Below are 115343 nucleotides of genomic sequence, written 5' to 3'. Positions count from 1 at the left end.
GGTGGCGGCCGGCCAGTGCCACGCCCCGGCCACCGGTGCCCGGCGCGGCCCACGTCCCCTCGCAGCCCAGCAGCTCCGCCAGCGCGTCGCAGGCCGCCGGGTGGGCGGCCAGCAGCGCGACGCCCCCGCCGCCGGCCGGCGCGGGCGGGCCGGTGACCGCTTCCGGTCCGGCCGCCCACGGCGGCACCCAGGCGTCGAGCTCGGCGAGCCGGCCCGGGAAGATCCGCCCCGCCTCCCGGATCAGCAGCGGCGCCAGTTCCGCGCCGCCGGCCCGCAGCGTGCCGATCAGCGTCGGCAGCCAGGGCAGCAGCACCGGGTCGGGCAGCCGGGCGAAGGCCGTGGAGACCAGCTCGACGACGAAGTCCGCCAGCTGCGGCACCGGTTCGAGCGCGTGCAGGAAGCCGCTCAGATAGCGCGGGTAGGCCGGCACCACCAGCGGGTTGCCCAAAAGCTCGTCGCAGCGCGCCCGCAGGTCCGCGCGGGTCAGCTGTCCGAGCTGCACCCGCGCCGCCCACAGCAGCGCGACCCTGGCCGGCTCCTGCGGGTGCGACTGCGCGAAGGCCAGCTCCAGCTGGGTGCGGTCGCAGCCCAGCGACAGCGCCAGGCCCTCCATGCTGAACAGGAAGCCCAGCATGGCGGCGACCTGCCCGGCCGTCGCGTCCTCGTCGGTGAACGCGGTCGGCAGCAGCGTGCAGTAGTGCGCGTAGCCGGTGGTGACGAAGCACGCGATCCACGGGGGCAGCACCGGCTCGCTGGTGCGGTAGAAGGCCAGCAGCCGGCGTATCCGGCGCAGCACCTCGGGCGCCCCGTCCACGCTGCGCTCGGTCGCCAGCACCTCCAGCGCGCGGCGGCCCAGCTCGTCGGCGAGCCGGCGGCCGCGCAGATACAGCGTGGCGTCCTCGACGGCCTGCAGCACCACCGCGGTGGTCGCCTGCGGATCGTACGCGGCACGCCGCAGCCGCTGTTCCAGCACCTGCTCGATGCTGACGCCCTCGTAACCCAGCTCGATCAGCGCCCGCTGGTGGGTGCCGAGCGCGACGTCCCAGGACTCCTGGATGGGGCTCTCGCCGAGCCGCCGCTCGCCCATGATCGGCCGGGCGGTGCCCTGCGGCATCAGCCGGCGCAGCATCCACAGCACGTCGGAGCAGCGGGCCAGTTCCGGCCGGGCGGCCATGTCGAGCAGCGCCCGCTGCACCCCGCGCTGCTGGAGCCTGAGGCCGAGCGGCGCGAGCCGGTCGTGCACGTCGCGGGCCAGCGGCGGCAGCGCGTCGTAGCCGACCTGCCCGATCCGGTCGCCGCCCATCATGATCTCCACCAGCCGGCGCACGTCGCGCCGCCCGGGCACGGCGTCCTTCTCGATGCAGGTGACCGCCGCGTCCTGGAAGTCGTACGGGGTGGGCCTGGCCCGGTCGCGCATGCCGGCCAGCAGGATCGAGGTCTCGAAGACCGCGATGGCGTCCGCGGTGGAGGCCAGGTAGCCGTTGCGGCGGGCGGCCCGCACGATGTCGACGGACCAGCCGAGCAGTTCCGCCTCGTCCAGCGGGTCGAGCACCGGCGGGCGCCGCAGGAAGCCGGTGAGCCGGTCGGCCGGGACGCCGCCGGGCGCGGCGGGCGCCGGGTCCTGGGCCCTCGCCCGCTTCGCCGGTTTCCGCCTGCCCGCCTGCCCGGCCAGCCGGAAGGGCTGTACCCGGGTGCGCCTGAGGTTCTTCGCCCACTGGGTCGCCGCGATCGACACCGAGCCGCCGGCCAGGCCGAACTGCGCCTCGATCGCCGTGTGGCTGGACGGGATCAGGCCGTACTGCCAGGTGCTGGCGGTGCGCGGGGTGATCTCGAAGGTGTCGGTGCCCTGGACGCCGAACTCCGCCACCCGGCTGGCCGCGTGGAAGGCGCCGCAGACGTAGAGGCAGTCCGCGGGATCGGCGCCGCCGGCGGCCAGGTGCTCGCGCATCCTGGTCCACATGTACCGCTCGCGGTCCTCGTCCACCGCGACCCGCTCCGCGTCACCCGGTGCCAGCCGCCGGAACAGGCTGCCGATCAGCAGCATGACCTGCCGGTACGTGTCGTGGTCGCTGTCGCTCTCGCCGAGCGGGAGCTCGACGTACTGGTGCCACCACTCCGACCAGTGCCGCACCCGGCCGTGGCGCAGCAGGTGCTCCTCCAACTCGGCGAAGCGCGGCCGCAGGTCGCCGATCTCCACGCCGACCGCGTCGCCGTGCAGCGCGGCCTCCTCCTCGGGGGGCGCCGCCTCGGGTGCCGCGTCAGGACCGGCCGGGCCCGCGGCCTGGCCGTCACGGCTCTGCCACTGGAAGACATGGTCGGACGAGCGGTCGACCAGGACCAGTTCGACACCGGGGGTGTCCAGGGCGTAGGCGATCGCCTGATATTCGGCCGACGCCTCGGTCAGCGGCGCCACCACCGACAGCGGAGCCCACTGCGGTGGGAAGCCGTCGACCTCGCTGGCGAAGGCCTGCACCGCCACCGGGAGCCGGCAGTTGCGCAGTTCGGGCAGCAGCGGCGCCATGTCCTCGCACAGCTCCAGATAGACGGTCCTCGGCTGCTTCTCCCGCAGCCGCCGGGCCATCGCGGCGGCCGAGGCCGGCGAGTGGTGGCAGACCGGGAAGATCTCCAGCGGCTCGCGCAGCGCTCGGTCGACGTCGTCCACGATGCCGCGCAGGATGCCCGCGAGGGCGTCCGGCCCGTCGGCGAACTCCGCCGCGGCTTCCTGCAGTTGGGCGCGCAGGGCGTCGAAGGCCGCCGTCCCCCCACCTGCTGCCCGGCCGGCCGCCCGCACCTCCTCCACGGCCGTCACGACAGGGTGGCGATCGCGTCGCGGCCGCCTTCGAGGAACTCCGGCCAGCTGCCGCCCACTTCCTTGCTGCGCGGCTCGACGACGCCGTGCAGGTACTTGTTGAGTATCGCCAGGTCCTCCGGCTCGCGCCGGGCCAGCGATCCGACGAGCGAGGAGGCTAGGGTGTGGGCGGTCAGCGCGCGCTCGCCGAAGAAGTTGCCGTGCAGGATCGCGTCCTCCAGCACGCCGATCTGCTCGGCGGTGGACAGCGCCGACTCCAGCTTCTCGTCGTCGCTGCCCGCCGCGGCCGCCGAGGTCCGCAGGTCGGCGAAGCTCTGCAGCAGCACGTCGAGCAGGGTCGGCGGCACGTCCAGCTCGATGCGGTGCCTGCGCAGCAGCTCCTCGGTGCGGAAGCGGACGATCTCCGCCTCGCTCTTCTTGTTCGTCACCACCGGGATGCGGACGAAGTTGAACCGGCGTTTGAGCGCGGACGACAGGTCGTTGACCCCCCGGTCGCGGCTGTTGGCGGTGGCGATGACCGAGAAACCGGGCTTGGCGAAGACGATGTTGGCGCTGTTGCCGTTGTCCAGTTCCGGCACCGAGATGTACTTCTCGGACAGGATCGAGATCAGCGCGTCCTGGACGTCGCTGGTGGAGCGGGTCAGTTCCTCGAAGCGGCCGATCGCACCGGCCTCCATGGCCGTCATGATCGGTGAGGGGATCATCGACTCCCGCGACTGGCCCTTGGCGATCACCATCGACACGTTCCAGGAGTATTTGATGTGGTCCTCGGTGGTGCCGGCCGTGCCCTGCACCACCAGGGTGGAGTTGCGGCATATCGCGGCGGACAGCAGTTCTGCCAGCCAGCTCTTGCCGGTGCCGGGGTCGCCGATCAGCAGCAGCCCGCGGTCGGAGGCCAGCGTGACGATGGAGCGCTCCACGAAGCTGCGGTCGCCGAACCACTTCGGGGCGATCTCCCGGTCCAGGCCGTCGGAGCGCTCGGAGCCCAGCACGAACAGCCGGACCATCTTCGGCGACAGCCGCCAGGTGAAGGGCTTGGGACCGTCGTCGACCGACTCCAGCCAGTCCAGCTCCTCGGCGTACTTGATCTCCGCGGGGGCGCGCAACAGGTCGGACATATCGGAGCCTTTCTAGGCGAGGAAGGTCTTGAGTTCGTGGACGAGCTTGCGGATGTGGCCGGAGAGCACCGGTGTGCCGAGGTCCTTGAAGCGCTCCCGGAACCACGGGTTGACGCTGCCGCGGCCGGCGCTGGTCACCGAGCCGACCGGGATGAACCTGGCTCCCGAGCGGTGGACGGCGGCCATGGCCTCGAAGAGCGGTTCCGACCGCCACTCGTAGAAGTCGGAGATCCACACCACGACCGTGTTGCGCGGTTCGGCGATCTTCGGCTGCGCGAGCGCCATGGCCACCGTGCCGTCGGTGCCGCCGCCGAGGTTGGTGCGCAGCAGCGTCTCGAAGGGGTCGTGCACCCACGGGGTGAGGTCGAGCGCCTGGGTGTCGTAGGCGATCAGGTGCACGTCGACCCTGGGCAGTCCGGCGAAGATCGACGCCAGGATGGTGCAGTTGACCATCGAGTCGACCATCGAGCCGGACTGGTCCACCACCACGATCAGCCGCTGCGGAGTCGTCCGGCGCGCGGTCTGGCGGTAGTAGAGCCGGTCGACGTAGAGCTGCTCCTCCTCCGGGCTCCAGTTGGTGAGGTTCTTCCAGATCGTCCGCTCCAGGTCCAGGTTGCGGAAGACCCGCTTGGGCGGGACCGAGCGGTCGATCGCGCCGACCGCGGCCTTCTCCACCTGGGTGCGCAGCACCTGGGCGACCTCGTCCACGAAGCGGCGGATCAGCGACTTGGCATTGGCCAGCGCGACGCCTGACAGGTTGTTCTTGTCCCGCAGCAGCTGCTCGATCAGCGACATGCTCGGGGTCAGCCGGGCGGCGAGCCGCGGGTCGGCCAGGACCTCGCGCAGCTGCATCCGCTTGACCAGGTCGGCCTCGATGGCGCCCAGTTCCGGCCCGATCGCCGGGATCAGCCGGCTCAGGTCCGGGGTGGCGCCCCCGCCGCCGGAGCCGTACGGGCTGACGCCCCGGCCCGTCCCCGTACCGCCGCCGGCCGTCGCGCCGCCTGGGCTGCGGCCGCCGCGCAGGTCGCCCGGCGCGCAGCCGAGGGCCCGCTCCAGCCAGCCGGCGTCGGACTGCCAGCGGGACAATCCGCCGGCGGTGACAGGGCCGGTGCCGGTCGCGAAGACGTTGAGCAGCACCTTGGAGACCAGCGCGGCCCGCCGCACCTCGGCGGCCCGGTCCCGCAGGTCGCCGCCGGAGCCCGCGCCGGCTTCCTGGTCCGCCTCGCCCTCCGCCGCCGGGTCGGGCGGCGGCACCATCAAGCCGTCGAATTCGGCGGCCAGTTCGGGGTGGCGCTGCACGACGGAGTCGACGGAGGCCTGCGGGTCGAGCAGCGCGGGCGGCAGGCCGATGTCCTCGACCACCGCCAGGCTGGCCGATTCCAGCGCTGCCTGCTCCTCGTGGTCGAAGAGCCGGGCGAGCAGCCGCCAGTACATCACCTGCCTGCGGTTGTCGCAGGAGAGCGCCTCGGCTTCGAAATCGCGCCCGGTCATTTCCGCAGCAGCCTTCCCGCGCGCTCGCGCAGCACCGCCGCCGCGTCGGTCGCGGCCTTCTCCGCCTTGACCCCCGCCTTGTCCGCCGTGCCCCCGGCCCACGCTCCGGCCTGCACGGTGACCGGCTTCTTGCGTACGGTCGTCTCGACGGCCAGCGGCTGGACGCCGAAGGACCCGGCATCCCAGCGCAGCAGCCCGATGCAGGCGACCGACGCGGCCACCGACGCGGGGGTGAGCGGTCCCGCGGCCGGGATACGGTCGGTGTCGACGGGCAGCCGCTGCCCGGTGAGGGTGAACGTCAGCCCCGCGTCGTCCTCCTCGGCCGTATAGCCCTCGATGAAGACGGGGACGGCGATCCGTGCCGGGTGCCGGTCCAGGGGCGCCGTCGCCGGCCCGGTCGCGGTGGGCAAGGCCACCCGGGCGGTGCTGAACGGGTCGGCCGGCTCGCCCTGCCGTGCGTGCGCGTCGCTCCAGATCAGGTCGCCCTCGGCGGTGACCGGCATGCCGACCAGGTCCATCGAGCGGCCCTCGCTGACCGCGGCCAGCAGCGACATGTGCGGGCGGAGCAGCTGCCACAGGCCCGCGCCGACGACCGTGTCCGGCTTCGAGGCCGACACGCTCGCCCGCACCAGCAGGGGTGCGGCGCCGTCCGCGGGCTCGAAGACCGCGTGCACCTGGGCCTGCACGGCCGTCGCGTGCTCCTGGACGTCGACCCCGAGCGGCAGCAGGCGCCCGGTGGCCGTGCCCCGCGCGGGCGCGCCGGCCGCGCCGGGCAGCGTCAGCAGCAGCGCGCGGGACCACAGGTCGGCCCAGCGGCGGGCGGGCACCCGGTCCAGCGCGGCGCCGGGGCAGGACGCGGCGAGCTCGGCGGCGAATCCGTCGAGCAGGGACGCCAGGCGGCGCAGGCCGGGGTCGGGGAGCATCGCCGAGACGACCGGCGCGGCGGAGGAGACGACCTCGTGGTCGATGCCCCGCCATCCGCAGCGCGCCAGGTCCGACAGCCAGGAGCGGGCGGCCGCCGTCACGTTGACCGGTTGCCGCTCGGCGGGCCCGGGGGCGTCCCACTCGCTGCGGGGACGCCCGGTCGCCTCCTCCGCGCGGGCCGCCAGGGCGTCGTGGACCGAGCCGAGCAGGGCGGTGCGGGCGGCGGCGAGGGCGACGAAGTGGTCCTCGCCCGCCCCGCCCGCCAGCGCCTTCTCCGCGGCCTCGGCGACCCTGGCGGCCAGCGGCGTCCCCGCGACGGCGCCGGCCAGCCCGCTCAGGCCGGCGGCCTGGGCCGGCTGCGGGCGCAGCAGTCCGGTGACGAGGACCTGGTCGAAGGCGTCGACTGCGGCCAGCGCCTCGTCGAGCCCGTCGATGCCGTCGGCGAGCACGTCGGCGCGCATCACGCCACCGCCCTGGTCGGCGGGAACCACTGCATCTCCGGCAGCGGCGCGGTGGTCGGGGCGAGTTCGAGGTAGGCCAGGTGGCGCAGGAAGCGGCTGAAGACCGGTGCCGCGGCCGCGCTGTCGCCCCGCGCGGGACGGGCGCCGCTCATCTGGGTGAGCAGCAGCATCGCGCTCGGTTCCGCGTCCGCCGGCTCGACCCGCATGTAGCGGCCGACCCGCTCGGCGCCGTACTGCAGCACCGCCTCGCCGACCAGGGCGCGGATGTGGTTGCAGAACCAGCCCCGCGCGCCGCCGCAGGGCCGGTTGTTGTTGGTGCTGCAGGCGAAGGCGAAGCTGCCTGCCGCCACCGACGAGACGTAGACCCGCTCGATGTCCGACCCGCTGGACACCACACCCTGCAGTCGCCCGTCGGCCAGTTCGACGAACGGGACCTTGGCGAGCCTGCGCGGGTGTGCGGGTGGGACCACCCGCACGGTGCTCGACCTCTCCCAGTCTGACAACGCGTCATCTCCTCTGCGCCCGGGGGATTTCCACGCCACGACGGCGGGACACCACCGAACATAGCGGCGGGCACTGACAACGCGGATCTTGGAAACTGATGCCATCCCCCGGCTCTCCCCGACCCCGCCGGGCGGCCCGCACAGGCAGGTCGGCGGGGGGCGCGGCGGCTCGCGGCCGCAGGTGCGGGAGGCGGCCGTCGCCGGTGGGCGCCCCCCGTGTCAGGGGCGGGGGACGCCCGGCTCCCGGGTGCTCCGCCGCCGGTCTCCGGCGGTGGGCGCGGGGCGGGGTGGCGGCCGGTCAGCGGTCCAGCGGGCCGGAGAGCGGTTGCCGGGCGGCGGAGGGACCGGCGTGCATCTGGTACGGCCCCGGGCGCGGCACCCAGCGCTGCTCCGGCGGCGACCAGCGCTGGAAGGCGCGCGGGGCGATCCGCACCTCGGCCACCGCCGCCTCGCCGGGCGCCACGTGGACGGCGGCGTAGCCGGCCAGCCGCGGGCCGCCGTCGTCGTGGTCGTCGGGCCCGGTGGTCAGATAGACCTGCACGACCTCGCGCCCGGCACGCGCGCCGGTGTTGCGTACCGTCACCAGGGCCAGCGCGCCCTGCCCCGGTGTGCCGCCGCCGTCGGGCTGCGGGGCGGCCCGCACGGTCAGCGACTCGTACGCCCACGTGGTGTAGCCCAGGCCGTGGCCGAACCAGTACGCGGGCGTGGCTCCCGCCCGGCGCCAGGCGCGGTGGCCGAGGTAGGGGCCTTCGGTGTAGTGCAGCACCCCGGCCTGCGGGGCGGTGGCGGGCAGCGGGGCGCCGTCGGCGGCCGCGGCCCAGGTGGTGGGCAGCCGGCCGCCGGGTTCGGCCCGGCCGAACAGCACGTCGGCCAGGCCGTGCCCCGCCTCCTGCCCGGGGAACCAGCACAGCAGCACCGCGGGAGCGCTCTCCCGCCAGGGCAGCTCGACCGGACCGCCGGAGTTGACGATCACCACCGTCCGCCGGTTGGCGGCGGTGACCGCCGCGACCAGCTCGTCCTGGCGGCCGGGCAGTGCCAGCGACGGGCGGTCGAAGCCCTCGCTCTCGATCTCGTCGGTGGTGCCCACCACCACGACCGCCGCGTCGGCGGCGCGCGCGCACGCGACGGCCTCGGCGAGCGCCTCGTCCTCGTCGGGGCGCGGCGGGTCGGCGGCCAGGGCGACGGCCATGCCCTGGTCGGGCGCCAGCTCCCGGGTGGCGACCAGGTGCAGCGGCTCGCCGGGGGTCACCTTGCGGGCTGCGGTTCGGAAGGACGGCGCCACGTGCACGTAGGTCGGGTCGTCGGACTCGGCGGCCACGTGGGTGTCGATCAGCGGCTCGCCGTCCGCGTGCAGGGTGACCGCGCCCAGGCCCACCACCGCGAACCGCCACTCGCCCGGTTCCGCCGGGGTGACCAGGGCGCTGACCTCCACGCAGGCCGCGGTGCGGGCGAGTTCTGGTGCGTCGCCCGGCTCCAGGATGCGGCCGCTGAGCCGGTGCTCGGCGCAGATCTCGCTGCCGTCGGCGGCGAGGTAGCGGACCAGCACGCCGGGTTCGCCGGTGCGGGGGTCGTGGGAGTTGCCGGGGTGCAGCGGGGTCGGGCGGGTGCTGAGGGTGACGCCCTCGGCGTACACGACCTCGGTGCCGGTGCCGGAGAGCGCTTCCCCGATGCCGTCCAACGGCGAGACCACCACGGCGGGGAAGACACCGGCGCTGCCGCCGCCCTGCACGCGCGCGGACGCGGCGTTCGGCCCGATGACCGCGAGCCGCCTGATCGGGCGCGGCCCACCGGCCCGCGGGGGCGCCGCGCCGCCGGCCACCGGGCCGGACACCGCACCGCCCACCGCGTGGGCCAGCGCACCGACCAGTGGAGAGGTCACCGCCCGGCCGTGGTCCGCGCCGGGCAGCCCCCCGGCACTACCGCCCGGCGCGGAGTCGGTCACCGGGCCGGCGGGACCCGGCGCGGGTGTCAGCGGCAGCAGGCCGCCCTCGTTGCGCAGCAGCACGCAGCCGGCGGCCACCGCGCGGCGCAGCAGGGCGCGCGGGTCGGCCGGCGCGGGCGCGGGCGGCGGCGGCAGGACGCCGTCCAGCGCGCCCACCCGGGCGGCCAGCCGCAGGATGCGGCGCACCTTCGCGTCGATCACGTCCTGCGGCACCCGGCCCTCGCGCACCGCGGCCAGCAGCGGTGCACCCCACAGCGGGTGTGGCCCGGGCATCGCCAGGTCCTGCGGCGCCAGCGCGGCGCCCTCCGTGCTGCGGACCGCGCCCCAGTCGGAGACCACGACACCGTCGAAGGCCCAGGAGCCCTTCAACGGCTCGGCCAGCAGCGGGCTTTCCGACAGCGTGACGCCGTTGACCCGGTTGTAGGCGGACATCACCACCCACACTCCCGCCCGCACCGCGGCCTCGAAGGGCGCGAGATAGACCTCGTGCAGGGTGCGCTCGTCGAGGCGGGCGTCGAGGGTGAGCCGGTCGGTCTCGGAGTCGTTGGCGACGTAGTGCTTGGCGGTGGCGGCCACCCCGCCGGCCTGCACCCCGCGGATGTAGGCGACGGCGGTGCGACCGGTCAGCAGCGGGTCCTCGGCGTAGCACTCGAAGTGCCGTCCCGCAGCGGGGGTGCGGTGCAGGTTCAGCGTGGGGGCGAGCAGGATGTGGATCTGCTTGCGGCGGGCCTCGGCGGCCAGCAGTCCGCCCAGTTCGGTGACCAGGTCGTCGTCCCAGGCGGCGGCCAGCGCGGTCGCGGAGGGCAGCACGAGCGCGGTGTCGCGCTCGTCCCACTTCTCGCCGCGCACGCCGGCCGGACCGTCCGAGACGCCCATCGCCCGCAGGCCGACCGCGGGTTCCGGCCGGGTCCGGAAGGTGCTCGCGCCGGACAGCAGCCGTATTCTGGCGGGCAGGTCGAGCCGCGCGACGAGGGCGTCGATCTCCGCGTCGCTGATCGTGGGCGCGGCGGCGGGCTGCGGAGCGGACACGGAGCCGGGGGTGATCATGGTCATCCCTTCATGGCCTCCTGCGTGGCGCCGCCCGCGGCGTGACGCCCCATCGGCAGGGAGGCCGCGATGAGCGGCGGGCTGGAGACGAGTGTCGCGGAAGGACGGGGACAACAACCGGGAGAGCGCTCTCCCGACACTGCGTACACTCACCCGTCGCCCGCCACCGTGTCAAGCCCCGCCCGGCCCGGACCGCCAGGAAACGGACCCTGCGGGCGCCGCATTCCGCCCATCACAGCCACCCGGCCCCGCGACCGCGGACCGTTCGCGTCGTATCTCTTGACACCCCGGAAACCCAGCGGCAACCATCGGGGCGACTGAGAGAGCGCTCTCCCATCATCCACGACACCCTCCCCCACCGGCTCGGCCCGCACCTGGAAGCGCTTTCTCCGCTCTCCCCTCCCACCCCCACCGCTGGAGTCCGCCATGAGAGCGTCACCCTCGGCACGCCTTCGACCAGGATCTCTTCCCCCCTCGCTGCGCGCCGCCTTCCTGCTGCTGCTGGCCGTCGGTCTCGCGCTCTACGCGCTGGCGGTCCCCACCACCCCCGCGCACGCCGCCGACGCCCTGCTCTCCCAGGGCCGGCCCGCGACCGCCTCCTCCACGGAGGGCGCCGGCTACCCCGCCACCGCCGCCGTCGACGGCAGCACCGCCACCCGCTGGGCCAGCGCCTGGGCGGACCCGCAGTGGCTGCAGGTCGACCTCGGCGCCACCGCCACCCTCAGCAAGGTGGTGCTGAACTGGGAGAACCACGCGTCGGCCTACCAGATCCAGGTCTCCGACGACGCCTCGCACTGGACGCCGCTCTACTCCACGACGACCGGCGCCACCGACACCGAGACCCTCACGGTCAGCGGCACGGGCCGCTACGTACGGATGTACGGCACCGCCCGCAGCAACGGCTACGGCTACTCGGTGTGGGAGTTCCAGGTATACGGCACCATGGCCACCGGCGGCACGGGCGGCACCACCGGCGGTGGCGACGGCGGCGCGAACGGCGGCGGCACCGGCACCCCGCCGCCCGGCGACTGGTCCACCGTGTGGAGCGACGACTTCAACGGCGCCGCGGGCACCTCCCCCGACGCGGGCAACTGGATCACCGACACCGGTACCGCCTACCCCGGCGGCCCCGCCAACTGGGGCACCGGCGAGGTCGAGACGGCCACCAACTCCCCGGCGAACGTGGGCCTGGACGGCAGCGGCCACCTCAACCTGACCGCGCTGAAGTCGGGGACGTCGTGGACGTCCGGCCGGATCGAGACCAAGCGCACCGACTTCACCGCGCCGGCCGGCGGCAGGCTGCAGATCTCCGCGACCCTCAAGCAGCCCTCGGTGGCCGACGCGCTCGGCTACTGGCCGTCGTTCCGCGCGATGGGCGCGGCCTACCGCGGCAACCTCGGCTCCTGGCCGGCCGTCGGCGAGAGCGACATCATGGAGGACGTCAACGGCCGCAACCAGCTGTCGGCGACCCTGCACTGCGGGACTGCGCCGGGCGGCAACTGCTCCGAGTACAACGGCCTGACCAGCGGGCTGGCCACCTGCGCCAGTTGCCAGAGCGGCTACCACACCTACTCCGAGATCATCGACCGCACCACCTCCGACGAGCAGATCCGCTGGTACCTCGACGGCAACCAGGTGTGGCAGGTCAACGAGTCGCAGGTCGGGGTGTCGACCTGGAACGCGGCCGTGCACCACGGGGTCTACGTGGACTTCAGCCTGCGCATCGGCGGTTCGTACCCGAACTCGATCTGCGGCTGCACCTCGCCGGACGCCGGCACCTCCTCCGGTGGCGCGCTGAGCATCGACAACGTGACGGTGTCGCAGACCACCGGCAGCGCCCCCGCCCCGCTGACCGACCCGCCGGTGCCGACCACGCCGAGCAACGTGCACGTCACCGGCAGCCAGGGCAACTGGCAGCTGACGGTGGACGGCAAGCCCTACCAGGTGCGGGGCATGACGTGGGGCCCGGCCAACACCACGGCCGACTCCCACATGCGGGACCTGAAGTCGATGGGCGTCAACACGCTGCGCACCTGGGGCACCGACGCGAGCAGCAAGCCGCTGCTGGACGCGGCGGCGGCCTACGGGCTCAAGGTGGTCAACGGCTTCTGGCTCAACCAGGGCGCGGACTACGTCAACGACACGGCGTACAAGACGAACACGCTCAACGACATCAAGAACTGGGTGACCACCTACAAGAACCATCCGGGCGTGCTGATGTGGGACGTCGGCAACGAGGTCATCCTGACCACGCAGGACCACTACTCGGGTGCGGCGATCGAGCAGCAGCGGACCGCCTACGCGAAGTTCGTGGAGCAGGTGACGCAGGCGATCCATGCGATCGACCCGAACCACCCGGTGACGTCGACCGACGCGTGGACCGGGGCGTGGCCGTACTACAAGCAGTACACGCCCTCGCTGGACCTCTACGCCGTCAACTCCTACGGCGCGGTGTGCAACGTGAAGCAGGACTGGGTCAACGGCGGTTACACCAAGCCGTACATCGTGACCGAGACCGGTGAGGCCGGCGAGTGGGAGGTGCCCGACGACGCCAACGGGGTGCCGACGGAACCGACCGACGTCCAGAAGCGCGACGCCTACCTCTCCGCGTGGAACTGCATCGTCGGGCACACCGGAGTGGGCCTCGGGGCGACGATGTTCCACTACGGCGACGAGAACGACTTCGGCGGTGTCTGGTTCAACGTCCGTCCCAGCGGGTGGAAGCGGCTGGCGTACTACTCGGTGGCGAAGGACTACGGCGGTACGCCCCAGGCCAACACCCCGCCGGTGATCAGCTCGATGACCGTCGCGAACAGCGGTTCTGTGCCGGCCGGCGGGCAGTTCACCGTGTCGGCCTCGGCGAGCGATCCGAACGGCGATCCGCTGCGGTATCAGCTGATGTACTCCTCGAAGTACGTGGACAGCGGGACCGCGCTGCACCAGGTGGACTTCACGCAGACCGGGAACGGCCAGTTCACGGCGACCGCGCCGAAGACGCTCGGGGTGTGGAAGGTCTACGTCTACGCCTACGACGGGCACGGCAACGTCGGGATCGAGACCAGGTCCTTCCGGGTGGTGGCCCCGCAGGTGGGCGGCACGAACGTGGCGCTCGGCAAGCCCACGACGGCGTCGTCGTACCAGAGCGATCCGACCGGCGGCTGCCCGTGCACGCCGGCGATGGCCACGGACGGCAACATGGGCACCCGGTGGGCGAGCGAGTGGAGCGACCCGCAGTGGATCCAGGTCGACCTGGGCGCCAGCGCCGCGGTCAAGCACATCCAGCTGGCATGGGAGGCGGCCTACGGCAAGGCGTATCAGGTGCAGTTGTCCAACGACGGCACCAACTGGACGAACCTCTACTCCACGACGACCGGGACGGGCGGCGTCGACACCTTCGACGTCAGCGGGTCCGGGCGCTACGTGCGGGTGACGATCGGGCAACGCGGTACGGCGTACGGCGATTCGCTGTACGAGTTCGGGGTCTACGCGTGACCGGCTCGCCCGGATGAGACCGGGGCGGGGCGCGGCAGGCCTGTGGGGGGCTGCCGTACCCCGTCCCATCCGTGCTGTGGCCTGCACCGGGACCCGGAGAGCGCTCTCCGGCACATGGTATAACTGCACGCATGACGAGCAGCCGTCCGGCGGGGCCACGCCAGCCCACTCTGGAAGACGTCGCCCGGTCCGCCGGGGTGTCGAGGGCGACGGTGTCGCGGGTGGTCAACGGGACGCGGAATGTGGACCCGGAGATCCAGCGGGTCGTCCAGGAGGCGGTGGAGGCCACAGGTTACGTACCCAACCGGGCGGCCAGGACCCTGGTCACCCGCCGTACCGACTCGGTCGCCCTGGTCTTCTCGGTGCCCGCCCACCGCACGGCCGACGACCCCTTCCTCGGACAGGTCTTCAGCGACCCCTTCTTCGGGCGGGTGGTCGGCGGGCTGCTGACGGTGCTGCGGCCGCGCGGAGTGCACCCGGTGCTGATGCTCGCCGACTCCGAGGACGCGCGGCACAAGCTGGTCGCCAACCTGCGCCAGGAGCACATCGACGGCGTGGCGCTGGTGTCGATAGCGCCGGGCGACTCGCTGCCGTTCCTGCTGACCGAGGCGGGGCTGCCCACGGTGCTGTTCGCGCGGCCGTCGACGGCGATCCCGATCAGCTACGTGGACGTGGCGCAGCAGGCGGGCGCGAAGCTGGCCGCCGAGCGGCTGCTGGCCCGCGGGTGCCGGCGGATCACCACCATCGCCGGTCCCTTCGACTCGCCGGCCGGCCAGGACCGGCTGGCCGGCTTCCGCGAGGCGATGGCCGAGCACGGGCACGCGTACGTGCCCAGCGTGGAGGGCAGTTTCACGCAGCTCGGCGGCGAACTGGCGATGCGCGAGCTGCTGGAGCGCTTTCCCGACACCGACGGGGTCTTCGTCGCCAACGACCTGATGGCGCAAGGCTCGTTGCTGGTGCTGCGGGACCAGGGCCGCCGGGTGCCCGACGACGTGGCGGTGATCGGTTTCGACGACAGCAGCGCGGCGCTGGCCTCCCGGCCGCTGCTGACCACCATCAGGCAGCCGGTGGAGGACATGGCGGCGGAGATGGCGAAGCTGCTGATGGCGCTGATCGACGATCCGTCGCAGCAGACCCGGTCGGTGATCTTCAAGACCACGCTGGTGACCCGGGATTCGGCCTGAACCCCCGCAACGTGCCGGACCGCGGCGGCCGGTGGCGGGCGGTCCCGGCCGCGGAGGCGCGGACGCCGGGGCCATCGGGGTCAGCCCGCGGCGTCAGCCGGTGGAGCGGCCCCGTCGACGGTCGCGGGTACGGCGATGGCGGTGACCAGCAGGCCGTCGCGGACGATCCAGCGGCCGGTGAAGACCTCGGGCCCGGTGCCCTCGGCGAGCAGCGGCCCGGGGACGAGCAGCCGGGCGGTGTAGCCGCCACGCTCGGGCGTGTCGCCCGGCGTGCCGGCGTACGGAAAGCCGGCGTTCGGCGTGTCGGCGTCCGGAAAGCCCGCGTCCGGCAAGCCGCCGTCCGGCGTGTCGGCGTCGGCGGTGAAGAGCAGTTCGGCCTCGTGGAAGCCGAGCATCCGGTGGTGGTAGGGATACCAGGCCTTGTAGACGGTCTCCTTGGCGCTGAAGAGCAGCCGGTCCCAGTGGATCCGGGGAGCGCTCTCCGTGAGGCGGGCGAGTGCGGCCCGTTCTGCGTCGGTGGCGACGATGGCGTCCAGCACGCCTTCGGGCAGCCGGTCGTGCGGTTCCGCGTCGATGCCGAGGGTGAGGATGTCGGCGGTGCGGGCGACGGCCGCGGCGCGGTAGCCGTCGCAGTGGGTGATGCTGCCGACGACCCCGGCCGGCCACAGCGGGGCGCCGCGGTGGCTGTCGCGCAGGACGGGCCCGGGCGGCGCGCCGAGCCGGGCGAGGGCGGCGCGGGCGCAGGCGCGGCCGGCGGCGTATTCGCGCTGCCGTTTGGCCACCGCCCGAGCCACGGCGGGGGTCTCCTCCGGGTGCAGCGGCGCCTGGTCGAGCTCGTCGCCGTAGGCGGCGCGGGAGAACACGCCTGCCGGCAGCAGGTGTTCGATCACCGGCGGGCCGCCTGCTGCCGGCCGGCCAGGATGCGTCGGGGTCCCGCGGGGCCGGTGGGGCGGCGGCCCCATTCGCGCGGGTAGCCGAGCGAGACCTCGGTGAAGCGGACGCCGTCGCGCCAGATGACGCGGGGGATGTGCAGGTGGCCGTAGACGACCTCGGTGGCGCGGAAGCGGGTGTGCCACTGCTCGGTGAGCTCGGTGCCGCACCACAGGGCGAATTCCGGGTAGTGCAGGATCGCGGTGGGTTCGCGGTGCAGCGGCCAGTGGTTGGCCAGCACGGTGGGCAGGTCCGTGTCGAGCGCTTCGAGGCGGCGGGCGGTCTCGGCGACCCTGTCGCGGCACCAGTCGTCGCGGCCGGGCAGCGGGTCGGGGTGCAGGAACATCTCGTCGGTGCAGACGACGCCTGCCTCGCGGGCCCGGGAGAGCGCTTCCTCCTTGGTGCGCGCGCCGGGGGTGCCGTCCCGCCAGGTGTAGTCGTAGAGCAGGAACATCGGGACGACCGCGACCGGGCCGCGCGGCCCCTCCCACAGCGGGTACGGGTCCTCGGGGGTGATCACGCCGAGCCGCCGAGCCTCCTCGACCAGGTGGCGGTAGCGGCTCTCGCCGCGCAGCCGGACCGGGTCGTCCGGCGGCGTCCACAGCTCGTGGTTGCCGGGCAGCCAGATGACGGTGGAGAAGTGCTTCTTGAGGGTGCTCAGCGCCCAGCTGATGTCGGTGGAGCGCTCCGCCACGTCCCCGGCGACGAGCAGCCAGTCGTCGTCGTGTTCCGGCCTGAGGCCTTCGACGATCAGCCGGTTGGCCTGGTATCCGACGTGCAGGTCGCTGATGGCGAGCAGGTGTGCCCCGTCAGGGCCGGTCATGGCGACTCCGCCCGTCGTGGTGTCGGCAGCAGCACGCCGTCGATTCTCCCAGACGGGCGCCCGGCGGCCAACCCCTACTGATCGTCAGGGGTGCCGCCCCGGCCGGCGAAGAGGCGGCCCAGCAGGCCGTGCAGGGTGGCGCGCTCGGCCGGGGTGAGCGGCGCGAGCAGGGCGGCCTGCACCGACTCGGCCCCGGTGACCAGGGCGGCCAGCGCCGAGCGTCCCGCGGGGGTCAGGGTGACGCGGACGCGCCGGCGGTCGGCGGGGTCGCGGGTGCGGGTGACGTGGCCGGCGGCGGTGAGGTCGTCGAGGACCTTCACCATGTCGCTGGGGTCGATGGCGAGACGGTCGGCCAGATCGCGCTGCGTGTGCGGGCCGAAGTCGGCGAGGGCGGCGAGCACTGCCATGTGCCACAGCCGCAGGCCCTGTTCGGCCAGTTCGGCGGCGAGCCGTCCGCGGGCGGTCTTGCCGGTCCTGGACAGCAGGTACGTGGTCAGGGCGGTGAGGGTGGGCGGGGTCGTCGGCTGGTCCATGCGGGCTATTGTAGGCTGCGACCAATGATAGGTACGCACCCATGAATTCTCCGAAAGGGCGAGACCCGATGGACGCGCTCCACCCCCGCCTGCTGGCAGCCGACTTCGGCGCCGCCTTCCGCTTCTACGACGCCGTGCTGCCGGAGCTGATCGGCGCCAGACTCGCCCGCGGGACGGCGGACGGCCCCTACGCGAGCTGGGACGTCGGCGCCGAGGGCGTCCTGGCGCTGATCGAGCGGACCGCGGCGGCCGCGCTGACCGGGGAGGCGTCCCCCGGCGGCGACCGCGGGATGCTGGTCAGCCGCGTCCCGGACGTGGCAGCCGGCTACGAGCTGTGCCTGCGCCACGGCGGACGGCCGGTCGCCGGGCCCGCCGCCCGGCCCGAGTGGGGGCCGACGATGCGCACCGCCCACGTCAGGGACCCGGACGGCAACCTGTGGGAGCTGCAGTCGTACGCGGCCTAGGCCGAGCCCCCGGCGTACGCATCCCGGGCCTCCGCGTGCCGGGCGGCGTCCCGGGCGGCGAAGCGGGCCAGCTTGTCGGGGTTGAGCACAGCGAAGACGCCGTGGACGGCGCCGTCCCGGACGTCGAGCAGGGCGAGCTGGTCGGTGCCGCCGACGGACAGCCACAGCGCGGGCCGGCCGTTGGCCTCGGTCGGCCGGGCCGCGCCGACCGGGTAGCGCCGGAAGAGGCCCGCGACGAAGGCGGCGACGCGGTCGCGGCCGGTTATCGGGCGCAGGGCGGCGCGGGTGCGGCCGCCGCCGTCGTTCCAGGCGACGGCGTCCTCGCTGAGCATGCCGGTCAGCGTGTCGAGGTCGCCGCCGCGGGCGGCGTCGAGGAAGCGGGTGAGCAGCCGGGCGTGGTCCTCCCCGCTGGGCCGGAAGCGGTCGCCGCGGCCGGCGGCCAGCCGGGTCGTGGCGCGGTGGTGCAGCTGGCGGCAGTTGGCCGCGGTGCCGCCGAGGACGGCGGCGATGTCGGCGTAAGGGAGCTCGAAGGCCTCGCGCAGCACGAAGGCGGCCCGTTCCGGCGGGGTGAGCTGTTCCATCAGGTGCAAGGTGGCGTAGGAGAGGGTGTCGCGCAGTTCGGCGGTGTCCAGCGGGCCGAGCTCGGCCGCGTCGACCGGCTCGGGCAGCCAGGGGCCGACGTAGGCCTCGCGGGTCGCGCGGGCCGAGCGGAGCTGGTCGAGGGCGAGCCGGGTGGCGACGGTGACCAGGAAGGCCCGCGGTTCGCGTACCTGCTCGCGGTCGGTGCGGGACCAGCGCAGGAACGCCTCCTGCACCACGTCCTCGGCGTCCCACATGCTGCCCAGCAGCCGGTAGGCCAGGCCGAGCAGCAGGGGCCGGTAGGTCTCGAAGACCGCTTCCGGGGCGCCGGCGGCCATGGTTCAGTTCCCGCCGGGGCGGGCCGAGCCGTGCAGCCGCAGGCGTTCCAGCTCGCGCCGGTCGCGCTTGGTGGGGCGGCCGGCGCCGCGGTCGCGCAGGCCGAGGGCGAGGATCTCCTCGCGCGGCGGCGGGGGCGGGCTGTTGTCCACGAAGCAGTCGGCGGCGACGGCGGCGCCGACCCTCTTGTTCAGCACCTTGGACACCACGACGACCCGCTCGCGCCCGGCGTGGTGCAGCCGCACCTCGTCGCCCGGTCTGACCGCCTGGGCGGGCTTGACCCGCTCCCCGTTGACCCTGACGTGTCCGGCGCGGCACGCGGCGGCGGCCAGTGACCGGGTCTTGGTGAGCCGTACGCACCAGATCCAGCTGTCGACCCGGACGCTCCCCGCGGGGTCCTGCTGAGCGGCTGCCATGCCTCCGAGCCTAACGCGGCGGGCACCGCCGGCACACGCTCCTTTTCCGGCCCGGCCGCGGCGGCCGGCCGCGGGGTTCAGCGGGCGTAGACCGCGACGAAGTCGCGGGTGGCCTGGGTGTAGTAGCGGTCCGGGGGGTCCTCGAAGTCGAGGATGTTGGTGGGGGTCGGGTCGGCGGGGGTGCGGGTGCCGTCGTAGGACATGAAGGAGGGCCAGGCCCGGTTCATGTCCAGCGGCATCGCCCGTACCGCGCCGGCCCGCTGCATCAGCTGCGCCAGCGTCTGCGCGGTCAGCGCCTGGCCGACGACCATGACGACGTCGCCCTGCGCGGTGATGCCGACGCCGGAGCGCGGGACGAACATCCGGCTCTGGTCGCTGACGCCCCACTTGTCGTCGTCGCCGATGTCGGGCACGACCCGGCCGTCGTCGACCATGAGCTCCAGGCACTGGCGTACGCCGGTGACGTCGGGGGTCATCCGGACGTCGCGGCCCCAGACGCCGATGCGGAGGGAGCCGTCGCGGTAGAAGACCTCGGAGGCGGCGCCGTCGCGCAGCTCGCCCGCCGTGCGGCCGTCGAGGTAGAAGCCGCCGCGGGAGCCGCCGTCGGTGATGCGGAAGCCGCCGTTCCAGGTGGCGACCAGGCCGGTGCGCCGGCCCTTGGGGATGGTCGGCGGCACGTCGAAGGTGCCGCCGGGCTCGCGGAAGCCGGGGTGCAGCTGGAAGCGGGAGTATTTGCCGCTGATCCAGGCGACCGCGGCCTCGTAGGAGGTGTGCTTGTCGTCGGGGCGTACGTAGGTGCCCTGGACGATGGGCTGGCCGTGGGCAGCGGCGAGGGTGCGGTAGACGCCCTCGCCGGGCAGCGCCGGGCTGACCAGCGAGGACATGGGGGCGCGCAGCTGGACCAGTGGCTGGGCGGGGACGTGCGCGGGGGTGGGGACGGCGCCCTGGGTGGCGTTCATCCGGGCCAGCGCGTCGGCCGGCAGGGTGCCGCCGACCTTCGGCGGGTTCATCGAGTACTGGACGTCCTCCAGCTTGTTCACCACGAAGCCGAGCTCGTGGTCGCGGGCCCATTCGGCGAGGCGGGCCGTGGTGCTGTCCTTGCCCGGGTAGGTCAGCGCGCGGCCGACGGACCAGCCGAGCGTGCCGAGGCAGATCACGCAGACCCCGGTGGCGCCGCGGGTGGCGAGCTTGCGGCGGCGGAGCTGCTCGGGGGTGAGGTCGCGGCGGTGCTTCCACGGCAGCAGCCGTCGCCGGCGCCTGCCGGGCCGGCTTGTGGCGCCGGCGGGGTCCGCGGCCCCGTCGTCCGGCCGCGGCTCGGTGGTCTGCTGGCTCATCCCGGTCCTTCCGCGCTGTCCGGATCTTCCGCTCGTCTGCTTGTCCGATCGGCGGCCCGGCTAATCGCCCGCCGCGACAGAAGCACCCGGCCGCCGCAGCCGCTGCACCCTCGCGGGTGTACGTACCGCGCCGGGAGCAGGCCCGGGGCCACCTCATACGCGGCGGCCGTCGCCGGCGCGTATCCCGCTGGGGCGTGCCGACGGCGTAGGGTGCCGTTCGGACGACGAGGGGGGCCGATGGCGGTGCACACGCTGGCCGACGCGACGGTGGACGAACTGCTGGCGCGGGCGGGGATCGAGACGGCGCGGGTCGCGGAACGGACGGCGATGGCCGGCGGGTCGTACAACGCCCTGCACGGCGTCACGCTCACCGACGGCAGCCGGCTGGTGCTGAAGGTCCCGCCGCCGCCCGGCACCGCGCGGCTGCGCTACGAGGCGGAACTGCTGTGCGGCGAGGCGCTGTTCTACGAGTCCGCCGCCGCGGCGGGGGTGCCGGCGCCGCGGGTGGTGCACGCCGAGTGGGCCGAGGACGCGGGCGCCGCGCCCTTCCTGCTGATGACGCACGTGCCGGGGGTGCCGTGGGTCGACGTCGCCGGGTCGATGGCGGTCGGCGAACGCGACCGGCTGCGGGAGGAGTTGGGCTCCCTGCTGGGAGCGCTGCACGCCGTGCGCGGGCCGGGCTTCGGCTATCCGGCGCAGCGGGTGGCGCCGCTCGCCGACCGGTGGGCGCCGGCCTTCGCGGCGATGACCGGCGCGGTGCTCGACGACGCCGCGGCCTTCGGGTCCTGGCTGCCGCGGCCGGCCGGCGCGATACGGTCCGCCCTGGCGGCCGGGGCCGGGGCGCTCGCGGAGGTGACCGAGCCGGCGCTGGTCCACTTCGACCTGTGGGCCGGGAACGTGCTGCTGGACGGTGCGCCGGGGGCGCGGACGATCAGCGGGCTCATCGACGGCGAGCGGATGCTCTGGGGGGACCCGCTCGCGGACTTCGCGTCGATGACGCTGCTGCTCGGTGCGGCGGAGTCCGATCCGGCCTTCCTGGCCGGCTACGGCGCGGCGGGCGGGCGTACCGCCTTCGACGCGGCCGCCCGGGTCCGTATCGCCCTCTACCGCAGCTATCTGTATCTGATCATGCTGGTCGAGGTCGTCCCGCGGGCCACCGAGGGCGAGCACCTGGCGTGGGTGCGGGACGTGATCGGGCCGCGGCTGACCGCGGCCCTCGACGCTGTTCTCGCGGGTGGCTGACCGACCCGGCCGCCCCTCGCGGGAGGGGCGGCCGGGCGGGCGGTCAGGGCAGGGTCGCGACGAGTGCCGCGTAGGACAGCCCGGAGCCGTAGCCGAGCAGCAGGGCGGTGTCGCCGGCGACGGCCTTGCCCGAGGCGAGCAGCGACTCCATCGCGAGCGGGATGGAGGCGCCCGAGGTGTTGCCGGTGGTGACGATGTCCTTGGCGACCGCGACGCGGGCGGGCAGGGCCATGGAGCGGGTCATGGAGTCGATGATCCGCTCGTTCGCCTGGTGCGGGATGAAGGCGTCCAGGTCCTCGGCGGCGATCCCGGCGGCCTCCAGCGCCTGGACGGCGACCTTGGACATCTCGTACACCGCCCAGCGGAAGACCCGCTGGCCGTCCTGCCGCAGCGCGGGGAAGGGCTGGCCGGGGTCGTCCCGCAGCGCGTCCCAGGGCACGCTCTGGGTGATGGCGTCGGCCTGGGAGCCGTCGGCGCCCCAGACGACGGGGCCGATCCCGGGGGTGTCGGACGGGCCGACGATCACCGCGCCGGCGCCGTCGCCGAAGATGAACGCGGTGGAGCGGTCGGTGAGGTCCAGGATGTCGGACATCCGCTCGACGCCGACGACCAGGACGTGGCCGCCGCGTGCCCGCACCGCGTCGGAGGCGAGGGTGACGGCGTGCACGAAGCCGGCGCAGCCGGCCGAGACGTCGAAGCCGGCCGCCCCGGTGGCGCCGATGCGGTGGGCGATCTCGGTGGCGACGGCGGGGGTCTGCTTGAGGTGCGTGAAGGTCGCGGCGATCACGCAGGTGATGGCGTCGGGGGTGAGGCCGGCCGCCGCGATCGCCTTGCTCGCCGCCTGTTCCGCCATGACGCCCAGCGTCTCGTCCGGCCCGGCCCAGCGCCGCGTGACGATGCCGGTTCTGGAGCGGATCCATTCGTCGGTGGAGTCGATGTGCCGGCACACCTCGGCGTTGTCGACGACCCGGCGGGGGCGGTACGCGCCGACCCCGAGGATCCGGGTGTGCCGCGCACCTGCGGACACGGCGATCTCAGCTTTCATGGGAGCCTTTCAGGCCATCGGCCGGGACGGGACCGGACCACGGTACCGGGGCATGATCTCCCCGATCCGCAGCGGCTGCTGCCGGTTGCCGGGCTCCTGCCGGAAGCGGCCGGCACGCGGCCGCCCCGACCGGCGTGCGACCCGGCGCCCATCCTATGGCGCGCGTATGTTCCACCGGTAAATGACCCGTAACCGCGGCACGGCGCGGCCGGTCGTCCGCGCACCCGTCACCGGGCGTACGGCGGCCGCTGTGGGTGACGTCGGCCGGGGCCAACCGAAGCGAACATGTTTCAACACCGACGGGACATCACGGTCCGGCAACGCATCAGGATCAGGGCGTTGACGGCCCCCTGCATGTGGCGTAGAACTACCCTGCAGTTGCGATGGCGTTTCATCTTGGTGACTTCTGTTGGAAACGGCTCGGCGCTACCAGACCCGTCAGAGCCTCCGCTCCGTCAGCATTTCGCCTTCAGCTCTCCCACAAGTCCCCTATAAGCGCCCACACACACATGGAGGCACCATGTCGGACGTCGAGACGTCGGGAACCGGTACGGGCAGCGGCCCGTCCCCGTCGCGGAGGAATCTGCTGAGGGGCGCGGCCGGTGCCGCGGGGCTCGCGGCAGTTTCCGGCGGCCTGCTGACGGCGTGCAGCAGCTCGGACTCCTCGGACAAGAAGTCCGGCGGCTCGGGCGGCTCGGGCTCGGTGGCCGGCAGCACCGTCACCTTCGGGTCGAACTACTCCGACCCGGCGGCCAAGACCGCGTTCGCCGCGCTCACCACGGCGGCCACCGCCTCGTCCAAGGTGAAGGTGACCATCAACACGGTCGACCACAACACCTTCCAGGACAACATCACCAGCTACCTGCAGGGCACCCCGGACGACCTGTTCACCTGGTTCGCCGGCTACCGCATGCAGTACTTCGCCGCGCAGGGCCTGGCCCAGCCGCTCGACGACGTCTGGGAGAAGATCGGCGGGAACTTCGGGCCGGCCGCCAAGCAGCTGTCCACCGGTCTCGACGGCCACCAGTACCTGGTGCCGCTGTACAACTACCCGTGGGTGGTCTTCTACAACAAGAGCGAGTTCGCCAAGCACCACTACACCGTCCCGACCACCTGGGACGAGTACGTGGCGCTGGCCAAGCAGATGAAGACCGACGGCCTGATCCCGATCGCCTTCGCCGACAAGGACGGCTGGCCCGCGCTGGGGACCTTCGACATCCTCAACATGCGGATCAACGGGTACGACTACCACACGAAGTTGCTGACCCACAAGATCCCGTGGACCGACGCGGGCGTCGCCACCGTCTTCCAGCACTGGGCCGAGCTGCTGCCCTACATGCAGAGCGGCGCCAACGGCCGGATCTGGCAGGACGCCGCCAAGACGCTGGAGACCAAGAAGGCCGGCATGATGTTCCAGGGCACCAACCAGGTGGCCGCGCAGTACGTCACCGACAAGGCCGACCTGGACGACCTGGACTTCTTCACCTTCCCCTCGATCAACCCCAAGTGGGGCCAGGACTACATGGACGCCCCCACCGACGGCTTCATGCTGAGCAAGAAGGCCAAGAACACCGACGCCGCCAAGGCGGTCCTCGAGTACATCGGCAGCGGCCCGGCCGAGGCCGAGTACCTCAAGACCGACCAGTGGGACGTGGGCCTGGCCAACGGCCTGCAGGTGCCCTCGTACAACGCGATCCAGAAGAAGTCGGTCGCCGAGATCGGCAAGTGCAAGGCCGTCGCGCAGTTCATGGACCGTGACTCGGACCCGGCGATGGCCACCGCGATGATCGCGATCCTGCAGAAGTTCATCGACGACCCGAGCACCGGCAACATCGCGAAACTCCAGAAGAGCGCGGAGCAGCAGGCGAAGGCGATCTATACCTCATGAGTTCGACGTCCCACGTGGACACCGCGGCAGCGGCGCAGGACGGGGCCACCGCCCCGGCCCGGCGCCGCCGCCGCGGTGTGCGCAGGCTCAGCCTTCGCGACCGCATCGTGGTCGGCGTCCTGCTGGGCATACCGCTGCTGCTCGATCTGGCCTTCGTGTGGTTCCCGGCGATCGGGACCGCGCTGCTGTCGTTCACCAAGTGGAACGGCGTCGGCAGCCTGCACACCCAGACCTGCAAGCCCAATCTCCCCTCGATCCTGAACAACGGCTGCTGGTACGGGGTGCAGAACTACCACCAGGCCGCCACCATCTACCCCGCCTTCTGGCCGGCGGTCCGCCACAACCTCATCTGGCTGGCCGTCTTCGTGCTGATCGCCACCCCGCTGGGCATGCTCTTCGCGGTGCTCATCGACCGCGGCATCCGCGGCAGCCGGATGTACCAGAGCATCCTGTTCCTGCCGGTCATGCTGTCGCTGGCGCTGGTCGGCATCATCTGGGAGTTCATGTACTCGCAGAACTACGGCCTGATCAACACCGTCATCGGGCGCACCGGCGACAGCAACGCCATCGACTGGCTCGGCAATCCCCATCTGAACCTGTGGTCGGTGCTGGTCGAGGCGACCTGGCGGCAGTCCGGCTACGTGATGGTGCTCTACCTGGCCGGCCTCAAGGCCGTCGACCCGACGCTGCGCGAGGCGGCGACGGTGGACGGCGCCAACGCCTGGCAGACGTTCTGGCGGGTGATCTTCCCGGTGATGCGGCCGATCAACATCGTCGTCATGGTGGTCACCGTCATCGAGTCGCTGCGCGCCTTCGACCTGGTCTACATCACCAACAAGGGCATCAACGGCCTGGAACTGCTGTCGGTGCTGGTCACCTCGAACATCGTCGGTGAGACCCAGCGGGTCGGATTCGGGTCCGCGCTGGGCGTGGTGCTGCTGATCATCTCGCTGGTGCCGATCTCGGTGTTCCTCTACCAGACGTTCCGCCGGGAGGAAGCGTCATGACGACCGAAGCCCTCACCAGGCCGGGGACGGCAGCGCCGTCCGCACCCGGCCGCAGGAGGACCCGGCCGTGGGGACAGGTGGCCTCCCAGGTCTTCCTGATCGTCGCGTCCGTGCTGTGGCTGCTGCCGATCGCGTTCGCGTTGTACGTGGCGGTCCGGCCGTACAGCGACACCCGCAAGTACGGCTACGTCTCGCTGCCGCACCACCTGACGCTGAAGAACTTCAGCGAGGCGTGGACGCAGTCGGACATGCTGCACTTCTTCTGGAACTCGGTCCTCATCACGGTGCCTGCGGTGATCATCGTGCTGGCCCTGGCGTCGGGGGTGGCCTTCGTGCTGACCCGGGTCGACGTCAAGTTCAACATCGCGCTGCTGATCCTGTTCACCGCGGGGAACCTGCTGCCGCAGCAGGTGATCATCACCCCGCTGTACCGGCTGTACCTGAAGATCACCCTGCCGCACTTCGTCAGTGACAGCGGTCTGATGTACAACTCGATCTTCGGCTTGATCGCCATCAACGTGGCTTTCCAGCTGGGTTTCTGCGTCTTCGTGCTGAGCAACTACATGAAGTCGGTGCCCGAGGAGATGTACGAGGCCGCGCTGGTCGACGGGGCGTCGCTGTGGACCCGCTTCTGGCGGCTGACCATCCCGCTGTGCCGCCCGGCGCTGGCGGCGCTGGCGACGCTGCTGACCACCTGGATCTACAACGACTTCTTCTGGGCGATCACCCTGATGTCGTCGGGCGACAAGCGTCCGGTGACCTCGGCGCTGGCCAATCTGCAGGGGCAGTTCGTCAGCAACCAGAACCTGATCGCGGCGGCGGCGATGATCGCGGCCGTACCGACCCTGGTGGTCTACATCCTGCTGCAGAAGCAGTTCATCGCCGGCCTGTCGCTGGGCGCCACCAAGGGCTGAGCGGGGCGGGTGGCAGCACGGACGGGGCCGGCGGCGCACCAGCGCCACCGGCCCCGCCGCTGTCGCCGCGTCAGCCGCGGGCGGCGGCGAGGCTGTCCAGCGAGACCTGCCAGAGCCGCGCGGCGGCCGCCGGGTCCAGGGCGTGGGCCGCGACGCCGCCCGACATGCCGTCGGTGTGCGGCAGCGCCTCGTTGCAGTCCTCGAAGTAGCGGCCGCCGGCCACACCGTCGAGCAGCGGCGAGACCGCGACGAGCACCGAGGTGGCGGCGCCCTGCCCGGGGGACTTGAAGGCGTAGCCGCCCTGGCCGACGGCCTGGGACAGCTCCTCGGGGTCCATGTGGCGGGTCAGCCCGGTCTCCAGGATCGCCCCGGGGTGCACGGCGTTGGCCGAGATGCCGTCGTCGTGCCAGCGCCGGTCGGCCTCGACGGCGAAGAGCACGTTGGCCGTCTTGGACTGCGCGTAGGCGACCGAGGCGTCGTAGGCGCGGCGCTCGAAGTGGATGTCGTCGAAGTCCACGGCGGAGCGCAGGTGCGCCACCGAGGTGAGCGCCACCACCCGCGCGCCGCCGGCCGCGGCCAGCGCCGGGTGCAGCCCGGCGGCCAGCGCGAAGTGGCCCAGGTGGTTGGTGGCGAACTGCAGCTCCCAGCCCTGCGGGGTGCGCAGTTCCGAGGTCAGCATCACCCCGGCGTTGTTGACCAGCACGTGCAGCGGCCCCCGCCAGGCGGCGGTGAAGGCCTCGACCGAGGCCGGGTCGGTCAGGTCCAGCGGGGCGGACAGCACCGGGTGGCCGGTGCTGCGGGTGAGGTCCGCGGCGACCCGGGCCCCGGCGGCGGTGTCGCGCGCCGCGATCGTCACCTCGGCGCCCGCCGACGCCAGTGCCCGGGCGGTCTCGATCCCGATGCCGGACGCGCCGCCGGTGACAACGGCCCGCCGGCCGGCCAGGTCGGTGCCCGCGACCACCTCTGCGGCGGTGGAGGCGGCGGTGAAGGGCGTGGTGACACGTGCGGCGGCTGGGGTGGAGTCGGTCATGGGTGCTGCCTCTCTGTGAACATGCGCCGGGGGTGCGGCGCCGGCGGCGGGGGGGTGCCGGCCTCGGGTGGCGCACTTCCCAGCGAACCACCGGCAGGCCCCCGCGGCGGCCGGTGGCGGTGGCCCGGCCGCACCAGGGGTCCGCCCGACCGGGGGTCGGGCAGTACCCCTCTGCGGCCCGCTGCGGGGCGGCTCCCGGTCGTACCCTGGTGACCATGAGCGACCTTACGGCGGGCGGCGCGCCCAACACCGACCTCGGGGACTTCCTGCGGTCGCGCCGCGCCCGTATCACCCCCCAGGAGGCGGGTCTCGCGCCCGAGCCGGGCACCCGCAGGGTGCCGGGGCTGCGCCGCGAGGAGGTGGCCAGGCTCGCCGGGGTGAGCGTGGACTACTACGTGCGGCTGGAGCGCGGGCGGGGCGTCAACGCCTCTGAGGCGGTCCTCGACGCGGTCGCCAGGGCGCTGCAGCTGGACGGCACCGAGCGCAGCCACCTCTTCGCGGTGGCCAGGCCCTCCCGCGGCAGGCCGCGGGCGCTGCCGCCGCAGCGGGTGCGGCCCGGGCTGCGCAGGGTGCTCGGCACGATGGACACCGTCCCGGCGCTGGTGATCGGCCGCCGGCTGGACGTACTGGCCGCCAATGCGATGGGTCGCGCCCTCTTCACCGACTTCGAGGCGCTGCCGCACCGGGAGCGGAACATGGCGCGCTTCATCTTCCTCGACGAGGCCGCGCGTGAGCTCTACGCCGACTGGCCGTCCTCGGCCCGCGGCACGGTGGCCGCGCTGCACCTCTACGCGGGCCGCCACCCGCACGACCCGCCGCTGGCCGAGCTGATCGGCGAGCTGTCGCTGCGGGACCAGGACTTCCGCCGCTGGTGGGCCGACCACGACGTGCAGCGCAGGACGTACGGCAGCAAGCACTACCACCACCCGCTGGTGGGCGACCTGGTGCTGGAGTACGAGGCGCTGACGCCGGCCGGCGACCGCGACCAGACGCTGGGGCTGCACACCGCGGAGCCCGGTTCGCCGTCCGAGCACGGGCTGCGGCTGCTGGCCGGGCTGGTCGCCGGTGCCGAGGTCGGGCCGGGCGCGGGAGCGCGCGCGGGCCATTGACACCGGTGGAGGGCGCTTCCATAGTGTGGGAGCGCTCCCACAACGGTCGTGCGGAGCGGAACTCCCCCCACATGCCCAGGAGGTCCCCGTGCGCGCATCCTCGCGGCGGTTAATCGTCAGACCATGGCTGTGGCCGGTGGCGGCCGCCGCGTTGCTGCTGCCCGCCCTGGCGGCCCTGCCCGCCCACGGAGCGGCGGCCGGCTGCTCGGTGGACTACACGGTCAACCAGTGGTCCGGCGGCTTCACCGCCCAGATCGCCGTCACCAACCTCGGCCCCGCCGTCAACGGCTGGCGGGTGGCCTGGAACTACCAGGGCGACCAGCACATCACCTCCGGCTGGAACGCCACCATCACCCAGACCGGCACCGCGGTCACCGCCTCGGACGCCGGCTACAACGCGGCGATCCCCACCGGCGGCAGCACGAGCTTCGGGGTGCAGGGCACCTGGAGCGCCGCCGATCCGGCGCCCACCGCCTTCACCCTCAACGGCACCGCGTGCACCACGAACGGCACGCCGCCCACCACTCCCCCGACCTCCCCGTCGACCACGCCGCCCACCACCCCCCCGACGACGCCGACCACGACCCCGCCGACCACGCCTCCGACCTCGTCGCCGCCCACGGGCTGCTCCGGCGCGGTGATCTGCTCGGACTTCGAGGACCAGAGCGGCCCGGCACCCTCCGGGCAGTGGCAGCCGGCCGCGCCCGACTGCTCGGGCTCCGGCGCGGTCACCGTCGACACCGCGGTTGCGCACAGCGGCAGCAGGTCGCTGCGGGTGGACGGCCACGCCGGCTACTGCAACCACGCCTTCGTGGCGGACACCACCGACCTGTCCACGCTCGGCCCGGTGATGTACGTACGGATGTGGGTGCGGCACACCACCGCGCTGCCGGCCGCGCATGTCGCCTTCGTCTCGATGCCGGACTCCTCGCAGGGCGGCCGCGCGCTGCGGATCGGCGGCCAGAACGGCGCCCTGCAGTGGAACCGCGAGAGCGACGACGCCACGCTGCCCGAGCAGAGCCCGGCCGGCGTCGCGCAGAGCGCGCCGCTGCCCACCGGCAGTTGGCAGTGCCTGCGGTTCGCCGTCGACACCACCGCGCCGTCCCTGCGGACCTGGCTGGGCGACCAGGAGGTCCCGGGCCTGCGGGTGGACGGCGTACCGACCCGCGACGTGGACGGGCAGTGGCTGTCGCGCAGCACCCCGCCGCGGCCGACCGCGCTGCGGCTGGGCTGGGAGAGCTACGGCACCGGTGACGACACGCTGTGGTTCGACGACGTGGCGGTCGGCTCGGCGCCGATCGGCTGCTGAGGCCGCGGCGGCTCGCGCGGTTCTCGCGTGGGCGGCCGGTCCGCCGTCGGTGGCGGACCGGCCGCCCGCTTGTTCCGCCCGCCACCGGGCGGGCGGCGGCAGATTCCGGCGGGGCCGCGGGGGGCGGCCTTCGTGAACTGCGGTTTGATACCTTCTGGCAGTGCGCCCGCGCAAAGACGAACCTGCGGGTTCGCCGGGACGACAGGGCCAGGGAGGACCGAGGTGTCAAGGCGCACGAGCACCCCGTCAGCGGCGCAGATCCGCTGGATGAACGCCGCCGCGGTCTACGACGCCATGCGGGACGGCGGGTCCAGCACGGCGACCGACCTGATGACCCTGACCGGGCTGTCCCGGCCGACCGTGCACACCACCTGCGACTGGCTGATAGCCCAGGGCCTGGTGGTCGAGGTGCCCAGCGATCCCGCGCAGGACGCCCAACCCGGCCGCCCGGCCCGCCGCTACCGCACCGATCCCCAGGCCGGTTTCGTGGTCTCGCTCGACGTGCGCGAGAGCCGGGTGACCGCGGCCGTCGCCGATCTGACCGGGCGGGTGTGCGGGGAGCTGTCCCACGAGGTCGGCACCGACACCACCCTGCGCTCGCAGGTCACCACGCACGGCCCGGCCATCGCGCACGAGGTCATCGCCCTCGCCGGGATCGCGCCGGAGGCGGTGTGGCAGGTGTGCGTGAGCATCCCGGCGCCGGTGCAGTCGCACGACTACGACGCGGCGACCGCGGCGCAGTACCGCGCGGGCAGCCGAGACGTGATCACCGAACTCGAACACACCCTGCCGTGGCCGGTGGTCGCGGAGAACGACGCCAACCTGGCGATGATCGGCGAGCATTGGCAGGGCGCGGCCCGCGGCTTGCGGAACGCGGTGCTGCTCGACGTGTGCGAGAACGGCTTCGGCGCCGGGCTGATCGTCAACGGCCGCCTGGTGCGCGGCAGCAAGGGCGTGGCCGGCGAGATGACCGCGGTGAGCCTGCTGGCCGACATGGGTCCGCCCGGCGGAGTGACCCGCAAGGCGGCGCAGTTGGGCGCGGAGGCGGTGCGGCTGGGCGCTGAGGCGGCCGGCGGGGCGACGGCCGGGCCCGGGCGGCTGGTGGAAATGGCCGCGGGCCGGCCCGAGGCGGTGACCGCCGACATGGTCTTCGCGGCCTACGACGCCGGCGACCCGGTCGCGAGCCGGATCGTCGACCGGCTCGGTTCGATCGTGGCACGCCCGGTCGCGATGGTGGCGACCTTCCTCGACCCCGAGCTCGTGGTGATCTGCGGCCTGCCGGCGGCCACTTCGGCGCGGTTGATGCCCGCCATCGGGGAGCACACGCGCGACCTGTGCGAGCGGCAACTGGGCACACCGGCGCCGCGGTTGTCGCCTGCCGCGCTCGGCGGCCGGGCGACCGTGCTCGGCGGGGTGCGCCGGGCCCTTGACGAGGTCGAGGGCCGGCTCTTCGGCGCCTCGCACAGCGACCGCTGGTCCACCCCCGCGGCGCCCTCGGCGCGTACCGCCGACGCCCGCTGACCGAAACCCGCCGCACCCTCCCCCGCCCGGCCGGAATCCGCCACCGCCGCCCGGCGGCGATCCGCCGCGCCCGCTGACCGCGGCCCGGCGCGCTGCTCGTATACGGTCCGCCGCGGGTCCCTCGCGTCGCACCGTCACCACCACTCCCCCGCTTCACGCCGCCGGGGCCCTGCGTGCCGCAACTCCCGCGTATTTCCCGGGCCACGAACCGTTGACGGGCGATGTCGGCGTGGCTACGGTTGCGAAACCCCTTTAATAAATGCCCTTTCGAAACATCGTGGCATCGACAGAAGGACCCTCGTGAGACATCCCAAGGTGAAGATCGCCCTCGCCCTGCTGTCCGTCACGCTGCTGACCGCCGCCTGCGGGCGGTCGTCTGACAGCGACGGAGGAGCGGATTCAAGCCAGTCGGCGGGGCAGAACGCCGCCGCACCCACCACCGCCGAGCTCACCATGTGGGCTATGGGCAGCGACGGCGACAACCTCCCCAAGCTGCTCAAGCAGTTCGAGACCGAGAACCCGGGCTACAAGGTCAAGGTCACCTCCATCCCGTGGCAGGACGCGGCGGCGAAGTTCCGTACCGCGGAGGCCGGTGGCGTCACCCCCGACATCGCCAGGTCGGCACCACGCTGATGGGCGGCATCACCGACGGGTTCGAGCCGGTGCCGGCCGGCACCGACACGAGCGTCTACTTCCAGGGGCCGCTCAAGTCGGCCCAGGTGGGCGGCCAGACGGTCGGCGTGCCGTGGGCGGTGGACACCCGGGTGCTGTTCTACCGCACCGACCTGGCGAAGGCGGCGGGCTTCGACGGGCCGCCGAAGACCTGGGACGACCTCAAGAAGATGGCCAAGGGCATGCAGACCGCCGGCCACGCGCAGTACGGCATCCGGATGTCCACCACGCCCGACCAGGATCTGCAGAACTCCTTCGCCTTCCCCTGGTCCAACGGCGCCCAGATCATCAGCCAGGACGGCAGCAAGTGGACCTTCGACACCCCGCAGACGGTCGAGGCGTACCGCTACTTCCAGAGCTTCTACACCGACAAGATCGCCGACCCGAACCCCTCGGCGGGCGCGGGCGCGGCCGAGTCGGCCTTCGTCAGCGGCAAGCTGGGCATCCTGGTGGCCGGCGCCGGTGAGCAGAACGCGCTGGACCAGGCCGGCGGTGCGGACTTCAAGAGCAAGTACGCGCTGGCCACCTTCCCCAAGCAGAAGTCGGCGACGTCCTTCGCCGGCGGCTCCGACCTGGTGGTCTTCAAGAAGTCCAAGAACAGCGCGGCGGCCTGGAAGCTGATCCAGTGGCTGTCCAAGCCCGACGTCCAGGCCAAGTGGTACCAGATCGACGGCGCCCTGCCGGCCGTGCAGAGCGCCTGGCAGCAGCCCGAACTGGCCGCCGACCCGCGGCTGCTGGTCTTCGGCGACCAGCTGAAGGACACCAACGCGCCGCCGCCCAACGCCACCTGGCTGGAGGTCGCCGACGCGGTGGGCCAGCAGCTGGAGCAGATCGTCAAGAACGGCAAGGACCCGGCCGCGGCGATGAAGGCCGCGCAGTCCGCCGCCGACGGCATCGGCACCGGCGGCTGACGAGATGGCCGTCCTCACCGGAGGAGCCGAGAAGGGTGCCGCCGCCAGGCCCGCGGGCCGCGGCGGCGGCGCCGGCCACGCTCCCGGCGCACCGCGCAGCCTGCGCCGCCGGCAGAGCCTCATCGCCTGGGGTTTCTCGCTGCCCTTCGTCCTGCTCTTCGCCTCCTTCACCCTCATCCCGCTGCTGTCGTCGTTCCTGATGTCCTTCACCGACTTCAAGAGCGCCGACGTCGACAGCCCGTTCGCGGTGAACTTCGTCGGCATCGACCAGTACCGCACGCTCTTCGGGAGCGCGCAGTTCCTCAAGTCGCTGCGCAACACCGCTTATTTCGTCGTGGTCGGCATCCCGCTCACCATGGGCATCGCGCTGGTCCTCGCGGTGGCGCTGAACAGCGGCATCAGCCGCTTCCGCACCGCCTTCCGGGTCGGCTTCTACACCCCGGTGGTCACCAGCATCGTCGCGGTGGCCGTGGTGTGGCGCTTCATCCTGCAAAAGGACGGCCCGCTCAACGCGGTGCTGGGCTGGGTCGGGATCAGCGGTCCCGACTGGTTGAACAGCACCACCTGGGCGATGCCGGCGATGATCGGCCTCGGCGTGTGGCGCAACATGGGCACGCTGATGGTGATCTTCCTCGCCGGGCTGCAGACGATCCCCGCCGAGGTCACCGAGGCGGCCATGATCGACGGCGCCGGGCCGGTCAAGCGGTTCCTGCGGATCACCGTCCCGCTGATGCGGCCGACGCTGCTGTTCGGCGCGGTGCTGCTGTCGGTGTGGTATCTGCAGTTCTTCGAGGAGCCGTTCGTGATGACCCAGGGCGGCCCGCTGGACGCGACGCTGTCGGTCAGCTACTTCGCGTTCAAGCAGTTCGGGTTCGGCAACTATGCGTACGCGTCCGCCGCGAGCTACGTGCTCTTCGTCGCCATCGCGCTGCTCAGCATGGTGATGTTCCGCGCCCTGAGATCCAAGGAGGACTGATGCGGGCGACCTTCGACCGCCTGTGGGCGCGGCGGCGGCTGCTGACGTATCTCGGCCTGGTCGTCGCGGTGGTGATCACGCTGCTGCCGTTCCTGTGGATGCTGCTCGGGTCGTTCAAGACCCAGGGCGAGATCCTGCGCGACCCGTCCGGCTTCCTGCCGCAGCACCCGACGTCGGGCAACTACAGCACCTGGTTCGACCGGCTGCACCTGGGCCGGTTCTTCCTCAACAGCCTGATCGTGGCGCTGGTGACGGTGGCCGGCAATCTGCTGTTCTGCTCGATGGTCGGCTACGCGCTGGCCAAGTTCCACTTCGCGGGCAAGCGGCTGGTGTTCACCCTGGTGATGATCACCTTGATGGTGCCCGGCGTGGTCACCTTCGTCCCGCTGTTCGTGCTGGTCACCAAGCTCGGCCTGACCAACACCTACGCGGCGCTGATCCTGCCGTTCCTGACCTCGCCGATGGGGGTGTTCATGATGCGGCAGTTCATCTCCGGCATCCCCGACACCCTGCTGGAGGCGGCCAGGATCGACGGCGCGGGCGAGCTGCGGATCTGGGCGCGGATCGTGATGCCGCTGTGCGGGCCGCCGCTGGCGACGCTGGGCATCCTGACCTTCCTCGGCTCCTGGAACAACTTCCTGTGGCCGCTGGTCGCCGCGCAGAGCCAGGACATGTACACCCTGCCGGTCGCGCTGTCGCTGTACTCGACCGGCCAGATCGCCACCCAGTACGGCCTGCTGCTGGCCGGCTCCGTCCTGGTCATCGCGCCCATCGTGCTCGTGTTCGTCTTCGTCCAGCGGTACTTCACCCAGAGCATCGCGACCGTCGGCGTCCGCTAGGCCGGCTCCGACACCTCCCACCCGGAAAGGAAGCACCCCCCAGTGCAGCCAAGCAGCACCTTCACCGCCGCCGCGGCCCGATACGACGAGATGGCCTACCGCAGGCTCGGCGCGAGCGGACTGCTGATACCCGAGATCTCGCTCGGGCTGTGGCAGAACTTCGGCGACGACGTCGGCGCGGACCGGCACCGCGCGATCATCACCCACGCCTTCGACCGCGGTGTCACCCACTTCGACCTCGCCAACAACTACGGCGAGCCGGCCGGCTCCGCGGAGGCCAACTTCGGCGAGGTGCTGCGCCGGGACCTGGGCCGCCACCGCAACGAGCTGGTCGTCACCTCGAAGGCCGGCTACCGCATGTGGCCCGGCCCGTACGGCGAGTGGGGCTCGCGCAAGTACCTGACGGCGAGCCTGGATCAGTCGCTGGCCCGGCTCGGCCTGGACTACGTCGACATCTTCTACTCGCACCGCTTCGACCCGCACACCCCGCTGGAGGAGACCTGCGGCGCGCTGGCCGATCTGGTGCGGCAGGGCAAGGCGCTCTACGTCGGGGTGTCCAACTACGACGCCGAGCAGACCGCGCGGGCCATCGCGCTGCTCAAGGAGCTGGGGGTGCCGCTGGCGGCGCACCAGCCGCGCTATTCGATGCTGGACCGGACCCTGGAGGACGGGCTGCTCGACGTGCTCGACGGCGCCGGGGTGGGCTGCGTGTGCTACTCGCCGCTCGCCCAGGGTTTGCTGACCGGCCGTTACCTGACCGGCACCCCGGCGGACTCCCGGATGGCGCGCGGCGTGACCCTGCGCCGCTCCAGCCTCAGCCCGGAGCTGGTGGCCGCGCTGCGCGGTCTGGAGGCGGTGGCGCGCGCGCGCGGGCAGAGCCTGGCGCAGACGGCACTGTCCTGGGCGCTGCGCGACCGGCGGGTGACCTCGCTGATCATCGGGGCGAGCAGCGTCGGGCAGTTCGACGAGAGCCTGGACGCGCTGCGCGGCCCGGCCTTCACCGACGCGGAACTGGCCGAGGTCGACCGGCTGCTGGCCGGCACCGAGGGGACGGAGATCTAGCCGTGTCCCTGCTGCCTCGTCCCCGCGCCTACCAGGGCCGCCCGTTCGGCGGTGATGTCGGCCCCGCAGGGGCGCAGCTGATCCCGGGACGCCTGATGTGCGCGTACTACGACATCGGCGGCGAGGGGGTGGCCTTCCATGACGCGGCCCACCGCAACCAGGGCAGCGGGCTGCTCAACCCGCCGGACGGCAGCTACCTCAACGGCTTCCGGGCGGACGAGGCCGTCGGCATCAGCTACACCAAGGGCAACGGCATCGACGACCACCCGTTCAACGCCGTGCAGCCCGCCCTCGGGCTGCTCTACGTCGGGTGGACCTCGCCGGGCAACTGGCTGCGCTACACCGTGGACGTCACCGCGCCGGGGCCGTACACCGCGACGCTGCTGTACACCGCGCCGCAGGGCGGGGCGATCGCGCTGACCCTGGACGACGCCCCGGTCACCGAGGTCGTGGAGGTGCCCTCGACGGCGGACGACGCCGACGAGGTGCCGTGGCGGCAGGCGCACCACTGGGCGGAGCTGACCTTCCCGCTGCCGCCGGCGGAGCCCGGCCGGCACGTGCTGACCCTGCACACCGTGCGGACCGGGCTGATGAACTACGCCTGGCTCGACGTCCGGGGGCACGAGCGGGCCGTCTGAGGGGGCGGCCCGTCCCCGGGTGGACCCGCGCTCAGGGAGCGGGTCCACCCGGGGCGCACACACGGGCCGGCGGTCAGGATCGTCCCCTTCTTGACCTTCCCTTCAGGAGCTCTCCGGCAGCCGCTCGCGGATCGCGTCCATCACCGAGGAGTCCGTCAGCGTCGTGACGTCGCCGAGTTCGCGCTTCTCAGCGATGTCCCGCAGCAGCCGGCGCATGATCTTGCCGGAGCGGGTCTTGGGCAGCTCGGCGACGACCAGGATCTGCCGCGGCCGGGCGATCGGCCCGATCTCCTTGGCGACATGGGCCCGCAGTTCCTGCGCCGGGTCCTCCGCGCCCTCGCCGGCCGCGTCGCCGCGCAGGATCACGAAGGCGACGATGCCCTGCCCGGTGGTGGCGTCGGTGGCGCCGACGACCGCGGCCTCGGCCACCAGCGGGTGGGAGACCAGCGCCGACTCCACCTCGGTGGTGGAGATGCGGTGCCCGGACACGTTCATCACGTCGTCCACCCGGCCCAGCAGCCAGATGTCGCCGTCCTCGTCCTTCTTGGCACCGTCGCCGGCGAAGTAGCGGCCCGGGAAGCGCGACCAGTACGTGTCGAGGTAGCGCTGCTCGTCGCCCCAGATGGTGCGCAGCATCGCCGGCCAGGGCCGGGTCAGCACCAGATAGCCGCCCGCGCCGTTGGGCACCGGCTCGCCCGCGTCGTCCACCACGTCGGCGGCGACTCCGGGCAGCGGGCGCAGGGCGGAGCCCGGCTTGCAGACGCTCACCCCGGGCAGCGGGCTGATCATGTGCGCGCCGGTCTCGGTCTGCCACCAGGTGTCGACCACCGGTGTGCGGTCGCCGCCGATGGCGCGCCGGTACCAGATCCACGCCTCGGGGTTGATGGGCTCGCCCACCGACCCCAGCAGCCGCAGCGACGTCAGGTCGTGGCGGCCGGGGATGGCGTCCCCCCACTTCATGAAGGTACGGATCGCGGTGGGCGCGCAGTAGAGGATCGTGACCTTGTACTTCGCCACGATCTCCCACCAGCGGCCCTGGTGGGGCGTGTCGGGGGTGCCCTCGTAGAGCACCGAGGTCACCCCGTTGGCCAGCGGGCCGTAGACGATGTACGAGTGCCCGGTGACCCAGCCGATGTCAGCGGCGGTCCAGTAGACGTCCCGGTCGGCCTTGACGTCGAAGACCGCCCAGTGCGACCACGCCACCTGGGTCAGGTAACCCCCGGTGGTGTGCAGGATGCCCTTGGGGCGGGCGGTGGTGCCCGAGGTGTACATGATGTAGAGCGGGTGCTCGCTGTCGAACGCCTCGGGGGTGTGCTCGGCGGACTGCGTGTCGACCAGGTCGTGCCACCACACGTCCCGGCCCTCGGTCCAGCCGACGTCCTGCCCGGTGCGGCGCACCACCAGCACGCTGCGGACGTCGGGGCACTGCTCCAGCGCCTCGTCCACGGCGGGCTTGAGCGCGGAGGCCGCGCCCTTGCGGTAACCGCCGTCGGCGGTGATGACCACCCGGGCGTCGCAGTCCAGGACCCGGCCGCGCAGCGCCTCGGCGGAGAAGCCGCCGAAGACCACGGTGTGCGGGGCGCCGATCCGGGCGCAGGCCAGCATGGCCACCACGGTCTCGGGGATCATCGGCAGGTAGATCGCGACCCGGTCGCCGGCCTGGACGCCGAGCGAGAGCAGCGCGTTGGCCGCCCTGCTCACCTCGTCCTTGAGGTCGGCGTAGGTCAGGGTGCGGGTGTCGCCCGGCTCGCCCTCCCAGTGGAAGGCGACCCGGTCGCCGCGGCCCGCCCTGACGTGCCGGTCGACGCAGTTGTCGGCCACGTTGAGCTTCCCGCCGACGAACCAGCGGGCGAAGGGCGCCCGGCTCCAGTCCAGGACCTGCGTCCACGGCTCCGCCCAGTCCAGCCGGGCCGCCTGGGCGGCCCAGAAGGCCTCGCTGTCCGCGGCGGCCTCGTCGTAGGCCGCCGCGGTGACGTTCGCCTGCTCCGCCAGCTCGGGCGGCGGCGGGAAGCGTCTGTCCTCCCTGAGCAGGTTGGACAGTGTCTGGTCGGTCATGAGTGGGCGCCCTCGACGCCCTCGACCGGGCCGCCGCGCACCGCGCCGGCCGATGCGGCGCCGGCGAAGACCGGGACGACGGCGCGTTTCCAGGTGCTGTTGGTGACCACCGCGAAGGAGGCGTACCAGGCGAGCAGCGCGGTGACCAGGCCGAGCCAGCCGCCGACCTTGGTGATGCCGGTGGACTCGGCGAACTCGGCGACGGTCAGCACGATGAAGGTCGCGGACAGCGCGACGAAGACGGCGAGCAGCGCCCCGTTGGTGCGCAGCGCGGCGATGGTCATGTAGACGGTGAAGATCGCCCAGATCAGCAGGAAGAGACCGGTCGCCTGGTGGGCGGTGTCGGCCGGCAGGTCGGCGACGACGAACTTCACGTAGGCGGCGTAGGACAGCCAGAAGGCGCCGTAGGAGCCGAACGCGGTCGCCCCGAAGGTGTTGCCCTTCCTGAACTCCCACATCCCCGCGAGCAGTTGGATGAGCCCGCCGTAGAACAGCGCCAGCGGCAGGACCACCGGGAGCAGGCTGCCGTCGATCAGGTCGGCGTTGAAGGAGCTCAGGACGAAGGTGGTGGCGGCGAAGCCGGCCAGGCCCAGCGGGCCGGGGTCGGCGATGGTGGGTGTGGGTACAGAGGTGCTCATCTGCGGTTTCCCTCCTCATTGAGGAACGGCAGGGCGGTGGGGAGACCGTCTCGGTCGCGGCACACGCTAGAGCCGGGCCCGCATGGCGACGAGATATTCGTCACAGTGGGTCGCCGAACGGTACCGGCCGTACGGCGGGCGGTACGTCAGCTGCGCCCAGCGGTCGGCGGGCGGACCGCCGGCAGCGCGGGAACTCCCGAGCCGACCTCCTCGGGCAGGTGCATCCGCAGCATCACCCGGTCCACGGCGGCGGGCGAGAGCCGGTGTCTGGTCATCAGCGACACGGTGACCATCACGGCGAAGGCGACCGGAACGGTCCAGGCGGCGGGCTGTTCGAGCAGCGCCGCGCTCCAGCCGTGCCCGGGGTCGTGGACGCTGGTCAGCACCACCGCGACGGCGGCCAGCCCGCCGCCGGCGACCAGCCCGAACAGCGCCCCCAGATCGGTCAGTCCGCGCCACCAGATGCCGAGCACCAGCAGCGGGCAGAAGGACGAGGCGGCGACCGCGAAGGCCAGGCCGATCGCGTCGGCCACCGGCAGGCCGTCGGTCGCGACGGCCATCACCAGCGGCGGTATGCCGGCGACCAGCGACGCCCAGCGGAATCCCCGGGTCGAGCCGCGCAGCAGGTCCTGCGAGACCACTCCTGCCACCGACACGGTCAGGCCGGAGGCGGTGGAGACGAAGGCGGCGAAGGCGCCGGCGGTGGCGAGCGCGCCGAGCAGCCGGCCGCCCTCGCCGGCCTGGGTGAGCTGCGGCAGGACCAGCACGGCGGTGTCGGTCTGCCCGGTGAGCAGCAACTGCGGTGCCAGGACCCGGCCCAGTGCCCCGTAGACGGTGGGCAGCAGGTAGAACCCGCTGAGCAGCACCAGCACCAGCAAGGTGGTGCGGCGGGCGGCCCTGCCGTCGGGGTTGGTGTAGAAGCGGACCAGGACGTGCGGCAGCCCCATGGTGCCCAGCAGGGTCGCGAGCAGGATCGAGTAGAGGGCGTAGAGCGGATGGGACCTGCCGCCCGCGCCGGACAGCGGGTCGGCCCAGCGGGCGCCGGAGGAGGGTGTGAGGCCGTCCTTGTGCGGGACGGCGGCGCCGCGCGGGAAGGTCAGCGCGGTGCCGGCCGCCGCGGTGTGCTTGCCGTCGCCGAGGCGTACGGATCCTGCCGCGTGGTCCCGTCCGTCGAGCCGCCCGCTGACCGTCACGGTCACCGGCCGCGTCACGTCGAAGCGGACCGGGTCCTGCAGCGTCACCACGGTGGTGTGGCCGAAGCGCGGGAGGTCGGGACCGGTCAGCGCGGGCGCGCCGGCCGAGCGCCAGGCCATGACCAGGAAGAGCGCGGGCACCGCGATGGCGGTGAGCTTCAGCCAGAACTGGAAGCCCTGCACGAGGGTGACGCTGCGCATGCCGCCGGCCGCCGCGACGCCCACCACGACCACCGCCACCACCACCGCGCCGGCCCACCGCGGCGCGCCGGTCACCGTCTGCAGGGTCAGCCCCGCGCCCTGGAGTTGCGGCACCAGGTAGAGCCAGGCGATGACCGCGACCAGGACGCCGGCCACCCGGCGCACCGCCGGCGAGCCCAGCCGCTCCTCGGCGAAGTCGGGCAGCGTGTAGGCGCCGGAGCGCCGCAGCGGGGCGGCGACCAGGAGCAGCAGCACAAGGTAGCCGGCGGTGTAGCCGACCGGGTACGCCAGCATGTCCACGCCGTAGGCGAACACCAGCCCCGCGACCCCGAGGAAGGAGGCCGCGGACAGGTACTCCCCGCCGATCGCGGAGGCGTTCCACAGCGGCGAGACCTCGCGGGAGGCGACGTAGAAGTCCGAGGTGCCCCGGGACATCCGCAGGCCGTAGACGCCGAAGGCCACCGTGGCGACCAGGACCACGGCGAGCGCCGCGAGGCCGAGACCGGGGTTCACCGGGCGGCGCGCGGCGGTGCGGGGGGCGGCGGGTCGGGGCCGCCGAGCAGGTCGGTGAAGTCGCGCTCGACCCGCTCGGCGTGTCGGACGTGGAAGTAGGCACCGCCCACCAGCAGCGGGTAGGCGACCACGCCGAGCAGCAGCCACGGCAGCCGTATCCCGACGACCTCGGCGGTACGCAGCCCCGGCAGCAGCGCGAAGGCGGCGGGCAGCCCGCCGAGCACGGCGGCCAGTACGGCCAGCACGCCCAGGGACAGCCGCAGTTGGTGGCGGACCAGGGAGCGTACGTAGAGCTGGCCGAGCTGCGGCTGCGCGTGCAGGTCGGCGGCGCCCGGCCGGGCGGAGTAGCCGCCGGCCCGGTGCCTGCGCGGCGCCGTGACGGCGACCCGGCGCGGCGCGGGCACGGCGCCGGGGGCGCCGGGCGGCGGGTCGGCGGGCTGCGGCGGCGGCTTGGGCCGGGGTTGCGGCCTGGGTTTCAGCTGCGGCCTGGGCCTGGGCTTCGGCTTGAGCTGCGGCTTCGGGGTGCGGCGCGGTCCGCTCTGGCCGGTCATGACGGGCCGGGTCCCGGCGCGGGCGCCCAGCGCACCAGGACGTCGCGCAACTGCCTGGTGTGGCGGCGGCTCACCGGCAGCTCGCTGCCCGCGACCCTGACGGTCCAGTGCCCGGCGTCCGAGCGCAGCTCCTCGACATGCCGCAGCGAGACCAGGAAGCTGCGGTGGATGCGCAGGAAGCCGTGCGGCTCCCAGCGTTCCGCGAGCACCGCGAGCGGCACCCGGACCAGCGGCGCCTGGCCCGCGGTGTGCAGGCGCACGTAGTCGCCCTTGGCCTCGACGTAGGCCACCTCGTCGCGGGACACGAAGCGGGTGACGCCGCCGAGGTCCACCGGGATCCGCTCCGGCACCGGGTCGGCCGCGGCGGGCTGCTGCGGCTCCACCTGGCCCTCAAGCAGCGCGGCCACCCGGCGCACCGCCTCGGCCAGCCGCTCGCCGCCCACCGGCTTGAGCAGGTAGTCGCAGGCCTTCAGGGCGAAGGCGTCGACGGCGAAGTCCTCGTAGGCGGTGACGAAGACGACGGCCGGCGGGCGGGCGAAGCGGCTCATCACCCGGACCAGGTCCAGCCCGTCCAGGCCCGGCATCCTGATGTCCAGGAAGACCGCGTCGATCGTTTCGGCCTCCAGCAGCCGCAGCGCCGCGTCGCTGCTGTCGGCGGCGAGCACCCGGCCGACCCGGTGGTCGCCGCGCAGCAGATAGCCGAGGTCGTCCAGTGCGGGCGGCTCGTCGTCCACGGCCAGGATCCGCAGCGGTCTCATGAAGCGTGCACTCCGTTCCGGTACTTCGGCACCCGGACGCTGATCTTGGTCCCGGCGCCCGGCGCGGTCTCCACGACCAGGCCGTACTCGTCGCCGAAGACCGCGCGCAGCCGCTCGTCGACGTTGCCCAGGCCGAGCGAGTCCCCCCCGGCCTCCCCGGCGAGCTGCAGCCGCACCTGCTCCGGATCCATGCCTACTCCGTCGTCCTCCACGCTGATCCGGCACTCGGCGCCGGCGTCCTCGGCCCTGATGGTGATCAGGCCCGGGGTCGCCTTGGGTCCCAGACCGTGGCGTACCGCGTTCTCCACGATCGGCTGCAGGCACAGGAAGGGCACCGCGACCGGCAGGACCTCCGGCGCGATCAGCAGGTCGACCCGCAGCCGGGCGCCGAACCGGGCGCGTTCCAGCCGCAAGTATCGGTCCACCGATCGCAACTCTTCGGCGAGGGTACTGAACTCGCCGTGCTTGCGCAGGCTGTACCGGGTCAACTCGGCGAACTCCAGCAGCAGTTCACGCGCCTGTGCGGGGTCGGTGCGGACGAAGGAGGCGATCGCGGTGAGGGAGTTGTAGACGAAGTGCGGGGAGATCTGCGCACGCAGCGCCCGCAGTTCGGCCTCCATCATCCGGGTGCGGGAGCGATCGAGTTCGGCGAGTTCCAGCTGCGCTATCACCCAGTGCGCGACCTCGCCGGCGGCCCGCACCAGGCCGGCGGACATCTGCCGGGCGTAGACCGTCAGCGCGCCGACGACCAGGCCGTCGACCACCAGCGGCACCACGACCGCCGCGCGGACCGGGCAGTCCAGGTCGCCGCAGTCGATGGTGTCGGCGGGCACCAGCCACGGGCGCCCCGCGTCGATGGCGTCCGCGGTGTGGTCCACGGCCTGCCCGGTGTGGTGCCGGCCGACACCGTCCCAGGCGAGCAGTTCGCCGCCGCCGACCAGGGCGAGCGCCGGGGCGGCCAGCAGCGCCCGCAGGTGGCGGGCGGCCTTGCGCGCCGAGTCGGGGCCGAGCCCGTCGCGCAGCAACGGGGCGGCCAGCGACGCCTCGTGCAGGGCCGCGAAGGCGGCGCGCTCCACCGGGGTGCCGAAGCCGCGCCGCCCGCGCACCAGCCAGAACAGCGCGGCCGCGGCGCCCGCGATCACCAGCGTGACCGACACCACGGTGATCACCGACTTCATGGTCGGCATTATCGCCCGCGGCACGGGAGTTGGCGCGGGTCGTGCACGCGTTGTCCGCCCGGCCGTGCGGCCGGACGGACGACGCGTGCCAGTTCGGGCCGGGGTCGGGCCGGACCTGCCGGACCGCCCCGCGTCAGCCCCGGATCACGGGAAGTTGACGACGTTGCTCGGAGTGGTGTTGGACGCGGTGACCGCACCGGTGTCGTTGATGACGTGGCTGATGGTGCCCACGCCGCCGAGCGAGACGGTCAGTACGGAGTGGAACCGCACGCCGGAGGCGTTGGGCACCTCGAAGGCGTGGTAGTTGTTCACCGCCGGATTGACGTTGAAGTAGCAGTAACTGCCCAGCCCCCAGGCCTCGTGGGTGGTGACGCCGGTCCCCACCTTGTAGGCCGCGTAGCCGTTCTGGCCGGACGGGTTCTTCCAGGCCGCCTGGTTGGGCGGGTCGTAGGGGTTCTCGTTCTGGAAGAAGATCGTCCTGCCGCCCTGGCCGTTCCACACCACCTCGTACTTCTGGTAGTGCTCGACGAACAGCCCGGTGGCCAGCACGTTGTTGCCGTTGACGGTCAGGCCGGTGTCGGCGGTGTTCGTGCCCCAGCCGACGGTGCCGCTGAGGCCGTGGTCGGCTCGCCAGGCCCAGATGTGGTCGATGATCGTGTTGTTGCTGTTCACGATCAGGCTGTTGGTGGCCTTGCCCGCGCGCTCGCCGCCGATCCGGAAGAAGACGTCCTGGATGGTGGTCGGGTCGGTGGCGTGGCTGGCGGAGGAGCCGGAGGGCCCGACCGTCAGCAGGGAGGGCGAGTTGGTGGTGCCCGCGTCGAACAGCAGGCCCTTGAGCCGCACTCCGTTGACGTCGGCGACCTGCATGGCCGTGACGCCGTTGTCCGGGACGAAGGTCGGGTAGCCGATGCCGAGCACCACGGTGTCGGCCTTGGTCACGTTGAGCGTCTGGTTGAGGTGGTAGACGCCCGGGGTGACGAAGAGATTGCAGCCGGCGGCCAGCGCGTTGTTGATGGTCGCGGCGGTGTCGCCCGCCTTGACCACGTAGAACTGGCTCATCGGCAGCGAGCTGCCGGGGGTGCTGCCGCTCGCCCAGCTCGGTCCCGAGGCGTTGGTGCGCAGCGAGGGCAGGAAGACCCGGTACTTGCCGGAGCCGTCGAGGTAGAGGTAGGGCACGTCACGGGAGACCGGGGTGGTGCCGAGGGTGGTCTCCGGCGGGTTGGGGAAGGTGTTGCCGGGAGCGCCGTTCACCCCGGAGAAGACCATGTTCCACACGCCGCCCGCCCAGCTGCCCAGGTTGCTGTCCCGGGTGTACCACTGCTGCTGCGACACGGAGGCGGCCTGGCCGCTGACCTTGGTGTCGGCGATGTAGCCGCCGCTGGCGTAGCCGTAGCTGGCCGGGTAGAGCGCCAGCCCGCCGTGCACGTCGATGCGGCGGAACGGCGCGGCCTGCGCGACCGCCCAGCGGTCGGTGCCGCTCGACGGGTTGATCGCCAGGTTCTCCGCGCTGCGCCAGAAGTTCTGGGTGGCGTTGCCCGCGTCGGAGGCGTTGAAGGCGTCAACGGTGACGTCGCCGTTGATGGTGACGTCGTCCGGGTTCTGGCCGAGGCCGGCCACCGAGGTGTAGAAGCCGACGTTGTCCGTCACGTTGTACGTGCCGGGCTTGTACAGGTCGGCGACCCGGTTCTCGCTGAACTGCGCGGAGTTGGTGTCCTTCATCTGGTTGAACTGCGCGTCCAGCTGCGCCTGGATGGCGGCGTTGCCCATGGACGGGTCGAAGATGTGGACGTTGGAACCGAAGTTCGGGGTGTCCGACTGCGTGGGGCAGTTCCCGGGCGGCGGGGTGGTGCCACCGGTGCTGCCGGTGGTCGTCCCGGTGCTGGTCCCGGTGCTCGTGCCGGTGCTGGTGCTGCCGCCGCTGCCCTGGGTGTACGTGAACTGCGGGGTGTCGTACTGCGGCCCGTTCTTGGTGTAGGTGAACGAGTACGTCAGCACCGTGCCGGCCGGGATCGGCGAGACGGTGTACGTCCAGCTGCTGCCGGCCGCCGCCATCTGGACGTTCAACTGGCCGCCGCTGCCCACCTTGTAGTGGACGATCACGTAGGTGGCGGGGGTGGTCGGGGTGAAGGTGAGCCTGGCCTGGGTGCTGCTCGGCTCGCTCACGCTCTGGGTGTAGTCGGTGGCGGCCGACGCGCTGCCGATGGTGCCGATCAGGCCCAGCAGCCCGGCGAGAGCCAGCACGAAGGCGGCGAGCAGGGCGACGGGCCGCCGGTGGATGCGTGGCCGGTGCCCGGACCGGCCTGGGGGGAAGGTTCTGCGCATGAGTGGAGTCCTTTCCCTGGCTTCACGCAGTGAACGCCAGGTCAGCGCGGGTGTGGGGGTGGAATCGCGCTCAGCACTGCACATTTCGGGCCACAGCTGGCCATGACCCTTGGATTCAGCCGATTGAAAACGCTCTCAATCTGCGGATAGGGGATACCCCGGATCCGTAAGGCAGTTTCAAGGGGTCATGGCGAGCCGTCAAGAAGATGAGCGGGATTCCCGCGCCGAAGCGCGTTCCTCCCGCTCTGGTCCCCCGGTCGCGAGCACCGGGCCGGCCGCTGGAGGGCCGGCCCGGTCGCGGCCTACTTGATGCCGGCCGCTTCGCAGGCCTTGGCGAAGTCCGCGGTGCAGACCTGGCCGACGGTGTACGTGCCGTCGGCGATCACCGTGTCCTTGATGTTGGCCTTCGTCACCGAGACCGCGTCGAGCAGCTTGGAGGGCACCTGGTCCTTCGAGCCGCTCTCCTTGGTGGTGTCGGCGACGGACTTGAAGTCCTTGCCCTCCAGCAGGTCCACCGCGATCTGCGCGGTGTTCTCGGCCTCGGGCTTGGCCGCCTTGTAGACGGTGGAGCTCTGGGTGCCGAGCAGGATCCGCTGGATCGCCGTGAGGTCTGCGTCCTGGCCGGTCAGCGGGACCGACGACATGTTGTTGGCCTTGAGCGCGGTCGCGATACCGCCGGCCATCGTGTCGTTGGCCGAGTAGACGCCCTTGATGTTGGCCTTGCCGACCGAGGTGATCGCCGCCTGCACCTTCTGGTTGGCGACGGTGTCCTTCCACTGGCCGGACTGCTCATAGGCGATGGCGACCTTGCCGTCCAGGACCTTGTGCGCCCCGGCCTTGAACTCCGCCGCGTTGGGGTCGGCCTCGTCGCCGTTGATCATCACGATCTTGGTCTGCGGGGTGGCGGAGGAACCCATGGCGTCCAGCAGCGCCTGGCCCTGGAGTTCGCCGACCTTCTCGTTGTCGTAGGAGACATACGCCGAGACCGGGCCCTGGGCCAGCCGGTCGTAGGCGACGACCTTGATGCCCTTGTCGACCGCGGCCTGGACGGAGGACTTGATGCCCACCGCGTCCTGCGCGTCCAGGATCAGCACCTTGACGCCCCGGGCGATCATGCTGCTGACCTGCTGCGCCTGCTTGGCGGCGTCACCGGCTGCGTTGTCGTACTGCACGGTGCAGTCCGAACACAGCTCCTTGATCTTGCTGGTGATCAGCGGCCTGTCGAACTTCTCGTACCGTGCCGTCACCGTGTCGGGCAGCAGGAGGCCGATGGTCTTGTCCTTTTTGTTGTCCGACGACTTGTCCCCGGCCTTGCCACACGCGGCCATGGTCAGCGCCAGAGTGATCACTGCGCTTCCCACGACAATACGGCGCGATATCGCGTTCATTGCGGCGGTGCCTCCCCTGAGAGGGCCGCCACGACGCGGCCCAAGTGCGGGTGAGTCAACTCGGGTCGCGGCCCGCGCGTCAAGAAGTAAATCATCGGAGCGATCACTCCGTGAGACGCCGTCACCCCGGCACAGTGACGATCGGGCCGGGGTGACGGGGGTGCCGCGGAGTGGCCGCGGCGGGCGTTCGATCAGGCAATCATGGCGATGGCCTGGTTGAACGTCTCCGACGGGCGCATCACGGCGGCCGCCTTGGCGGGGTCGGGCTGGTAGTAGCCGCCGATGTCCACCGGCGATCCCTGCACAGCGATCAATTCGGTAACGATGGTCTCCTGCTGCTCGGCGAGCGTCTTGGCGAGCGCGCCGAAGGCCGCCGCGAGCGCCTCGTCGTCGGTCTGCGCCGCGAGCTCCTGCGCCCAGTACAGCGCGAGGTAGAAGTGGCTGCCGCGGTTGTCGATGCCGCCGAGCCGGCGGCTGGGCGACCGGTCCTCGTTGAGGAAGGTGCCGGTGGCGCGGTCCAGGGTGTCGGCGAGGATCTGCGCCCGCGCGTTGCCGGTGGAGGTGGCCAGGTGCTCGAAGCTGGCGGCCAGTGCGAAGAACTCGCCGAGGCTGTCCCAGCGCAGGTAGTTCTCCTTGACCAGCTGCTGCACGTGCTTGGGCGCCGAGCCGCCCGCGCCGGTCTCGAACAGGCCGCCGCCGTTGATCAGCGGGACCACCGAGAGCATCTTGGCGCTGGTGCCGAGCTCCAGGATCGGGAAGAGGTCGGTCAGGTAGTCGCGCAGCACGTTGCCGGTGACCGAGATGGTGTCCTCGCCGCGGCGGATCCGCTCCAGCGAGAAGGCGGTCGCGGCCTGCGGCGTCATGATCTCGATCTGCAGCCCGTCGGTGTCGTGCTCGGGCAGGTAGCGGGCGACCTTGGCGATCAGGTTGGCGTCGTGCGCGCGGCTCTCGTCCAGCCAGAAGACCGCGGGGCTGCCGGTGGCGCGGGCACGCGTGACGGCGAGCTTGACCCAGTCGCGGATCGGGACGTCCTTGGTCTGGCACATCCGGAAGACGTCGCCGGCGCTGACGACCTGTTCCAGGACGGCGTCACCCGCGGCGTCGACCACCCGGACGGTGCCGGTGACCGGGATCTCGAAGGTCTTGTCGTGGCTGCCGTACTCCTCGGCGGCCTGCGCCATCAGCCCGACGTTGGGGACCGAGCCCATGGTCGCCGGATCGAAGGCGCCGTGCGCGCGGCAGTCCTCGATGACGACCTGGTAGACGCCGGAGTAGCTGCTGTCCGGGATCACCGCGAGGGTGTCGGCCTCCTGGCCGTCCGGGCCCCACATGTGGCCGGAGGTGCGGATCATGGCCGGCATCGAGGCGTCCACGATGACGTCGCTGGGCACGTGCAGGTTGGTGACGCCGCGGTCGGAGTCGACCATCGCCAGCTCGGGGCCCTCGGCCAGCTCCGCGTCGAAGGACGCCTTGATCGTGGCGCCGTCGGGCAGCGACTCCAGGCCCTTGAGGATGCCGCCGAGGCCGTCGTTCGGGGTCAGGCCGGCCGCGGCGAGCGCGGCGCCGTGCTCGGCGAAGGTCCGCGGGAAGAAGGCGCGGACCACGTGGCCGAAGATGATCGGGTCGGAGACCTTCATCATCGTGGCCTTGAGGTGCACCGAGAACAGCACGCCCTCCGCCTTGGCCCTGGCGACCTGGGCGGTGAGGAACTCCCGGAGCGCGGCGACCCGCATCACCGAGGCGTCGACGACCTCGCCGGCCAGCACCGGCACCGACTCGCGCAGCACGGTGGTGGTGCCGTCGTCGCCGGCCAGCTCGATGCGCAGGGTGCCGTCGGCGGCGATGACCACGGACTTCTCGGTGCTCCGGAAGTCGTCGGCGCCCATCGTGGCGACGTTGGTCCTCGACTCGGGGGTCCAGGCGCCCATCCGGTGCGGGTGTGCCTTGGCGTAGTTCTTCACCGACGCGGGGGCGCGACGGTCGGAGTTGCCCTCGCGGAGCACCGGGTTGACGGCGCTGCCCTTGATCCGGTCGTAGCGGGCGCGCACGTCGCGGTCCTGGTCGCTCTTCGCGTCGTCCGGGTAGTCGGGCAGCGCGTAGCCCTGCTGCTGGAGCTCGGCGACGGCCGCCTTGAGCTGCGGGATCGACGCCGAGACGTTCGGCAGCTTGATGATGTTCGCGCCGGGGGTGCCGGCCAGCCGGCCCAGCTCGGCCAGCGCGTCGTCGATCCGCTGGCCCTCCTCCAGGTAGTCGGGGAAGGCGGCGATGATCCGGCCGGCCAGCGAGATGTCACGGCTCTCGACCGTGACGCCGGCCGTCGAGGCGTAGGCCTCGATCACCGGCAGGAACGAATACGTCGCCAGGGCCGGCGCCTCGTCGGTGTGCGTATAGATGATGGTCGAGTCAGCCACCGGTTACTCCGCTCCAGTTTCCAGCATTGCGAACATTGCTTGATATCAAGATATCCCGTGCCCGTCGGGACTCCGACGACGGGGCGCGTATCCGGGGTCCGGCGGACGGCCTAACCCCGCGCGCCGCGGGCGGCGGCTCGTGTTTCGGTGGTGCAGCAGTCACATACCGAGACGGTGCAGAACCGAACGAGCCACAGCCGGCCGTGACGGCCGGCGGGAAGCGGTAGCCATGGCGAAACGTGCACGGGGCTCGGCGCTGATCGGGGAGATGGCGGCGGAATTCGCCGGCACGATGATCCTGATCCTGATCGGCGTCGGCGTAGTGGCCCAGGTGGTCGCGGGCGGTGCCCTGACCGACCCCAAGGGCGGTCTCGGCGACCACGACTCCATCTCCTGGGCCTGGGGCCTGGGCGTCACCCTGGGCGTCTACGTCGCCGCCAGACTCAGCGGTGCCCACCTCAATCCCGCAGTGACGCTGACGCTGGCGACCTTCAAGGGCTTCTCCTGGCAGAAGGTGGTGCCCTACTGGATCGCCCAGTTCCTCGGGGCCTTCGTCGCCGCGCTGATCGTGCGGTGGAACTACACCGAGATCCTGGGCCACGCCGACCCGGGCCACACCATCAAGACGCAGACGGTCTTCGCCACCTTGCCAGGCAACGGCTCGCTGACCGCCGGGGTGCACGAGTGGGGTGCCTTCCGCGACCAGGTGATCGGCACCGCGATCCTGCTGATGCTGGTCCTGGCGGTCACCGACGTGCTCAACACCCCGCCCGGCGCCAACCTGGGCGCCTTCATCGTCGGCCTGATCGTGGTGGCGATCGGCATGGCCTACGGCGCCAACGCCGGCTACGCCATCAACCCGGCCCGTGACCTCGGCCCCCGGCTGGCCAGCTACATCACCGGCTACCACACGGCCTGGCGAGATCAATGGGGCAATCTCTACTTCTGGGTGCCGGTCTTCGGGCCGTTCGCCGGCGGTCTGATCGGCGGCGCGATCTACAAGATCTTCGTCGGGCGCTTCCTGCCCACCGCCGAGCCGGAGCCGGCCGGCCGGGTACCCGCCTCGGACTGAGGCGGAGCGGCGGAGCTGTCCCGGACCACGAGGCTGGTGGACAGCTCCACCCGCAGGACGTCGGGGGTCTGGCCCTGGACGAGCTGGAGCAGCATGTCGGCAGCCGCGGCGCCCATTTCGGCGAGCGGCTGCCGCACTGTGGTCAGCGGCGGCGGGGACCAGCGGGCCTGCGGCAGGTCGTCGAAACCGACGACGCTCAGGTCGTCGGGCACCCGCAGGCCGAACTGCCTGGCCGCCTCGTACACGCCCAGCGCCATCTGGTCGCTGGCGGCGAAGACCGCGGTCGGCGGGTGCGCGCCGCCGAGCAGCGCCGAGCCCAGGGTGAAGCCGGACTCGTGCGAGAAGTCCCCCACCCGCACCAGGTCGTCGTCCACCTCGATGCCGGCCGACTCCAGGGCGGCGCGGTAGCCGTCCAGCCTGGCCCGGCTGCACAGCAGCGCGGGCGGCCCGGTGATCGTGCCGATCCTGCGGTGCCCGAGCGAGAGCAGGTGCAGCACCGCGCTGCGGCCGCCGGCCCAGTTGGTCGCGCCGATCGTCGGGATGTCGAAGGTGGGCACCCCCGCCGGGTCGATGACCACCAGCGGCATGCCCAGCCTGCGCAGTTCGGCGTTCAGCTGCGGGGCGGGCTCGGAGGTGACCAGGATCGCCCCGTCGGAGTTGCGCGACCGCACCCCGATCAGCCACTGCTGCGCGGACGCCGCCTGGTGGTGCACGGCGGAGACCACCGCGCCGACCCCCGCGGCATGGGCGACCTTCTCCACGCCGCGCAGGATCTCCACCGCCCAGGGGCTGTCGAGGTCGTTGAACACCAGGTCGATCAGGTTGGCCCGGTTCGCGGTGCCGGCCGCTCTGCGCCGGTAGCCGTGCTCGGCCAGCAGATCCTCGATGCGGCTGCGGGTCGCGGCCGCCACGTCGCTGCGCCCGTTGAGCACCCGGGAGACCGTCGGCAGTGACACCCCGGCTGCCCGGGCGATGTCGGCGATCGTGACCCGGCCTGCGCGGTCTGACGCCACCGGTGCCTCCTGTCGCAGTGGGCTCCCAGCATAGGCAGCGCGCCCGCCCGGCGGTGGCGGCGGCGCACCTTTCCGCCACCGTGCGCGGGCAGGGTTGACGCGGCCGCCCGGCGCTTCTAACGTCTCTCGAAACTTCCGGATGAAGGGCGCAAGTTTCGAAAGGTCGGGTGACTCGCTGCGCCGCGCACCGCTCGCAGCGCGCCGGACCGGGCCGCGCGCCCGGGCAGCGGCGCCGATCCGACGCGTCACCTCACCCAAGGACACGCACGACAGATGACCGTCACCGCGAACAATCCCGTGCTGCCCGGCTGCTTCCCCGACCCCTCGGTGTGCCGGGTGGGGCAGGACTACTTCCTCGCCTCCTCCTCCTTCGCCTACTTCCCCGGCATCCCGCTGCACCACAGCAGGGACCTGGCCCACTGGCGGCCGATCGGCCACGCCGTGGACCGCGCCGGGCAACTGGACCTCGGCGGGGTGCGCGCGGACGGCGGCCTCTACGCGCCCACGCTCCGCCACACCGCGGGGCGCTTCCACCTGGTGTGCACCCTGGTCGACGGGCTCGGCACCGCAGGCAACTTCCTGCTCTCCGCGGACGATCCGGCCGGCGACTGGTCGGACCCGGTGTGGCTGCCCGAGGCTCCCGGCTTCGACCCGTCGCTGTTCTTCGACGACGACGGCTCGGCGTATCTGCTCGGCGCCCGGGAGCTGCCGGGCACCGGTGGCCGCACCGAGATCTGGATGCGCGGCTTCGACCTGGCGACCGGCGCGCTGACCGGCCCCGACCGGGTGCTCTTCCGCGGCGCGCTGCTCGACGCCCGCTGGGCGGAGGGGCCGCACCTCTACCGGCACGACGGCTGGTACGTGCTGCTGCTCGCCGAGGGCGGCACCGAGCACGGGCACGCGGTCACCGTGGCCCGCAGCCGGCAGGTCACCGGGCCGTACGAGAACCACCCGGGCAATCCGGTGCTCACCCACCGGCACCTGGGGCTCGGCCACCCGGTCTCCGGCGTCGGGCACGCCGACCTGGTGGAGACGCCCGGCGGCGACTGGTACGCGCTGCTGCTGGCCTCCCGGATGTACGGCGGCCGGCACGCCAACCTGGGCCGCGAGACCCATCTGGCCCGGGTGGAGTGGGAGCAGGGCTGGCCGGTCCTCAACCCCGGCGAGGGGCGGCTGACCGCGCACACGCAGGTCGCGCTGCCCGCCCACCCCTGGCCGGCGGCCGACCCGGTGGACCACTTCGACGCCACCGAGCTGGGCGCCGGCTGGAATCTGCTGCGCGGCCCGGCGACGGAGGCGTACAGCCTGAGCGAGCGGCCCGGCCACCTGCGGCTGCGGCTGCTGCCGCGGACGCTGTCCGAGCAGAGCACCCAGGCCTTCGTGGGACGCCGCCAGCAGCACATCGACTTCGCCGCGGAGACCGCCCTCGACTTCACCCCCGGCGCGCCCGGCGAGGCCGCGGGCCTGGCGGTGCTGCAGTCCCCCGGGGCCCACATCACGCTGCTGGTGACGACGGCCGAGGACGGCGGCACCGTCGCCCGGCTGACCGCGCGCGACGCGTGCGCCGACACGGTACGCGCCGAACTGCCCGTCCAGCCGGGGCCGTTGCGGCTCGGAGTGCGGGCCACCGGGCAGGACTACACCTTCTCGTGCAGCCAGTCCCCCGCGGGCTCGCGGGACCTGGGCACCGTCGACGGCCGCTTCCTCAGCAGCCAGGTCGCCGGCGGCTTCACCGGTGTCTACCTCGGCCCGTACGCGACGGGACCGGCGGGCGGCAGCGGCCACGCCGACTACGACTGGTTCCGCTACGGACCCACGAGCTGACCTCCGCCGCGGTCAGGAGAGCCGGTCGACCGCGGCGGCGAAGAGCGCGGGACAGCGGGCCGCCGCCGGGACGATACGGCGGGCGGACCACGGGCGGCTGCGCAGCCACAGCAGCGAGCCGGTGAGCAGCCGGTAGTCGCGCGAGGCCTGCCGCCACGCGCGCTCGTAGTCCTGCGGCCGGTCGGCCAGCACGCAGCGCACCAGCTGCTCGGCCGCGGCCAGCGCGACCGCGATGCCCTCGCCGGTCAGCGCGTCGACGTAGCCGGCGGCGTCGCCGACCAGCAGCACCCGGCCGGCCACCCGGGTACGGACCCGCTGCCGCATCGGGCCCGCCCCGCGCGCGGGCGTCACCGCGTCGGCGGACAGCCGCTCCAGCAGCCGTGGGAAGGCAGCCAGTTGGCCGGCGAAGGGCGCCCGGTCACCGGTCAGCACGGCGACGCCCACCAGCTGCGGCCCGAGCGGGGTGACGTACGCCTCGGCACGCGGCGACCAGTGCACCTCGACGCAGTCGGTCCACGGCGGGACGGCGAAGTGCCGGCGCAGCCCGTAGCGGGCCGGCCGCGGATCGGGTCCGGCGCCGAGCCGCAGCCCGCGCCTGATCGGCGAGTGCAGGCCGTCCGCCGCGGCCAGATAGCGGGCGGTGATCCCGGCCGCGGTGACCGTCCCGCCGTCCTGCCGGAGACCGTCGACCCGCAACGGCAGCACCGGCACGCCCAGTTCGGCCGCGGTGGCGGCGAGCGCGGCATGCAGTTCGGTACGCCTGACCCCGCGCCCGGGTCCTGCCCGGAAGCGGGCCTCCGCCCGGTACCGCTCGTCGACGTAACGGATGCCATGCAGCGGCGAGCCCCCGAGGGTGACGCCGAGCGCTGCCAGCGAGCGGACGGCGGAGGGCATCAGTCCCTCGCCGCAGGCCTTGTCGACCGGCCCGGGGCGCGGCTCCACGACCACCACGTCGAGCCCGGCCCTGGCGGCGCGGATCGCGGTGGCGAGCCCGGCGGGACCGCCGCCCGCGACCAGCAGGTCGATCACGCGGCCGCCACGCCGAGCGCGGCCTTCTCGCAGCGCAGGCGCACCGACAGCAGCTTGGCGTTGGCCGCGGTGAAGCACAGCGCGGTGATCCACGCCCCGTGCGCCAGCGGCAGGGCCGCGCCCTCCACCACCACCGCCAGGTAGTTGGGATGCCGCATCAGCCGGTACGGACCGCGGTCCACCAGCGGCAGCCCGGGAACGACGATCACCCGGGTGTTCCAGCGCGGGCCGAGCACGGCGACGCACCACCAGCGCAGCAGCATCGCGGCCACCACGAGCGCGAGCATCGGCCAGCCCAGCGCCGCCACGAACGGCCGCTGCCCGTAGTGCACTTCGGCCAGGCAGCCGGCCAGCAGCCCGGTGTGCAGCAGCACCATCACCGGATAGTGGCCGCCACCGTGCTCCGTGCCGCCGCGTTCGTAGCTCCAGGCGGCGTTGCGGCGGGCGGTGTTCAGCTCGATGAGCCGCTCGAAGGCGACCAGCAGGACAAGCAGGGTGTAAGGAGGCATCAGAGGGCACCTACCAGCGCAGGAGGACGAGTTCGGAACAGAAGCCGGGGCCCATGGCCATCAGCAGCCCCGGGCTGCCCGGCAACGGGGGGTCGGCGGCCAGCGTGTCGCGCAGGATGTGCAGCACCGAGGCGGACGAGAGGTTGCCGACCTCGGCGAGCGAACGCCAGGTCGCCTCCAGCGCCCTGGCCGGCAGTTGCAGCGTCTCGCGCACCGCCTCCAGCACCTTCGGGCCGCCCGGGTGGCACACCCAGCCGGTCACGTCCTGCGGCTTGAGATCGTGGTCGGCCAGGAACTCCCTTACCTCGGGGCCGAGATGGCTGCGGACCAGGTCGGGCAGGTCGCTGCCCAGCACGATACGGAAGCCGTTGTCGCCGATGTCCCAGCCCAGAAGGTGCTCGGTCTGCGGATACAGCCGGCTGCGGGTCGCCACCACCTCGGGCCCCGCCGCGGCGCGGTCCCGGCCGACCGCCACGACCGCGGCGGCGCCGTCGCCGAACAGCGAGCCGGCCACGACGTTGGCCGTCGAGCTGTCGTCGCGCTGCAGCGTCAGCGAGCACAGCTCCACCGAGAGCAGGACGGCGACGCCCTGCGGGCGGGCCTCCAGGTAGTCGTGCAGCCGCGCCAGACCCGCGGCCCCGGCCACGCACCCCAGGCCGAACACCGGGACCCGCTTCACGTCGGGCCGCAGCCCGAGCCGGCCGGCGATCCTCGCCTCGATGGAGGGTGCGGCGATGCCGGTGACCGAGGTGAAGATGACCAGGTCCACCTCGTCGGACCGCACGCCGGCCGCGGCCAGCGCGCCGGTGATCGCCTCCTCGCCCAGGTCCTGGGCGGCCGCGATGAAGCAGTCGTTGGCCTCGCCGAAGCCGTGCAGTGTCGCGTAGCGCTCCAGGGGCAGCGCGAGCCGGCGCGTGCGCACGGCGGAGGCGGCGTGCACCCGCTCCAGCACCCCGCGCGCCACCGGGGAGGCCGCCCCCAGCCCTGCGAGTGCCTCGGTGATCTCGTGCTGCTCGTACCGATACGGCGGAAGCACCGCATGCACGCCGCCGATTCGCGTCATTGACGCATCATATGTACGACATGAGCTATTCCCTCCGGGGTTGTGCCGGTGTGTCGCCGGGCGTCGCTTGGCCCGATCCCCGGGTCGCCCCCCCCGGGGGGAGGGGGTGCCACTTGCCGTGGCCTTGCTGCCTTCCCCGCGTCGTGGTTGCGCGCGCCGTTCCTCGCGGCCCTCAGGTCGTGCCACTTGCGGTGGTCGTGTCGCCTTCCCGGCGTCGTGGCCTAGTGCGGCGTTGCTTGCGGCCCTCAGGGAGTGGCACTTGCTGTCGTGGCTTGGTGCGGCGTTGCTCGTGGCGCTGAGGGGGTGGCTGCCGTCACTCGGGTGGGGGATGTGCGGGCATGGGGGTGGGCCTAGCGTGGGGGGTGTGAGAGGTCGCGGCGTGGTGAGGGCGTGTCATCCCGAGCCCACCGTCGCGGTCACCGTGCTGGTGACCGCGCTCGCCGCCGCGTCCGGGCGTAGTCCCGCCGCGTGCGCGGTGCTCGGCGCAGCCGTGTTGTGCGGGCAGTTGTCGATCGGCTGGTGCAATGACCTGGTGGACGCCGGCCGGGACACCGCGGCGGGCCGCACGGACAAGCCGCTGGCCGCGGGGACGGCGGGCGGTGGCGCGGTCGCGGCGGCCGCGGTCAGCGCGCTCACCGCGTGCGTCGTGCTGTCGCTGGCCGCGGGGCGCTCGGCCGGGGCGGCCCATCTCACCGGCGTGGCGGCGGCCTGGGCGTACAACCTCGGGGTGAAGCGCACAGCGGCCTCCTGGGTGCCGTACGCGCTGGCGTTCGGGCTGCTCCCGGCGTTCGTCACGCTGGGTCTGCCCGGCCGCCCGTGGCCGCCCGGCTGGGCCATGGCCGCGGGCGCCCTGCTCGGCGTGGGCGCCCACTTCACCAATGTGCTGCCGGACATCGACGCGGACCTGGCCGCGGGCGTGCGCGGCCTGCCGCAGCGGCTGGGCCCGCGGCGTACCCGCGTCCTGGCCCCGCTGCCGCTGCTCGCCGCGTCCGCGGTGCTGGTGGTCGGGCCGCCGGGGCCGGTCGGGCGGGCCGGCTGGGCCGCGCTGCTGGTGACCGCGGGGCTCGCGGCGGCGACCACCGCCGCGACGTCGCAGGGCGCCCGCGCGGGCAGCCGGCTGCCGTTCCTGGCCACGCTCGCGATGGCGGTGACCGCCGTGGGGCTGCTGGTGCTGCACGGCGGCTCGCTGGCCCCCGCCTGAGCCGCCGCGTCAGCTCAGGTGCCGCCGCCGGTGGTGCTCCCGCAGGTCCACGGCCATGAGGACGGCCGCGGTGACGACCGTCACCAGCTGGGCGACGGCGACGACCTTCTTCTCGGTGTACCAGATCGGTTCGTACATGTTGGGCAGCGGCCCGAAGTCGCCCACGTTGACGTAGCGGTAGACGACGAGCAGCGCGAAGCCGCCCGCGGCGACCAGCCAGCCGAAGGCGTCGCTGACGAAGCGGCGCCAGACCAGGATCAGCAGCGCGGCGAGCGCCGAGAGCGCGGCCTCGGCGCGGAAGAGGTCGCCCTGGCCGAAGGTGGCGGTCACCACGTCGTACCGCGGGGCGAGGTCGGCGTGCACGTAGGCGTCGACCCCGAGTCCCGCCGCGGCAAGCACCCGGACAGTCCAGACCGCCGTACGCATCTGCATGACGGCTCCTTCGCGTCGTCGTCGGTCATGGTCACGGCGTCAGCCGACGGTCAGGGTGCCCTTCATGAAGGGGTGGATCGTGCAGGTGTACGGGTAGGTCCCGGCCTTCGCGGGCACGGTGAAGGTCACCGTCCGGCCGGCCGCGATGTCGCCGGTGTCGAACGCCTTCGCGCCGCTCGCGGTCACCGTGTGGGGGGTCGAGTCGCTGTTGGTGACGGTCACCACGGTGCCCGGCTTCACGGTGAGCGTCGCGGGGTCGAAGGCGAAGTTCTTGATGTCGATGCGCGCGGCACCGCCGCCCGTGGCGGGTGAGGACGCCGGCGGTGACGCGCTCGTCGTCGATCCTGACCCGCCGGAGTCCGAGTCGGAGCACGCGGTGAGTGCCAGCAGCAGGCTCGCCGCGCTCAGCACGCCCAGCGACCGCGTCATGGGACCGCGCACCGCACCAGCCATGGCCACCTCGCCCGTCGTGGGCGCCCGGACGGCCGCCTCCACCGCCACCCTCCGCCCCGCACGCGCGCGCCGCCCGCCGCAGCGGCCGCTCGGGGGACGTTTTCACGCCAACGGCTGCGCTTCGGTGGGCGGCGCGGGGGCTACCGGAGCAGCGCTGCCGCGGGATCGGGGACCTGGGGTCAGAAGCCGTACGACTCCAGTACGTACGCGCATTCCGTATAGATGTATCCGCCCTTGAACTGGTGGGTGTCGGCGATGGGCGTCGCGGAGTCGGCGTCGTCGATGGGCTTCTGCATGATGTACGACGTCCCGGCGGGCACGTGGAGTGTCCGCTTGGCGTAGTGCTTGCCGGTGTCCTTGCACGCGAGGCTCTGCCCCAGCGAGTCGCTGGAGTAGCGCGAGCAACTGCTGCAGCCCTTGAGGGTGAAGCTGCCGGTGACCGGTCCGGTGTAGAGGATCTCCACCGCGTCGGGGCTGTCGTTGGTGAAGGTCACGCTGATGGAGCCGCCGCTGCCCGTTCCCGGCACCTTCTTGCCCGCGGCGGGCACCTTCGTCGCGATCTCCGCGGCGATGGCCATCTTGAGCGCGAGCGGGCGGTGCTTGTCGTGCGGGTACTTCTCGGTGAAGCCGTTCAGCGTGGTGAGCGCCTCGTCGAAACTGCCGCTCTTGTACTGCGAGAGGCCGCAGTTGTACGTGCCGGTCTGCACGTAGCCGTCAGCCCGGCGGGAGTCCGCGCTCAGGGCGTCGGCGACGCCCGCCTTGTCGCCGGGCAGGGCCGCGGCGGCCGCGCCGAGCGCGCGCAGCTTGTCGGTGGTGCCGCACGGGTCGCTGCCGCCCAGGCCCTTCGCGGTGGTGTCGATGTTCGCCTTGACCGCCGGCTCCACCTTGGCGGCCTGCGGCGAGGTGGGGAAGGTGGTGAGCAGTTCGCCGAGCTTCCCGCCGTCGGACGCCGAGCCGGACGCGGAGTCCGGCGCGGAGTCGGTCAGCTCGGTGGTGCCGCACTCGTAGAGCGAGGTCGCGAGCCGGTCGTCGGGCCAGCCGGCCAGCGAGCCGAGCGTCTTGCGGTCCATGTGCTGCGGCACCGTCCGCAGGTACTGCAGCGGCTCTATCGCGTCGCAGAACTTCTTCTGGTCGTACGGCGTGCCCACCGCCGTGTAGAAGGCCTGCAGGCGGTCGGGCACCTTCTTCGCGGCCTTGGAGTCCGGGTGCTTGCTGTCGAGGTCCTGGTAGGAGCCGAGCGCCGAGCTGTAGTCGGACTTGGCGTCCGCGAAGGGCCGGGCCTTCGCCGCCTGCACCAGGTGGTCGGCCTTGTCGAGCCGGTCGAGCAGCATCTGCTGGGTGGCGTCGTCCTTGGCACCGTCGTAGTAGACGACCGCGCCGGCGGGCACCGCGAGCAGCACCAGGCCGAGCAGCAGCGCCAGCGGCGCCTGCGGCGGGAAGGACAGCCGGGTGCGCAGGCCACGCAGCGCGCCGTGCACGGCGGTCAGCACCAGGAAGACCAGGTAGGCGACCAGCACCCCGCCGGACACGCCGTCGGGGTCGGCGGGCAGCGCGCTCACCAGGAAGACGCCGGTGCCGATCAGGGCCACCGCGAACGCGATCCAGCGGCGGGTGAGCAGGTAGCCGATGCCGAGGCCGCTGAGGTTGAGCACGCCCACGGCGGCCGCGCGCAGCGGGTCGGCCGGCTCGCGCGGCACCGGCGGTGCGGCGGGCATCGGCGGCGGCCCGAACGGCGGCGGCGGCGGAAAGCCGCCGGCGCCCGGTGGCGGGGGCGGCGGGTAGCCGCCGTCCGGCGGCGGAGGCGGGCCGAAGCTCCCTCCGCCGTGACCGCTGTTCCCGCCCTGTTGACCCCAGCTCATAGCAACCCCCCGAGACATCGTCCCCACCCATGGATACGCGCGTGGGACGGCCGTGCCGTCCGCGCGAAGGCCCATTTATATCTGATGCACGGACGGGCGTGTCGGTTGCGTCCGAGCAGCCGGAGATGCGGTGTCTTTACGGGGGTTGCCCCGTGCGCCGGTGTCGCGCCTCTCCCGCCCCGGCGGTCCCGCAGGGGCGCGGCCAGCCGCGACGGCGCAAAGGAGCAACGCCACCGCAAGTGGCAACCACCCAGGGGCGCGGGGAACTGCGCGACAGGCCACCGGGCGGGGGAAGGTCCCGGGGCGGGGGGCCGGGGCAGGGCGGGGGGGAGCCTCAGGAAGGCGCCGCCAGCATGTGGAGGCGCAGCGCCAGCTGGAGTTCGAGCGCGCGCTCGGGGTCGTTCCAGTCGGGCCCGAGCAGCGCCTGGATCCGGTCCAGCCGCTGCACCACCGTGTTCACGTGCAGATGCAGCTCGTCCTTCGTCCGCGTCAGCGTGCCCCCGCACGCGAAGTACGCCCCGAGCGTGCGGACCAGCTCCGTACCGCGCCTGGCGTCGTATTCGAGCAGCGGCCCGAGCGTCGCGGTGACGAAGGACGTGACGTCCCGTTCGTTGCCCAGCAGCACGCCGAGAAAGCCGAGTTCGGCCGCGCCGGCCCCGTCCCCGACGCGGCCGAGCGCGCACAGCGCCCGCAGGCACCGCACCGCTTCCGCGTGGGCGTCGGCGAGGGCCTGCGGTCCGGACGCGGGGCCGGCGGCGGCGACCGTGACGGGGGCGCCGAGCAGGTGGGTGAGCTGGCCGGCCGCGGCCCGGGCGACGGCGCCGGGCGCGGCGCCGTCGTGCGGGAGCAGCAGCACCACCGTGCCCGAGCGTTCCGCGCTGATGCCGTCGCTGCCGAACAGGTAGCGGACCGCGGCCCCGGCCAGCCGGTCGTGGGAGCCGGGCGCCGCGCCCTGCGCGACCAGGACCAGGCACGGCCGGCTGAGGTCGACGCCCAGCCGTCTGCCGCGCACGACCAGGCCGACCGGGTCGCGCCCCGGCGCGGTCAGCAGGTCGGTGACCAGTTCGCCGCGCACCCGGTTCTCGGTCTCGGCGACGGAGCGGCTGAGCAGCAGCAGGAGCGCGGTGACGACGCCGGCCCGCTCGAACAGCCGGCGGTCGGAGTCGTCGAGCCGGCCGCGCCCGTGCAGCACCATGCTGCCGAGCAACTCCTGGCCGGCGAGGACCGCGCAGCTCCAGCGCCCTTCACGGAGCTCGGCCCGTGCGGTGGGCGCGGACGGCCCGTCGGCGGCGGCGGGCGGTCCTGGCACGGGCGGCGGGCCGGCGTCGAAGGGGGCGCCGCCGCGGCCGACCGCGGCGAGGGTGCGGCCATCCGGGTCGTGGATGGTGATGGCGCCGTCGAGCAGTTCGGCCACGGCCGCGGCCACCTCCGACAGGTCGCCGCCCCGCAGGACCAGGTCGGTGAGCCGGTCGTGCGCCTCCTCGGCGCGCTGCATCGCGGCGGCGTGCTCCTGGATGACGGCGCCGGCCTGCGCGAGGTCGGTGATGGCCCTGGCGGTGTCGATCGCGATGGCGGCGTGCGCGGCCAGCGAGCACAGCAGCGCCACCTCGTCGGGCGAGAACGGCCGCGGGGTGCGGTCGGCCGCGAAGAGCACGCCGATCACCTCGCCACCGGCGGGAGCACCACCGCCGGACCCACCACCGCCGGACCCACCACCGCGGGAAGCACCACCGCCGGACCCGCCACCGGCGGTGCCGCCGCGGGCGCCGAGCAGCAGCGGCACCCCGAGGATGCCGACCAGCCCCTCGTCGAGCACGCCCTCGTCGATGGAGCCGGTGTGCCGGAACCGCTCGTCGGTGCGGTAGTCGGGAGTGGCGTAAGGCCGGGAGGTCTGCGCGACGAGCCCGCCGAGGCCGTCGCCGTCGCCGAGCCGCAGGGTCTGGAAGAGCGGGGACACCGACCCGTCGGTGACGCGCATGTAGGTGTCGCCGGCCTCCTCGTCCCGCAGCGTCAGATACGCGGTGTCGGTGCCGAGCAGCATCCGGGCCCGGCGGACGATCGACTGCAGGACCGCGTCCACGTCGCGCAGCGCCGCGAGGTCGCCCGCGGTGTCGAAGAGCGCGGCCAGTTCCGACTCCCGGCGGCGGTGCTGGCGCAGGGTGCCGCGGACCCGCAGCGCCGTGGTGGTGGCCTGCTCCAGCTCCGCCAGGTCCGCGGCGCCCGCCCCGTGCGCCCTGGCCAGCGCGGTGAGCGCGCCGTACGCCTCCGCGGGCGCGTCCTCCGCGATGAGTTCGAGCAGCCGGCGCAGCGGACGGGCGATCGGGGCGGGGCTTTCTGCCATGAGGGGTCATCCAATCACCTGGCCGCGCGGCGTCCCAGACCTCGTACGCCACCGGATGCGCACGGGAACCGCGGGTCCCGGCGGCCCCGTGCGGGGTCAGTGCGCGGTCCAGCCGCCGTCCAGCGGCAGCGAGGTGCCGGTGATGTAGCCGGTGTGCGGGGAGCACAGCCACAGCGCGGCGGCGGCGACCTCGGCGGGTTCGATGAGCCGCTTGATCGCGGTGCGGTCCAGCATCACCTGCGCGACGACATCGGCTTCCGGGATGCCGTGCGCCAGCGCCTGGGTGGCGATCTGGTCCTCGACCAGCCGGGTGCGGACGTAGCCGGGGCTGACGCAGTTGCTGGTCACGCCGAACTCCGCACCTTCCAGGGCCACGGTCTTGCTGAGGCCTTCGAGTCCGTGCTTGGCGACGACGTAGGCGGACTTGAACGGGCTGGCGCGCAGGCCGTGCACGGAGGAGATGTTGACCACCCGGCCCCAGCCGCGGGCGTACATGTGGGGCAGGTTCCTGCGCAGGATGCGGAAGGGCGCCTCGACCATCACCTTCTGGATCAGGGTGAAGCGGTCCGGCGGGAACTCGTGGACGGGGGCGATGTGCTGCAGGCCCGCGTTGTTGACGACGATGTCGGCGTCGGCGGGCAGCGCGTCGACCGCGCCGGGGTCGGAGAGGTCGGCGACCAGGCAGATCCCGCCGGTCAGCGCCGCCGCCTCCTTGGCGCCCGCCGCGTCCTTGTCCACGACGTAGACGGTGGCGCCCGCCGCGGCGAAGGCCACCGCGCAGGCCCGGCCGATCCCGGCGGCGGCCCCGGTGACCAGGGCGGTGCGGCCGGCGAGGAACGGACCGCCGGCCGCTGCCGCGGCGGTGGCGTCGGCCGGTGGCGCGGCGGGGACCTGGTCCTGGCCGGGGCGCTGGGTGCTCTCCATGGCGGCCACGCTAGGAACGTTGCCGTACAGCGCACACGTGTCCTGCGCCCATACTTCCCCGGCCCGGGGTGGCGTCCGCACCCATGTCGCGGCGGCCGCCGGCCGGGCGGGCGGGGCGGTAGCCGCGCCGCCGCCCCGCAATGGCCGTGCGCGCCACTTCCGGCGCGCGGGCATGGGGGTCCGTCACGTGTCTGCGGCCTGGTCGCGGTCCTACCGTCCAACGCCAAAAGGATCCCCCCATAGGAGTGCGCCATGAACAGCTCTCCGCTCCCCCGCCCCGCGCCGGGAGCCGCCCGCGGGCCCGGCAGCGTCCGCCGCAGGATCGCCGTCGCGGTGACGGGCGTGCTCGCCCTGGTCGCCGCCTGCCGGGGCGCCGTCGCCGGCGCCGCGCCGGCCGCCGCGGCGGGCCTGACCCAGGTCACCTCCTTCGGCTCGAACCCGGGCAACCTCGCCATGTACGAGTACGCGCCCGCCGGGCTGCCGACCGGGGCGCCGGTGGTGGTCGCGCTGCACGGCTGCTCGCAGTCCGCGAGCGACTACTTCTCCCACTCCGGCTGGCAGAAGTACGCCGACCTGTGGGGCTTCGCCCTGGTCCTGCCGCAGACCAGCGCGTCCAACAACTCGCTGTCCTGCTTCAGCTGGTTCGACCCGGCCAAGGACACCCGTGGCAAGGGCGAGGCGGCCTCGGTCGTCTCGATGGTGTCGCACGCGGTGGCGCAGTACGGCTCGAACAGCCGGCGGGTCTACGTCACCGGCCTGTCCGCGGGCGGCGGCATGACCGCCGATCTGCTCGCCGACTACCCGGACGTCTTCGTCGGCGGCGCGGTCGACTCGGGGCTCCCCGCGCAGTGCGCCACCTCGCAGACCGCCGCCTCCACCTGCCAGTACGGCAGCCTCAACCTGACGCCGGCCCAGCTCGGCGACAAGGTACGGGCCTCCTACCCCGGCTACGCGGGCCCCTGGCCCCGGGTGGCGATCTGGCAGGGCGCCTCGGACTACACCGTCCAGCCGGTCAACGGAACCGAGTTGCGCGACCAGTGGACGAACGTGTGGGGCATCGGGCAGACCGCGTCGTCCACCCAGTCGCTGCCCGGCGGCACCACGCTCAGCGTCTACAACGACTCCTCGGGCGCGCCGGCGGTGCAGCTCTACCAGATCGCCGGGATGGGCCACGGGCTCGCGGTGGACCCGGGTTCCGGCACCGAGCAGTGCGGCACGGCGGGCTCGTACTACCTGGACACCATCTGCTCCAGCTACTACACCGCGCGCTTCTGGGGTCTCGACGGCTCGACCCCGCCCGGTGGTGGTGGCGGCGCCCTGCCGGCGCCCGCCGGGCTCACCGTCTCCGGCACCACCGGCAGCACCGTCTCGCTGAGCTGGACCGCGGTCTCCGGCGCGGCCTCCTACCGGGTCTACCGCGGCGGCACGCAGGTGGGTTCGCCCACCGCGACCTCCTACACCGACACCGGCCTGACCGCGGGCACGGCGTACAGCTACACCGTCGCCGCCGTCGACTCCGCGGGCACCGCGGGCCCGGCCTCGGGTGCGGTCGCCGCGACCACCACCGGGTCGGACAGCGGCGGCACGGGCCAGTGCTTCACCGACAACAACTACAACCAGGTGGTGGCAGGCCGCGCCCACCAGAGCGGCGGCTACACCTACGCCGACGGGTCCAACCAGAACATGGGCCTGTGGAACCTGTTCACCACGCACACGCTCAAGCAGACCGGCACGGACTACTACGTGATCGCGGACGGCGGCTGCTGACGGCGGACGGCCACAGGCCGCGCGGGCCGGGCCGTCCGCGACGCCGCGGGCCGGGCCGGAGGTGTCAGGCCCGGCCCAGCACCAGCCCGGCCCGCGGGCTGCCGTCCTCGCGGCGGCCGAAGTCGTCGAGCGCGTGGAGCGCCACGTCGAAGCCGGCCGCCGCGAGGTCGTCCCGCACCGCGGAGTACGGGAAGGTGCGGTAGTACATGACGAAGGGCGGGCGCCACACCGCGTTGCGCACCCGCATGGCGCCGTCGAAGCCGGCCGCCGCCCAGTACCAGGGCGAGGTGACGGGCGGCGGGGCGCCGATCGGGAAGGCGAACAGGCCGCCGGGGCGCAGCGCCCGGCGCACCTGGGCGAACAGCCCGGGCCGCTCGGCGGGCAGGAAGTGCCCGAAGGCGCCGAAGCTCACCACCAGGTCGAAGGCCCCGTCGAAGGGCAGCGCGCGGGCGTCGGCCCGTACCCACCGCGGCCGCGGCCCGCCGGCCGGCACCGCCGTCGTACGGGCCCTCGCCAGCATGCCGGCGCTGAAGTCGACGCCGGTCAGGCGCTTTCTGCACAGCGGTGCGAGTGCCCGCAGGCCCGCGCCCGTACCGCAGCACAGGTCGAGCCCGGCGTCGAAGGGGCCGAGCGGCGCCAGGGCGGCGGCTGTCGCGTCGAGGAAGCGGTCCGGGGTGCGGAACGGCGTGTGGTCGAAGGTCGGGGCGAGCAGGTCGTAGCCGCGGTCGACGGACGACAGCGCCTGGACGGCCAGTTCGCGCAGGGTGGGCCCCTCGGGTGAGAACACAACGTCAGAATAGGCCGGGTCCGGTGCACGCCGGGGTGGCAGAGCGCCCCCGGGTGGGGAGCGCACCGCCGTGGGAGCGCTCCCATTGCCCCGGGTTCCGGCACCGCGCCGGCCGGGGCCCGAAGGCTCAGGTCAGGGCCGGTGTGCGCGGGGCGCCCGAAAATTCCCGGGCCGGGTGTGCGCTTTCCCTCATCGGGATGAAACGGAATCGTCATTCCTGATCCCTTATCCTGGGCTTCCGGAATGATCGTTCCGTTTCATCTTGCGAAGGAGTTCCATGGCGTCCGAGACCCGGCGCACACACCACCAGGTCACGTTCGCGGTCCTTGCGGCGGGCGTGAGCGCGTACGCGCTGCTCCAGTCCCTGGTCACCCCGGTGCTGCCGACGATCCAGGCCGACCTGCACACCAACCAGAACACCGTGACCTGGGTGCTGACCGCCTACCTGCTGTCCGCCTCGATATTCACGCCGATCATGGGCCGGGTAGGCGACATGATCGGCAAGGAGCGCGTCTTCGTCGCGACCCTCGGCGCCCTGGCCGTGGGGTCGCTGCTCGCAGCGCTGGCCACCAACGTCACGGTGATGATCATCGCCCGGGCCATCCAGGGCATCGGCGGCGGTGTGCTGCCGCTGGCCTTCGGCATCATCCGCGACGAGTTCCCACGCGAGAAGCTGAACGGCGCGGTCGGCCTGATCGCCTCGATCCTGGCGGTCGGCGGCGGCCTGGGCATCGTGCTTGCGGGACCGATCGTCAACGCGCTCGACTACCACTGGCTGTTCTGGCTGCCGATGATCCTGACCCTGGTGTCGGCGATCGCGGCCCACTTCTTCGTCCCCGAGTCGCCGGTCCGCACGGCGGGCAGGATCAGCTGGGCGCCCGCGGTCCTGCTGTCCGCCTGGCTGGTGGCCCTGCTCGTCGCGCTCAGCGAGGCCCCGGTGTGGGGCTGGGGCTCCGGCAAGGTGATCGGCCTGATCGCGGCGGCCGTCGTGCTCGCGGTGGCCTGGGTGCTCGTCGAGCTGCGGGCCGCCACTCCGCTGATCGACATGAAGATGATGGCCCGGCCCGCGGTGTGGACGAACAACCTGGTGGCGCTGCTGGTCGGCGTCGGGATGTACGCGGTCTTCGCCTTCCTGCCGGAGTTCGTGCAGACCCCGAAGTCCACCGGATACGGCTTCGGCGCCAGCATCACCCAGTCCGGGCTGATCCTGCTGCCGATGTCTGCCACGATGTTCCTGGTCGGGCTCGGCGCGAACGGCCTCGCCAACCGCATCGGCGGCAAGAAGGTCGTCCTGATGGGCTCGCTGATCGGCGCCGCCTCGATGGCGCTGCTGGCCTTCGCGCACACCAGCAGCTGGGAGCTGTACCTGGCCACCGCCATCATGGGCGCGGGCTTCGGACTGACCTTCGCCGCGATGTCCAGCCTGATCGTCAGTGCGGTCCCGGCCGCGCAGACCGGTGTGGCCAGCGGTATGAACGCCAACATCCGCACCATCGGCGGCTCCATCGGTGCCGCGCTGATGGCCAGCGTCGTCACCGCGAGCCCGGCCGCCGACGGCCTGCCGCGGGAGGCCGGCTACACCCACGGCTTCGCCATGCTGGGCGCCGCCATGGTGATCGCGGCCATCGCGGCGACGCTGATCCCGGTCGGCCGTCGCACCAGCCGGATCGATTTCGCCGACGAGCCGCAGCATCCGGAGCTGGCGATGGTTCCCGGGGGTACCGTCGTGGGTGACAAACCGGAATGAGCCTTGGGGCGGCGGGCACCCGGCGGAAGTGAGTGAGCGGCGATGACACGACACGCGCACCCGAAGGCGGTGGCGCCGGCACCGGCGCCGCCGCCCGGCCAGGACCCGGCCGGCAAGCCGCTGCGACGGGACGCGGTACGCAACCAGCAGCTGGTCATCGAGGCGGCCCGTGAGGTGCTCTCGGAGTTCGGCACCGACGCGAGCATGGAGCTGATCGCCTCGCGGGCCGGCGTGGGCGTCGGCACGGTGTACCGGCGCTTCCCCAACAAGGAGGCGCTGGTCGACGAGATCGCCGGCCGGATGCTGCGCGAGCTGACCGAGGTGGCGCGCAGATCCCTCGCCCTGCCGGACGGCAGGGGCCTGGAGAGGTTCCTGCGGGTCATCGGCCGCTCGCTGGCCGAGCACCGCGGCTACGCCGACAAGCTGGTCACCCAGTCCAAGGCGTCCTGCGTCGAGCAGTTGCGCGACCGGGTCAGCCAACTGCTGGTCCAGGCGCAGGAGTCGGGACGGGTCGCGCCCGGCGTCGAGCTGGGCGACATCATGGCGCTGATCTGGGGCCTGCGCGGCATCGTGGAGACCAGCGGCGCCGTCGTACCGAACGCCTGGCAACGGCAGTTGGACATCCAGCTGGCGGGCTTGCGGGACGTCGCCGTTCCGCCGGACAGCCCCCCGGCGGTGACGCGCGAGCAGTTGCGGCAGATCGGCGCCGGAGGCGCGGCCCGCGAGGGCTGACGTCCCGCCGCGGTACGGGAGTCGGCGGCGGCGCGACGCGCGGCCATGCACAGCAATCCCAATATTCACTTCAAGTGGTCTGGTCCTCAGCGGACCCGGCACGGCATAGTGGGTCGAGCATGATCGACGACCGCCCGGCGACCGGACGATCCGCGGTGGCCCGGGGCGCCGCGGTGATCCGGACCGACCCCCGTCCGCGGTGTCGCGCGCCGAACACCCGGCGCGCGGCCGCGGCGGTCAGGGGGCCTTCCGGCATCGCACCGGCGCAACATGCCGGTGCGATGCCGCGGCATCCACCCGGTGGCCGTGGACACTCCGCCGACACCTCAGGCCCGCGGTCCGCGCCGGACATACCGCGGCCCCGACGCGGTGCGCCGGGGCCGAGTCGCTCAGCAGGTGCGCCGCGTCAGCCCTGGCGGGCCTTCGAGCGCGGGTCCTTGCGGTTGATCACGTAGACCTTGCCGCGCCGGCGCACGATCTGGGCGCCCGGGCGGTTCTTCAGCGACCGCAGGGAATTGCGTACTTTCATGGGGGCGCCTTTCTCTTCGTGTGCTCGTCATACTCTTCCTGCACGCTTGACAACGGCGGCGGCCCGGTATTCATTCCACCGCGCCGCCCGTACGGAGGAGACGGCATGAGCGACGCATCACAGCCCCCGCAGGAGGAGCCGGACTTCTCGCCCGGTTTCTCCAGCCCGGACTTCTCCAGCCCCGATTTCAGCGGCCCCGACTCCTCGATAGGCGACTACACCCCGCCCGACTACGTCGTCCCGCCCTTCGAAGGCCCCGACTACGAGGCGGAGGGCGCCGACGACCTCGTCCCTGACGAGATCGGCTTCACCAAGCCCGGTTTTTCCAGCCCGGACTTCACCACACCGGGGGCGATGGGGGAATAGCCGCCGCCGGACGGCCCGCACGGCCGGCGGAAAAGATCTCGCGCCGGGGGGACTCGCGGTGTTGACTGCGGCGGACGATCCAGCACCCCCACCCCGCGGAGCCACAGCTTGCCTCTGACACGACGCACCGACCTGGCCGTACGCCCGATCACCGGGCCGGAGGAGCTCGGCCTGTTCTCCCGGCTGCCCTACGTCCTGAACGGCGAGCTGGCCGACGACCTCGCAGCCGGGCGCCGCCGCCCGGAGTGGATGTGGGTTGCGCTGCGCGGCGACCGCCTGCTGGCCCGGGCGGCGTGGTGGGGACGCGCCGGCGACGGCGTCCCCCTCTACCTCGACGTGCTGGACATCGAGGACGACGCCGGGGACCCGGAGCGGCTGGAGGTGGCCGAGCACCTGGTGCGCACGGCGACGGCGGCGGTCCTTCCCGGCGCTGCCAGGCCGGAGTACACCCGTTTCCTGCCGCCCGACTGGCGGGACCACGGCGCCACCCGGCAGGCCGTCGAGGACCGGATGGCCGTACTGGAGCGGACCGGCGCCCGGCTCCTCGTGGAGCGGCTGCGGCTGGAATGGCGTCCGGGCACCGCGATCCCCGCCCTCGCGGGGAGGCTCGCCTTCCGGCCGGTGCGGGACGACGAGGAGATCGTCGCCCTGATGACCGCGGTGCTGGAGAACACGCTCGACGCCCACAGCCTCGACGCGCTCGCCACCGCCGGACCCCGCGAGGCGGCGGCCGCCCACTTCGAGGACGAGCTCGCCCGCTACGCCAGCCCGCGCGCCTGGTGGCTGGTCGCGACACTGCCGGACGGCGCCCCCGTCGGCTTCGTCATCCCGGCCAGGAACGCCTACCACCCGATCATCGCCTACATCGGCGTCCTCCCCGCCCATCGCGGCCACGGCTACATCGACGACCTGCTGGCCGAGGGCACCCGCGTCCTCGCCGCCCAGGACGCGCCGCGGATCCGCGCGTCCACCGACCTCGGCAACGCCCCGATGGCCCGCGCCTTCGCCCGCGCCGGCTACGTCACCTTCGAGCGCATGATCAGCATGATCTGGTCCTGACCGCGCCCCGCTGCCCGGCGGCCGGGCAGGGCGGGTCAGACCGGCCCGAGGGCGCCGGCGGCGGCGCGGGTGACGGCGGCGGCGAGGGCGGCCAGCGGCGGGGAGTCGAGCTTCCACTGCTGCCAGTAGAGCGGCACGTCCATGGCCTGGTCCGGGGCGAGGTCGACCAGGGCGCCGGCCGCGCGGTAGGGGGCGGCCTGCGCGTCGGGGACCATCCCCCAGCCCAGGCCGGCGGCGACGGCGGCCGTGAAGGACTCGGAGGCGGGAACGTAATGCCGTGCCTGGCCGGTCGTGGGGCGGCCGGGGGCGAGGCGGCGCAGGAAGCCGTCCTGGATGTCGTCCTTGCGGTCGAAGACCACCATGGTCGCGGCGGGCAGCAGCTCGGCCAGCGGGCCGCCCGACAGGTGCCGGGCGGCGAAGGCGGGGGTCGCGCAGGCGCGGTAGGTCATCCGGCCGAGCGGGCGTACGGAGCAGCCCTGCACGGGCTCGGGCGAGGAGGTGACCGCGGCCATCACCCGTCCCTGGCGCAGCAGCAGCGCGGTGTGGTCCTGGTCGTCGCGGTGCAGGTCGAAGCAGGCGTCCAGGCGGCCGGCAGCCTCGGCCAGCGCGGGCAGGAACCAGGTGGCGAGGGAGTCCGCGTTGACGGCGACCGGCACCGTCATCGGTCCCGACCCGCCGGTCAGGCCGATCTCCGCGGCCGCGTCCTGCTCCAGCCGGGCCAGCTGCCGCCCGAACCGGACCACGACCTCGCCCGAGGGTGTCGGCCGCACCGGCTTGGACCGCAGCAGCAGGACCCGCCCGGTGCGCTGCTCCAGCGCCTTGACCCGCTGGCTGACCGCGGACGGCGTCACGTGGAGCCGCGCGGCCGCCGCTTCGAAGGTGCCCTCGTCCACCGCGGCGAGCAGCGTACGTACCTGGTCAAGCGGCAGGCCGGTCGTCGTCATCACAACAGCTAATGTTAGTGAAGAAACCTTAGCTGGACTGCGCGCACCGGACTTTCCTAACCTCGGTCCATGAACACGGCTCTCCTCGCGGCCCTGGCCGGCCTCGGCACCGGCCTGTCGCTGATCGTGGCGATCGGCGCGCAGAACGCCTTCGTCCTGCGCCAGGGCATCCGCCGCGAGCACGTGGCCGCGGTGGTCGCGATCTGCGCGCTGTCCGACGCGGCGCTGATCTCCGTCGGGGTCAGCGGAGTGGGCTCGGTGGTCAGGGCGTGGCCCTCGGCGGTCACCGTCACCGGCTGGATCGGCGGCGCCTTCCTGGTCTCGTACGGCGTGCTGGCCGCCCGCCGGGCGCTGCGGCCGGAGCGGCTTGAGGCGGCGGGCAGCGCCGGCGGCTCGCTGCGGGCCGCGGTGGTCACCTGCCTGGCGATGACCTGGCTCAACCCGCACGTCTACCTCGACACCGTGCTGCTGCTCGGCTCCGTCGCCAACGGCTACGGCGGCTCGCGCTGGCCGTTCGGCGCCGGGGCGGCGGCCGGCAGCGTGCTGTGGTTCAGCGGCCTCGGCTTCGGCGCCAGGCTGCTGCAGCGGCCGTTCTCCCGGCCGGGGTCGTGGCGGGTGCTGGACGTCGTCATCGCGTGCACGATGGTCACCCTCGGGGTGCTGATGGTGGCCCGCGCTTGAGCCGCCGCCGTACCGCGCCAGCGGGTCAGGTCAGCCGCGCGGCTGACCACACGCGGCCCCGCGAGATGGGCCGGAAGCCGATCACGGCCGCGTCGTCGCGGCGGTCGGCGGCCGCGGCCAGCAGCCGCTCGCACAGCGCGGCAAGCGGCAAACCCGCCACCCGGGCCTGCTCGGCGTGCCCGGCCAGCGCGGCCATGCCCTCGGTCAGATCGGTACCGGGCACCTCGATCAGGCCGTCGGTGTAGAGCAGCAGCGTGTCGCCGGGATGCAGTTCCAGGTGCCGGGTGGTGCGGGCCATCCAGGGCGCCACGCACAGCGGCAGGTCGGGGCCGTCGCCTTCGAGGAAGCGCGGCGGCTCGGTCGCCGAGAGCAGCAGCGGCGGCGGATGCCCGGCATTCGACCACGAAGCGTGCCAGCGGCCGCCGGGCCGCGGCTCCAGCCGGGCGTGCACGGCGGTGACCAGCGGCGCGATGGCCAGGCCTTCCGCGACCCGGTCCAACCGGGCCAGGCACTCCCCCGCGGTGTTCTGGCCCGACCGGTCGAAGACGATGACCCGCAGCATGCTGCGCAGCTGGCTCATCGCGGTCGCCGCCTCCAGGTCGTGGCCGGCGATGTCGCCGATCGAGAGGGTGACCGAACCGTCGGGCAGCAGCAGCGAGTCGTACCAGTCGCCGCCGATCTCCGCGGTGGTGCTGGCGGGCTGGTACTGCGCGGCCAGCTCGGCGCCGACCACCTCGGGGGTGGGGGTGAGCAGGGCGCGCTGCAGGGTCAGCGCCGTGTGGCGGGTGCGCTGGAGCTCCATGGCCTGCCGCAGCGGGTCGCGCACCTCCTGCACGACCTCGCCGAACATCTGCAGGTCGGCCGGGCCCGGCGGCGGGCTGTCGGCGCAGCCGGCGGCGACGGCGAAGGCGACGACCGCCGCGTCGATCACGATCGGCACCATGGTGATGCTGGTGGCCCTGGCCTCCCGCAGCCAGCTGCGGGACAGGTCGGGCAGCACGTCGGAGGGCGGCTGGCCCGCCGGGAAGGTGAACAGCCGCGGGCGGCGGCTCTCGATGACCTGCTGGGCCACCCGGCCGACCGGCCGCGGCAGCCCGCTCAGCGGCGGCAGCTCCGGCAGCCCCTCCCGGGCCGTGGCGGCGACCCGGGTGGCGGTCGGCGTGTCGTCCGGGCCGGGCAGGTCGGCCGGGGGCAGCAGGAAGACCGCGCAGACGTCGGTCAGCTCGGGCACCACCGCGGCCGTCACCGCGCTGAAGGCCTGCGGCACGTCGTTCGCCGAGATCACCGTCGCGACCCTGGCCCGCAGCCGCTCGCGCAGCTGGTTGCGCCACTGGTCCTCGATGTCGGCGGTGGTGCCGATCCACTCCACGGTCACGCCGTCACGCACGATCGGCACCGCGCGGGACTGCACGCGCCGGTAGACGCCGGAGGCGGTCCGTATCCGGAAGGTGCACACGAACATCGCCGTGGGGTCGCCGGCCGACTCCCGCCAGCTGCGCACCAGCCGGTTGCGGTCGTGCGGGTGGACCGCGGACAGCCACTCCTGGTCGATGACCGGCCGCCACGGGTTCCCGGTGAACTCCTCGAAGCCGCCGACCAGCTCCTGGATCTCGCCGGAGGGCTGCATCAGCCAGACGATCTGGCTGACCGCCGACATCAGTGCCTCGTAGCGCTGCAAGGCCTGGTGCCGCTCCTCGGACAGCAGCTGGGCGCGATCGGCGGCCTGCACCTGCGCGGTGGTGTCGATGGCCACCGTGAGCACGCCGGGGCCGTGCCGGGACTCCATCGGGGAGCAGCTGTAGACGAAGTGCCGGATGCCGGGTGCGCCGGGGGTGCGGCCGTCGGTGCGGCGGGGGGAGGTGACCTGGCGGGCGGTGCGGTCGCGGAAGACGTCGTCGAGCATGGTGAGGAAGGGGGCGGCTGCGGGTTCGCCGAAGGCCTCGCGGGCCGGGGCGCCGAGCGTGCGGAAGCCGAAGAGGGCCCGGAAGGCGTCGTTGTAGTAGACGAGCAGGTGGTCGCTGCCCGCCGTCATCGCGATCGGCACGATGGCGCTGTCGAACACCTCGGGTTCGAGTTCGGGCACACCGGTGTCGTGGCGGCTACGCCTCATCCTCCGATCATCGCGCGGGCGCGGGCCGGGGGCGCGGCGAAGCGGCTCGGGACGCGGGACTGGGTCCCGGCCGGGCGCGGGGCGGGCGGCCGGCGGGTGCGCGGGGCGCGGGCACGCGGCAGGCGGCGTCCTTCCGGCGGAGGGGTGGGAGAGCGCTCTCCCGTCCCTCGCACGGCTCTCCGGGACGGGCGCCCGGCGGTCACGCCGAGTCGCGGACCACCAGCCGGGTCGGGGTGATGATCGAGGACACCGCGGGCAGGCCGTCCTGGGCCGCGGACGGGTCCAGGGCGTGCAGCAGCAGCTGGGCCATCAGCCGGCCCATCTCCTCGATGTCCTGCCGCACGGTGGTCAGCGGCGGGTCGGTCCACTCCGCCACCGAGACCATGTCGTCGAAGCCGACCACCGCCACGTCGTCCGGCACCCGCCGGCCGCGGGCCCGCAGCACCCGCAGCGCACCCGAGGCCATCACGTCGGAGGCGGCGAAGACCCCGTCGAGGTCGGGAGAGCGCTCCAGTAGCTGCTCCATGGCCTGGGCGCCCCCTTCCGGGGTGAAGTCGCCCTCGGCGATCATCGTCGCGCCGGTCCCGGGCAGCAGGTCGCGGAAGCCGTCCAGCCGGTCCACCGAGGCGGGCTGGTCCAGCGGGCCCGCGATGTGCACGATCCGGCGGCGGCCGCGGGCCAGCAGCCGGCGTACGGCGTCCCGGGCGCCGCCCCGGTTGTCGCAGTCCACGTAGAGGGTGCGGCGGTGGGCGTCGGCGTCCGGCCAGGTGGGGCGGCCGCCGATCACGGTGGGCACCCCCGCGCTGCGGGCGAGTACCGGCAGCGAGTCGTCGGCGTGCAGCGAGAAGATCAGCGCGCCGTCCACGTGCCCGCCGGCCAGGTAGCGGCCGACCCGCTCGCGGTCCGCGGCGCCGCCGGTGAGCAGCAGCACCAGCTGGTTGTCGTGCGCGGCCAGTTCCCTGCTGATGCCGCGCACCTGCTGGGCGAAGAAGGGGTCGGTGAAGAACCGGGACTCGGGTTCGGCGACGACCACCGCGATGGCGCCGTTGCGCCGGGTGACCAGGGTGCGGGCGGCCTGGTTGGGGATGTAGCCGAGCTCGTCGACCGCCGCACGCACCCGCGCCGCGAGCGGCCCGCGTACTCCCGCTCCCCCGTTGACCACCCGTGACACGGTCGCTCGCGACACCCCGGCGCGGGCCGCGACGGCTTCGAGCGTGGGGCGGGCGGCTGAGGGCGGCATGGGCAACGGGATGTCTCCTTCGCACGGCGGACGCGAGAGCGGAACGCGGCACCGGACACGGGCGGTACGCGGACGGCTAGCACATACGGGAAGCACGGACCGGCACGGGCGGGGCGGGCAGCCGGAGCAGGCCACAGCGTATCGGCTCGGCGCACGCCGTGAGAGCGCTCTCCACAGAGTGCGCGGGCCGTCCGTCCCGGGGGGCCGGGGCTCCCCGGGCCCGCTTCCTGGCCGGTCCGCGGCCGGTGCATGCCGGACGGGTGGTGCGGGTGTGGGGGGCGGACTTCTGGGCAGCAGCGGGAGAGCACACCGGGCATGGCCGGGAGGAGGATCCCCCGGCCGCCGTTACGGTGGGTGAGGGGCCGTGCCCGGCGGCCGGGCATGGACCGCTCCGGCGCCGTGCGGCGCCCGGGCGGCCGCAGCGGCAGTGCAGCGCGGACGAAGCAGCGACGAAGCAGCAGAGTCGGCCAAGGAGAGCAAGGGAAGACACCCATGACGCAGATCCCCAGTCTCACGCTCAACAACGGTGTCCCGATCCCCCAACTGGGTTTCGGGACCTTCCAGATCGAGCCGCGGGACACCAAGAAGTCGGTGCTCACGGCGCTGGAGGCCGGCTACCGGCACATCGACACCGCGCAGATGTACGGGAACGAGAAGGAGGTGGGCCAGGCCGTCAGGGAGTCGGGGCTGCCGCGCGACGAGGTCTTCGTCACCAGCAAGCTCAACAACGGCTATCACGCCCGCGAGGACGCGCTCACCGCCTTCGACCGCTCTCTGGACGACCTCGACATCGGCCATCTGGACCTCTTCCTGATCCACTGGCCCCTCCCGATGGTGGGGGACTACGTGGAGACCTGGAAGGCGATGGAGGAGATGCACCGCTCGGGCAGGGTGAGGGCGATCGGGGTGTCCAACTTCAACCGGTCGCACCTGGAGCGGGTGTTGCGGGAGACGACCACCGTCCCGGCGGTCAACCAGATCGAGGTCCACCCGTATCTGACGCAGGACGACCTGCGCGCCTACGGCGCCGAGCAGGGCATCGTGACCGAGGCGTATTCGCCCATCGCGCGGGGCAAGGTGCTGGGCGACCCGGTGATCACGGCGATCGCGGAGCGGGTGGAGCGCTCTCCGGCCCAGGTCACCCTGCGCTGGCATCTGCAGCGCGGGGACGTCGTCTTCCCCAAGTCGCTGACGCCCGCCCGGATCAAGGAGAACCTGCGGATCTTCGACTTCGAGCTCACCCCCGACGACATGGCCGCGATCACCGCGCTTGACCGCGGTGAGCGCACCGGCTCGGACCCGGACACCTTCAGCTGGATCCCGGGCTGACCCGGCCGCCCGCACGGAACTCGCCCGAGCCGCGGACCACGAAGCGGGTGAGCAGTACCACCGAGCGCGGCGCCGAGCGGTCGCCCGCGATGCGCGAGAAGAGCAGGTTGGCCGCGGTGCCGCCGAGGGCGACCGGGTCCTGGCTGACCACGGTCAGCGGCGGGGTGAGGCGCTCGCCGAGCGGCAGGTCGTCGAAGCCGACCAGGGCCAGCGGCGCCGGGTGGTCGAGGCCGTCCAGGACGCCCAGGGTGATCAGGTCGTTGCTGGTGAACAGCGCGGTGGGCGGGTCCGGCAGCGTACGCAGCACCGCCAGCGCCTCGCGGGCCTGCGGGTGGGAGCGCAGCCCGTGCCGGACGAGTGCGGGGTCCTCGGGTATGCCGTGGGCGGCGAGCGCGTCGAGGTAGCCGCCGTAGCGCTCCGCCTGGGTCCAGATGTCGAAGCGGTCGCCGAGGTAGGCGATCCGGGTGTGGCCGTGGCCGAGCAGGTGGGTGACGGCCCGTCCGGCCGCCGCCCGGTTGTCGACGGTGACGGTGTCGACGGCCAGGCCCTTGGCGGGGCGGTCGACGCAGACCACCTGGGTGCCGCCGTCCATCGGGCGCCGCAGGAAGCCGTGGCTGCCTATGGTGGGGACGATGATCAGCCCGTCCACCTGGCGGGCGGTGAAGGCGGCGATCACCTCGCGTTCGCGCCGCGGCTCGTCGTTGGTGCTGCCGACCAGCACCACGTGGCCGCGGCGGTGGGCCTCGTCCTCCACCGAGCGCGCCATCAGGGCGTAGAAGGGGTTGGCCAGGTCGTCCACGACCAGGCCGATCGTGGAGGTGCCGAGGTTCTTCTGGCGCAGGCTGCGGGCGTTGTCGTTGCGCTGGTAGCCGAGCTTGCGGACCGCCTGGCCGACCCGGGCGGCGGTCTCCGGGGCGACGCCCGCCTCGCCCGAGACGACGCGGGAGACCGTCATCGGACTGACCCCGGCTGCGCGGGCCACGTCCTTCATCGTCGGGCGTTTCACGGGCCTCCTCGTCGCTGTGCCGGCCGGCCGGGCCGGTCACCGGCGAATACCGGTGACCGGCGGCCGGCCGGCTCGTGCGTCGATGATGGCAGGCGGGCTCCGGGCGTGATCGGGCTCCCCCCGGTCAGCAGGCGGCTTGGTAGAAATACCTCTTGATGTCCGGCTGGTCCATGTTGGTCTTGGTGATGGCGACCATGTCGGTGCCGATCCTGGCGGTGACCTTCTTCTTGTCGATCGCGGCGAGCGCCTGGTCGACGCCCTGCCGTCCGATCGCCCCGGGGTCCTGGGCGACCAGCACGTCGAGGGTGCCGTTGGTGAGCGCGGTGATCTCGTCGGGTTCGGCGTCGAAGGCGGCGACCTTGACCTTGCCCTGCTTGCCGGCCGCCTGCAGCCCGGTGGAGATGCCCTGGGCGGTGTTGGTGTTGCCGGCGAAGACCCCGCCGAGGTCGGGGTGGGCGGCCAGGGTGGACTGGATCTGCGAGGCGGCGGTGGCGGGCAGGTCGTTGTCGTAGAGCACCGGCAGCAGCGTGATGGCGGGGTGCGCCTTCATCTCCTCGGTGAAGCCCTTGATCCGGGCGTCGGTGGTGGACACGCCCGGTTTGACGCTGATGACGATCGCCGACCCCTTGTCGCCCATGAGCTGGGCGAGGGCCTTCGCCGCGGTCTTGCCGCCGGCCTCGTTGTCCGACGATATGCGCGACACGCCGATCGAGCTGTCGGTGACCTCGGTGTCGACCAGGACGACCTTGGTGCCCGCGCTCTGGACCTGCCGCAGCGAGGGGGTCAGGGCGGCGGTGTCGACCGGGGAGATCAGCAGGCCGCCGGGATGGGTGGCGGCGACGGAGTCGATGATGGGGCGCTGGACGGCGACGTCCCACTGGGCGGAGCCGTTGACGGTGAGTTTGACGCCGCGCTTCTTGGCCTCCTGCTGGGCCGCGCAGGTCATGGTGATGTAGAAGGGGTCGCTCTTGACGCCGGTGATCAGGTCGAGGGACTTCGACCCCGAGCCGCCGGAGTCGCCGCCGCAGCCGGCGGTGGTCGCGGCGGTCAGGGCGAGGACCGCGCTGCATCCGGCGATCGCCGTCGATCTTCTGGTGGAACACGTGCTGGTCGGGCGCATGGCGAAGGGCCTTTCTGTGGAGGGCGACGGGTGGCGCGGTTCCGGGTCAGCCGTGGTCCCTGCCGCGGCGGCGGAACTGGTCGAGATAGACGGCGGCGACCAGGACGACGCCGATGGCGACGTCCTGCCAGTACTGCTGGACGCCCATGATGATCAGGCCGGTGCTGAGCACCGCGGGGATGAAGACGCCGATGACCGTGCCGAGGACGGATCCGCGCCCGCCGAAGAGGCTGGCGCCGCCGAGCACGACCGCGGTGATCACCTTGAGGTTGTCGGTGGAGTGGCCGGCGATGGAGGTGGTGCCGAAGTAGGCCAGCCACATGACGCTGCCGAGCCCGGACAGCAGGCCCACCAGGGCGTAGACCTTGACCAGGTGGGCGTCGACGTTGATGCCGACCCGGCGGGCGGCCTCCGGGTTGGAGCCGATGGCGTAGGTGTAGCGGCCGAAGCGGGTGAAGGCCAGGACCAGGCCGAAGACCAGGGTGGCGCCGAAGGCGATGACGACCAGCCAGGGGATCTGGCCGAAGAGCTTGCCGAAGCCGATGCTGCGCTGGAGCCTGCCCGAGACCGCGCCGGCCGGGTCCTGGCCGCCGGTGATGATCTGGGCGGCGCCGAGCGCGGCACCGAAGCCGCCGAGGGTGACGATCAGCGGTGGCACCCTGGCCCTGGCGACCAGCCATCCCTGGAGCGCGCCCCATCCCAGACCGGTGGCCAGCGCGATCAGGGTGCTCACCGCGATGGTGCCCCAGCCGGACGCCGCCCCGCCGTGGTGGATGGTGTACTCGGCGGACAGGACGGCGGACAGTACCAGGACCGAGCCGACGGACAGGTCGATGCCGGCCACGATGATCACGTAGGTCATGCCGACGCCCAGCACCAGGTAGATGGCCGCGTTGGTGGCGATCTGCGTGATGTCGTAGCGGGTCAGGAAGGTGCTCGGCCGGGCGGCGGTGAAGAAGGCGACGAGCAGCGCGAGCACGCCGAAGGTCCACGCCTCGTTGGCGGTGGCCAGCCGCCGCAGCCAGGAGGGTACGGGGGATCTGCGGGCGGCCTGCGGGCGGTCCTTGACGGGGGCCTGGGCGGTCATGCGGCGCCGTCCCTTCGTAGGGCGTCGGCGTCCTGCGCGGTCTCGGCCGCCCCGGCGTCCAGGGCGCCGGTCATCGCGCCGACCAGTTCCTCGACGCTGGTGTCCGCGGCGGTGAAGCGCGCCACCCTGCGGCCCAGCCGCAGGACTTCGACCCGGTCGGCGACGGAGAGCACTTCGGGCATGTTGTGGCTGATCAGGACGACGCAGATGCCGCGGTCGCGGACGCGTCTGACGGTGTCGAGGACCCTGCCGCGCTGGACCACCCCGAGTGCGGCGGTGGGCTCGTCCATGAAGATGATGCGGTTGGCGAAGGCCACCGCCCTGGCCACGGCGACGGACTGGCGCTGGCCGCCGGACAGCGTGGCGACCGGGGCGGCGACGTCCTGGAGGTCGACCCCCAGTTCGGCGAAGGCGGTGACGGCGGAGCGGCGCATGGCGGCGTGGTCGAGGACCCCCAGCCGGCCGAGCAGGCCGCCGCGGTGGAGCTCGCGGCCCAGGTGCAGGTTGGCTGCGGCGTCGAGGTCGGGGGCGAGGGCGAGGTCCTGGTAGACGGTCTCGATGCCGTGGCGCCTGGCGTCGAGCGGGCTGGCCAGCTCGACGGGGGTGCCGTCGACGAGGATCTGGCCGGAGTCGGGTCGGATGGTGCCTGACAGGGTCTTGACCAGACTGCTCTTGCCGGCGCCGTTGTCGCCGACCAGGGCCACGACCTCGCCGGGGTAGGCGGTGAAGTCGGCGTCCTGGAGTGCCCGGACGTGACCGAAGCGCTTGGTCAGCTGTCGGGCTTCCAGGAGTGGTTGTGCCATCGGCTGTCTCCCAGCGTCGTGGTAACGCGGTGCCTTGGTAACGTTCGCAAGCGTCCGGGGATTGTGCTGGGCAGCTGACGGGCTGTCAATACATCCCGCACGAAGTTGCTGTGCACCCTTCCGGGCGCCGCGGGGGACAGAAGTCCGACCTGTTCCGCGGACCCTTGACATCACATCAGGTACACATCAAGATGCTGATTCGCTTGGTAACGTTCACATCCGCAACGAGCATCCCCCCGTGCCCCGAGGCCGCTCGCCGTGCGTCACTCACGGCCCGCCGCCTCCGCGAGAAGGTGGTCCTCCGTGCTCCCTCCCGTGCTCCGCAGCAGAGCCGCGGGCGCCGTCAGCGCCCTGCTCCTGGCCGTCCTCGGCGTCGGCGGCCTCACCTCGGCCCCCGCCCACGCCGCAACCGCCAACCTCACGCAGTACGTCGACCCGTTCGTCGGCTCCGACGACAGCAACGCCCCCAACCCCGTCGGCGGCGGCGCCGGCGGCAGCACCTACCCGGGGGCCGTGACGCCCTTCGGCGGCGTGCAGTTCAGCCCCGACACGCCGACCGCCTCGCCGTCCGGTTACCGTTACTCGGACGGCTCGATCGAGGACTTCAGCCTCACCCACTTCGACGGTGCCGGCTGCCCCAACAACGAGGACCTGCCGCTGATGCCGATCACCGGCGCGGTCGGCACCTCCCCCGGCAGCAACTGGACGAGCTACGCGTCGGCGTACACCAAGTCCAACGAGTCGGCCGCGCCCGGCTACTACAAGAACCGGCTCGACAAGTACGGCACCGGCGTCGAGCTGACGGCCACCACCCGCACCGGCATGGCCCGGCTGACCTACCCCTCGACCACCAGCGCCGGGCTGCTGATCAACACCAGCCGCAGCGCGACCGGCAACCGCAGCGGCTCGGTGAAGATCAGCGGGTCCGAGGTGACCGGCAGCGTGACGGCCGGCGGCTTCTGCGGGTCGTCGAAGACCTACCAGATCTACTTCGACATCCGCTTCGACCACGCACCGTCCGGCTTCGGCACCTGGAACGGCGGTACGGTCTCGGCCGGTTCGACCACCACCTCGGGCACCAACACCGGGGCGTACGTCACGTTCAACACCACCGGCAGCCAGACCGTGCAGACCAAGATCGGCCTGAGCTACGTGAGCGTGGCCGGCGCGCAGGCCAACCTGACCGCGGAGAACAACGGCTGGGACTTCAACGCGACGCGCACCGCGGCCGACACGTCCTGGAACTCCTTCCTGAACCGCGCCCAGGTCACCGGCGGGGCGACCACGGACCTGAAGAAGTTCTACACGGCGCTCTACCACGTCTTCCAGAGCCCCAACATCTCCAGTGACGTCAACGGCGACTACCGGGGCTTCGACGCGGCGGTGCACAACTCGGCCCGGCCAGTCTACCAGAACTACTCCGGCTGGGACATCTACCGCTCCTGGGCGGCGCTGGTCGCGCTGATCGCACCCACCGAGGCGGCCGACATCGCCAAGTCGATGGTGCTTGACGGCCAGCAGGGCGGTCTGCTGCCCAAGTGGTCGCAGCAGACCGACGAGGACTTCGTGATGACCGGCGATCCGGGGCCGATCATCGTCAGCAGCATGTACGCCTTCGGGGTGCGGGACTTCGACACCGCCGCCGCGCTGTCGCTGATGGAGAAGGCCTCCAACGGCGGCACGGCCCAGGGCTCGCCGATCCGCGGCAACCAGGGGACGTACACCAGCCAGCACTTCCTGAGCGCTCCCTCGGACTCGCTCGAGTACAGCGCGTCGGACTTCGCGGTGGCGCAGTTCGCCAAGGCGCTGGGCAACACCTCCAGCTACACCACGCACATGACCCGTGCCCAGTGGTGGCGGAACACCTTCAGCACCGAGTCCGGCTACGTGCAGCCGCGCAACTCCGACGGCAGCTGGTCGTGGCCGCTGGACCCGGCGAGCCCGAGCAACTTCACCGAGGGCAACGCGGCGCAGTACACCTGGATGGTGCCGTACGACTTCGCCGACCTGATCAACGACATGGGCGGTCCCGCGACCGCGGCGCAGCGGCTCGACCACCACTTCACGCAGGTCAACGCCGGCCAGAGCCTGCCCTACTACTACATCGGCAACGAGCCGGAGCACGGCGTGCCGTGGGCGTACAACTTCGCCCGCGACCCGGCGGGCACCGCGGACGCGGTGCACAAGGTGATGACCGAGTCGTTCACCACCGGCGCCGGCGGCCTGCCCGGCAACGACGACCTCGGGGCGACCTCGGCCTGGTACGTGTGGGCGGCGCTCGGGATGTACCCGGCGACGCCCGGCGCGGACACGCTGGCCGTCAACGGCCCGCAGTTCCCCTCGGTGCTGCTGCAGCGCCCCGGCGGCAACATCACCATCAACTCCGCCGGCAGCGGCGGCTACGTGCAGGGCCTGAAGGTCAACGGCACGGCCACCAGCCACAACTACCTGCGCTACCCCGACATCGCGGGCGGCGGCACCCTCGACTACACCATGGGCGGCTCCCCCAGCAGCAGTTGGGGCACCGCAGCCGGGGACGTACCGCCGTCCTTCCAGGACGGGGCCACCCCGGTGCCGACCGCGCCGAGCCTGGGCACCAACCAGGCGCAGGGCAAGGCGGTCACCTCCTCCACCCCGTGCGCGACGGCGGAGTCCGGTGACAAGGCGGTCGACAACTCGCTGAAGAACAACAGCAAGTGGTGCTCCAAGGCGACCGGTCCCACGCTGACGGTCGACCTCGGCTCGGCGCAGACCGTGGGGTCCTTCGTGATCAAGCACGCGGGTCTCGGCGGCGAGAACACCAGCTGGAACACCGGCGCCTTCCAGATCCAGACCAGCACCGACAACAGCACCTGGTCCACCGCGGTGTCGGTCACCGGCAACCGGTCGAGCCGCACCTACCACACCGTCACCCCGCGGCAGGCCCGCTACGTCCGGCTGGCCATCTCCGCACCGAGCAACACCGGCGGTGACACCGCGGCCCGTATCTACGAGCTGGAGGTCTACGGCCAGTCCACCGGCACCGGCGCGCACGCCATCACCGGCCTGGCGGGCAAGTGCGTGGACGTCGCCAACTCCGGCACCGCCAACGGCACCGCCGTGCAGCTCTACGACTGCAACGGCTCCGGCGCCCAGCAGTGGGCGATCGACAGCGACGGTACGGTCGGCGCGCTGGGCAAGTGCCTGGACGACGCCACCAGCGGCACCGCGGACGGCAACCTGGTGCAGCTGTGGGACTGCAACGGCAGCAGCGCCCAGAAGTGGACGGTCAGCGGCAAGCAGCTGATCAACGCCGCGGCCAACAAGTGCCTCGACGTGCCGGGATCGAACACCGCCAACGGCACCCGGCTGGACATCTGGACCTGCAACGGCGGCGCCAACCAGCAGTGGACGGTCGGCTGACCCCCGGGACCACCGGGACCGTCAGGTGACCAGCTGGGCCTTGCCCAGGGCGATGACCCCGGCCGCGGACACCGTGTACAGCTCACGGTCGCGGTCGGGGTTCACGCCGATGGTGGCACCGGGCGGCACGTCCACGTTCTTGTCGAGCACCGCGCCGCGGACGATGGCGCCGCGCCCGACCCGTACGTTGTCGTGCAGCACCGAGCCCTGGACGACGGCGCCCGCGTCCACCACCACGCCGGGGGACAGCACCGAGCGGGTGACCTGGCCGCGGATCACGCAGCCGGGGCTGACCACCGACTCCCCCACGATGCCGCCCGCCGCGATCTTGGCGGGCGGCAGCTGGCCGGGGTGGGTGTAGATCGGCCAGCGCCTGTTGTAGAGGCTGAAGGCGGGCTGGTCGGAGATCAGGTCCATGTGCGCGTCGTAGTAGGCGTCCAGGGTGCCGACGTCCCGCCAGTAGCCGTGGTCGCGGGCGGTCTCGCCCGGTACGTGGTTGGTGTCGAAGTCGTAGACCTGGGCGACGCCCGCGGCGGTGAGCCGGGGCAGGATGCTGCCGCCCATGTCGTGCACCGACTGCGGGTCCTCGGCGTCCTCCATCAACGCGTCGATCAGCGTCTTGGTGGTGAACAGGTAGTTGCCCATGGAGGCGAAGACGTGCCCGGGGTCGCCCGGCAGGCCCGGCGGGTCGGCGGGCTTCTCCAGGAAGCGCTCCACCGAGATGCCGTCGGCGGCCGGCGAGATCACCCCGAAGCCCCCGGCGTCCGCGCGCGGCACCTTGATGCCCGCGACGGTGACGCCGGCGCCGTGCTCGACGTGCTGTTCCAGCATCTGCCGCGGGTCCATCCGGTAGACGTGGTCGGCGCCGAAGACGGCGATGTAGTCGGGCTGCTCGTCGTGCACGAGGTTGAGCGACTGCAGGATCGCGTCGGCGCTGCCCAGATACCACCGCGGGCCGAGCCGCTGCTGGGCGGGCACCGGGGTGACGTAGTTGCCCAGCAGGCTCGACATCCGCCAGGTCGTCGTCACATGCCGGTCCAGGGAGTGCGATTTGTACTGGGTCAGCACGCAGATCCGCATCATGCCGCCGTTGACCAGGTTGGACAGCACGAAGTCCACCAGGCGGTAGGTGCCGCCGAAGGTCACCGCCGGTTTCGCCCGGTCGGCGGTGAGCGGCATCAGCCGCTTGCCCGCGCCACCGGCCAGCACTATGCCCAGTACCGAAGGTCCACCACGCATCGTCGCCCCCCTTGTGATCATGTCCCGCCCTGCCAGAACTGCCCGACTGCCCAACCCTGCACCTGCCGTACCACCGAGCGGCCGCACCGAACCGCCCGGCGGCGCGCCCGGCCGTCCGGGCGCGCGCTTCCGCCTTCGTCGCCGCTACCCGGCCGCGAGCACCTTCTCGTAGAGCGCGACCGTACGGCGGGCCACGGTGTCCCAGCCGAACTCGCGCACCGCCCGCTCCCGGCCGGCAGTGCCGAACGCCGCGGCCTGCGCGGGGTCGGCGACCAGCCGGTTGAGCGCGGCGGCCAGGCCCGCCTCGAAGTCGTCGGGCCGCTGCTCGTCGCAGGGCACCAGCAGTCCGGTGCTGCCGTCGGCGACGACCTCCGGGATGCCGCCGACAGCGGAGGCGACCACGGCGGTGCCGCAGGCCATCGCCTCCAGATTCACGATGCCCAGCGGTTCGTAGACCGAGGGGCAGGCGAAGACGGCCGCATGGGTGAGGAGCTGGACGACGGCCGGGCGCGGCAGCATCGCCGGGATCCAGTGCACCCCGTCGCGCACCGCGTTCAGCTCGTCGAAGAGCGCGCGGAACTCGCGGTCGAGGGCGGGCGTGTCGGGAGCGCCCGCGCACAGCACCAGCTGCGCGGCGGGGTCGAGGTGCCTGGCGGCCCGCAGCAGGTGCGGTACGCCCTTCTGCCGGGTGATGCGGCCGACGAAGAGCACGTAGGGCCGGTCGGGGTCGATGCCGATCCTGCGCAGCACGTCGGTGCGCTCGTCGGGGCGGTATGCGGCGGTGTCGATGCCGTTGCGTATGACGTGGACGCGCTCGGGGGTGAGTGCGGGATAGCAGGTCAGGATGTCGCCGCGCATCCCCTCGGAGACCGCGACGACCGCGTCGGCCGACTCCATGGCGGTCTGCTCGGCCCAGCTGGACAGGGCGTAGCCGCCGCCCAGCTGCTCGGCCTTCCAGGGCCGCAGCGGCTCCAGGGAGTGGGCGGTGAGGATGTGCGGGACGCCGTAGAGCAGCTTGCCGATGTGCCCGGCCAGGTTGGCGTACCAGGTGTGGGAGTGCACCAGGTCGCGGCCCTGCAGGCCGGCGGCCATCGCGAGGTCGACGGAGAAGGTGCGCAGCGCGTCGTTGGCGCCGTCCAGCGTGGCCGGCGCCCGGTGCCTGACCACGCCGGCCTCGGTGGCCGCGTCGCCCCAGCAGTGCACCTCCACCTCGACCAGCGCGCGCAGTTCCTTCGCCAGGAACTCCACATGGACTCCGGCTCCGCCGTAGACATCCGGCGGATACTCCCGGGTCAGCAGCCCGACCTTCACCGGCACCCTCTCCCGCCCTCGACACTCGCGTGCCTGTTGCCTTCCCCGATCGGCGGCCGGCTACCGCGCAGAACCGCTCGGAACCAGCGCGACCACCGGGATGATCCGGTCGGTCTTCTTCTGATAGTCGGCGAAACCCGGGTAGAGCGCCGCCTGCTCGGCGTACTTGCGGTCCCGTTCGTCCCCGGTCAGCACCTCCGCGCGGACCGCGACGATCTCGTCGCCGACCTCTATCTCGACCTCGGGGTTCGCGACCACGTTGTGGTACCAGGCGGGGTTCTCCGGGGCGCCGCCCTTGGAGGCGAAGACCAGATAGCGGTCACCGTCGCGCAGGTACATCATCGGCTTGACGATCTCCCGCCTGGTGCGGGCCCCGATGGTGTGCAGCAGAAGCAGCGGGGCGCCCTCGAAATGCCCGCCGACCTTCCCGTGGTTGGCACGGAATTCGGCCACGATCCGTGCGTTGTGATCCTCGGCCTCGCTCATTTACCGCTCCCTTATGTCCGGGATGACTGATGGGGTGTCAGCCTATCGAAGCGGCTTGTGGGACCCGCAGGCCAGGCCGTTCCCGGCCGGTGGTCGCACACCGCGACCGCCGGGTCGCCGCGGGTGAAGCACACCGCGGGCGCGGCGGCGGCAATACCGCCGATCTGCCCCGGTCGCATCGCCGCCGGATTGACTCTTTATGGACGGCTGCGAGGGCCGGACCCCGGGCACACGTAGGAGAGACAGAACGTGATGACCAACACCCCACCGACCGCACCCGTCCCGTTGCGCGCCGGGACACGGTTGGCGTTGGCACTGGCGAGAGAAGAGATGATGCAGGAATACCACCGGTGGGAGACCGACCCGGCGACGGTCGTCGGCTTCGGTGCCCGCTGGCCGGTGTCCTGGGAGGTCTTCCGCGCGCGTTTCCGCACCAGCCACACGTCGGCTCACTACCAGCTCTTCGAAGTGATCACCGCGCCGGGCGGGACCCCGGTGGGCAGTACCGCACTCAGTGTCGACCAGTCCGTCAACAGCGCCGAATTCACCCTGGTGATCGCCCCGGAGCAGCGCGGCCGGGGATTCGCCGCCGAGGCCACCGCACTGACCCTCGAGTGGGCGTTCACGATCGCCTCGCTGAGCTCGGTGTGGCTGGAGGTGCCCGCACCTCACTCGGCCGCGGTCAACGCCTATCTCACCGCCGGTTTCCGGACTGCCGGGCGGTTGCGCCAGGCCGCCCTGTGGCACGGCAGGCGGGTCGACAAGCTGCTGTTCGACTGCGTGCCCGCCGACCTCACCGTGTGTCCGGCGGCCTCGCGGTCGCAGCGACGACCTCGCAGAGAAACCAACCTCGCAGAGAAGAGGTGACCACCATGTCCTGCCCCGACGTGAACTGCCGCAAGGGCGGCTGCACGACCGACCCGGGCCGAGGCCGGCCTGCCGGCAACGGCGACGGCAAGCGCTGAGCGCCGGCCGTCCCCCGTTCTTCGCACGGCACACCACCATGGACGGCCGGGCGTCTCCTGCGCGGGAGCCGCCCGGCCGTCCCGTTCCGCGCCGGCGGGGTGCCCAGCCGGTTGAGCTGGTGTTTCTGTGCGGGACCCGGCACGACGTACGGTGTCAGTGATCGACCACCGCCCGACCGCGAAGGACTCCGCATGGCTCTCTTCGACCTGCCGCTCGACCAGCTCCGTGACCGTCGCAGCAGTTCGGTGGAGCCCGCGGACTTCGACCAGTTCTGGACCGACACCCTCGGCCAGGCGCGGCAGTACGACCTCGACGCCCGCTTCGAGCGGGTGCCCACCGGGCTGACGACCGTGGACAGCTACGACGTGACCTTCGCCGGCTACGGCGGCCACCCGGTCAGGGGCTGGTTCACGGTGCCCGCCGGCGCGACGGAACCGCTTCCGGTGGTGGTGGAGTTCATCGGTTACGGCGGCGGCCGCGGCCTGCCGCACACCCATCTGCTGTGGGCGTCTGCCGGTTACGCGCACTTCGTGATGGACACCCGCGGCCAGGGCAGCGCCTGGTCGACCGGTGACACCGACGACCCGGTCGGCAGCGGCCCGGCCGTCTCCGGCTACCTGACCCGCGGTGTCGACGACCCTTACGACTTCTACTACCGCCGGGTCTACACCGACGCGGTGCGCGCGGTGGCGGCGGCCCGCTCGCACCCGCTGGCCGACGCGTCACGGACGGTGGCGGCGGGCGTCAGCCAGGGCGGCGGCATCACGCTCGCGGTCGGCGGCCTGGTGCCCGACCTGGCGGCGATCGCCCCCGACGTGCCGTTCCTGTGCGACTTCCCGCGGGCGGTCACCCTCACCGACAACCTTCCCTACCGCGAGGTCGGCACGTATCTGTCGGCGCACCGCGACCGCAAGGCGCGGGTGCTGGAGACCCTGGCCTACTTCGACGGGGTGCACTTCGCCGCCCGGGGCCGGGCGCCCGCGCTGTTCTCCACCGCCCTGGAGGACCAGACCTGCCCGCCCTCCACCGTCTTCGCCGCCTTCAACGCCTATGCCGGCCAGGACAAGCAGATCGAGGTCTACGACTTCAACGGCCACGAGGGCGGCGGCCCGCACCAGCAGGCCGAGCAGCTGCGCTGGCTGCCGGGAAAGTTGGCCGGTATCAAGGAGGCATAGGTCTCCAGGACCGGGGAAGGCGTCGACCCACCAGTCGTATGAGTGCGAGGCGATGACGTGACCGCAATGGTTGAGCAGTCGGAAGGCACGGACAAGTCGGCGACCGCGGCGCCCCTGGCGACGCAGGACGTACGGTGGCCGAGCGGACCGGAAGCGGCTACCGGCGGGCTGCCGTTGATCGACGACGCGACGGCCGTGGCGCCGCAGGACGCGCGGACGCTGTCGAGGCTGTTCTTCGACCGTCTGCAGGAACTGGAGGAGGGCACCGCCGCCTACAGTTACGCGCGCAACACGCTGATCGAGATGAACCTGTCGCTGGTGCACTTCGCGGCGGGTCGCTACCGCAACCGGCCCGCCACCGACCACGAGGAGATCGTGCAGGTCGGCACGATCGGCCTGATCAAGGCGATCGACCGCTTCGACCTGTCCCGCGAGACGGAGTTCACCACCTTCGCGGTGCCGTACATCGTCGGGGAGATGAAGCGCTTCTTCCGTGACACCAGCTGGGCGGTGCACGTGCCGCGGCGCCTGCAGGAGCTGCGGGTGGAGCTCAGCAAGGCCAAGGAGACGCTGTCGCTGCGGCTGGACCGCGACCCGACGGTCGCCGAACTGGCCGCGCATCTTGACCTGTCGCAGGAAGAGGTCATCGAGGGCCTGGTCGCCGCCAACGGCTACACCGCGGGCTCCATCGACACCCCCTACGGCGACGCCGACAGCGGCGCCGACGGCGAGGGCCGCACCCTCGGCGAGACCTTCGGCGAATGCGACCCCGCGCTCGACCTCTTCGAGGACTTCCACACCCTGGCACCGCTGATCGAGAAGCTGCCGGAGCGCGACCGGCTGCTGCTGCGGCTGCGGTTCGGCCAGGAGCTGACCCAGGCGCAGATCGGCGAGGAGCTGGGCTGCTCGCAGATGCACGTGTCGCGGCTGCTCAGCCGGATCGTCTCCCGGCTGCGTTCCGGGCTGCTCACCCAGGACTGACCGCCGCCCCCTCCGGCTGCCCGTCCGCCCGTGCGGGGGTCAGGACGGTGTGACTCCGCCCGGTCCAGGGCGACGTTCGTGCCGCCGCTCGCGGCGTTGCGCTGCCCGGTGTGGGTGATGGTCAGCGTGTGCGGTCCCGCGGCCAGTTGCGGGCTGGTCCACACCACGCCCGAGGCGTTGCGGCCGGCCGCGTAGTTGTCGACGGTGACCGGTGAGCCGCCGTCCCACGGACAGCGACATGACGCCCTGGTCGGTGTCGCGCACCGCGTGCAGGGCGATCCGGGTGCCGCGGAAGGTGAAGGTCGCCACGGCCCCGCCGGTGTACGACCAGTTGGCGGTCTGCTGGTACATGTCGCTGACGCCGCTGGTGACGCCCCGGTTCGCTCCGTAACCGAAGTGGTCCACGTCCGCGGTGCTGGTGTCGGTGCCGTCCACCACCACGGTCGGGTCGACCGGGCCGGTGCTGCCGTTGCCCGGGGTGAGGGTGACGGTGTAGGCGTCGGAGCCGCTGGTGCGGGTCACCGGCACGTGCAGGGTGCCGCCGTCGGGCGTGACGTCCGCGTCGAAGACGGTGACGGGCGAGTCCGGCGGGCTCTGGTCGGGGATCCGCTGGACGGTGGCGTGCACGGCGCCGCCGTGCACCAGCCAGGAGGCCGCGGAGAGATTCCGTACGGTGACGGTGGTGGTGCCGCCCTGGCCCGAGTTGTTGCCGAGCAGCGCCAGCACCTGGTGGGTGGAGGCGTCGGTGGCAGCGGCGACGGCGACACCGCCGCCGGTGGTGGTGGCCAGCAGCCGGCCGCTCAGCCGCGCGTAGGCCTGGTAGGCCCACCACTGGCCGGTGCGCCGCCCGCCGACGAGCAGCGAGTCCAGGGTTCCCGCACCGCAGCAGTCCGACCAGATCGCGTGGGCGGCGGCGCTGACGCCGGAGGCGGAGAGCCGGTCGAGGAACCAGGCGGTGTAGGCGGAGTTCTGCTGCTGGGAGAAGAGGTACTCGTTGATGGTCAGCGGCAGCGGGGCGATGCCGTGCGCGGACTCCAGCGCGCGGGCGTCGGACCGCGGGGCGGTCCGTCCGCCGGACTGTCGAACTGATTCGACGGGCTCGAATGGCCGTGGAACTAACACGCCCGCAGGGCGCCCACAAGGGATCGCGCACGACAAGCCGGGCCGGCGGCATCGCGCCGCCGGCCCGGGCCCGTCCGCCTGCCCAGCTCAGGTGGTGCTGGGGACCGCTTCTGACTCCCCGGCCGAGGTCTGGGACAGCGGGGTGGCGATGTCCTCCAGCGACCTGCCCTCCGCCTTGATCGCCAGGAAGGCCGCGACGAGACCCGCCGCGCACATCAGCGAGGCGCCGATGACGAAGGCGGTGACGGTGTCGCCGACCACGCCCGACTTGGTCAGGTCGGCGAAGACCAGCGGGCCGCTGATACCGCCCGCGGCGGTGCCGATCGCGTAGAAGAACGCGATGGCCATCGCCCGGGTCTCCATCGGGAAGATCTCCGAGACGGTCAGATACGCGCTGCTCGCGCCGGCGGACGCGAAGAACAGCACCGCACACCAGCAGGCCGTCATCGTCGTGGCGTTCAGCGAGCCGCGGTCGAACAGCCACGCGGTGCCGAACAGCAGCAGGCCGGACAGCAGGTAGGTGGAGGAGATCATGATCCGCCGGCCCACCGTGTCGAACAGCTTGCCCAGCAGCAGCGGGCCGAGGAAGTTACCTGCCGCGATCACTGCGAAGTAGTAACCGGTCTTGCCGGTCGACACGCCGAAGAAGGTGGTCAGGATGTTGCCGAAGCCGAAGGTGATGGCGTTGTAGAGGAACGCCTGGCCGATGAAGAGCGCCAGGCTCAGCACCGCGCGCCTGGGGTAGCGGGTGAAGACCGTCCTGGCGATGATCCCGAAGCCGATGCTGGTCCGCTGGTGGATGGTGATCTTCGTCTTCGGGCTGGGCAGTTCCTCGTGCCGCTGCTCCTCGATCTCCTTCTCCACCGAGCCGACGAGTTCCTTCGCCTCGTCGCCGTGGCCGTGGATGAACTGCCAGCGCGGGCTCTCCGGCACATGGCGGCGGACCAGCATGATCACCAGGCCGAGCACCACGCCGAGGGCGAAGGTGAGCCGCCAGCCGACGTCCTGCGGAAAGATGCCGGTGTTCAGCGCCACGATCGACAGCAGCGAACCGCCGATCGCGCCCAGCCAGTAACTCCCGTTGATGATCAGGTCGACCCGGCCGCGGAAGCGGGACGGGATCAGCTCGTCGATGGCGGAGTTGATGGCCGCGTACTCGCCGCCGATACCGAAGCCGGTCAGGAAGCGGAAGGTGAAGAACCACCACGGCTGGAAGGACAGCGCGGTCATCGCGGTGGCGCTCAGATACACCGCGAGGGTGATCATGAAGAGCTTCTTGCGGCCGAAGCGGTCGGTCAGCCACCCGAAGAACAGCGCGCCCGCACAGGCGCCCGCCACGTAGAGCGCGGCGGCGATGCCGGTGATCTGGGCGGCGGACACGGCAAGACCGCTGCCGTCCTCGGCGATCCGCCCGGCGATGTTGCCGACGGTCGTCACTTCCAGACCGTCGAGGATCCACACCGTGCCGAGCCCGATCACGATCATCCAGTGCCATCGCGACCACGGCAGTCGGTCGAGCCGTGCGGGTACGTCCGTGGTGATGGTGTCGCCGGCCCCCGCAGCGGGACCGGCCGCCGATCCGGCCATCGAAGATCACCTCCATCTCGCAGTTTCACATCGGTCGGCGTTCCTCGCGCGGCTGCCGCGTCTGGCCCACCGGGCCAGGCACGATGGTGCGTCAGTCCCGCCGTCCCTCGGCCTGTACATCTGTCCCGTACGCCCGCGGGTACGCCCACCGGAGGTCGTCCGCCGTGCACCCCGCGCTCCGCGAAGCCCGCGACACACTCGTCCCCGACCTGGCGGGCCCGCACGGCCCGCTGCCGCCGCTGCTGCTGGCGCTGACGCTGGTGACCGGGCTGGTCGACGCCTTCAGCTACCTGGTGCTCGGCCGGGTCTTCGTCGCCAACATGACCGGGAACGTGGTCTTCATGGGCTTCTCGCTCGCCGGCGCGAGCGGATTCTCGGTCCCGGCGTCGGTGATGTCGCTGGCCGCGTTCCTCGTCGGGGCGGTGGCCGGCGGACGCCTCGCCCACGCCCTGCCGGGGCGCCGCGGCCGGCTGCTGCTGGCCGTCACCGTCGGGCAGACGGCGCTGGTCGCCGCGGCGTGGGCGCTGGCCGCCACCGCGGACCTGCCGGCGCGCGGCGGGGTGCGGATGACGCTGATCGTGCTCCTCGCCCTGGCCATGGGCGCGCAGAACGCGGTGGTGCGGCGGCTCGGCGTATCCGATCTGACCACCACCGTGATGACCGGCACGCTCACCGCGATGGCCTCCGAGGGGCGTCTGGCCGGGGGCACCGACGCCAAGGCGGGCAGCCGGCTGCTGTCGGCGGGGTCACTGTTCCTCGGCGCGCTGGCGGGCGCGGCGCTGGTCGTGCACGCCGGCCGCGAGCTGCCGCTGCCGGTGGCAGGCGCGGTACTGGCCGGCGTCGCCGCCGCGCTCGGCACGCAGCTCCGGTCCCACCGGCCGTGGGCGAGGTAGCGGCGCCGGGACCGCGGTGCGGCGGGCGAGGTCGCGGCGCCGCGGCTGCGGGGTACGGCCGGCGGCCGGCGCACGCCGGGAGAAATTCCGGCGGATCCGCTGCGGGGTGTACATCCGGGCGGAAGCTGATCGTCGTAGGGGTGACCGGGAAAGATCCTCCCGGCGAGGAACGGACTGAGGAGATGTGCCATGAAGTACCTGCTGCTGATCTGCAGTGAGACCGCCGACGGTTTCCCGGGCGCCACGCCCGAGGAGCTGGACGCGACCCCCTGGGTCGAGGAGATGACCCGCAGGCGCGTGAGGCTCGACGGCAACCGGACCCGCCCCGCCGAGGACGCCACGACCGTACGGGTCAGGGACGGCGCCCAGCTGCTCACCGACGGGCCCTACGCCGAGACCAAGGAGCAGATGGCCGGTTTCGACATCATCGACTGCGCCGATCTGGACGAGGCCGTCGAGATCGCCGCCAAGCACCCGGTGGCGAAGTTCGGCATGGTCGAGGTGCGGCCGTTCTGGACGGACTGAGGCCGGCGTGCGCGACGCGGTGAAGGAGGCTGTCGCCACGGCCTGGTCCCAGGAGTGGGGCCGGGTCGTCGCGGCGGTGATCCGGCAGACCGGCGACTGGAGCCTGGCGGAGGAGTGCGCGCAGGACGCGTTCGAGCGGGCGCTGGAGCGCTGGCCGCGCGACGGAGTGCCGCGCCGGCCCGGTGCCTGGCTGACCACCACGGCGCGCAACCGGGCGCTCGACCGGCTGCGCAGGGCGGCCAACGAGAGCGTGAAGCTCCGGGAGGCGGCCCGGCTCGCCCCCGAGCCGGTGCGGCCCGCGCCACCGGACGAGCTGCCGCCGGACGACGCGGTGCCCGACGACCGGCTGCGGCTGATCTTCACCTGCTGCCACCCCGCGCTGCCGCTGCCCGCGCAGGTCGCCCTGACGCTGCGCACCCTGACCGGGCTGAGCACCGCGGAGATCGCCCGCGCCTTCCTGGTGCCCGAGGGCACGATGGCGCAGCGGCTGACCCGGGCCAAGAACAAGATCAAGAACGCCGGCATCCCCTTCCGGGTGCCGCCGCCCGAGCTTTTGCCCGAGCGCACCGCGGCCGTGCTCGCCGTGCTCTACCTGCTCTTCAACGCCGGTTACGCGCCCGGGGCGGAGGGCCCTGACCAGCGCAGGGTCACCGCGGAGGCGATCCGGCTCGCCCGGCTGCTTGCCGCGCTGCTGCCCGGCGAGCCCGAGGCGGCCGGGCTGCTGGCGCTGATGCTGCTGCACGACGCGCGGTACGCGGCCAGGACCGACGCGGCGGGCGATCTCGTGCCGCTGGACGAGCAGGACCGCTCCCGCTGGGACCGGCGGCAGATCGCCGAGGGCACCGCCGTCCTGGAGGCGGCGCTGGCCGAGCGGCGGCCCGGCCCCTACCAGGTGCAGGCGGCGGTCGCCGCGTGCCACGCGGAAGCGGTGGACGCGGCGGCCACGGACTGGGCGCAGATCGCGCTGCTCTACGGCGAGTTGGCGCGGATGGCGCCGGGGCCCGTGGTGGAGCTGAACCGGGCGGTGGCCGTCGCGATGGCCGAGGGCCCGGAGGCCGGGCTCGCGCTGGTCGACGCGATCGCCTCGGGCGGCGAGCTGGCGTCCTACCACCTGCTGCCCGCCACCCGGGCCGACCTGCTGCGGCGGCTCGGCCGCCGCCGCGAGGCCGAGTCCGCCTACCGCGAGGCCCTCGCACTGGCCCCGACCGCGACGGAACGCCGCTACCTGGCGTGTCGCCTCGCTTCCATCACCCCCGGGTGACCCGGGTGGCCTCACTCCCGCCCTTGGGGGGCGAGCGCGGTTCCTCGCGCCCCTCAGGGGGTGCCACTTGCTGTGGCGTTGCGGCCCTCCCGCCGTCGTGGGGGGTGGGGGCTAGGTGCAGCGGGTGCCGTTGAGGGTGAAGGCTGTCGGGGCGGTGTTGCTGGTGGTGTACGTGGCGGTGAAGCCGGGGTCCACCGTGCCGCCGGTGGGTAGTTGGGGGGCGTAGGAGGGGCTGGTCACCGTGACCTTCTGGCCGGACTGGGTGAACGTGCCGTTCCAGCCGCTGCCGATCTTCTGGTCGCCGCCGAAAGTGAAGGTCAGCGTCCACCCGTTGAGTGCCGCGCTGCCGGTGTTGGTGACCAGGACGTCCGCCTGGAAGCCGCCCGACCAGGAGTTGGTCACCCGGTAGACGGCGGTGCATGCCGCCCCGCCGGTCGGTGGCGGCGTCGTGGTCGTGGTCGTCGTCACCGACACCGCCGGGGACGCCGCGGACAGGTTCCCCGCGGTGTCGGCTGCCTTCACCGTGAAGGCATAGGCCGTGCCCGCGGTCAGCCCGCTGACCACCAGGCTCGTACCGGTGGTGGTCCCGACGAGCACCGGCCCGGCGCCCCGGTCGGCGTAGACCTGGTAGCCGGCCAGCGGCAGGCTGCCCGGGGTGGCGGCCGGCCACGTCAGGGTGACCGAGGTGCCGGTGACGGCCGAGGCGGTGGGGGTGCCCGGGGCGCCCGGCGGGGTCGCCTGCGGGTCGGTGGTGCCCGAGCCGCTGGGCGCGGTGCCCCACACCGCGGTGGAACCGTCGTAGAGGACCATGTCGTCGACGGTGACGGGGGTCGACCCCGGCACCTTGGACACCCCCTGGTAGGACCAGTCGCCGGAGGGGTCGTGCGCCCCGGGGAAGGTCAGCCGGAACTGCACCTCGCGGTGGAAGGCCGACTGCCCGGCAGGGGCGATGTCCTGGCCCTCGCAACTGATCGTCACGTAGTAGACGTTGCCGGAGAACCGGGTCGGCGCGCCTGGCGCCAGGCATTGGTTGTACGCCGAGGTCACGGTGACCTGCGAGGGGCTGGTGCCGGAGTCGAGGGTGAAGTAGTAGCGGAAGCTGCCGTGTGTGAGGTGGCGGGCCGGCCAGCCGGACTTGTTGACGACCTGCGCCTTGATCTCGTAGAAGTTCGTGCCCGCCGCGTTGACCGCGGCCTGCAGGAACTCCTCGGGCCCGTCGGGGGTTTCCTTCGGCGGGAAGTTCGCCAGCGCGGTGCCCCCGTATTCGTCGGTGAGCGCGGCGAGGGCACCGGAGAAGCCCGCGTTGTAGTCCAACGCCCCCTCGGTCTCGCCGTAGTTGGACCGCTCGTCGGAGAAGCCGTCGTCAGCGGAGCCGGGACCGCCGACCAGCAGGCCGTAGTCGAGGTGCCGGGTCCCGGCGGGTTCGGTCATCGACTGCGACCAGGAGCCGTGCGCGGCCCGGCTGTGCGGATTCTGCGGCCACTTGGTGTTCCTGCCGGAGTTGGTGAAGCCGATCTCGTAGCTCTCCTTGGCCGGGTTGTCGCCGAGCACGTAGTCGATCTGCCGGACGCCGAAGTCGTGATACGTCTGCGCCTTGGCAGCGTCCTTGCCCTGCGCGCTCAGCCAGTCGGCGAACTGCAGTGCCGCGTAGGCGGTGTTGGAGGAGTAGCGGAGCGAGCCCCAGGTGTCGAGGAAGGCCTCGCCGCCGGGTGAGTAGGCCACCTTCTGGCCGTTGACGCCGGTGGTCCACCAGTCGAGCCAGCGCTCGGCGTCGTCGACGTAGGTCTGCTTGCCGGTGAGTTCGGCGAGCAGCACGTAGTCCCCGTAGGACTTGTCGTCCCAGGCCAGCGTCCAGTTGTACTCGGGGGTGGTGGTCTGGTTCATCTTCGGCAGCTGGGCGTAGTACGTCTCCGCCTTCGTCAGATACGTGCTGTCGCCGGTGGCGCGGTAGAGCCACAGCGCGCCCCAGACCAGCTCGTCCCAGTAGCCGCTCCACGAGTTGTAGTAACCCTGGGCGGCGGTCACGCACTTGTCGTAGGTGCCGCGGTAGGTGTCGGCGAAGGTGTAGAGCTGCTTGGCGTTGGTCAGCAGCGTCGCGGCGTAGGTCGGGTCGGTCGACTTGAAGACCATGGAGGAGGAGGCGAGCGCCGCGGCCGACTCGCCCGCGAGGTCGGAGCCGGGGCAGGAGGCGTCGATCTTGAAGGAGGGCCGGGGCTCCGGGTTGACCTCGGGCGGGCCCCAGAAGGAGTGGTCGCTGCCGCCGTCGCCCACCTGCCCGTAGAGCACGTTGGCCGAGGGGTGCGCCTTGAGCAGCCAGTCGTCGCCCCAGCGCAGATTGCGCAGCAGGAAGGTGTTCTGGCCGCTCTTGCTGTAGCCGGCCGCCTCGTCGATGCCGCCCCAGCCGAGCATCGTCATCGAGAACGCCATCGGGAAGCCGAACTTCACCTCGTCGCCGGCGTCGTGGTAGCCGCCGGTCAGGTCGATGCCGGCGTCAGCGCCGTCGGTGAGGTCGGAGTCTCCGCGCCAGGAGACGCGGTTGTCGGCGGGCAGCTTGCCGGAGCGCTGCGACTCGTAGAAGAGCATCGAGTCCTGGAGGGCCTCGGCGTAGTTGTAGCCGCCGGCCGCGGCGGGGGCGGCGGACGCGGCGCGGGCCGCGGGCGCGCCCGCGGTGGCTGCCAGCACCAGCGGTAGCAGGGCGGCGACGGCGGTGACCGCCGCGGCCCGGACGCGGCGCATCGCGCGCACGGGCGGTGTTCCGGATATGGGCACGCGTCCTCCTGGGAGGGCGATGGTCGTGGTGGGGGGAGCGCGCCCGCAGGCGGGCGGCCGGCCATCGTCCACCCGCTTGTGGGAGCGCTCCCACATGCTCGCCCCGGGCCTTGCGCACCGTCAAGCACCGTGCGTACGGCAGTGCGTGCGACCCGGGCGGGTCGCGACCGGCCGGACTCGTAAGATGCGCGACAGGGCCGACAGGGGGCATCCTGATCCACTCACGAGGGTTTCTTTTCTTCACATGAGATGACTGGTGTCTCGGGTGGCAGGAAGAAAGGGAGACGCAACCGCTGATTCCGGCCCTTCCGGACGACCGATGAGGTGTGAGGTCCCGCCGTGCGCCAGCCGACCCGTTCCCCCGCTGCCCCGCGACCGCGTCGCGCGCCGACCCGCGCCGGATCGCCCGGGGGCCTGCTGGCCGGCGCCTTCGGCGGTGTCCGCGGCGCCGGGCTCGTGCTCGGCCTGCTGGCCGCTGCCACCACGGGGCTGACCGCGTGCGGCGACGGCGACTCAAACTCCTCCGGCAGCACCTCCTCGGCGACCGCCCCCGGCTCCTCCCCCGCCACCACCACGCCCGGCAGCCCGAGCGGCACCACGATGTCGGGCTCCCCCTCCGCCTCGCACACCACCGCCGTGCCGCCCCCGGCGACCACCGTGAAGCCCGCCAGCTGCGTGAACCGGGCGGTCGCCGGCATGAGCCAGGCGGAGCAGGTCGGCCAGCTGTTCATGAGCGCGGTGAGCACCTCGGGGATGACCGGTTCCCAGGCCGCCGCGATCACCGGCGGCCGGGTCGGCTCGGTGTTCCTGATGGGCCACACGACCGCCGGCACGGCAGGGATCAAGAAGGTCACCGACACCGTCAGGAAGCTGGCGCCGTCGGTGAAGGGAGCCACCGTCAGGATGCTGATCTCCACCGACCAGGAGGGCGGCCAGGTCCAGGTGCTCGGCGGCCACGGCTTCAGCACCATCCCGGCCGCACTGCGGCAGGGGCGGCTGCCGGCCCCCACCCTGCAGAAGGACGCGAGGACCTGGGGCCAGCAGCTGCGGGCCGCCGGGGTGACGATGAATCTCGCGCCGGTCGCCGACACCGTGCCGCCGAACCTGGTCAACGTCAACGCGCCGATCGGCAAGCTGCAGCGCGAATACGGCACCAACCCGTCGACGGTGGCCACCCACAGCACCGCCTTCCTGCGCGGCATGCTCCAGGCGGGTGTCATCACCACCGCCAAGCACTTCCCGGGCCTCGGCCGGGTGACCGGCAACACCGACTTCAGCCTCGGCGTCACGGACTCCACGACCACCCGCACCGACGCGTTCCTCGAGCCGTTCCGCAGCGCAGTCAAGGCCGGCACGCCGTTCGTGATGGTGTCCTCCGCGATCTACTCCCGGATCGACCCGAACACCCAGGCGGCCTTCTCCTCCACGGTGATCCGCGACCTGCTGCGCGGCTCGCTCGGCTTCAAGGGCGCGGTCATCTCCGACGACCTCGGCGCGGCCGTCGCCGTGAGCGACCACACGCCAGCGCAGCGGGCGGTGGACTTCTTCAAGGCGGGCGGCAACCTGCTGCTCACCGTCAAACCGAGCGACATCGCGCCGATGACCGCGGCGGTGCTCAGCCGGATGCCGCAGGACGCCGCGCTGCGCAGCTCGGTGTCCGACAGCCTGCGGCGGGTGCTGACGGCCAAGCAGAACGCGGGGCTGCTGACCTGCTGACCCCCTCCGGGCCGCTCGGTGGCGCCGTGGTGACCGGTCGCGCCCGTGCAGCCATGCTCCCCTGTCGCGTTCACGGTCCCGCCCGTCCACGGCTGAGCGCGCAGGGGTGCGGCGGTGCGCGGCCGTCGCGGGAGGCGGGCGCCCAGGGGCCGGTAAGGGTGCCCTTAGATGACCGCGTGGTGAACTGGCGCGGAATTGTGGATTCCCACCCCACTGCCAACCGCATGGCCGCGCCATACGGTGCTTAGCATGAGCCGCACCCCCGATCCACCGCACGGAACTGGAGGTCCGGTGTGTCCGCCGAACCTGACGGCATAACGCCGCACCCGCCCTCGTCCCCCCGGACGCGCTTCACCCGCAGGTGGCAGGCGGCGGCCGCCGTACTCGTGGTCGCCTGCGCGATCACCGCCACCGTGGTGGTCGCCGGGGCGGGCGACGGGAGCACCCGGACCGACGCCAAGGGCGCGGCCAAGGGCCCGGCCGACGGGCTGCGGCACACCGCGATCGAGGTCTCGACCGGGACCTGCGGACGGGGCTGGAGCCGGCCGCAGCCCGGAACGCAGGTCTTCGACCTGCACAACGCGTCGAGCACCGCCTCGGAGGTCGACCTCACCGACCCGCGTACCGGCAAGATCTACGGCGAGGTGGAGGGTCTGGCGCCGGGGACGACCCGGCCGATGACCGTCGACCTGGGCAGCGGCTCGTACGCGTTCAAGTGCCTGCAGAACGACGCCGACGCGGTGAGCGGCCCGACCGTCACGGTGGGCGGCAAGCACCCGCAGGGCCCGGCCGCCGCGCCGGTCAACCAGCACGACCTGATCCCGCCGACGCTGGCGTACCAGAAGTGGGTGGGTCAGCGCATCGGCGACCTGGCGGCGGGCACCGGCACCCTCAAGGGGGACATCGACCGGGGTGACCTGGCCGCCGCCCGCCGCGACTGGCTGTCCGCGCACCTGGTCTACGAGCGGATGGGTGCCGCCTACGACACCTTCGGCGACGCGGACGCGGCGATCAACGGGACCGTGGCCCGCACCCCCGACGCGGTCAATGACCCGGACTTCGCCGGATTCCACCGGATCGAGTACGGGCTGTGGCACGGCGAGTCCGCGGCCTCGCTGCGCGCCCCCGCCGCCGCGCTGGACAGCGCGGTGCGCACGCTGCGGGACGGCTGGCCGCAGCAGCGGATGGACCCGGCGGCGATGGGCCTGCGCGCCCACGAGATCATCGAGAACGCCGAGCAGTTCGAGCTGACCGCCCGCACCGACTACGGCAGCGGTACGAATCTGGCCACCGCCCGCGCGAACCTGGACGGCACGCGGGCGATCCTCGACCCCTTGCGCGGCCTGCTGGTGCCCCGCGACGCCGACCTGCCCGCGCTCGACGCCGCACTGGAGCGCACCCGGGCCGCGCTCGACGCCCAGCAGCACGGCGGCAGTTGGACGCCGGTGGACCGGCTCCCCCACACCCAGCGCCAGCGGATCAACGCCGACTTCGGCGATCTGCTCGAACAACTCGCCCCGGTGGCGGCGATCTTCGAAGTACGGAGGACGGCATGACCGACACCCGGCACGGCGGCGACCTGCACCGGCGCGGTTTCCTGCGCGGCGCGGCCCTGGGCGTGGGAGCGGTCGGCGCGGTGGCCGGCGGCGCCACCGCCCTGGCGGGCTCCGCCGCCTCGGCGGCGACCCCGTCGGCCGGCCCCGCCCGCCGCAAGGCCGGCTTCCACGGCGTGCACCAGGCGGGCATCGTCGAGGACGTCCAGCTGTCCACCGCCTTCCTGTCCTTCGACGTCACGGCCGCCGACCGGCGGGAACTGACCGAGCTGCTGCACACCGTCACCGAGCGGGCGCGCTTCCTGACCTCGGGCGGTACGCCCGCGCCGCTCGGCATCACCGACTCGCCGTCCGACAGCGGCACGCTGGGCGCGCAGGTGCCCGGCGACAGGCTGACGGTGACCGCGGGGGTGGGCGCGTCGCTCTTCGACGGGCGGTTCGGGCTGGCCGACCGCAAGCCGCTGCGGCTGACGTCGATGCCCGCCTTCGACGACGACGACCTCGACCAGGCCTGGTGCCACGGCGATCTGAGCCTGCAGCTCTGCGCGCCGCACGCGGACACCGTGCTGCACGCGCTGCGGGACATCACCCGCAACACCAGGGGCGGGATGCAGGTGCGCTGGCGGTTGGACGGCTTCACCAGCCCGCCGCGGCCCAGCGGCACCCCGCGCAACCACATGGGCTTCAAGGACGGCACCGCCAACCCGGACGTGACGGATCCGGCGGTCGCCGACCGGCTGGTATGGGTCGGCGCCGGCGGCGAGCCCGCGTGGACGGCCGGCGGCTCGTACCAGGTGGTGCGGCTGATCCGGATGCTGGTGGAGTTCTGGGACCGGGTCTCGATCACCGAGCAGGAGCGGATGTTCGGCCGCAACCGGGACACCGGCGCGCCGCTGGACGGCTCGCGCGAGTTCGACACGCCGAAGTTCTCCCAGGACCCGACCGGCGACATCATCCCGCTGGACAGCCACATCAGGCTGGCCAATCCGCGGACCGCGAAGACCGACAACTCCCGCCTGCTGCGCCGGGCTTACAACTACGACCGCGGAATGGACAGCAACGGCAACCTCGACATGGGGCTGATCTTCGTCTGCTACCAGCAGGACCTGGAGCGGCAGTTCGCCGCCGTGCAGCAGCGACTCGCGGGTGAACCCCTGGTGGACTACATCTCGCCTTTCGGCGGCGGGTACTTCTTCGCGCTGCCGGGCGTCCGCGACCGCTCCGACTGGCTGGGGCGCGCCCTGCTGGCCTGACGCCGGCGCCCGGAGGGTAATGCGCAGGTCAAGACTTGTCCTGGATTTACTGACTCGCTGTTCACCCGGGCGCCACCACCGGGCCGTCGCTTTGTCGCAGGCCAACCGGACGATCGCGTTCGACAACGTGCACGAATCGACAGCGGCACGCGTAAAGCGCCACTTAGCGGAGGCTGAGAAAGCATGAGCACCACAGGCGGTACGGGCAGGAGAAGAAGGGCGGGTTCGCGCAGGCGCGCGGCACGCTGGGCAGCGTTCGCCGGGGCCGCGGCACTCGTACTTGCGGGCGGCACGGCCCCCGCCTTCGCCGACTCGCACGACCAGAACGGCGGCAGTGGCAAGACCGCCACCCCGATCAAGCACCTGGTCGTCATCTTCGACGAGAACATCTCCTTCGACCACTACTTCGGCAGCTACCCGGTCGCGGCCAACACCGACGGTACGAAGTTCACCGCCGCGAAGGACACGCCGAAGAACATCGACACCCTCAGCCACGCGGGCCTGCTGAAGAAGAACCCCAACCAGTACGCCCCCAAGCGGCTCGGCCCCGACCAGGCCGTGACCTGCGACCAGAACCACAACTACGGCCCTGAGCAGTACGCCGCCAACGGCGGCAAGGCCGACCAGTACGTGCAGAACACCGAGACCAGCACCTGCTCCGGCGGCCTGTTCGGCGAGCCCGGCCTGGTGATGGACTACTACGACGGCAACACCGTCACGGGCCTGTGGAACTACGCGCAGCACTACTCGCTCGGCGACAACTCGTACAGCACCACCTACGGCCCCTCCACCCCGGGCGCGCTCAACCTGGTCTCCGGCCAGACGCACGGGGTGATCTCCGTCGACCCCAAGTCGGGCACCGAGAACCCCAAGCAGACCGCCACGCCGGACCCGTACACGGTCCTGTCCCCGAACGCCAAGGGTGTCGGCACGGTCATCAACGACCCCGACCCGGCCTTCGACGACTGCTCGGACGCCAGCCACACCAGCAGCAACGCGCTGGCCGCGATGCAGGGCAAGAACGTCGGCGACCTGCTCAACAAGCAGGACGTGACGTGGGGCTGGTTCCAGGGCGGCTTCCGTCCCTCCACCGCCTGGGACGGCAAGCAGGGTGACTACGCCAGCTGCCAGGCCAGCACGCACACCAACGTGGGCGGCGCCTCCTCGGTGGACTACAGCGCGCACCACGAGCCGTTCCAGTACTACAAGTCGACGGCGAACCCGCACCACCTGCCGCCGAAGAACACCGCCGAGATCGGCCACAACGGCCAGGCGAACCACAACTACGACCTGACCGACTTCGACGCGGCGGTCAAGGCGGACAGCCTGCCGGCGGTCAGCTTCCTGAAGGCGGCCGAGTTCCAGGACGGCCACGGCGCCTACTCGGACCCGGTCGACGAGCAGAACTTCCTGATCAAGGAGATCAACCAGCTCCAGCAGTCGCCCGCGTGGAAGGACACCGCGGTCGTCGTCTCCTACGACGACTCCGACGGCTGGTACGACCACGCGTACGCCAAGCCGCAGAACGGCTCGAAGGACACCACGGTCGGCTCCAACGGCAAGACCACCGACAGCCCGGCCTGCCAGGCGGGTCCGAAGTCGGCCGGCGGCTACGCCGACCGCTGCGGCCCGGGCACCCGGCAGCCGCTGCTGGTGATCTCGCCCTACAGCAAGGTCAACTCGGTCGACCACACCCGTACCGAGCAGACCTCGATCACCAAGTTCATCGAGGACAACTGGAAGACCGGCCACATCGGTGACGCGGCCTTCGACACCCGGGCCAACTCGCTGAACGGCGCCTTCGACTTCAAGCACCCGAACAACAAGCAGGTGCTGCTCGCGGCCGACGGCTCGGTCAAGTCCGTCAAGCCGATCGACACCGGCGGCAACGGCGGCTCCACCGGTGGCTCCAACGGCGGCGGTTCGACCGGCGGTTCGACCAGTGGTGGTTCGACCGGCGGCGGCAACAACGGCGGTTCGACCGGCGGTCACGGCTCCGCGGCCGGCGGCTCGGGCAACGACGCCTCCACCCAGACGCTGGCCGCGACCGGCAGCTCCTCGCCGGTCCTGCCGCTGGGCATCACCGCCGGCGTCCTGCTGGTCGGCGGCGGCGCGCTCTACTACGGCCGCAAGCACCGCCGTCAGGCCGCCACCATCGCCTGACGAGACGCGCCGCGCCCGCTGGGCCGTGTCTGACGGATCCCCCGTGGCCCGCGGCGCCCGGCACCGCACAGCCGGACCGGCACCCCGACGCCGGTTCCACGAGGCCGCCCCGGCACCCGCCGGGGCGGCCTTCGCGCTGCCGCCGCCGGCTCGGCACTCCGGCGTGCCGGACCGCCGCCGCGGCACCGGCCGCGTCGCACCCGACGGGTGCGACACGCCGGGTCTAGGGTGTTCCGCATGGAAACCGCCGGATATCTCCCCGCGCTGCGCCGCGAGACCGACGCCTTCCGCGGCTGTCTGCTCGGCGACCTGAGCGCGCCGGTGGAGCACTGCGGCAGCTGGACGCTCCACGACCTGGCCGGGCATCTGGGCGCCGGCCACCGGCGGGCCGTCACCGCGGTCACCGCCCACCACCCGGGACACCGCTTCCCCGCCGCGCCGCGCGAACCGGCCGCGCTGCTGCGCTGGTTCGACCGGCGTACGGCCGCGGTACTGACCGTCCTCGACGCCGATCCCGCCGCACCCGCCTGGACCTTCCACCCCCCGCACACCGTGGGTTTCTGGCAGCGGCGGCGCTGCCTGGAGACGCTGGTGCACCGCTGGGACGCGCAGCACGCGCTGGGCGCGGACCCCGCTCCGCTGGAGCCGGAACTGGCCGCCGACGGGATCGCCGAGGTCTTCGACACCTTCGCGCCCCGGCAGATCGCGGTCGGGCGGGCGACGGCGCCGGTCCGTGCGGTGCTGTTCGAGGCGACCGACACCGGCAGTTCGCTGACCTACGGTCCTGGCGCGCCGGCCGCAGCGGTCACCGGCACCGCGGGCGAACTGCTGCTCATGCTCTGGGGACGGCTGCCGGCCGGCCATCCGGGCCTGGCGTGGAAGGGCGACCGCGAAGCCGCGCGCGCGGCGCTGCGCGGGCCGCTGGTCGCCTGACGGGGCGCCAGAACGGGACCGGCCCGCTTCCGCGTTCACGAACTGAAGGCGCGTCACGACCAGTTCACCGTCCGCCCCTTGCCCGACCGAGGTGCGGCAAGAGTGACGACCGCGGGGTTTTCCGAACACCCTCTGCGATACGCGCTGGTCACCGGGTCAAGTTCAAGCTCTGTCGCAAGTTACGGGCCATTTGCCGGACTTGGGGAGGCTTCCCCTTTTCGCCGCCCCGGCTTTGCGCACAACTCTTGACATGGATGAAACACAGGGAGAAACATCGCCGTGTGTGTCGGGAGAGCGCTCTCATTGCCACCGGGTTTCCGGTGGATCGCGCTCACCGGGACGTGAACGGCACCTGTTTTCCTCGTCCGGCCGCGGGACGGCCGGACGCGCACCCACTGCTCCCCCACCTGTGGAACCAGGAGAGTTGCCCATGCTCGCTCCCCCCACCGGTACGACCGCGCTGAGAACCTCGGTGTTGTCGAACCGGCGCAAGACGGCCGCGGCGGTCATCACGGCGCTGATCGCCTCGCTGCTGCTCTTCGTGCCCATGCGCTCCGCGCATGCCGCCGACACCCTGCTGTCGCAGGGCAAGACCGCCACCGCCTCCTCGTCCGAGAACGCCGGCACCCCGGCGTCCGCGGCGGTGGACGGCAACACCGGCACCCGCTGGTCCAGCGCCGCCGCCGACCCGCAGTGGCTGCAGGTCGACCTCGGCGCCACCGACACCATCTCGTCCGTCACCCTCAACTGGGAGACGGCCTACGGCAAGGCCTTCAAGATCCAGACCTCGACGGACGGTTCGAACTGGACCGACGTCTACTCCACCACGACGGGCACCGGCGGCAACCAGACACTTGCCGTAAACGGTTCCGGGCGCTTTGTCCGGATGTACGGAACCGCCCGCGCCACCGGCTACGGCTACTCGCTGTGGGAGTTCCAGGTCTACGGCTCCACCGGTGGCGGCAGCACCCCGCCGGCCTCCGGCACCCTGCTCTCTCAGGGCAAGACAGCCACCGCCTCCTCGACCGAGAACGCCGGCACCCCGGCGTCCGCGGCGGTGGACGGCAACACCGCCACCCGCTGGTCCAGCGCCGCCGCCGACCCGCAGTGGCTGCAGGTCGACCTCGGCGCCACCGACACCATCAGCTCGGTGACGCTCAACTGGGAGTCCGCGTACGGCAAGGCCTTCAAGATCCAGACCTCGGCTGACGGTTCGAGCTGGACCGACGTCTACTCCACCACCACCGGCACCGGCGGCAACCAGACGCTGAACGTCTCCGGCTCCGGCCGGTACGTCCGGGTCTACGGGACCACCCGCGCCACCGGCTACGGCTACTCGCTGTGGGAGTTCCAGGTCTACGGCACCGCAGGTGGCGGCGGCACCACCACGCCTCCGCCCACCGACCCCGGCGGCCCGATCCAGGGCGGCGGCGACCTCGGCTCCAACGTCAAGGTCTTCGACCCCTCGACCCCGAACATCCAGGGCCAGCTGGACACGATCTTCCAGCAGCAGGAGGGCAACCAGTTCGGCGACGCCCGCTACCAGGTGTTCTTCAAGCCGGGCACCTACAACGGGCTCAACGACCAGGTCGGCTTCTACACCTCGGTCTCCGGCCTGGGCCGCAACCCCGACGACGTCCAGATCAACGGTGACATCACCGTGGACGCGGGCTGGTTCAACGGCAACGCCACCCAGAACTTCTGGCGTTCGGTGGAGAACCTGGCCGTCAAACCGGTCAACGGCACCGACCGGTGGGCGGTCGCGCAGGCCGCGCCCTTCCGCCGTATCCACGTCGAGGGCGGCCTGAACCTGGCGCCCAACGGCTACGGCTGGGCGTCCGGCGGCTACATCGCCGACAGCAAGATCGACGGCACCGTCGGCCCGTACTCGCAGCAGCAGTGGTACACCCGCGACAGCTCCATCGGCGGCTGGACCAACGGCGTGTGGAACATGGTGTTCTCGGGCGTCCAGGGCGCTCCGGCGCAGGGCTTCCCGAACCCGGTCTACACGACGCTGAACACCACCCCCGAGTCGCGCGAGAAGCCGTACATGTACCTGGACAGCAGCGGCAACTACGCGGTGTTCGTGCCGAACCTGCGCACCAACGCCAGTGGCGTGTCGTGGCCGAACACCCCGGGTACCTCGCTCCCGCTGAGCCAGTTCTACGTGGCGAAGCCGGGCGTGTCCGCGGCGACCATCAACGCGGCGCTGGCCCAGGGCCTGAACCTGGTCTTCACGCCGGGTATCTACCACGTGGACCAGCCGATCAACGTGACCCGCGCCAACACCGTGGTGCTCGGGCTCGGTTACGCCACGATCGTCCCGGACAACGGGGTCGACGCGGTGAAGGTCTCGGACGTCGACGGCGTCCGGCTGGCCGGCTTCCTGATCGACGCGGGTGCGGGCAACTCGCCGCAGCTGCTGCAGGTCGGCGCGCAGGGTTCGACCGCGAGCCACGCGTCCAACCCGACCACCATCCAGGACGTCTTCGTCCGGGTCGGCGGCGCGCGTGCGGCCCAGGCGCAGACCGCGTTCGAGATCAACAGCAACGACGTGATCATCGACCACACCTGGATCTGGCGGGCCGACCACGGAAGCGCACCAACAGGCTGGACGGTCAACCCGGCCGACATCGGCCTGAAGGTGAACGGCAACAACGTGCTGGCCACCGGTCTGTTCGTGGAGCACTTCAAGAAGTACGACGTGGAGTGGCACGGCCAGAACGGCAGAACGATCTTCTTCCAGAACGAGAAGGCGTACGACGCCCCGAACCAGGCGGCGGTGCAGAACGGCAGTGTCCGGGGCTTCGCCGCGTACAAGGTGGACGACAACGTCACCACGCACGAGGGCTGGGGCCTGGGCAGCTACTGCAACTACACCGCGGATCCGTCGATCATCCAGGATCACGGGTTCGAGGCGCCGACCACCGCGGGGGTCAAGTTCCACGACCTGCTGGTGGTCTCGCTCGGCGGGATGGGCCAATACGCCCATGTCATCAACAACACCGGTCCGGGAACCTCCGGCACCGGCACGACGCCGTCGACAGTGACGTCGTACCCGTAACCGGAGGCAGGCCGGGCGACTGACGGCTGATCCGACACGGTGACCCGAGGGGCCGCCGTCCTGACCCGGGACGGCGGCCCCTTCCCCGTGCGCCGGTGTCCGGCCGGGTCACGCCGCCGGCTTGCGGGCCTCGACCAGCATGCGGGTGGAGCGGGTGACGAACGGGCCCTCGGCGGTGATGCGGTCGTGCAGCTCGCGCAGCCGGTCCCGGTAGCGGTCGACGGTGAAGCCGGGCACCATCCAGATCACCTTGCGCAGGAAGTACACGACCGCGCCGATGTCGCGGAACTCCATCCGCAGCGTCTCGGGCCGCAGCTGGACCAGCTCAAGGCCGGCTGCCCGCAGGCGCTCCCTGGCCCGGTCCGGGTGGCGCGGGCCACCGTCGCGCGCGCCGGGCTGCGGCCCCAGGAAGAACTCCACCAGCTCGACACCGCTGGCCGGGCCGACCTGCTGGGAGAAGTACGTGCCGCCGGGCCGCAGCACCCGGGCGATCTCGTCCCACCACACGGTGACCGGGTGCCGGCTGACCACCAGGTCGAAGGCCGCGCCGGCGAAGGGCAGCGGCGGCTCGTCCTGGTCGGCGACCACGACGGCGCCGCGCGGGTGCAGCAGCGCGGTGGCCTTGGCCAGATTCGGCGGCCAGGATTCGGTGGCGGCCATCAGCGGCGGCATCCTGGGCACACCGGCGAGCACCTCGCCGCCGCCGGTCTGGATGTCCAGCGCCGCCGTGGCCACGGCCAGCCGCTCCCCCATCGCCCGCTGGTAACCCCATGAGGGGCGCTGCTCGGTCGCCCGCCCGTCGAGCCAGGAGAAGTCCCAGCCGTCGACGGACACCGTCCCGGCCTCGGCCAGCAGTTCGTCGAAATCGCGCGCCATGATCGCATCATGGCCGCGGGCCGCCGCCGGATGCCAGCGGATTTCCGCCGGCACCACGGCGCCGGCCCGAGCGGGGCCCAGCCGCCGGTGCGGCCGTAAGCCGCCGCGGACGGCGCCGACCGGCGTGGACCGGTCGTCAGCCGGGGAAGGCCCGCGCCAGGCGCGCGCTCTCCAGGGGGGACAGCTCCCGCTCGATCGCCGGGACCAGGTCGCGCTGCTCGTGGCCTACGTACTGGTCGATGCCGGCCAGCACGCCGCTCGCCGTCAGCGGGTACGTGCCCTCCGGGAGGTCGGCGGACATCAGATAGGCCAGATCCTTCTGCAGCCGCTCGCCCTCGGCGCGGTCCTCGCGTATGGCGTCGGTCGCCACGTGCCGCTTCTCCAGCGCCCGGCGGGCGGTGGCCTCGGTGCCCTTGACGTGCCTGGCGAAGGCGTCGGCCAGCGGCCGCAGTTCACCGCGGGAGGGTGCGCCCCAGTAGCGCAGCCGCTCCAGCAGGTCGTGCACGCCCCGTCCCGACTCCAGCACCCGGGCGGACAGGCCTTCGTGGTGCGTGCGCGCTTCCTGGACCGCGTCGGCGTCGGCGCGGGAGCGGGCGTCGAAGAAGTCGGCGTAGAACCAGACATTCGCCGGTCCGCTGATACGCGGGTGACCGGACGGCACTCCGGCCACGTCCTCGGGTTTCATCATGTCGCTCATGTCACCGACTCCTCGTCCTCGACGCTTCGCCGTCACCCGCCCGGCCCGCCGCGCTCCGGCTCGTGCCGCCGGAGCGCCCGCGGACCCCGCGGTCATACCTCGTAGTCGTCGTCCTCCTGCACCGGCCAGTCCGCGTCCTGCGTGACATGCACGGCGGCCTCCTCGGCCGAGGCCGCGCCGCCGTCGATGCCGACGTCGTCGCCGACCATGCCGTCCACGCGGATCCGCACTCCCTCGTCCGGAGCGACCAGCCGGCCGGAACGCAGCTCGCCCGCCTCCCAGTCGACCAGCTCGCCGTCGGTGTCGGTCGCGTCACCCAGGCCGTCGTCCCGGCGCACCTGGATGTCAGGCCGCTCGCGCGGCAGCCGCTCGTCCAGCGTCTCGCCCGCCTCCTGCTCGGCCGCCGTGGTGCCGACCTGGTCCACCGCGCGGGGGCGCTCGGGAGGCGAATACCCCTCGTCCAGCACGTCGCCGATGCCGCGGTCGTCCAGGGTGTCCTCGGGCTCCAGCGGCCCGGCGTCCTCCTGGATCTCGCTGCTCTCGTCCGGCTGGTACACGTTGTCGCCCATGGCGTCGTTGACCTGCTGCTCGCTCATGTCGCCGCACCTGCCTCGCCCGGCGGCGTGAGGGGTGCGCCGGCCGCCGGCCGCAGGACGGCGGGCGGAAGTGCCGCGGAAAAAGCGCTTCGCACGGATGACCACGTCCTTCCTGCTCGGGGTGGTGGGCCCTGCGCCGCAGCGGCGGCCCGTCCACCCGCCCGCCGCCGGCGGAAACGGGAGGTGCCGCCGCCCGGCGAATACTCCGGGCGCCCCTCCTTCCATCATGCGCGCCCCACCGCGCCCCGCGCCTGCGGGCGGGCCGGGGCCGCCGCCGGGGGCAGCCCCCGCGCCGGTCAGCCGACGCCGCGCGGCCGGAACTGGACGCTGATCCGGCCGCCGACCGCCGCCCGGGTCTTGGGTATCGCGTGGTCCCAGGTGCGCTGGCACGTGCCGCCCATCACGATCAGGTCGCCGTGGCCCAGCGGCACCCTGGAGGCGGGCGCGCCGCCGCCGCGCGGACGCAGCAGCAGCGGGCGGGGCTCGCCGAGCGAGAGGATCCCGACCATCGTGTCGTGCGTGGCGCCCCGCCCGAAGCGGTCGCCGTGCCAGGCGACGCTGTCCCGGCCGTCGCGGTAGTAGCACAGGCCCGCGCTGACGAACAGCTCGCCCAGCTCCTCGGCGTAGTGCGCGCTCAGCCGGTCGCGGGCCTCGGTGAGCACCGGGGAGGGCAGCGGCTCGCCCCGGCCGTAGTGGGCGAGCAGCCGCGGCACCGCCACCACGTTGTCGTACATGGTGCGGCGCTCCTCGTGCCAGGGGACCTCGGCGGCCAGCTCGGCGAAGAGGTCGTCGGCACCGCTCAGCCAGCCGGGCAGCACGTCGATCCAGGCACCGTGGCTCAGCTCGGTGCGCCGCACCCCGTCCAGGCCGCCCAGAACCGGTGCGCCGGCGGCGAAAAGGGAAGTCTGCTGATGGGACATGGCTCCACCATAACCTCCGTTCGCACAACATTTCGATTACCTGTTCGAGTGAACCCTGGCACTTCACTGCGGGCCGCCGCAGGATGGAGGCATGCTCTTCGCCGAGGTAGCCCGGGTCTCGCGGGAGGTCGCAGGCACCTCGTCGCGGTCCCGCAAGACCGCCCTGCTCGCCGACTTCTTCCGGGACGCCGAGCCGCAGGACGCCCCCATCGCCATCGCCTACCTCGCCGGCCGCCTCCCGCAGGGGCGCCTCGGCGTCGGCTGGGCCGCGCTGCGCGACCGGGCGGAGCCGGCGGCCGCCCCCGCGCTGACGGTCACCGAGGTGGACGCCGCGCTCAGCGCGGTCGGCGCCGTCTCCGGCCAGGGAGCGCATGCCGGGCGGCGCAGCCTGCTCCAGGACCTGCTGGCCGCGGCCACCGCGATCGAGCAGGAGTATCTGATCGGCCTGATCACCGGCGAGGTGCGGCAGGGCGCGCTCGACGCGGCCGCGGCGGAAGGCCTGGCGGCGGCCACCGGGGCCGGACCCGCCGAGGTGCGGCGGGCGGTCATGCTCGCCGGCGCCCTCGAACCGGTCGCCGTGGCGCTGCTCGCCCGCGGGCCCGGGGCGCTCGGCGACTTCCGGCTCACCGTGGGCCGCCCGCTGCTGCCGATGCTCGCGGCCGCCGCCAAGTCCGTGCCGGAGGCGGTCGCCAAGGCCGGGGGGCCCTGCGCGGTCGAGGAGAAGCTCGACGGCATCCGCGTCCAGGCGCACCGCGACGGCGACGACGTACGGCTGTTCACCCGCACCCTCGACGACGTCACCGACCGGCTGCCGGAGATCGTCGCGACGGTACGCGGGCTGGACGCCCGGCGGTTCGTCCTCGACGGGGAGGTGCTGGCCTTCGACGCCGACGGGCGCCCGCGGCCCTTCCAGGAGACCGCGGGCCGGGTCGGCTCCCGGGTCGACGTCGCCGCGGCGGCCCGCGCGATGCCGGTCCGGGCGGTCTTCTTCGACGTGCTCTACGCGCAGGACCGCGATCTCCTCGACCTGCCCTACGCGGAGCGGCACGCGGTGCTCGACGCGCTGGTCCCCGCGGAGGCCCGGGTGCGGCGGGCGGTGGTCGCCGACCCCGCGGACGCCGCGGCGCTGGAGGCGGCCGAGGACTTCATGGCGGCGACGCTGGGGCGCGGGCACGAAGGTGTCGTCGTCAAGGGTGACGACGGTCCTTACGCGGCAGGGCGCCGCGGGGCCTCCTGGATCAAGGTCAAGCCCGTCCACACGCTGGACCTGGTGGTCCTCGCCGCCGAGTGGGGCCACGGGCGGCGCACCGGCAGGCTGTCCAACCTGCACCTGGGGGCACGGGGGGACGACGGGTCCCTGGTCATGCTGGGCAAGACGTTCAAGGGGCTCACCGACGAGGTGCTCGCGTGGCAGACGGAGCGGTTGCTCGACCTCGCCGTCGGGGACGACGGTCACGTGGTGACCGTCAGGCCGGAACTGGTCGTCGAGATCGCCTACGACGGCATCCAGACCTCGCCGCGCTATCCGGCCGGCCTCACCCTCCGCTTCGCCCGCGTGGTGCGGTACCGCCCGGACAAGACGCCGGACCAGGCCGACACGGTGGCCGCCGTGCGCGCAGCCCACGCCCCCGTCTGACCCCCCGCCCCTCGCGCCCTTGGCCGTCGGGGGTGGGGCGTATGGGCGGGATGTCCGGGTAGGTGGCGGGGATGAGGACGAGCGAGAGCGTCGAGAAGGTGATGGCGGCGTACGGCCAGACGTACGCCGCCGAGGCCGGGATCACGCTGCGCGACACACCGCAGCCGCTCTACCGCCTGCTGGTGCTGACCGTGCTGCTCAGCGCGCGCATCCGCACGGACGCGGCCGTCGGGGCGGCGCGGGCGCTGGCGGACGCGGGGCTGCGGGATCCGCGGCGGATGGCCGCGGCCACCTGGCAGGAACGGGTGGACGCGCTGGGCCGCGGCGGCTACCGCCGCTACGACGAGAGCACCGCCACCCAGGTCGGCAAGGGCGCCGAGCTGGCGACCGAGCGCTACGGCGGCGATCTGCGGCGGCTGCACGAAGCGGCCGGCGCCGACCTGCCCGCGCTGCGCGAGGCGTTGCGGGAGTTCCCGGGGATCGGCCCGACCGGTACGGACATCTTCCTGCGGGAGGTCCAGCAGGTGTGGCCGGACATCGCACCGTTCTTCGACAACAGGGCGTTGCAGGGCGCGGCCAAGGCCGGTCTGCCCGACCGGCCGGACGCGCTCAGCCGGGCCGCGGGGGACGCGGAGCCTGCCGTGCTGGCCGCCGCGCTGGTCAGGCTGACGCTGGCCAAGTGATCAGCGGTTCTCCAGCCGGAAGCCCGCTTCCTGCTCCTGGTCGCCGGAGGCGGTGCCGATCACGGTGACCGTGAAGGACTCCGCGAGGCCTTCACGGAGCCGGTCGACCGCGCGATAGCCGCCCTGTGCGGTGAGGGTGACCGGTTCGCCGAGCCGGGCGGGCCCGCTGCCGTCGGCCAGCGGGCGGGACACGTCGAAGGTGGCGGTCCAGACCACCGGGCCGCCGCTCGGCGCCTCCAGAGGCGCGTCGTCGGTGTCGCGGTCGAAGGCGAAAGCGGCACGCAGCGCGTCGAGCACGGTCCTGGCGTCCTCCTTGGCGCAGCTGTCGAGGGTGACGGTGACCTGGGCCGGAGGTGCTGCGGGCTGGTCGGGTGCCGTACTCACGAAGTGTCCTTCCGTCGGGCGGGAGGCTGCTGCCCCGCCCAGCGCATTTCCGTTCGCGCGCGGACGAAACACCGGTTGCCTCGAATGGCGCACCGGTCGTCCGCGACAATCGGAGCATGTCCGCACGGAGCACGTCCGCACGCAAGCCCGCCTCCTGCCCCTGCGGCCTGCCCGCCGCGTACGCAGACTGCTGCGGCGCTCTGCACGCCGGATCGTCGGCGGCCACGACGGCCGAGCAGCTGATGCGGTCGCGCTACAGCGCCTTCGCCGTGCGGGACGCCGGCTATCTGCTGCGCAGCTGGCACTCCTCGACCCGGCCGCGGGAGCTGGCCTTCGACGCGGGGGTGCGGTGGACCGGCCTGGACATC

The 115343-nt window shown here is 72.7% G+C and carries 94 protein-coding genes and 1 pseudogene (2 of these 95 running past the window's edge); 43 read left to right on the top strand and 52 right to left on the bottom strand.

Going from position 1 to position 115343, the window contains the following annotated elements; all coding sequences use genetic code 11:
- The 6 genes from OG702_RS31295 to OG702_RS31270 form a co-directional block, all read right to left on the bottom strand.
- Positions 1-2800, bottom strand: the 5' portion of a protein-coding gene (locus tag OG702_RS31295; RefSeq protein WP_327293442.1) for a hypothetical protein. It extends 41 nt beyond the left edge of the window; 2800 of the gene's 2841 nt are visible here — the first part of the coding sequence; the start codon lies at positions 2798-2800; its stop codon lies off the left edge, out of view.
- Between the two features lie 5 nt (positions 2801-2805).
- Entirely contained in the window at positions 2806-3927 is a 1122-nt protein-coding gene (locus tag OG702_RS31290) for an ATP-binding protein (RefSeq protein WP_327292305.1), read from the bottom strand.
- Between the two features lie 12 nt (positions 3928-3939).
- A complete protein-coding gene (locus tag OG702_RS31285; protein WP_327292304.1) occupies positions 3940-5418 on the bottom strand; it encodes a vWA domain-containing protein in 1479 nt (492 codons plus the stop codon).
- Complete coding sequence (locus OG702_RS31280; RefSeq protein ID WP_327292303.1) at positions 5415-6833, bottom strand: hypothetical protein; 1419 nt, start codon at positions 6831-6833, stop codon at positions 5415-5417. Before OG702_RS31280 ends, OG702_RS31285 begins: the two co-directional genes overlap by 4 nt.
- Positions 6803-7306: a hypothetical protein gene (locus OG702_RS31275; RefSeq protein ID WP_327292302.1), complete on the bottom strand. Its 504-nt coding sequence runs from the start codon at positions 7304-7306 to the stop codon at positions 6803-6805. The genes OG702_RS31280 and OG702_RS31275 overlap by 31 nt, the downstream gene beginning before the upstream one ends.
- A 298-nt stretch (positions 7307-7604) precedes the next feature.
- Positions 7605-10301 carry a beta-glucosidase gene (locus tag OG702_RS31270; protein WP_327292301.1) on the bottom strand — a complete coding sequence of 899 codons (2697 nt, stop codon included), beginning with the start codon at positions 10299-10301 and terminating at the stop codon, positions 7605-7607.
- Between the two features lie 420 nt (positions 10302-10721).
- Between OG702_RS31270 and OG702_RS35585 the strand changes: the two are divergent.
- The 3 genes and pseudogenes from OG702_RS35585 to OG702_RS31260 form a co-directional block, all read left to right on the top strand.
- Positions 10722-11204: pseudogene (locus OG702_RS35585) on the top strand (discoidin domain-containing protein); the annotation flags it as partial.
- 900 nt (positions 11205-12104) lie between these two features.
- A complete protein-coding gene (locus tag OG702_RS35580) occupies positions 12105-13787 on the top strand; it encodes a galactose-binding domain-containing protein (RefSeq protein ID WP_442814751.1) in 1683 nt (560 codons plus the stop codon).
- Between the two features lie 131 nt (positions 13788-13918).
- Positions 13919-14971 carry a LacI family DNA-binding transcriptional regulator gene (locus tag OG702_RS31260; protein ID WP_327292299.1) on the top strand — a complete coding sequence of 351 codons (1053 nt, stop codon included), beginning with the start codon at positions 13919-13921 and terminating at the stop codon, positions 14969-14971.
- Between the two features lie 80 nt (positions 14972-15051).
- Here OG702_RS31260 and OG702_RS31255 read toward each other — a convergent pair whose 3' ends face one another.
- The 3 genes from OG702_RS31255 to OG702_RS31245 form a co-directional block, all read right to left on the bottom strand.
- Positions 15052-15861 carry a 4'-phosphopantetheinyl transferase family protein gene (locus OG702_RS31255; RefSeq protein ID WP_327292298.1) on the bottom strand — a complete coding sequence of 270 codons (810 nt, stop codon included), beginning with the start codon at positions 15859-15861 and terminating at the stop codon, positions 15052-15054.
- Positions 15858-16724 (bottom strand): metallophosphoesterase family protein, encoded by an 867-nt coding sequence (locus OG702_RS31250; RefSeq protein ID WP_327292297.1) that lies wholly within the window; start codon positions 16722-16724, stop codon positions 15858-15860. The genes OG702_RS31255 and OG702_RS31250 overlap by 4 nt, the downstream gene beginning before the upstream one ends.
- 74 nt (positions 16725-16798) lie before the next feature.
- Positions 16799-17257 carry a MarR family winged helix-turn-helix transcriptional regulator gene (locus tag OG702_RS31245; protein WP_327292296.1) on the bottom strand — a complete coding sequence of 153 codons (459 nt, stop codon included), beginning with the start codon at positions 17255-17257 and terminating at the stop codon, positions 16799-16801.
- Positions 17258-17325: 68 nt separating this feature from the next.
- Here OG702_RS31245 and OG702_RS31240 point away from each other — a divergent pair, with 68 nt between their 5' ends.
- Entirely contained in the window at positions 17326-17721 is a 396-nt protein-coding gene (locus OG702_RS31240; RefSeq protein ID WP_327292295.1) for a VOC family protein, read from the top strand.
- On the opposite strand, the gene sigJ is transcribed toward OG702_RS31240, so the two are convergent.
- The 3 genes from sigJ to OG702_RS31225 all read right to left on the bottom strand — a co-directional run bounded on the left by sigJ (position 17718) and on the right by OG702_RS31225 (position 20386).
- Positions 17718-18638, bottom strand: coding sequence for an RNA polymerase sigma factor SigJ (sigJ, locus tag OG702_RS31235; protein WP_327292294.1), 921 nt, complete (start codon positions 18636-18638; stop codon positions 17718-17720). The two genes, OG702_RS31240 and sigJ, sit on opposite strands and share 4 nt — an antisense overlap.
- 3 nt (positions 18639-18641) lie before the next feature.
- On the bottom strand, positions 18642-19052 hold the full coding sequence (locus OG702_RS31230) for an RNA-binding S4 domain-containing protein (protein ID WP_327292292.1): 411 nt from the start codon (positions 19050-19052) through the stop codon (positions 18642-18644).
- Positions 19053-19129: 77 nt separating this feature from the next.
- Positions 19130-20386 (bottom strand): phosphodiester glycosidase family protein, encoded by a 1257-nt coding sequence (locus tag OG702_RS31225; protein ID WP_327292291.1) that lies wholly within the window; start codon positions 20384-20386, stop codon positions 19130-19132.
- A gap of 237 nt (positions 20387-20623) precedes the next feature.
- Here OG702_RS31225 and OG702_RS31220 point away from each other — a divergent pair, with 237 nt between their 5' ends.
- On the top strand, positions 20624-21628 hold the full coding sequence (locus OG702_RS31220) for a phosphotransferase family protein (protein ID WP_327292290.1): 1005 nt from the start codon (positions 20624-20626) through the stop codon (positions 21626-21628).
- Between the two features lie 43 nt (positions 21629-21671).
- Here the strand turns inward: OG702_RS31220 and OG702_RS31215 are convergent, their stop codons facing one another.
- Positions 21672-22673, bottom strand: a complete 1002-nt coding sequence (locus OG702_RS31215) for a beta-ketoacyl-ACP synthase III (protein ID WP_327292289.1) — start codon at positions 22671-22673, stop codon at positions 21672-21674.
- A 520-nt stretch (positions 22674-23193) separates the two neighbouring features.
- Between OG702_RS31215 and OG702_RS31210 the strand changes: the two genes are divergently transcribed.
- The 3 genes from OG702_RS31210 to OG702_RS31200 are packed head-to-tail and all read left to right on the top strand — an operon-like array spanning position 23194 to position 26482.
- Entirely contained in the window at positions 23194-24561 is a 1368-nt protein-coding gene (locus OG702_RS31210) for an ABC transporter substrate-binding protein (protein ID WP_442814616.1), read from the top strand.
- On the top strand, positions 24558-25568 hold the full coding sequence (locus OG702_RS31205; RefSeq protein ID WP_327292288.1) for a carbohydrate ABC transporter permease: 1011 nt from the start codon (positions 24558-24560) through the stop codon (positions 25566-25568). Before OG702_RS31210 ends, OG702_RS31205 begins: the two co-directional genes overlap by 4 nt.
- Complete coding sequence (locus OG702_RS31200) at positions 25565-26482, top strand: carbohydrate ABC transporter permease (RefSeq protein WP_327292287.1); 918 nt, start codon at positions 25565-25567, stop codon at positions 26480-26482. Before OG702_RS31205 ends, OG702_RS31200 begins: the two co-directional genes overlap by 4 nt.
- A 70-nt stretch (positions 26483-26552) precedes the next feature.
- On the opposite strand, the gene OG702_RS31195 is transcribed toward OG702_RS31200, so the two are convergent.
- Positions 26553-27512: an SDR family NAD(P)-dependent oxidoreductase gene (locus tag OG702_RS31195; RefSeq protein WP_327292286.1), complete on the bottom strand. Its 960-nt coding sequence runs from the start codon at positions 27510-27512 to the stop codon at positions 26553-26555.
- 215 nt (positions 27513-27727) lie between these two features.
- Here OG702_RS31195 and OG702_RS31190 point away from each other — a divergent pair, with 215 nt between their 5' ends.
- The 9 genes from OG702_RS31190 (at position 27728) to OG702_RS31150 (ending at position 36549) form a co-directional block, all read left to right on the top strand.
- Positions 27728-28621 carry a helix-turn-helix transcriptional regulator gene (locus OG702_RS31190; RefSeq protein WP_327292285.1) on the top strand — a complete coding sequence of 298 codons (894 nt, stop codon included), beginning with the start codon at positions 27728-27730 and terminating at the stop codon, positions 28619-28621.
- 88 nt (positions 28622-28709) lie between these two features.
- Positions 28710-29930: a cellulose-binding domain-containing protein gene (locus OG702_RS31185; protein ID WP_442814614.1), complete on the top strand. Its 1221-nt coding sequence runs from the start codon at positions 28710-28712 to the stop codon at positions 29928-29930.
- A gap of 222 nt (positions 29931-30152) precedes the next feature.
- Entirely contained in the window at positions 30153-31451 is a 1299-nt protein-coding gene (locus OG702_RS31180) for an ROK family transcriptional regulator (RefSeq protein WP_327292283.1), read from the top strand.
- Positions 31452-31751: 300 nt separating this feature from the next.
- Complete coding sequence (locus tag OG702_RS31175) at positions 31752-32084, top strand: extracellular solute-binding protein (RefSeq protein WP_327292282.1); 333 nt, start codon at positions 31752-31754, stop codon at positions 32082-32084.
- A complete protein-coding gene (locus tag OG702_RS31170) occupies positions 32084-33034 on the top strand; it encodes an extracellular solute-binding protein (RefSeq protein ID WP_327292281.1) in 951 nt (316 codons plus the stop codon). The genes OG702_RS31175 and OG702_RS31170 overlap by 1 nt, the downstream gene beginning before the upstream one ends.
- Positions 33035-33038: 4 nt before the next feature.
- On the top strand, positions 33039-34010 hold the full coding sequence (locus OG702_RS31165) for a carbohydrate ABC transporter permease (protein ID WP_327292280.1): 972 nt from the start codon (positions 33039-33041) through the stop codon (positions 34008-34010).
- Complete coding sequence (locus tag OG702_RS31160; protein ID WP_327292279.1) at positions 34010-34849, top strand: carbohydrate ABC transporter permease; 840 nt, start codon at positions 34010-34012, stop codon at positions 34847-34849. Before OG702_RS31165 ends, OG702_RS31160 begins: the two co-directional genes overlap by 1 nt.
- A 90-nt stretch (positions 34850-34939) precedes the next feature.
- On the top strand, positions 34940-35911 hold the full coding sequence (locus OG702_RS31155) for an aldo/keto reductase (RefSeq protein WP_327293440.1): 972 nt from the start codon (positions 34940-34942) through the stop codon (positions 35909-35911).
- 2 nt (positions 35912-35913) lie between these two features.
- Positions 35914-36549 carry a carbohydrate-binding protein gene (locus tag OG702_RS31150; protein WP_327292278.1) on the top strand — a complete coding sequence of 212 codons (636 nt, stop codon included), beginning with the start codon at positions 35914-35916 and terminating at the stop codon, positions 36547-36549.
- Positions 36550-36651: 102 nt separating this feature from the next.
- Here the strand turns inward: OG702_RS31150 and acs are convergent, their stop codons facing one another.
- The 9 genes from acs to OG702_RS31105 form a co-directional block, all read right to left on the bottom strand.
- The gene (acs, locus tag OG702_RS31145) at positions 36652-38604 is read right to left on the bottom strand and encodes an acetate--CoA ligase (protein ID WP_327292277.1); all 1953 of its coding nucleotides are present in this window, start codon (positions 38602-38604) and stop codon (positions 36652-36654) included.
- The gene (locus tag OG702_RS31140; protein WP_327292276.1) at positions 38601-39242 is read right to left on the bottom strand and encodes an acetate uptake transporter; all 642 of its coding nucleotides are present in this window, start codon (positions 39240-39242) and stop codon (positions 38601-38603) included. Before OG702_RS31140 ends, acs begins: the two co-directional genes overlap by 4 nt.
- A 146-nt stretch (positions 39243-39388) precedes the next feature.
- Positions 39389-41149: a sodium/solute symporter gene (locus OG702_RS31135; RefSeq protein WP_327292275.1), complete on the bottom strand. Its 1761-nt coding sequence runs from the start codon at positions 41147-41149 to the stop codon at positions 39389-39391.
- A complete protein-coding gene (locus tag OG702_RS31130; protein ID WP_327292274.1) occupies positions 41146-41700 on the bottom strand; it encodes a hypothetical protein in 555 nt (184 codons plus the stop codon). Before OG702_RS31130 ends, OG702_RS31135 begins: the two co-directional genes overlap by 4 nt.
- Complete coding sequence (locus OG702_RS31125) at positions 41697-42458, bottom strand: LytR/AlgR family response regulator transcription factor (RefSeq protein ID WP_327292273.1); 762 nt, start codon at positions 42456-42458, stop codon at positions 41697-41699. Before OG702_RS31125 ends, OG702_RS31130 begins: the two co-directional genes overlap by 4 nt.
- The gene (locus OG702_RS31120; protein WP_442814610.1) at positions 42455-43645 is read right to left on the bottom strand and encodes a sensor histidine kinase; all 1191 of its coding nucleotides are present in this window, start codon (positions 43643-43645) and stop codon (positions 42455-42457) included. The genes OG702_RS31125 and OG702_RS31120 overlap by 4 nt, the downstream gene beginning before the upstream one ends.
- Before the next feature lie 135 nt (positions 43646-43780).
- On the bottom strand, positions 43781-45958 hold the full coding sequence (locus OG702_RS31115) for a hypothetical protein (RefSeq protein ID WP_327292271.1): 2178 nt from the start codon (positions 45956-45958) through the stop codon (positions 43781-43783).
- Between the two features lie 302 nt (positions 45959-46260).
- Positions 46261-47346: a sugar ABC transporter substrate-binding protein gene (locus OG702_RS31110; protein ID WP_327292270.1), complete on the bottom strand. Its 1086-nt coding sequence runs from the start codon at positions 47344-47346 to the stop codon at positions 46261-46263.
- Positions 47347-47537: 191 nt separating this feature from the next.
- A complete protein-coding gene (locus OG702_RS31105; protein ID WP_327292269.1) occupies positions 47538-49757 on the bottom strand; it encodes an NADP-dependent isocitrate dehydrogenase in 2220 nt (739 codons plus the stop codon).
- Positions 49758-49986: 229 nt separating this feature from the next.
- Between OG702_RS31105 and OG702_RS31100 the strand changes: the two genes are divergently transcribed.
- A complete protein-coding gene (locus tag OG702_RS31100; protein ID WP_327292268.1) occupies positions 49987-50829 on the top strand; it encodes an MIP/aquaporin family protein in 843 nt (280 codons plus the stop codon).
- On the opposite strand, the gene OG702_RS31095 is transcribed toward OG702_RS31100, so the two are convergent.
- Entirely contained in the window at positions 50754-51842 is a 1089-nt protein-coding gene (locus OG702_RS31095; RefSeq protein ID WP_327292267.1) for a LacI family DNA-binding transcriptional regulator, read from the bottom strand. The genes OG702_RS31100 and OG702_RS31095 overlap by 76 nt on opposite strands.
- A 273-nt stretch (positions 51843-52115) precedes the next feature.
- On the opposite strand from OG702_RS31095, the gene OG702_RS31090 reads away from it, so the two are divergent.
- Positions 52116-53666, top strand: a complete 1551-nt coding sequence (locus OG702_RS31090; RefSeq protein WP_327292266.1) for a glycoside hydrolase family 43 protein — start codon at positions 52116-52118, stop codon at positions 53664-53666.
- Between the two features lie 12 nt (positions 53667-53678).
- Here the strand turns inward: OG702_RS31090 and OG702_RS31085 are convergent, their stop codons facing one another.
- Genes OG702_RS31085 through OG702_RS31075 form a run of 3 tightly spaced genes read right to left on the bottom strand, consistent with a single transcriptional unit; the run spans position 53679 to position 56267 of the window.
- Positions 53679-54695, bottom strand: coding sequence for an NAD(P)/FAD-dependent oxidoreductase (locus OG702_RS31085; RefSeq protein WP_327292265.1), 1017 nt, complete (start codon positions 54693-54695; stop codon positions 53679-53681).
- Complete coding sequence (locus OG702_RS31080; RefSeq protein ID WP_327292264.1) at positions 54692-55204, bottom strand: isoprenylcysteine carboxyl methyltransferase family protein; 513 nt, start codon at positions 55202-55204, stop codon at positions 54692-54694. The genes OG702_RS31085 and OG702_RS31080 overlap by 4 nt, the downstream gene beginning before the upstream one ends.
- Before the next feature lie 10 nt (positions 55205-55214).
- Positions 55215-56267, bottom strand: a complete 1053-nt coding sequence (locus OG702_RS31075; protein ID WP_327292262.1) for a type III polyketide synthase — start codon at positions 56265-56267, stop codon at positions 55215-55217.
- A 364-nt stretch (positions 56268-56631) separates the two neighbouring features.
- Here OG702_RS31075 and OG702_RS31070 point away from each other — a divergent pair, with 364 nt between their 5' ends.
- Positions 56632-57468: a UbiA family prenyltransferase gene (locus OG702_RS31070; protein WP_327292261.1), complete on the top strand. Its 837-nt coding sequence runs from the start codon at positions 56632-56634 to the stop codon at positions 57466-57468.
- Positions 57469-57477: 9 nt separating this feature from the next.
- On the opposite strand, the gene OG702_RS31065 is transcribed toward OG702_RS31070, so the two are convergent.
- The 5 genes from OG702_RS31065 to OG702_RS31045 all read right to left on the bottom strand — a co-directional run bounded on the left by OG702_RS31065 (position 57478) and on the right by OG702_RS31045 (position 63477).
- On the bottom strand, positions 57478-57900 hold the full coding sequence (locus OG702_RS31065) for a hypothetical protein (RefSeq protein WP_327292260.1): 423 nt from the start codon (positions 57898-57900) through the stop codon (positions 57478-57480).
- A 39-nt stretch (positions 57901-57939) separates the two neighbouring features.
- Positions 57940-58329 (bottom strand): cupredoxin domain-containing protein, encoded by a 390-nt coding sequence (locus OG702_RS31060; RefSeq protein ID WP_327292259.1) that lies wholly within the window; start codon positions 58327-58329, stop codon positions 57940-57942.
- 203 nt (positions 58330-58532) lie between these two features.
- Entirely contained in the window at positions 58533-60212 is a 1680-nt protein-coding gene (locus OG702_RS31055) for a hypothetical protein (protein ID WP_327292258.1), read from the bottom strand.
- Positions 60213-60546: 334 nt separating this feature from the next.
- The gene (locus OG702_RS31050) at positions 60547-62553 is read right to left on the bottom strand and encodes a helix-turn-helix domain-containing protein (protein ID WP_327292257.1); all 2007 of its coding nucleotides are present in this window, start codon (positions 62551-62553) and stop codon (positions 60547-60549) included.
- 96 nt (positions 62554-62649) lie between these two features.
- On the bottom strand, positions 62650-63477 hold the full coding sequence (locus OG702_RS31045) for a 3-hydroxybutyrate dehydrogenase (protein WP_327292256.1): 828 nt from the start codon (positions 63475-63477) through the stop codon (positions 62650-62652).
- Positions 63478-63729: 252 nt separating this feature from the next.
- On the opposite strand from OG702_RS31045, the gene OG702_RS31040 reads away from it, so the two are divergent.
- A complete protein-coding gene (locus OG702_RS31040; protein WP_327292255.1) occupies positions 63730-65244 on the top strand; it encodes an extracellular catalytic domain type 1 short-chain-length polyhydroxyalkanoate depolymerase in 1515 nt (504 codons plus the stop codon).
- A 64-nt stretch (positions 65245-65308) separates the two neighbouring features.
- Here the strand turns inward: OG702_RS31040 and OG702_RS31035 are convergent, their stop codons facing one another.
- Entirely contained in the window at positions 65309-66031 is a 723-nt protein-coding gene (locus OG702_RS31035; protein WP_327292254.1) for a class I SAM-dependent methyltransferase, read from the bottom strand.
- Between the two features lie 277 nt (positions 66032-66308).
- On the opposite strand from OG702_RS31035, the gene OG702_RS31030 reads away from it, so the two are divergent.
- Together OG702_RS31030 and OG702_RS31025 are read left to right on the top strand one after the other, a co-directional pair.
- On the top strand, positions 66309-67778 hold the full coding sequence (locus OG702_RS31030; RefSeq protein ID WP_327292253.1) for an MFS transporter: 1470 nt from the start codon (positions 66309-66311) through the stop codon (positions 67776-67778).
- Between the two features lie 42 nt (positions 67779-67820).
- Positions 67821-68510 carry a TetR/AcrR family transcriptional regulator gene (locus OG702_RS31025; protein ID WP_327292252.1) on the top strand — a complete coding sequence of 230 codons (690 nt, stop codon included), beginning with the start codon at positions 67821-67823 and terminating at the stop codon, positions 68508-68510.
- 406 nt (positions 68511-68916) lie between these two features.
- Here OG702_RS31025 and ykgO read toward each other — a convergent pair whose 3' ends face one another.
- Entirely contained in the window at positions 68917-69039 is a 123-nt protein-coding gene (ykgO, locus tag OG702_RS31020; RefSeq protein ID WP_033172643.1) for a type B 50S ribosomal protein L36, read from the bottom strand.
- Positions 69040-69144: 105 nt separating this feature from the next.
- Here ykgO and OG702_RS31015 point away from each other — a divergent pair, with 105 nt between their 5' ends.
- Both OG702_RS31015 and OG702_RS31010 read left to right on the top strand, forming a co-directional pair.
- On the top strand, positions 69145-69405 hold the full coding sequence (locus OG702_RS31015; RefSeq protein WP_327292251.1) for a hypothetical protein: 261 nt from the start codon (positions 69145-69147) through the stop codon (positions 69403-69405).
- Between the two features lie 108 nt (positions 69406-69513).
- A complete protein-coding gene (locus OG702_RS31010) occupies positions 69514-70464 on the top strand; it encodes a GNAT family N-acetyltransferase (protein WP_327292250.1) in 951 nt (316 codons plus the stop codon).
- A 35-nt stretch (positions 70465-70499) separates the two neighbouring features.
- Here OG702_RS31010 and OG702_RS31005 read toward each other — a convergent pair whose 3' ends face one another.
- The gene (locus OG702_RS31005) at positions 70500-71408 is read right to left on the bottom strand and encodes a LysR family transcriptional regulator ArgP (RefSeq protein ID WP_327292249.1); all 909 of its coding nucleotides are present in this window, start codon (positions 71406-71408) and stop codon (positions 70500-70502) included.
- A 69-nt stretch (positions 71409-71477) separates the two neighbouring features.
- Between OG702_RS31005 and OG702_RS31000 the strand changes: the two genes are divergently transcribed.
- Positions 71478-72089, top strand: a complete 612-nt coding sequence (locus tag OG702_RS31000) for a LysE/ArgO family amino acid transporter (RefSeq protein WP_327292248.1) — start codon at positions 71478-71480, stop codon at positions 72087-72089.
- 25 nt (positions 72090-72114) lie between these two features.
- Here OG702_RS31000 and OG702_RS30995 read toward each other — a convergent pair whose 3' ends face one another.
- The gene (locus OG702_RS30995; RefSeq protein ID WP_327292247.1) at positions 72115-74199 is read right to left on the bottom strand and encodes a SpoIIE family protein phosphatase; all 2085 of its coding nucleotides are present in this window, start codon (positions 74197-74199) and stop codon (positions 72115-72117) included.
- Between the two features lie 199 nt (positions 74200-74398).
- Positions 74399-75439 carry a LacI family DNA-binding transcriptional regulator gene (locus OG702_RS30990; RefSeq protein WP_327292246.1) on the bottom strand — a complete coding sequence of 347 codons (1041 nt, stop codon included), beginning with the start codon at positions 75437-75439 and terminating at the stop codon, positions 74399-74401.
- Positions 75440-75931: 492 nt separating this feature from the next.
- Here OG702_RS30990 and OG702_RS30985 point away from each other — a divergent pair, with 492 nt between their 5' ends.
- Entirely contained in the window at positions 75932-76768 is an 837-nt protein-coding gene (locus OG702_RS30985; RefSeq protein ID WP_327292245.1) for an aldo/keto reductase, read from the top strand.
- On the opposite strand, the gene OG702_RS30980 is transcribed toward OG702_RS30985, so the two are convergent.
- The 4 genes from OG702_RS30980 to OG702_RS30965 all read right to left on the bottom strand — a co-directional run bounded on the left by OG702_RS30980 (position 76749) and on the right by OG702_RS30965 (position 80784).
- A complete protein-coding gene (locus OG702_RS30980) occupies positions 76749-77774 on the bottom strand; it encodes a LacI family DNA-binding transcriptional regulator (RefSeq protein ID WP_327292244.1) in 1026 nt (341 codons plus the stop codon). The genes OG702_RS30985 and OG702_RS30980 overlap by 20 nt on opposite strands.
- A 124-nt stretch (positions 77775-77898) precedes the next feature.
- Entirely contained in the window at positions 77899-78894 is a 996-nt protein-coding gene (locus tag OG702_RS30975) for an ABC transporter substrate-binding protein (RefSeq protein ID WP_327292243.1), read from the bottom strand.
- 46 nt (positions 78895-78940) lie between these two features.
- Positions 78941-79981: an ABC transporter permease gene (locus OG702_RS30970; RefSeq protein ID WP_327292242.1), complete on the bottom strand. Its 1041-nt coding sequence runs from the start codon at positions 79979-79981 to the stop codon at positions 78941-78943.
- The gene (locus OG702_RS30965) at positions 79978-80784 is read right to left on the bottom strand and encodes an ATP-binding cassette domain-containing protein (RefSeq protein WP_327292241.1); all 807 of its coding nucleotides are present in this window, start codon (positions 80782-80784) and stop codon (positions 79978-79980) included. The genes OG702_RS30970 and OG702_RS30965 overlap by 4 nt, the downstream gene beginning before the upstream one ends.
- Before the next feature lie 303 nt (positions 80785-81087).
- On the opposite strand from OG702_RS30965, the gene OG702_RS30960 reads away from it, so the two are divergent.
- Entirely contained in the window at positions 81088-84186 is a 3099-nt protein-coding gene (locus OG702_RS30960; RefSeq protein ID WP_327292240.1) for a GH92 family glycosyl hydrolase, read from the top strand.
- 21 nt (positions 84187-84207) lie between these two features.
- On the opposite strand, the gene glgC is transcribed toward OG702_RS30960, so the two are convergent.
- The 3 genes from glgC to OG702_RS30945 form a co-directional block, all read right to left on the bottom strand.
- Complete coding sequence (glgC, locus tag OG702_RS30955) at positions 84208-85425, bottom strand: glucose-1-phosphate adenylyltransferase (protein ID WP_327292239.1); 1218 nt, start codon at positions 85423-85425, stop codon at positions 84208-84210.
- A 144-nt stretch (positions 85426-85569) separates the two neighbouring features.
- Positions 85570-86736 carry a glycogen synthase gene (gene glgA / locus OG702_RS30950; protein WP_327293439.1) on the bottom strand — a complete coding sequence of 389 codons (1167 nt, stop codon included), beginning with the start codon at positions 86734-86736 and terminating at the stop codon, positions 85570-85572.
- Positions 86737-86796: 60 nt separating this feature from the next.
- Positions 86797-87222 carry a nitroreductase family deazaflavin-dependent oxidoreductase gene (locus tag OG702_RS30945; RefSeq protein WP_327292238.1) on the bottom strand — a complete coding sequence of 142 codons (426 nt, stop codon included), beginning with the start codon at positions 87220-87222 and terminating at the stop codon, positions 86797-86799.
- Between the two features lie 252 nt (positions 87223-87474).
- Here OG702_RS30945 and OG702_RS30940 point away from each other — a divergent pair, with 252 nt between their 5' ends.
- The 3 genes from OG702_RS30940 to OG702_RS30930 all read left to right on the top strand — a co-directional run bounded on the left by OG702_RS30940 (position 87475) and on the right by OG702_RS30930 (position 90344).
- Entirely contained in the window at positions 87475-88089 is a 615-nt protein-coding gene (locus OG702_RS30940; RefSeq protein WP_327292237.1) for a GNAT family N-acetyltransferase, read from the top strand.
- A gap of 290 nt (positions 88090-88379) precedes the next feature.
- Positions 88380-89363, top strand: coding sequence for an acetylxylan esterase (locus OG702_RS30935; RefSeq protein ID WP_327292236.1), 984 nt, complete (start codon positions 88380-88382; stop codon positions 89361-89363).
- A 57-nt stretch (positions 89364-89420) separates the two neighbouring features.
- Positions 89421-90344: a SigB/SigF/SigG family RNA polymerase sigma factor gene (locus OG702_RS30930; RefSeq protein ID WP_327292235.1), complete on the top strand. Its 924-nt coding sequence runs from the start codon at positions 89421-89423 to the stop codon at positions 90342-90344.
- Positions 90345-90383: 39 nt separating this feature from the next.
- On the opposite strand, the gene OG702_RS30925 is transcribed toward OG702_RS30930, so the two are convergent.
- Both OG702_RS30925 and OG702_RS30920 read right to left on the bottom strand, forming a co-directional pair.
- Entirely contained in the window at positions 90384-91466 is a 1083-nt protein-coding gene (locus tag OG702_RS30925; RefSeq protein WP_327292234.1) for a hypothetical protein, read from the bottom strand.
- Between the two features lie 87 nt (positions 91467-91553).
- On the bottom strand, positions 91554-93053 hold the full coding sequence (locus tag OG702_RS30920; RefSeq protein ID WP_327292233.1) for an MFS transporter: 1500 nt from the start codon (positions 93051-93053) through the stop codon (positions 91554-91556).
- A gap of 164 nt (positions 93054-93217) precedes the next feature.
- Here OG702_RS30920 and OG702_RS30915 point away from each other — a divergent pair, with 164 nt between their 5' ends.
- From OG702_RS30915 to OG702_RS30905, 3 genes are all read left to right on the top strand, one after another.
- The gene (locus OG702_RS30915; protein WP_327292231.1) at positions 93218-93946 is read left to right on the top strand and encodes a YoaK family protein; all 729 of its coding nucleotides are present in this window, start codon (positions 93218-93220) and stop codon (positions 93944-93946) included.
- A gap of 189 nt (positions 93947-94135) precedes the next feature.
- Positions 94136-94471, top strand: a complete 336-nt coding sequence (locus OG702_RS30910; RefSeq protein WP_327292230.1) for a YciI family protein — start codon at positions 94136-94138, stop codon at positions 94469-94471.
- 7 nt (positions 94472-94478) lie between these two features.
- Entirely contained in the window at positions 94479-95732 is a 1254-nt protein-coding gene (locus OG702_RS30905; RefSeq protein ID WP_327292229.1) for an RNA polymerase sigma factor, read from the top strand.
- A gap of 111 nt (positions 95733-95843) precedes the next feature.
- Here the strand turns inward: OG702_RS30905 and OG702_RS30900 are convergent, their stop codons facing one another.
- Positions 95844-98501 (bottom strand): glycoside hydrolase family 9 protein, encoded by a 2658-nt coding sequence (locus tag OG702_RS30900; RefSeq protein ID WP_327292228.1) that lies wholly within the window; start codon positions 98499-98501, stop codon positions 95844-95846.
- Between the two features lie 339 nt (positions 98502-98840).
- On the opposite strand from OG702_RS30900, the gene OG702_RS30895 reads away from it, so the two are divergent.
- The 6 genes from OG702_RS30895 to OG702_RS30870 all read left to right on the top strand — a co-directional run bounded on the left by OG702_RS30895 (position 98841) and on the right by OG702_RS30870 (position 109183).
- Positions 98841-100217, top strand: coding sequence for a glycoside hydrolase family 3 N-terminal domain-containing protein (locus OG702_RS30895; RefSeq protein ID WP_327292227.1), 1377 nt, complete (start codon positions 98841-98843; stop codon positions 100215-100217).
- 293 nt (positions 100218-100510) lie between these two features.
- The gene (locus OG702_RS30890; protein ID WP_327292226.1) at positions 100511-101773 is read left to right on the top strand and encodes an EfeM/EfeO family lipoprotein; all 1263 of its coding nucleotides are present in this window, start codon (positions 100511-100513) and stop codon (positions 101771-101773) included.
- Positions 101770-103023, top strand: coding sequence for an iron uptake transporter deferrochelatase/peroxidase subunit (gene efeB, locus OG702_RS30885; RefSeq protein ID WP_327292225.1), 1254 nt, complete (start codon positions 101770-101772; stop codon positions 103021-103023). Before OG702_RS30890 ends, efeB begins: the two co-directional genes overlap by 4 nt.
- A gap of 183 nt (positions 103024-103206) precedes the next feature.
- Positions 103207-105186, top strand: coding sequence for a phospholipase C (locus OG702_RS30880; protein ID WP_327292224.1), 1980 nt, complete (start codon positions 103207-103209; stop codon positions 105184-105186).
- A gap of 237 nt (positions 105187-105423) precedes the next feature.
- Complete coding sequence (locus OG702_RS30875) at positions 105424-106119, top strand: maleylpyruvate isomerase family mycothiol-dependent enzyme (protein WP_327292223.1); 696 nt, start codon at positions 105424-105426, stop codon at positions 106117-106119.
- Positions 106120-106549: 430 nt separating this feature from the next.
- Positions 106550-109183 (top strand): discoidin domain-containing protein, encoded by a 2634-nt coding sequence (locus tag OG702_RS30870; RefSeq protein WP_442814602.1) that lies wholly within the window; start codon positions 106550-106552, stop codon positions 109181-109183.
- A 108-nt stretch (positions 109184-109291) separates the two neighbouring features.
- Here OG702_RS30870 and OG702_RS30865 read toward each other — a convergent pair whose 3' ends face one another.
- From OG702_RS30865 to OG702_RS30850, 4 genes are all read right to left on the bottom strand, one after another.
- Positions 109292-110059 (bottom strand): class I SAM-dependent methyltransferase, encoded by a 768-nt coding sequence (locus tag OG702_RS30865; RefSeq protein WP_327292222.1) that lies wholly within the window; start codon positions 110057-110059, stop codon positions 109292-109294.
- A 136-nt stretch (positions 110060-110195) separates the two neighbouring features.
- The gene (locus OG702_RS30860; protein WP_327292221.1) at positions 110196-110756 is read right to left on the bottom strand and encodes a hypothetical protein; all 561 of its coding nucleotides are present in this window, start codon (positions 110754-110756) and stop codon (positions 110196-110198) included.
- 92 nt (positions 110757-110848) lie between these two features.
- Positions 110849-111352 (bottom strand): DUF5709 domain-containing protein, encoded by a 504-nt coding sequence (locus OG702_RS30855; protein WP_327292220.1) that lies wholly within the window; start codon positions 111350-111352, stop codon positions 110849-110851.
- 296 nt (positions 111353-111648) lie between these two features.
- On the bottom strand, positions 111649-112272 hold the full coding sequence (locus OG702_RS30850) for an alpha-ketoglutarate-dependent dioxygenase AlkB (protein ID WP_327292219.1): 624 nt from the start codon (positions 112270-112272) through the stop codon (positions 111649-111651).
- A 91-nt stretch (positions 112273-112363) separates the two neighbouring features.
- Between OG702_RS30850 and OG702_RS30845 the strand changes: the two genes are divergently transcribed.
- Together OG702_RS30845 and OG702_RS30840 are read left to right on the top strand one after the other, a co-directional pair.
- A complete protein-coding gene (locus tag OG702_RS30845; protein WP_327292218.1) occupies positions 112364-113908 on the top strand; it encodes an ATP-dependent DNA ligase in 1545 nt (514 codons plus the stop codon).
- A gap of 71 nt (positions 113909-113979) precedes the next feature.
- Complete coding sequence (locus OG702_RS30840) at positions 113980-114591, top strand: endonuclease (protein ID WP_327292217.1); 612 nt, start codon at positions 113980-113982, stop codon at positions 114589-114591.
- Here the strand turns inward: OG702_RS30840 and OG702_RS30835 are convergent, their stop codons facing one another.
- Positions 114592-114975: a hypothetical protein gene (locus tag OG702_RS30835; RefSeq protein ID WP_327292216.1), complete on the bottom strand. Its 384-nt coding sequence runs from the start codon at positions 114973-114975 to the stop codon at positions 114592-114594.
- A 116-nt stretch (positions 114976-115091) separates the two neighbouring features.
- Here OG702_RS30835 and OG702_RS30830 point away from each other — a divergent pair, with 116 nt between their 5' ends.
- Positions 115092-115343: the 5' portion of a YchJ family protein gene (locus OG702_RS30830; RefSeq protein ID WP_327292215.1), read on the top strand. It continues 165 nt past the right edge of the window; only the first 252 of its 417 coding nucleotides appear in the window; the start codon lies at positions 115092-115094; the stop codon falls past the right edge of the window.

The sequence above is a fragment of the Streptomyces sp. NBC_01198 genome, assembly GCF_036010485.1.
Classification (GTDB): Bacteria; Actinomycetota; Actinomycetes; order Streptomycetales; family Streptomycetaceae; genus Actinacidiphila.
This window is presented reverse-complemented; position numbering and strand designations above follow the sequence as displayed.

Coding starts and splice junctions, on each gene's coding strand:
- OG702_RS31290 (WP_327292305.1), bottom strand. CDS start 3,927: ATGTCCGACCTGTTGCGCGCCCCCGCGGAGATCAAGTACGCCGAGGAG.
- OG702_RS31285 (WP_327292304.1), bottom strand. CDS start 5,418: ATGACCGGGCGCGATTTCGAAGCCGAGGCGCTCTCCTGCGACAACCGC.
- OG702_RS31270 (WP_327292301.1), bottom strand. CDS start 10,301: ATGACCATGATCACCCCCGGCTCCGTGTCCGCTCCGCAGCCCGCCGCC.
- OG702_RS31260 (WP_327292299.1), top strand. CDS start 13,919: ATGACGAGCAGCCGTCCGGCGGGGCCACGCCAGCCCACTCTGGAAGAC.
- OG702_RS31250 (WP_327292297.1), bottom strand. CDS start 16,724: ATGACCGGCCCTGACGGGGCACACCTGCTCGCCATCAGCGACCTGCAC.
- OG702_RS31245 (WP_327292296.1), bottom strand. CDS start 17,257: ATGGACCAGCCGACGACCCCGCCCACCCTCACCGCCCTGACCACGTAC.
- OG702_RS31240 (WP_327292295.1), top strand. CDS start 17,326: ATGGACGCGCTCCACCCCCGCCTGCTGGCAGCCGACTTCGGCGCCGCC.
- sigJ (WP_327292294.1), bottom strand. CDS start 18,638: ATGGCCGCCGGCGCCCCGGAAGCGGTCTTCGAGACCTACCGGCCCCTG.
- OG702_RS31230 (WP_327292292.1), bottom strand. CDS start 19,052: ATGGCAGCCGCTCAGCAGGACCCCGCGGGGAGCGTCCGGGTCGACAGC.
- OG702_RS31225 (WP_327292291.1), bottom strand. CDS start 20,386: ATGAGCCAGCAGACCACCGAGCCGCGGCCGGACGACGGGGCCGCGGAC.
- OG702_RS31220 (WP_327292290.1), top strand. CDS start 20,624: ATGGCGGTGCACACGCTGGCCGACGCGACGGTGGACGAACTGCTGGCG.
- OG702_RS31215 (WP_327292289.1), bottom strand. CDS start 22,673: ATGAAAGCTGAGATCGCCGTGTCCGCAGGTGCGCGGCACACCCGGATC.
- OG702_RS31210 (WP_442814616.1), top strand. CDS start 23,194: ATGTCGGACGTCGAGACGTCGGGAACCGGTACGGGCAGCGGCCCGTCC.
- OG702_RS31205 (WP_327292288.1), top strand. CDS start 24,558: ATGAGTTCGACGTCCCACGTGGACACCGCGGCAGCGGCGCAGGACGGG.
- OG702_RS31200 (WP_327292287.1), top strand. CDS start 25,565: ATGACGACCGAAGCCCTCACCAGGCCGGGGACGGCAGCGCCGTCCGCA.
- OG702_RS31195 (WP_327292286.1), bottom strand. CDS start 27,512: ATGACCGACTCCACCCCAGCCGCCGCACGTGTCACCACGCCCTTCACC.
- OG702_RS31190 (WP_327292285.1), top strand. CDS start 27,728: ATGAGCGACCTTACGGCGGGCGGCGCGCCCAACACCGACCTCGGGGAC.
- OG702_RS31170 (WP_327292281.1), top strand. CDS start 32,084: ATGGGCGGCATCACCGACGGGTTCGAGCCGGTGCCGGCCGGCACCGAC.
- OG702_RS31165 (WP_327292280.1), top strand. CDS start 33,039: ATGGCCGTCCTCACCGGAGGAGCCGAGAAGGGTGCCGCCGCCAGGCCC.
- OG702_RS31160 (WP_327292279.1), top strand. CDS start 34,010: ATGCGGGCGACCTTCGACCGCCTGTGGGCGCGGCGGCGGCTGCTGACG.
- OG702_RS31155 (WP_327293440.1), top strand. CDS start 34,940: ATGGCCTACCGCAGGCTCGGCGCGAGCGGACTGCTGATACCCGAGATC.
- acs (WP_327292277.1), bottom strand. CDS start 38,604: ATGACCGACCAGACACTGTCCAACCTGCTCAGGGAGGACAGACGCTTC.
- OG702_RS31140 (WP_327292276.1), bottom strand. CDS start 39,242: ATGAGCACCTCTGTACCCACACCCACCATCGCCGACCCCGGCCCGCTG.
- OG702_RS31130 (WP_327292274.1), bottom strand. CDS start 41,700: ATGACCGGCCAGAGCGGACCGCGCCGCACCCCGAAGCCGCAGCTCAAG.
- OG702_RS31125 (WP_327292273.1), bottom strand. CDS start 42,458: ATGAGACCGCTGCGGATCCTGGCCGTGGACGACGAGCCGCCCGCACTG.
- OG702_RS31120 (WP_442814610.1), bottom strand. CDS start 43,645: ATGCCGACCATGAAGTCGGTGATCACCGTGGTGTCGGTCACGCTGGTG.
- OG702_RS31115 (WP_327292271.1), bottom strand. CDS start 45,958: ATGCGCAGAACCTTCCCCCCAGGCCGGTCCGGGCACCGGCCACGCATC.
- OG702_RS31110 (WP_327292270.1), bottom strand. CDS start 47,346: ATGAACGCGATATCGCGCCGTATTGTCGTGGGAAGCGCAGTGATCACT.
- OG702_RS31100 (WP_327292268.1), top strand. CDS start 49,987: ATGGCGAAACGTGCACGGGGCTCGGCGCTGATCGGGGAGATGGCGGCG.
- OG702_RS31090 (WP_327292266.1), top strand. CDS start 52,116: ATGACCGTCACCGCGAACAATCCCGTGCTGCCCGGCTGCTTCCCCGAC.
- OG702_RS31080 (WP_327292264.1), bottom strand. CDS start 55,204: ATGCCTCCTTACACCCTGCTTGTCCTGCTGGTCGCCTTCGAGCGGCTC.
- OG702_RS31075 (WP_327292262.1), bottom strand. CDS start 56,267: ATGACGCGAATCGGCGGCGTGCATGCGGTGCTTCCGCCGTATCGGTAC.
- OG702_RS31065 (WP_327292260.1), bottom strand. CDS start 57,900: ATGCAGATGCGTACGGCGGTCTGGACTGTCCGGGTGCTTGCCGCGGCG.
- OG702_RS31060 (WP_327292259.1), bottom strand. CDS start 58,329: ATGACGCGGTCGCTGGGCGTGCTGAGCGCGGCGAGCCTGCTGCTGGCA.
- OG702_RS31055 (WP_327292258.1), bottom strand. CDS start 60,212: ATGAGCTGGGGTCAACAGGGCGGGAACAGCGGTCACGGCGGAGGGAGC.
- OG702_RS31050 (WP_327292257.1), bottom strand. CDS start 62,553: ATGGCAGAAAGCCCCGCCCCGATCGCCCGTCCGCTGCGCCGGCTGCTC.
- OG702_RS31045 (WP_327292256.1), bottom strand. CDS start 63,477: ATGGAGAGCACCCAGCGCCCCGGCCAGGACCAGGTCCCCGCCGCGCCA.
- OG702_RS31040 (WP_327292255.1), top strand. CDS start 63,730: ATGAACAGCTCTCCGCTCCCCCGCCCCGCGCCGGGAGCCGCCCGCGGG.
- OG702_RS31030 (WP_327292253.1), top strand. CDS start 66,309: ATGGCGTCCGAGACCCGGCGCACACACCACCAGGTCACGTTCGCGGTC.
- OG702_RS31025 (WP_327292252.1), top strand. CDS start 67,821: ATGACACGACACGCGCACCCGAAGGCGGTGGCGCCGGCACCGGCGCCG.
- ykgO (WP_033172643.1), bottom strand. CDS start 69,039: ATGAAAGTACGCAATTCCCTGCGGTCGCTGAAGAACCGCCCGGGCGCC.
- OG702_RS31015 (WP_327292251.1), top strand. CDS start 69,145: ATGAGCGACGCATCACAGCCCCCGCAGGAGGAGCCGGACTTCTCGCCC.
- OG702_RS31005 (WP_327292249.1), bottom strand. CDS start 71,408: ATGACGACGACCGGCCTGCCGCTTGACCAGGTACGTACGCTGCTCGCC.
- OG702_RS31000 (WP_327292248.1), top strand. CDS start 71,478: ATGAACACGGCTCTCCTCGCGGCCCTGGCCGGCCTCGGCACCGGCCTG.
- OG702_RS30995 (WP_327292247.1), bottom strand. CDS start 74,199: ATGAGGCGTAGCCGCCACGACACCGGTGTGCCCGAACTCGAACCCGAG.
- OG702_RS30990 (WP_327292246.1), bottom strand. CDS start 75,439: ATGCCGCCCTCAGCCGCCCGCCCCACGCTCGAAGCCGTCGCGGCCCGC.
- OG702_RS30985 (WP_327292245.1), top strand. CDS start 75,932: ATGACGCAGATCCCCAGTCTCACGCTCAACAACGGTGTCCCGATCCCC.
- OG702_RS30975 (WP_327292243.1), bottom strand. CDS start 78,894: ATGCGCCCGACCAGCACGTGTTCCACCAGAAGATCGACGGCGATCGCC.
- OG702_RS30970 (WP_327292242.1), bottom strand. CDS start 79,981: ATGACCGCCCAGGCCCCCGTCAAGGACCGCCCGCAGGCCGCCCGCAGA.
- OG702_RS30965 (WP_327292241.1), bottom strand. CDS start 80,784: ATGGCACAACCACTCCTGGAAGCCCGACAGCTGACCAAGCGCTTCGGT.
- glgC (WP_327292239.1), bottom strand. CDS start 85,425: ATGCGTGGTGGACCTTCGGTACTGGGCATAGTGCTGGCCGGTGGCGCG.
- OG702_RS30945 (WP_327292238.1), bottom strand. CDS start 87,222: ATGAGCGAGGCCGAGGATCACAACGCACGGATCGTGGCCGAATTCCGT.
- OG702_RS30940 (WP_327292237.1), top strand. CDS start 87,475: ATGACCAACACCCCACCGACCGCACCCGTCCCGTTGCGCGCCGGGACA.
- OG702_RS30935 (WP_327292236.1), top strand. CDS start 88,380: ATGGCTCTCTTCGACCTGCCGCTCGACCAGCTCCGTGACCGTCGCAGC.
- OG702_RS30920 (WP_327292233.1), bottom strand. CDS start 93,053: ATGGCCGGATCGGCGGCCGGTCCCGCTGCGGGGGCCGGCGACACCATC.
- OG702_RS30910 (WP_327292230.1), top strand. CDS start 94,136: ATGAAGTACCTGCTGCTGATCTGCAGTGAGACCGCCGACGGTTTCCCG.
- efeB (WP_327292225.1), top strand. CDS start 101,770: ATGACCGACACCCGGCACGGCGGCGACCTGCACCGGCGCGGTTTCCTG.
- OG702_RS30880 (WP_327292224.1), top strand. CDS start 103,207: ATGAGCACCACAGGCGGTACGGGCAGGAGAAGAAGGGCGGGTTCGCGC.
- OG702_RS30875 (WP_327292223.1), top strand. CDS start 105,424: ATGGAAACCGCCGGATATCTCCCCGCGCTGCGCCGCGAGACCGACGCC.
- OG702_RS30870 (WP_442814602.1), top strand. CDS start 106,550: ATGCTCGCTCCCCCCACCGGTACGACCGCGCTGAGAACCTCGGTGTTG.
- OG702_RS30865 (WP_327292222.1), bottom strand. CDS start 110,059: ATGGCGCGCGATTTCGACGAACTGCTGGCCGAGGCCGGGACGGTGTCC.
- OG702_RS30860 (WP_327292221.1), bottom strand. CDS start 110,756: ATGAGCGACATGATGAAACCCGAGGACGTGGCCGGAGTGCCGTCCGGT.
- OG702_RS30855 (WP_327292220.1), bottom strand. CDS start 111,352: ATGAGCGAGCAGCAGGTCAACGACGCCATGGGCGACAACGTGTACCAG.
- OG702_RS30850 (WP_327292219.1), bottom strand. CDS start 112,272: ATGTCCCATCAGCAGACTTCCCTTTTCGCCGCCGGCGCACCGGTTCTG.
- OG702_RS30845 (WP_327292218.1), top strand. CDS start 112,364: ATGCTCTTCGCCGAGGTAGCCCGGGTCTCGCGGGAGGTCGCAGGCACC.
- OG702_RS30840 (WP_327292217.1), top strand. CDS start 113,980: ATGAGGACGAGCGAGAGCGTCGAGAAGGTGATGGCGGCGTACGGCCAG.